The sequence below is a fragment of the Klebsiella sp. CN_Kp113 genome (assembly GCF_040064585.1).
Lineage (GTDB): Bacteria > Pseudomonadota > Gammaproteobacteria > Enterobacterales > Enterobacteriaceae > Klebsiella > Klebsiella michiganensis.
Map to the genome: position 1 here is coordinate 1 of NZ_JBEAID010000029.1, position 96255 is coordinate 96255.

Here is a 96255-nt window from a genome sequence, read left to right on the forward strand (position 1 = left end):
CGATGGCGGCCAGGGTGTCAAACAAGGTGGGTCTGGAGTCGGACGCGCAGAACTTTCTGCTGATGCACGCGATGGGCCCGAACGTGGCGGGGGTGATTGGCTCGGCGATTGCCGCCGGGGTGATGCTCAAGTACGTGCTGGCGATGTAAATCGTTACCTTTCCCGGAGGCGGCGCGCTGCGCCTGTTCGGGCTACCGGATCGCAGACGGCTGTAAACCTGTAGCCCGGGTAAGGCGTCAGCCGCGACCCGGGGATTATCCCGGAGGCGGCGCTTAACGCGCCTTGTCCGGGCTACCAGACTGCACGGACCCGTAGCCCGGTCAGCGCAGCGCCACCGGGAGATTTCCTATAAGGAGGCTTTGATGAATGAAACCATAACATTACGCCCCGAAAGCAGGGCATCGATATCGACAAAGGGTGTGGTCGTGGATGACATGCTGGCGTCGCTCAACGAGCTCGAGCAACTGCATCCGGCGCTGAATCTGCTGGCGCATCCATCAATCGGTCAGGGGAGTCATGATTTCTTTTTCCAGTGTTATGACGCTGGCGTACAGCATGCGCAAGCGGGAGTCGCTGAAACGGTATCAGCGCTGCCTGATTCGCTGTCACATGAGCAGCAAAGATGCGCGCTGCTGTGTGCCGCAGCGGGTCGCCTGAACGCCCTGGGCCAGCCGCTGACGCACAATCGTCTATGCGATCTGGCCGGTCAGTATTGCGCCAGCGTGGCGGATGCTGATGCCGAAACCCGCAGCGGTTTTTATACCGTACGCAGCATATCGCTGCCGGTTTACCGGCGGCTGCTGCGGGATAAGCATCCTTCTGGCATCTGTCTGCAGCAGGCGCTGCTGCACCTGCTGGCCTGGAAGAGCGATTCCCCCTGGGCCCGGCAGCAGGCTCAACGGTTGCTCTGGCAGGGCGGCGTTCTGGGGGATAAAGGCGAGTTTGCGCTCATGACGCTGGATGACGAGCTGCGGGAGCGCCAGTTTGCGTGGCCTGACCTGCGGTCGCTGCTGGCCATAACCGGGTTTCTGGCGACATTCCCGGCCGGGCCGCTATTTGCTGATTGAAAGGTGCTCCCCCTGCGGGGGAGCCTGTTAATTGGTTGCCGGATATTCCTGTACGGCGATATGCAGCGTGATTTTTTTATCGTCGCGCATAATCACCACCGGAATTTCCGAACCCGGACGAATCTCTGCGACCTGATCCATGGTTTCGAGGGCGGAAACGGCGGGCTTGTCGTTAACGGAAATAATCACGTCGTTGGCGCGGATACCCGCCTGGGCGGCCGGGCCTTCCGGCGCTACATCATTCACCACAATCCCCTGCAGCTGATCGATACCGCCGCCGCCCTGCGCATGCATCGGCGCAATTTCGCGGCCGCTGATCCCTATATAGCCGCGAATCACGCGGCCATCGCGGATCAGCTTATCCATAATCTTGGTTGCCAGCTGGAAGGGGATCGCAAAGCCGATGCCCTCCGGCGTTTCGCCGTCGTTGCTTTTATCAAATGACAGGGTGTTGATACCCATAAGCTCGCCCAGCGAGTTCACCAGCGCGCCGCCTGAGTTACCGTGGTTGATCGACGCGTCGGTCTGCAGGAAGTTCTGGCGCCCGGTGGGGTTCAGGCCGATACGGCCGGTGGCGCTGATAATGCCCTGGGTAATGGTTTGCCCGAGGTTGTACGGGTTGCCAATCGCCAGCACGACGTCACCGATATGCGGCACGCGTTTCGGATTAATCGGAATGACCGGCAGGCCGCCGCTGGCGTTGATTTTTAATACCGCCAGATCGGTGAGGGTATCGGAGCCGACCAGCAGTGCTTCAAAGACCCGTCCATCCTGCAGAGCAACAATAATCTGGTCGGCATCGTTGATAACGTGCTTATTGGTCAGGATATAGCCGCGCTGATCCATGATCACGCCGGAACCGAGCGTTAGCTGGTTATGGCTGGTGCTGTTGAGGGCGCGGTTATAGACGTTCACGACCGCTGGGGCGGCGCGGCGAACGGCGGAATTATAGCTGGCGGGGGATTCATCCGCGCTATCGTACTGCGTGGTCGGCGAAAGCTGCCACTGGCGCAGCGAAGGCATAACGGCCAGCAGCAGGCCGCCGACAATCAAACCGATAAGTATCGAACGTAAAAACTTTCCAGGCATGATGCAGATATCGTTGATGGATAGACAGGCGCAGCATAACACGTCTTGTCCGGACATCGCACTGCACGCGATGCCCGGAAGGCGAGTTAACGCAGCAGCAGATAGATGCTTTCGCTGCCGCGAATGACGTTCAGCGCAATCACCGTCGGTTTGCTTTCGAGCACTTTGCGCAGTTCGGCAATGGAGCGCACGCGCTCGCGGTTGAGGCCAATAATGATATCGTCTTTATGCAGGCCCGCCTGCGCGGCCGGGCTGCCTTTATCGACATTATCAATGACGATGCCTTTGGTTCCGTCTTTCATCTGACCGTCGCTTAACGATGCGCCCTGCAGGGCCGGTGCGATAAGCTCGGCGCTGGCGGAAGAAGAGGTGCTCTTGTCCAGAGTGACTTCCACTTCAACGGGTTTTCCTTCGCGCAAGAGTCCTAGCTTCACTTTGGTGCCCGGCTCGGTCGTGGCGATGCGTGAACGCAGTTCGGCGAAGCTGTTGAGCGGTTTGCCGTTGAGGCTGACGATAACGTCACCAGATTTAATTCCCGCTTTGGCCGATCCGGAGTTTGGCAGCACCTCGCTGACGAACGCGCCGCGCTGGACGTCAAGGTTCATCGCTTTGGCGATATCCGCGCTCATTTCCATACCTTTAATACCCAGCAGGCCGCGTTTGATTTCACCAAACTGAATAAGCTGCTGGGAGAGGATTTTCGCCATATTGCTGGGGATCGCGAAGCCAATGCCGACGCTGCCGCCGCCCGGGGCCAGAATAGCGGTATTGATACCAATCAGCTCGCCGTTGAGGTTCAGCAGCGCGCCGCCGGAGTTGCCGCGGTTGATTGAGGCATCAGTCTGGATAAAGTTCTCCAGCCCCTCAAGGTTCAGGCCGCTGCGGCCAAGGGCTGAAATAATCCCTGAAGTGGCGGTCTGGCCCAGGCCAAACGGGTTACCGACGGCGACGGCGAAGTCGCCCACCCGCAGTTTATCGGAGTCGGCGATCGCGATTTGCGTCAGGTTGCTGGGTTTTTGCAGCTGCAGCAGGGCGATATCGCTCTGCTCGTCGCTGCCGACCAGTTTGGCATCGAACTCACGCCCGTCGTTGAGCTGGACGCTGATTTTCTGGGCCTGATTAATGACGTGATTATTGGTCAGCACGTAGCCTTTTGCAGCGTCAATAATGACCCCTGAGCCCAGGCCTTCAAAAGGCTGCGCCTGCTCTTGCGGCGCGTTGTCGCCAAAGTACTTCTTCAGCTCTTCCGGCATATTTTGCGCGGGTGACGCGGTACCCTCAACCTGTACGCTCACCACCGCCGGCAACACTTTCTCCAGCATCGGCGCGAGGCTTGGCAACGCGCCCTGACCGGGAACCTGTGTCGGTAAAGACGCTGCTGCCGGAGGTAAGGCGGACAACGACAACCCAATGCTTAACGCTAACGCACTCAACAGCAAAGTCGGTTTATTCATTAGTTGCTGGCTCTCGTAACCTAAGGTGTATGGTAAACGTCCCGAATGGCCTGATGTTATTGAATTTTCGACCCGGTAACAACGTGGGCAATCGTTAAATTGTAGCTGGGATGGAAGGTGGAAACGGGCGCAGAGGGTGCGCCCGGAAAATATTTTTACTGTCGTTGCCGGTTTAGTCGCGCTTTACGCCGCCGCGCAGCAGACCGGATGCGCCTTCAGAGTAGTCGCGCGGCATCTGGACCGGGGCCTGATCGTTGCCCGCTTCGGACTCTTCCAGACGATTGCGGAACGGGTTGGCGTCCGCCATGCTGTCCGGCAGCAGGTTGTTGGAGCTTTTCGCCATATGCTGATACAGCTGGCGGTAATCATGCGCCATGTTATCCAGCAGCTCTGCGCTCCGGGCAAAATGGCTCACCAGCTCTTCGCGGTACTCTTCCAGCTCTGCTTTATTCTTTTCCAGTTCGAACTGCAGCGCCTGCTGTTGGCGTAATTTGCGATTGCCAAAACGCATCGCGACGGCGCCGATAATGATGCCGACAACTAGCCCAATTAGCGCGTATTCCCAGGTCATGAACATCTCCCGTTGTTTTGTGGTTCCGTAGGGTGGCTGTGAGGCTCTCCGCCTGCGCCCGATAGTGCCACTATAACCGCTAATTCCACAGAAGTGGAATCCTGGCGTATCATCACGTAGTGTAGAGCGGCCTTTTTTTCGTCAATCGTGAGCTACGGCATTACGGTTTTCAAGGAATAACAATTAGATCATGCAAAGCCTGTCCCCAACATCGCGTTACCTTTCCTCTCTCAAGGAGGGGAGCCATCAACCTGACGACGTCCAGCGAGAAGCGGTCAGCCGCCTCGATACGATTTATCAAGAACTGCAGAATAAACCTTCGGTCGCGCCGCAAACCGGCGGCGGTCTGCGGGCCAAATTCGGCAAACTGCTGGGCAAGCGCGAACCCGTTGCCGAAACGGCTGCCGTTCGCGGCCTCTACATGTGGGGCGGCGTCGGCAGAGGAAAAACCTGGTTGATGGATCTGTTCTATCAAAGTTTGCCGGGAGAACGTAAACAACGTCTGCACTTTCATCGCTTTATGCTGCGGGTTCATGAAGAGTTAACGTCGCTGCAGGGGCACAGCGATCCGCTGGAAATCGTCGCGGATCGCTTTAAAGCTGAAACCGATGTGCTCTGCTTCGATGAGTTTTTCGTTTCTGATATTACCGATGCAATGCTGCTGGGCGGCCTGATGAAAGCGCTGTTTGCCCGCGGCATAACCCTGGTGGCGACGTCGAATATTCCGCCTGACGAGCTGTACCGCAACGGCCTTCAGCGCGCTCGTTTCCTGCCCGCCATCGACGCCATTAAACAGCATTGCGATGTGATGAATGTCGACGCCGGTATTGATTACCGCCTGCGCACGCTAACCCAGGCGCATTTGTGGCTGTCGCCGCTGAACGCTGAGACGCAGCAGCAGATGGATAAACTGTGGCTGGCGCTGGCGGGGACGAAGCGCGAGCAGATGCCAACGCTGGAGATCAACCATCGCCCGCTGCCGACGCTGGGCGTTGAGAACCAGACGCTGGCGGCTTCCTTCGCCACGCTGTGCGTGGATGCGCGTAGCCAGCACGACTATATTGCGCTCTCGCGTCTGTTTCATACCGTGATGCTCTTTGATGTGCCGGTGATGACCGGACTGATGGAGAGCGAGGCGCGGCGCTTTATCGCCCTGGTCGATGAGTTCTATGAGCGCCACGTCAAGCTGGTGGTCAGCGCGGCGGTACCGCTGTATGAGATCTATCAGGGCGAGAGATTAAAATTCGAGTTCCAGCGCTGTTTATCGCGCCTGCAGGAGATGCAGAGCGAGGAGTATCTGAAGCGGGAACACCTGGCGGGGTAAAACCGGGGACAAATCACATAAAGGGGTCGATCTTTGACCCCGACTTCTCTATAATCTTGCGACCCCACGTTACGAGAAGGTTTTTTTCCCAAAACTTTCTATGTGCCGGCATAGGCTATTCGAAGGGGTAGGTTTGCTGGACAATGTCGTGTGAACCTCAACTGACTAAACGTTTGGGTGTTCACCAACGTGTAACTTATTTATTTGGGTAAGCTTTTAATGAAAACTTTTACAGCTAAACCAGAAACCGTAAAACGCGACTGGTATGTTGTTGACGCGACCGGTAAAACTCTGGGCCGTCTGGCTTCCGAACTGGCTCTGCGCCTGCGCGGCAAGCATAAAGCGGAATACACTCCGCACGTTGATACCGGTGATTACATCATCGTTCTGAACGCAGAAAAAGTTGCTGTAACCGGCAACAAGCGCGAAGACAAAATGTACTACCACCACACCGGCCACATCGGTGGTATCAAAGAAGCGACCTTTGAAGAGATGATTGCCCGCCGTCCTGAGCGTGTGATTGAAATCGCGGTTAAAGGCATGCTGCCAAAAGGCCCGCTGGGTCGTGCTATGTACCGTAAGCTGAAAGTTTACGCGGGTAACGAGCACAACCACGCGGCACAGCAACCGCAAGTTCTTGACATCTAATCGGGATTATAGGCAATGGCTGAAAATCAATACTACGGCACCGGTCGCCGCAAAAGTTCCGCAGCTCGCGTTTTCATCAAACCGGGCAACGGTAAAATCGTTATCAACCAGCGTTCTCTGGAACAGTACTTCGGTCGTGAAACTGCCCGCATGGTAGTTCGTCAGCCGCTGGAACTGGTCGACATGGTTGAGAAATTAGATCTGTACATCACCGTTAAAGGTGGTGGTATCTCTGGTCAGGCTGGTGCGATCCGTCACGGTATCACCCGCGCTCTGATGGAGTACGATGAGTCCCTGCGTGGCGAACTGCGTAAAGCTGGCTTCGTTACTCGTGATGCTCGTCAGGTTGAACGTAAGAAAGTCGGCCTGCGTAAAGCACGTCGTCGTCCGCAGTTCTCCAAACGTTAATTGTTTTCTGCTCACGCAGAACAATTTGCGAAAAAACCCGCTTCGGCGGGTTTTTTTATGGATAAATTTGCCATTTTCCCTCTACAAACGCCCCATTATTACCACTTTTTCAGCATTTCCAGAATCCCCTCACCACAACGTCTTCAAAATCTGGTAAACTATCATCCAATTTTCTGCCCAAATGCAGGTGATTGTTCATTTTTTGTTTGGATGACGAACGAAATGAAGTCACGCAAATGGGGTTTTTACATCTGGCTGGCCATGCGTGGTCGGCAGCAGTACAAAAATTCTGAATATACCTGGAGGTTTTCATGGCTGTCGCTGCCAACAAACGTTCGGTAATGACGCTGTTTTCTGGTCCTACTGACATCTATAGCCATCAGGTCCGCATCGTGCTGGCCGAAAAAGGTGTTAGTTTTGAGATAGAGCACGTGGAGAAGGACAACCCGCCTCAGGATCTGATTGACCTCAACCCGAATCAAAGCGTACCGACGCTTGTGGATCGTGAGCTCACTCTGTGGGAATCTCGCATCATTATGGAATACCTGGATGAGCGTTTCCCGCATCCGCCGCTAATGCCGGTTTATCCGGTGGCGCGTGGGGAAAGCCGTCTGTACATGCACCGTATCGAAAAGGACTGGTATTCGTTGATGAATACCATTCAGACCGGTACCGCTGCGCAGGCTGATACTGCGCGTAAGCAGCTGCGTGAAGAACTGCAGGCGATTGCGCCAGTATTCACCCAGAAGCCCTACTTCCTGAGCGATGAGTTCAGCCTGGTAGACTGCTATCTGGCACCGCTGCTGTGGCGTCTGCCGGTTCTCGGCGTAGAGCTGGTCGGTGCTGGCGCGAAAGAGCTTAAAGGCTATATGACTCGCGTGTTTGAGCGCGACTCTTTCCTCGCTTCTTTAACTGAAGCCGAACGTGAAATGCGTCTCGGTCGGGGCTAAATGATGGATGTATCACAGCTGACGCCGCGTCGCCCGTACCTGTTACGAGCGTTCTATGAGTGGCTGCTGGATAACCAGCTGACTCCGCATCTGGTCGTTGACGTCACTCTGCCGGGCGTAATGGTCCCGATGGAGTACGCTCGCGATGGGCAAATTGTTCTCAATATTGCCCCACGTGCTGTTGGTAACCTCGAGCTGGCCAACGACGAAGTGCGTTTTAACGCGCGCTTTGGTGGCGTGCCGCGCAATGTCTCCGTGCCGATGGCGGCCGTGCTGGCGGTTTACGCGCGCGAGAATGGTGCGGGAACCATGTTCGAACCAGAAGCGGCTTATGATGAAGATGTCACTAGCCTGAACGATGACGAAGAGCTGCCTGACAGCGAAACGGTCATGTCGGTGATCGATGGCGATAAGCCGGATAATCACGACGACGATCCCGACGATACGCCGCCTCCTCGCGGCGGCCGTCCGGCGCTGCGCGTCGTTAAATAATGTTTATCAGGCCCTTCGGGGCCTGTTTTACTTTCTACCATTCACCGTGATTGCCGTAAAGCATCCCCGCTTTAATTCTCTATTTCATACTCTCCGATGCGGGTACGTGGCGTTGATTTCAAACTCCGCTAATAAACCTCATATTTCTACTACACTCCGTGTAGGGCTCCTGGGTTGATTGTATTCCCTTTCCACCCCCTTTTAAGTGTATATCCGCTATCTGGTACGTCTTTAATTAAGCTATTAAGCTGGGTTGCCGATGAGCGAAAGAGCTTGCTGAGTCTGTAATACATCAGGGGGTGGCTGAAATTATAATATAGTGCGAGAAATTTATGTGAATTTATTGAATTCATATAATTAATATTCTAGTGTTTGATATTAACTTATTTTCCTTGTAAATGACTGTTCGGAATAATGGTGTTTTATTGCCGCTCTGGGGATAAAATATATCAATATTATTTTTATCGTTTATGGCGGTTTTATAATTAAAGTCAATGAATATTCATGTTAAGGCGCAAAAATCGTTGAGTTTTTGCTACGATTCATTGTTTTTTTTGTTTTTATTTACGTGAATTTCAGAAGGGTATTTATATGGCTTAATTATTAATTAAGTTTTTCTACATTTAAAGTTAATTTTTCTAAGTGTATTTTATTGTACCCCTTCATGTATTGTTCGTTTCGTATTTAATACGCATGCTTTCATTTAAAATGCGTTTATTAGATATATAAACATATTATACGTTAAGGATTGACTCATGAAAAAAACACTTCTGGCTGCCATTCTGGCAATGAGCGCGACTTCTGCTATTGCTGCTAACCCCTCCGCAGTATTAAAAGTAAAAGGTACTTTGACTAATGCTGCATGTACCCCAACTTTGAGTAATGGTGGTGTGGTTGATTATGGCATTATTAACTTGGGTATGCTTTCTGCTACTCAAGTTAATCAGCTGGGGCAGAAAGATATCGATTTAACTATTAATTGTACTTCACCAACCAAAGTATCATGGAACCTGGTTGATGAGCGCAGCAGTTCTAACGCAAATCTTGTCGTTGAAAACGCGACCTTTAATGGAATTTCTCTTCAAAGTATCGATCAGACTTACGGAGTTGGTAAGGCTGGCGAGGTAAATATTGGTTCATATTCTCTTTTTATAAAAAATAATAGCGTAACAGCAGACGGGAATAACGTTGACAATATCATTGTCGATTATTATGATTTAGGTGGAACTTGGAGGAATAATACTAATGGTACCACGGTAGGTAGCTCCTATCGCGATATTACTGTTGCGAATACCGGTTCTGTAGAACCGCTGGCATTCAAAACCGCCACTTTCCCAATGGCAACCTCTCTGGCAATTCAAAACACCAGCACGCTGGCTATTACTGACGATACCCCTCTGGATGGCCAACTTACCATCAGCCTGCGTTATCTGTAATTTTTAATATCATAAATTAATAATTAATAGGGGAAGTGTTTTGGCTATCCCCTATATAGAACGACCAGATTAACACGGAGTGTTAATGCTTAAGAAGGATTTTATTATGAGTTTATTTAATTCTTCAGCTATCAGATTGTGTATTGTCTCTGCATTTTGTCTGACCGCGCATTCAGTTTTTGCGGAAGGTATGGTGCCGGAGACAAGTTTACTGGTGATTGATGAAGCTACCCATAGTGGTACAATGAATGTTAAAAACACGGATGCGCATCCTGCATTACTGTATACCGCTATTATCGATTTACCAGATGAAAGTGAAGATATAAAAATAATGCCTACACAGCCTGTCATCCGCGTCGAACCTGGGCAAACACAACAAATTCGGTTTATTCTGCAGAATAACACACCACTGGAAGTGGAGCATTTTAAACGCGTAACGTTTGAAGGTATTCCGCCTAAAAATAATGATAAAAGAATTAAAATTGGTTTTAATATTCGCCAGGATTTGCCAGTTCTTATTCGCCCTGCTAACCTGGCTGTTGTTACTGATGCATGGAAGTATCTTCAATGGTCAGCAAAAGGAAATGAAGGGAAAGTCGTTAATCCAAGTAAATATGTTGTGCGGTTGGCTCGTGATATGATTTTTCTTCCTTCGGAAGCAACGGGGTATATTAATAAAAGCTATATTTTGCCCGGGGAAACATTAAAGATAACTATTTCAAAAAATATCGTTAGTGACAATAAAGTTAAATTTTTCCCTGCCAGTCGGTATGGTGTTGAAGTTCCAAGTTTTATTACGGAATTAAATGAAAGATAAGAAATATCTATGCATAAACAACGCCATTTTTCTTCCTGCAACTACGTATCTTTATGTTGTACCTTATCGCTGACTATATTTTTTTCTGCTGTTCTACAAGCCGAAGAGGTTACTTTTGACTCCGAAATGATTCACTCACGTGGGTTGAATATCAACCTTAACCGCTACTTTGCCCTGGCTCCACGTTTTCTTCCCGGTACACATTCAGTGCAGGTGAAAATTAATAATAGGGATAAAGGAACCGTGGCGGCGCGTTTTGGTGAGGATGGTACGCTTTGCATTGATAATGATTTTATTGAATTTGCCGGGTTAATGCCGGTTCCGTTGAAAAAAGATGAAGAGTGTCATGACATAGTTAATGATTATGCACAGGCAGTGGTTAAAGCCCTACCGGGTCAGGAAGCGGTAGAGCTGTTCCTACCGGCAGAAGCGTTGAACGACTTAAATGGCGACATTAAGAGTTTTCAGCGCGGCGGGATCGCCGGGTCGCTTAACTATAATCTGTTCAGTACACGCAGCGAATATGATGGTAGTGATGCCAGTCTCTACTCACAGGCCAGTCTGGAAGGTGGCCTGAATGCTGCTAGCTGGTCGTTGCGTAGCCGCTATATCCTCACCGACGATAATGGCATTAAAAATGCTGAAAGTATTTATACCTACGCCGAGCATGTTTTCGACATAATGAAGATGACAATGCAGCTCGGGGAGATTAATGCCAGATCGTACGTATTGAGTGGGGCGCCGATCCTTGGTGTTCAGTTGACGCCTACACGCGCTTTGCAAAGCCGCGGGAGTGGTATCAGTATTTCAGGGATTGCACGTAATGCCCAGGCTCGCGTTGAAGTACGCCAGAGCGGGCTGCTGATCTATAACACACTGGTGCCAGCCGGACCATTCACGATTGAGGATATGCCAGAGGTCCGTAGTAATGTGGATCTTGAGGTTACCGTTGTTGAATCCGATGGCTCAACCAGTCGCTTTATTGTTCCTGCCGCCTCCGTAAGGCGTTCATCGTTTTCTCGTCCCCAGGGAGTGTCTGTTTCAGTTGGTCAGGTGAACAAGATTAAGGGCGATCATGAAAATCCTTGGGTGTTTAACCTTTCTAACGACTGGCGTGTATTACAGCAACTGAATCTACTGTTCTCTGGCGCAATGGCGGAAAAGTATATTGCCTCGGGTGTTCAGACTGAATACTTACCAGCGGATAACTGGAGTGTATCCACCGGTGTCGCTGCAAGTCAGAAAAAGTATGGTGAGAAAAAAAATGGCGTGAAAACTGAGCTACAGACCTCGGTCAAGCTGGCGGAAACCCTGCGTTTATCCACAAGTGCAGCACATTTTAGCGACGGCTATCGTGAACTGACGGATGCTCTGAGTGATGATTTCCAGCCCTATACCAGTACATACTCGACTAGCCTGGCCTGGTCTACGTCGCTGGCCGGTACGGTCAGCGCAGGTTTTAACTACAGTAAAGGAAGCAGTGATTCGCGTAATTTGTTTTTCTTCTGGGGAAAAACCTTTAAATATGCCTCTCTTTCAGTGAATTGGCAGAGAGCGATAGGGAGCCAGAATGATGACACGTTCTACGTTAATCTAAGTATTCCGCTCGGTGGTCCGCAGAGTGTTAGCACTTATATGCGTAAACAAGGGAAAGATACTAGCTACGGTGTGCAGAATTCCGGTTCCTTGTCGCAGAATATGAATTACTACATCTCCGCTGACCGTGATAATAAAGGAAGTGAAAATAGCCTTAACGGCAGTTTGAATAGCAATCTGCATTATACGCAATTAGGCATTGGCGGCGGGCGCGTGGGTTCCCGCCACCGTAATTATAATGCCACGCTCTCAGGTGGGGTTGCGGCGCATAAAAGCGGCGTCACCTTCACGCCTTATACCATTCGGAATACGTTTGCCATTGCAAAACTGAGTGAATCGAAAGCTGGCGTTGAAATCAGTACTCCACAGGGGACGGTCTGGACCGATTATTGGGGGCAGGCTGTTATCCCTGGGCTGAATGAGTGGCGTAATTCGCGCATTGAAATTGATGCGAACAAGCTGCCTGCGAGTATGACGCTGGCAAATGGAACAAAGTATGTGGCAGCTGCGCATGCTTCGGTGAGCGAAGTCGGTTTTAAAGTCCTGAATAACCGTCGGGTGATGATCCGCGTTAAGCGTGCGGATAACAGGGCGCTGGATAAGGGATTATCCATCGTTGATGAGAAAGGCAATTATATTGTCACCAGCGTGGATGACGGGCATGTTTTCCTTAATGAGGCTGAGCAGGTTTCGGCACTGTATGTCATGGACGACGATAATAACCGACTGTGCAAGATTGATTACATCTTAAGCGACAAGAGGGATGAAGACGCATTTTACGAAGAGGTGGACGGCGTATGTCGATGAATCAGTGGATAGGGATGCTGTTATCTGCGGGAATGCTGCTGTCAGGCACCGTTCGTGCCGAAGAGTGCCAGATTACGCTCTCCCGGACAAAAATTGATTATAACCAGATACGCCGTGATGATATTGTTTCTACTACCCAGAATTGGCACAAACTGTCTGAGTGGGAAGTGAATGTGAATGTTTCCTGTTCTGAAATGCATCAGATGGCGGTGCTGGTTCAGGGTGCTGCTGGCGAGAAAGGTCGCTTTTTGTTTGGCGCTCGCGGTGGGGTTGGGCTTAAGGTTGAAAATATTACCGTTGATGGCAAGTCCTACAGCGCTGGAAAAACAGCGGACCAGCTGAACTTTACGCCGGAGAGCGGGACAACATCTCCTCTGTATGTGCGTAACAATGAGGCGGTGATCGCCGTAGAAAATAATGTCGTGCCGCAAGGGAAGCAGATGAGTTTTCGCGTGCTGCTGTTCCCCGTGCTCAACGAGAGTATGTTCAGTGGAAATACCGATAACACAACAATGGAAGCGGATATCGCCTGGCGACTGCTCATCAAATAGCACTTAGCTAAACGCCGGACGATTTTCTCATCCGGCGTTTTGTTTTTTACACTTCCAGGTAGTTCAGGATGCCGTCAGCCGCCTTACGGCCTTCGGCAATCGCGGTGACCACCAGGTCAGAGCCGCGAACGATATCGCCACCGGCGAAGATTTTCGGGTTGCTGGTCTGGAAGGCGTTGTCGCTACCTTCCGGCGCAATCACGCGGCCCTGAGAATCGAGCTCGACGCTGTGCTTCGCCAGCCATTCCATGCTGTGTGGACGGAAACCAAATGCCATCACCACGGCATCGGCGGGCACCACATGCTCAGAACCGGCCACGATTTCCGCGCGGCGGCGGCCTTTTGCATCCGGCTGGCCCATCTCCGTACGCGCCATCTTCACGCCGCAGACTTTACCGTTGGCATTCACTTCAATGCCCAGCGGCTGAACGTTGAACTGGAATTCCACGCCTTCTTCACGCGCGTTTTTCACTTCGCGCTTCGATCCCGGCATGTTCTCCTCATCACGGCGATAGGCGCAGATGACGTGGGTGGCGTTCTGGCGGATCGAGGTACGCACGCAGTCCATTGCGGTGTCGCCACCGCCGAGAACCACGACGCGCTTGCCTTCCATGCTAACGTACGGTTCATCCGCCGTTTCACCAAAGCCCATGATCTGTTTGGTATTGGCGATGAGGAACGGCAGCGCATCAAAGACCCCGCTGGCGTCTTCGTTTTCCAGCCCGCCGCGCATAGACTGATAGGTTCCGACGCCGAGGAACACCGCATCGTAATCTTTCAGCAGATCGTCGAGCTGTACATCGCGGCCCACTTCGATATTCAGTTTGAACTCGATGCCCATACCGGTAAAGATCTCGCGACGACGGGTCATCACCTCTTTCTCCAGCTTAAAGGCCGGAATACCAAAGGTCAGCAGGCCGCCGATCTCCGGATGGCGATCGAAGACCACCGCCTTCACGCCGTTACGGGTCAATACGTCGGCGCACGCCAGGCCCGCCGGGCCCGCGCCGATGATGGCGACGGTTTTACCGGTTTGTTTTACGCCGCTAAGGTCAGGACGCCAGCCCATTTCGAACGCTTTATCGTTGATATAGCGCTCAATGTTACCGATGGTTACCGCGCCGAACTCATCGTTCAGCGTGCAGGAACCTTCGCACAGGCGGTCCTGCGGGCAAACGCGCCCGCACACTTCCGGTAGGGTATTGGTCTGATGCGACAGCTCCGCCGCTTCAAAAATACGCCCTTCGTTGGCCAGCTTCAGCCAGTTCGGGATGTAGTTATGAACCGGGCACTTCCATTCGCAGTACGGGTTGCCGCAGGACAGACAGCGGTCTGCCTGCGCTTTAGCCTGGCCTTCTGAAAACGGCTCGTAAATTTCCACAAATTCAATTTTACGAATCTTCAGCGCTTTCTTTGGCGGATCAACTCGCTGTAAGTCGATAAATTGATAGACATTCTGACTCATCTTAACCCCTTACTGCGCCTGCACCCGCAGCTCAGCTGCGGAACGACTACGGTGACCCAACAGTGCTTTAACATCGCTGGACTTCGGTTTAACCAGCGCAAACTTCGCTGAGAAGGCCGGCCAGTTGGCCAGAATCTCTTCACCGCGCTGCGAACCGGTAAGCTGCACGTGCTCGGTAATTAAACCGCGCAGGTGCTCTTCATGGATGGCCAGAGAGTCAACGTCCAGCACTTCTACCAGCTCAGGGTTCACGCGTTTGCGGAAGTCGCCGTCTTCATCCAGAACGTAACCAAAGCCGCCGGTCATGCCTGCGCCAAAGTTGACGCCGGTTTTGCCCAGCACGCAGACGATACCGCCGGTCATGTATTCACAGCCATTGTCGCCAATGCCTTCGACGACGGTGATCGCACCGGAGTTACGTACCGCGAAACGCTCGCCTGCACGACCCGCAGCATACAGACGACCACCGGTCGCACCGTACAGACAGGTGTTGCCGATGATGCTGGCCTCATGGCTACGGAAGGCCGAGCCTACCGGAGGACGAATGGCGAGCAGGCCGCCGGCCATCCCTTTACCCACATAGTCGTTCGCGTCGCCGGTCAGATGCAGCTCAACGCCGCCGGCATTCCACACGCCGAAGCTCTGACCCGCGGTACCGCTAAAGTGGGCGATAATCGGATCGGCTGCCAGGCCCTGGTCACCGTGGGTCTGGGCGATATAGCCGGACAGCGATGCGCCAACGGAGCGGTCGGTGTTGCGGATATCGAACCAGAAAGTTTTGCTCTGCTTGCTGTCAACGTACGGTTTTGCCTGCTGCAGCAGCTGAGCATTGAGTACGCCATTGTCGAACGGCGGATTGTTCTCTGTGCAGTACAGCGCTTTGCCGGGATGCGGCTCCGCGGTTTCCAGCAGCTTGCTCAGATCCAGCTTCTGCTGTTTGGCGGTAAAACCGTCCAGCTCTTTCAGCAGGTCGGTACGGCCAATCAGATCCACCAGACGCTTCACGCCCAGCTGCGCCATCAGCTCGCGCGTTTCGCGGGCGATGAATTCAAAGTAGTTGGTGACCTTAAACGGCAGACCGTGATAGTGGTTCTTACGCAGTTTGTCATCCTGAGTCGCTACGCCGGTTGCGCAGTTGTTCAGGTGGCAAATACGCAGATATTTACAGCCCAGCGCGACCATCGGGCCGGTACCGAAGCCGAAGCTCTCAGCCCCGAGGATGGCCGCTTTGATGATATCAAGGCCGGTTTTCAGACCGCCGTCCACCTGCAGACGAATTTTGTGGCGCAGCCCGTTGGCAACCAGCGCCTGCTGGGTTTCCACCAGTCCCAGTTCCCACGGACAACCCGCATACTTCACGGAAGAGAGCGGGCTGGCGCCGGTGCCGCCGTCGTAGCCGGCAATGGTGATCAAATCCGCATAGGCTTTGGCTACGCCGGTGGCGATAGTCCCGACGCCCGGTTCAGAAACCAGCTTCACGGAGATCATCGCTTTCGGGTTAACCTGCTTCAGGTCGAAAATCAGCTGAGCCAGATCCTCGATAGAGTAAATATCGTGGTGCGGCGGCGGGGAGATCAGCGTTACGCCGGGTACGGAATAGCGCAGCTTGGCGATATAGGGGGTGACTTTATCACCCGGCAGCTGGCCGCCTTCGCCGGGCTTCGCGCCCTGAGCGACTTTAATCTGAATAACGTCGGCGTTAACCAGGTAAGCCGGGGTCACGCCGAAGCGGCCGGAGGCGACCTGCTTGATGCGCGAGACTTTATTGGTGCCGTAGCGTGCCGGATCTTCGCCGCCTTCGCCGGAGTTGGAGTTACCGCCGATGCTGTTCATTGCTTCCGCCAGCGCTTCGTGCGCTTCCGGGCTCAGCGCGCCGATAGACATCGCCGCGGTATCGAAGCGTTTGAACAGTTCGCTGGCCGGCTCAACGTCGTCCAGGTTCACCGTGGTTCCGTCCGGCGTTACGCACAGCAGATCGCGCAGCGTTGCCGCCGGGCGCTCGTTAACCAGCTTCGCGTACTGCTGGTAATCGCTGTATTCGCCGCTTTGTACCGCTTGTTGCAGCGTGCGCACCACGTCAGGGTTATAGGCGTGATATTCGCCGCCGTGGACGTATTTCAGCAGGCCGCCCTGATCCAACGGTTTACGCGCCAGCCAGGCACGTTTCGACAGGTTCAGCAGATCCTGCTGGAAATCCTCGAAGCCCGCGCCGCCGATACGGCTGACGACGCCCTGGAAGCACAGGTCGGACACTTCGCGATGCAGACCGACCGCCTCAAATAGCTTCGAGCAGCGATAGGAGGCAATGGTCGAAATCCCCATCTTCGACATGATCTTATACAGACCTTTGTTGATGCCGTTACGATAGTTCAGCATCACCGCGCGGTACGCTTTGTCGATGGCTTTGTTATCCACCAGCTTCGCCAGGGTTTCATAGGCGAGATACGGGTAGATAGCCGTCGCGCCGAAGCCGAGCAGCACGGCAAAGTGGTGCGGATCGCGGGCGCTGGCGGTTTCGACAATAATGTTGGCATCGCAGCGCAGGCTTTTATCGACCAGTCGGGTCTGGATCGCGCCTACCGCCATCGGAGCCGGTACCGGCAGACGGTTTTTGGCGATGTTGCGGTCAGAGAGCACCAGCAGAACGGTACCGCTGCGCACCATTTGTTCGGCTTTATCGCACAGCGCCTTCACGGTTTCAGCCAGCGTGGTTTCGGTGGCATCAAAAGTGATATCCAGGACGTCGGCGCGATAGTGCTCCTCTTCCATGGTGGTCAGCTGTTTAAAATCGGAGTACAGCAGAATCGGCGACTTGAAACTCAGGCGGTGCGCCTGGCCTTCCGCTTCGCAGAAGACGTTCATTTCACGGCCGATGCTGGTGGCCAGCGACATGACGTGCGCTTCGCGCAGCGGGTCGATCGGCGGGTTGGTCACCTGCGCGAACTGCTGGCGGAAGTAATCGTAAATGATACGCGGCTGGCTGGAGAGCACGGCAAATGGGGTATCGTCGCCCATTGAGCCGACCGCTTCCTGGCCGTTTTCACCCAGTACGCGCAGGACGGAGTCCAGCTCTTCGGCGCTGTAGTTGAACTGTTTCTGGTAGCTGGCGAGGGTATCATCATCCAGCTGGCGGCTACCGACTTCTTCATCCGGCAGCTCTTCGAACGGCACCAGACGACGGACGTTTTTCGCCATCCACTCTTTATACGGGTGACGGCTTTTCAGATCGTTGTCGGTTTCCGCGGAGTGCAGAATACGCCCCTCGCGGGTATCGATAACCATCAGCTCGCCCGGGCCGACGCGGCCTTTTTCAACCACTTCATCCGGCTGGTAATCCCAGATACCGACTTCGGAGGCGCAGGTGATGAGCTTGTCTTTCGTGATCACATAGCGCGCCGGACGCAGGCCGTTACGGTCGAGGTTACAGGCGGCGAAACGACCATCGGACATCACGATGCCCGCCGGGCCGTCCCACGGTTCCATATGCATGGAGTTAAAGTCAAAGAACGAACGCAGCTCAGGATCCATGTCCGGGTTGTTCTGCCAGGCTGGCGGAACCAGCAGGCGCATAGCGCGGATAATGTCCATCCCGCCCGCCAGCAGCAGCTCCAGCATGTTATCCATCGAACTGGAGTCAGAGCCGGTTTCATTGACGAACGGCGCGGCGTCGTGGAGATCCGGGATCAGCGGCGTCTGGAACTTATAGGTACGGGCGCGGGCCCACTGGCGGTTACCGGTGATGGTGTTGATCTCGCCGTTGTGCGCCAGATAGCGGAACGGCTGCGCCAGCGGCCAGCGCGGCACGGTGTTGGTGGAAAAGCGCTGGTGGAACAGGCAGATTGCCGACTCCAGGCGCAGGTCCGCGAGGTCCAGGTAGAAGCGCGGCAGATCCGCCGGCATACACAGACCTTTATAAATGTTGACCAGGTTCGACAGGCTGCAAACGTAGAAATCTTTATCTTCCTGCAGACGCTTTTCGATACGGCGACGCGCGATGAATAAACGGCGTTCCATATCGCGCGGACGCCAGCCAGCCGGGGCGTTCACAAAGATTTGTTCAATACGAGGCAGCGAGGAGAGGGCGATTTCACCGAGAACGCCTTCATTGGTCGGCACATCGCGCCAGCCGACGATAGATAGCGTTTCGCGTTGAAGTTCTTCTTCGACGATGCGGCGCGCCGCTTTGGCCAGTTCAGGATCCTTATTAAGGAACAGCATCCCAACGGCATAATTTTTGGCTAAACGCCAGCCGCGCTCTTCCGCAACAATTCGGAAGAAACGATCGGGTTTTTGTAGCAGCAAGCCACAACCGTCGCCGGTTTTTCCATCGGCAAGAATCGCGCCGCGGTGCTGCATTCGGGCCAGTGCGTGTATAGCGGTTCGCACTACCTTGTGGCTAGGTTCGCCTTCTATGTGGGCGATCAGGCCGAAACCACAGTTATCCCTCTCAAGGGATTTATCGTACAACATATCAGTGAACCTCCCCAGGCTCTACGGGACACCCTCCGATACCGATTGCGCACGGGCACAGAAAGAGCATGGCGACGGGGTTTACACCTCGCATTCGCCCTCTTTAAATCCTTTTCGCATCGGTACACAAGTTTGAGGACTTGCTGTTAAGAGGGAATCTCAATTACTGCATAAATATGATGAGCAGAGCACTCATCCAGAAAGCTTCCAGCGGATTCCCAACTTATCGGGAATCCACACATACGTCAAATGGCAATCTTATTTATACAAAAATGTGCTATACAACACCTAATTTAATGATTTTTAAGAAAATAATGGCATTTTAAATGCCAGGGAAACGTACCGGTCGTCATAATTGAGTGTGATCTGTCTCACTATATCGACGGCGAGACATTATCCTTCTGTGCTGAATTGTTTTTTCATTGCAGTTTTTTAAACTGGTTTTTGTTTGATTTGCGGTGACTAATACTGTTTTATGCCCTGGTAAAGATAATGGCAAATCAGCGGCTATATATAAGGAAAACTCATTACCATAAGGATGAATTAAATTGCAGTTATCTTGAGTGTTTATGCAATGAGATAGGCAGCCGCGTTGACGATTGATCCAGGTCATCGCCGTCGGTAGCTAAAAATGGCAGGCTTGGCCCCTTTCTTAAGGCCGGTCTATCAGATTATGCAGTTACAAAAATTAGTCAATATGTTTGGTGGGGATCTTATGCGCCGCTATGGTGAAAAGGTTCATAAACTGACGCTGCATGGTGGATTTAGCTGCCCAAATCGCGATGGCACTATTGGTCGCGGCGGCTGTACGTTCTGTAATGTGGCCTCTTTTGCCGATGAAGAGCAGCAGCACCGCTCGATTGCGGAACAGCTGGCCCATCAGGCGCAGCGGGTGAATCGTGCAAAGCGCTATCTGGCCTATTTCCAGGCTTATACCAGCACTTTTGCCGAGGTGCAGGTGCTGCGCGCTATGTATCAGCAGGCGGTCAGCCAGGCGAATATTGTCGGGCTATGCGTAGGGACTCGCCCGGACTGCGTCCCCGGCGCGGTACTGGATCTGCTGACTGAATATCGGGAGCAGGGGTATGAAGTCTGGCTCGAGCTGGGTTTACAGACCGCGCATGATAAAACGCTGCACCGAATCAATCGCGGCCACGATTTTGCCTGCTATCAGCGAACCACCCGTCTGGCACGCGAGCGCGGCCTCAAAGTGTGTAGCCACCTTATCGTGGGCCTGCCGGGCGAAGGGCAGCGCGAATGTCTGGAGACCTTAGCACAGGTGGTAGAGACCGGCGTAGACGGCATTAAGCTGCATCCACTTCATATTGTGAAGGGCAGTATCATGGCCAGGGCGTGGCAGGCCGGCAGGTTAAACGGTATTGCGCTGGAAGCGTATACGGTCACTGCAGGAGAGATGATTCGCCATACTCCGCCAGACGTGATTTATCACCGTATCTCCGCCAGCGCCCGACGCCCGACGTTGCTGGCGCCGCTGTGGTGTGAGAACCGTTGGACCGGGATGGTTGAGCTGGATAAATATCTCAATGAATACGGCGTGCAGGGGTCAGCCATCGGGCGTTGCTGGATCTCTACGGCTGCTGCCGAATAACGTCTTTTCCGGCTGACGGCTCTCCACCGTCAGGCGCGTAACTACAATCCTTCCCGCATTTTTGGCACAACTTACAGCGTCTTGCTCAGAATTGAGTATTATTGTGCGAAGTTGTCGCGAAGGAATCCCTTATGAAGCAAATCCGTATGCTGGCGCAGTATTATGTTGACCTGATGATGAAGCTGGGTCTGGTGCGCTTTTCAATGCTGCTGGCCTTTGCGCTGGTGGTGCTGGCGATCGTTGTGCAGATGGCCGTGACGATGGTGCTGCACGGCCAGGTGGAAAGTATTGATGTGATCCGCTCCATCTTCTTTGGCTTGCTGATTACCCCGTGGGCGGTCTATTTCCTGTCGGTGGTGGTTGAGCAGCTGGAAGAGTCCCGGCAGCGCCTCTCGAGGCTGGTGGAGAAACTGGAGGAGATGCGCGAACGCGATCTCAAGCTGAATGTGCAGCTTAAGGACAACATCGCCCAGCTTAATCAGGAAATCGGCGAACGTGAAAAGGCGGAAGCGGAACGTGAAACGACGCTTGAGCAGCTGAAAATTGAGATGAAAGAGCGTGAAGAGGCGCAAATTCAGCTGGAACAGCAATCCTCCTTCTTGCGCTCCTTCCTGGATGCCTCTCCGGACCTGGTTTTCTATCGTAATGAAGATAAAGAGTTTTCTGGCTGTAACCGAGCCATGGAACTGTTGACCGGTAAAAGTGAAAAGCAGCTTATTCATCTTAAGCCGCAGGATGTTTACAGCGAAGAGGTGGCGGAGAAGGTGCTGGAGACGGATGAGAAAGTCTTCCGCCATAACGTATCGCTCACCTACGAGCAGTGGCTGGATTATCCGGACGGGCGCAAGGCCTGCTTTGAAATCCGCAAAGTGCCTTATTATGACCGCGTCGGTAAGCGCCGCGGTCTGATGGGGTTTGGCCGCGATATTACGGAGCGTAAGCGCTATCAGGACGCGCTGGAGCGGGCCAGCCGTGATAAGACCACCTTTATCTCAACGATCAGCCACGAGCTGCGTACGCCGCTTAACGGCATCGTAGGCCTTAGCCGAATCCTTCTGGATACCGATCTTACCGATGAACAGGAAAGATACCTGAAAACCATCCACGTCTCAGCGGTAACGCTGGGTAATATCTTCAATGATATTATTGAGATGGATAAGATGGAGCGGCGTAAAATTCAGCTGGATAACCAGCCGGTGGACTTTACCGGCTTCCTGGCCGACCTGGAAAATCTCTCCGGCCTGCAGGCGCAGCAGAAAGGCCTGCATTTTGTGCTGGACCCCACGCTTCCGCTGCCGCATAAAGTGATCACCGACGGAACGCGTTTGCGCCAAATCTTGTGGAATCTTATTAGTAATGCCGTGAAATTTACTCCGCAAGGCGGGAATGTGAACGTCCGCGTGCGCTACGACGAAGGAGATATCCTGCACTTTGAAGTAGAAGATTCAGGGATTGGCATCCCTGAAGCGGAACAGGATAAAATTTTCGCTATGTATTACCAGGTGAAAGATAGCCAGGGCGGCAAGCCAGCGACGGGTACCGGCATCGGCCTCGCCGTATCGAGGCGCCTGGCGCGGAATATGGGCGGTGATATTTGCGTTACCAGCCTCCCGGGTAAAGGCGCGACTTTTACGCTTACCGTACACGCTCCGGCCGTGGCTGAAGAGGTCGAGGACACGCTGGCGGAAGATGAAATGCCATTACCTGCGCTGAACGTGCTGCTGGTGGAAGATATTGAGCTCAACGTTATCGTGGCGCGCTCGGTACTGGAGAAGCTGGGCAACAGCGTGGATGTGGCGATGACCGGCAAGGCTGCGCTGGAGATGTTTGTACCCGGCGAGTACGATCTGGTTCTGCTTGATATTCAGCTGCCGGATATGACTGGACTCGATATTTCTCGTCAGCTGAAACAACGCTTTGCCGCCGATGAGCTCCCGCCGCTGGTGGCGCTTACCGCTAACGTGCTGAAGAACAAGAAAGAGTATCTGGATGCGGGAATGGATGATGTTCTTAGTAAGCCATTATCGGTTCCGGCATTAACCGCGATTATCAAAAAATTCTGGGATGCGCCGGAAGAAGAGGAGAATGCAATGCCATCTGTAGATAGCAGTAAATCGGCTTCTGTACTGGATATTCCGATGCTTGAGCAGTATATCGAACTGGTAGGGCCGAAGCTGATTAATGACGGTCTGGCCGTTTTTGAAAGAATGATGCCGGGCTACCTGGCGGTCCTGGAATCCAATTTAACCGCTCGCGACCAGAAAGGCATTGTCGATGAGGGTCATAAGATTAAAGGGGCAGCGGGCTCAATCGGTTTGCGCCATATCCAGCAATTAGGGCAGCAGATTCAAACGCCGGATTTACCTGCGTGGTCGGATAACGTGGGTGAATGGGTTGAAGAGATGAAATCAGAGTGGCAAAACGATGTCGCGGTGCTGAAAGCGTGGGTCGCGGCGGCAGATAAAAAATGACCCCGGATAAACCGGGGTGCGCGAATACTGCGCCAACACCAGGGAACTGGTCGTTACGCCAGAATCATTTGAGTGATTTTTTTACACGGCGCAACCTGAGGATTTGGCTTACTCGCTCATTAAGATAGCAAACCTTAAATAGTTTGTTACATGAAACAGTAAAATATGTGAAGCATAGCGAGTAATTCAAAATTTTTGACTGCTTTCATAAACTTGTACTAAGGGGCTGATGTGATGAAGAAAATTGGTGTGGTGCTGAGCGGCTGCGGCGTTTATGACGGAAGTGAAATTCATGAAGCCGTCATTACCCTGCTGGCAATAGCCCGCAGCGGCGCTCAGGCCATCTGCTATGCGCCAGATAAAGTGCAAACCGATGTTATCAATCACCTGACCGGCGAAGCGCAGGCGGAAAGCCGTAATGTGCTCGTGGAAGCGGGGCGTATCGCACGCGGAGAGATTCAGCCTTTGGCTAATGCCCGAGCGGATGCGCTGGATGCGCTGATCGTCCCCGGCGGTTTTGGTGCAGCAAAGAACCTCAGCAGCTTTGCTTCACAGGGGAGCGAATGTGAAGTCGATCGCGATCTCAAGGCGCTGGCGCTGGCGATGCATCAGGCGGGTAAACCGTTGGGCTTTATCTGTATCGCTCCGGCACTGTTGCCGAAAATATTTGCTATACCGCTACGCGTGACCATTGGTACCGATCTTGATACTGCCGACGCGGTTGAGGAGATGGGGGCTGAACACGTGCCTTGCCCGGTCGACGATATTGTGGTGGATGAAGACAACAAAGTGGTGACGACCCCCGCGTATATGCTGGCGCAGAACATCGCCGAAGCGGCGAGCGGCATTGAAAAACTGGTCTCTCGCGTATTGGTTCTGACGGCATGACATTTCGCTTTTCGCCGTTGCGGTTGATTAAGCGCTTTGTGCTGAGGCTATTGTTGGCTTGTGCGGTGCTATGGGGCGGCGGGATTGCCCTGTTTAGCTTCGTACCTGTTCCTTTTTCGGCGGTGATGCTGGAGCGGCAGGTCGGCGCCTGGCTTTCAGGGGATTTTCATTACCTCGCCCATTCCGACTGGGTGGACATGGATGAAATTTCGCCGTGGATGGGGCTGGCGGTTATTGCCGCAGAAGATCAGAAATTCCCGGAACACTGGGGATTTGACGTCACGGCCATTGAGAAGGCGCTGGCGCATAATGAACGCAATGAGAACCGCATTCGCGGCGCCTCAACCCTGTCGCAACAGACGGCAAAAAACCTGTTTCTGTGGGACGGCCGCAGCTGGCTGAGAAAAGGGCTGGAGGCGGGACTGACCGTCGGCATTGAGACAGTATGGAGTAAAAAGCGGATCCTCACGGTCTATCTCAATATCGCTGAATTTGGTGAGGGGACGTTTGGCGTTGAAGCTGCGTCGCAGCGCTATTTTCACAAACCGGCCAGTAAACTGACGGCTTCCGAAGCCGCGCTGCTCGCTGCGGTGCTGCCTAACCCAATACGCTTTCGCGCCGATGCGCCATCGGGTTATGTTCGCAGCCGTCAGGCGTGGATCCTGCGCCAGATGAGGCAGTTAGGTGGGGAAGGGTTTATGCAGGCGAATAAGCTGCATTGATGATTTCACAACCGGTAACCCGGAAGGCACGCTGCCGCCGGGGGAATGAAAGCTAATCCTCATCAAACCCGGCGTTGAACAGCGCGATAACCGCTGCCAGCGCCTCCACTTCCTGTGGGCCGTTGGCTTCAATCTCGATCTGACGCCCTTTAGCTGAATCGAGCATCAGCAGCGCAATCACGCTATTTGCTTCCGCTTCGGTACCTTCATCATTACGCAGCAGCACCTCGGCATCATAGTTCTGCATTAATTCAAACAGCTTCATCGCCGGGCGAGCGTGCATGCCCAGCTTATTGGTGATTTCAACGGTTTGCTTAACGGTCATGATTTGCGTTTTTCCAGCGTCCGATGACGAGACTGCACGTTCTTACCGCGCGAGCGGAAGTAGTCAGCCAGCTGTTCGGCGATGTAAACCGAACGGTGTTTACCACCGGTACAACCAATGGCCACCGTCAAATAGCTGCGGTTATTGGTCTCCAGCATAGGTAACCATAGCTCAAGATAGCTGCGGGTCTGGTAGATAAAATTGTGAACTTCCGTGTGCCGGTCGAGGAAGGCGGCGACGGGCTTATCGAGGCCGGTCATGGGACGAAGCTTCGGATCCCAGTGCGGGTTCGGCAGAAAGCGCACGTCAAAAACGTAGTCGGCATCGATAGGTATACCGTGCTTAAAGCCAAAGGATTCAAACACCATCGTCAGTTCGCGCTCGCGTTTGCCTAATAAACGCGTGCGCAGCATTTCTGCCAGCTCATGCACCGACATTTCTGAGGTATCGACGATCAGGTCGGCGCGGGAACGCAGAGGCTCCAGCAGGTCGCTCTCTTCATCGATGGCGCTTTCCAGCGACAGGTTTTTACTGGACAGAGGATGTAAACGACGCGTGTCGCTGTAGCGGCGAATCAGGGTGTTACGATCGGCATCCAGGAACAGCAGCTGAGGTGAAAATTCTGCGGGCAGATTTTTCATCGCCTGCTCGAAGATTTCCGGCGACTCGGGCATGTTACGCACGTCAATGCTGACGGCTGCCGAGATGTTTCTGTCGGCGAGCGAGCGCGCCAGCTCGGGCAACAGCACAACCGGCAGGTTATCGACGCAGTAAAAACCCATATCTTCCAGCGCTCGCAGGGCGACGGATTTCCCCGACCCTGAACGGCCGCTGACGATCATCAGTACCATGTACCGTTTCTCCTCAGTACGAAAAAGAGTAAGGTGCGACTTCCGTTACGCCTCATTATTACTTCCCGCTTCAGTAATGATTTCATACAGCTCTTCATCACTTTGCGCAGCGCGCAGGCGGCGGCAAATAGTTTTATCTGCCAGACGTTTCGCCACCAGCGAGAGCGTATGCAGATGCGTTTTAGTTTGATCGGCCGGGACAAGAAGGGCAAACAGCAGATCGACGGGTTGATTGTCGATAGCATCGAAGGCAATTGGGGTTTCCAACTGAACAAAAACGCCCACGGCCCGCAGCGTATCCTCTTCGAGTTTACCGTGTGGGATCGCAATACCGTTGCCAATCCCGGTACTGCCCATTTTCTCACGGGTGAGGATCGCCTCGAAGACGATCTGGGGCGGTAAGCCTAGCTGCTTTGCCGCCAGCTCGCTGATGATTTCCAGCGCGCGTTTTTTGCTCTGGCAGTGAACCTGGCTACGGGTACATTCCTGGTTAAGGACATTGCTCAGTTGTAGAGCCGAATCGTTATTTATCATAATTTCACCTGAGCTCTCCTGGCCAACCGCCTGCGGGCGGTTGGCGTAGGCTATTGCCCGGACAATTAGTGTTGTTTCAGTTTATCTTTATGTTTTGTTAGCTGTCTTGCCAGCTTATCGATAAGACCATCGATCGCAGCATACATATCCTGCCCTTCCGCACTGGCATGGATTTCACCACCGTTGACATGCAGATTGGCGTCCGCTATTTGCGTCACCTTCTCCACTTTTAACACAATGTAGACCTGGTTGATCCTGTCGAAAAACTGCTCCAGTTTGCTGAACTTCGCGGTAACGAAATCGCGCATCGCGGGGGTTATTTCAACGTTGTGTCCTGTAATGTTGAGCTGCATAGTGTCTTCCTTATCGGTTGGGTCAAACCAGCTGCTTACGCTGATTTGACGGCGGAATGGATAAAGACTCTCGGTACTTAGCAACGGTTCGCCGCGCCACCATAATACCCTGATCGGATAGCAGGGTGGTGAGCTTACTGTCACTCAATGGTTTCGCGGGGTTTTCCGCGGCGATTAATTTCTTCACCAGCGCACGAATGGCCGTCGACGATGCTTCGCCGCCGCCTTCGGTGTTTACATGGCTGGAGAAGAAATACTTCAGCTCAAAAATACCGCGCGGACTGTGCAGGTATTTTTGCGTAGTAACGCGTGAAATGGTGGATTCATGCATTTCGACGGCCTGAGCGATGTCCGCCAGCACCATCGGTTTCATAAACTCTTCACCTTGTTCAAAAAAAGCCTGCTGCTGTTCGACAATGCAGCGGCTGACGCGCAGAAGGGTGTCGTTGCGGCTCTCGAGGCTCTTGATAAGCCAGCGCGCTTCCTGCAGGTTGCTGCGGATAAACTGGCCGTCAGCGTCATTGCGCGTACTGTTACCCATGGCGGCATAGTGCTGGTTGATCTTCAGGCGCGGAAGGCTATCTGAATTGAGCTCAACGACCCAACGATCGTTCACTTTACGCACCAGAACGTCAGGAATGACATATTCTGGCTCGCCAGTCTGGATCGACTGGCCCGGGCGCGGATCCAGCGATTGGATCAGATTTACCGCTTCCTTTAGCACGTCTTCTTTGAGGCGGGTCACGCGCATCAGGCTACGGAAGTCGTGATTGGCAAGCAGATCAAGGTGTTCGCTGATGATCAGGCGAGCTTCATCAATCCACGGCGTCTCTTTGGCAAACTGTGAAAGCTGAACCAGCAGGCAATCGCGTAAATCTTTTGCCGCCACGCCGACGGGATCGAAACGCTGAATGCGCTTGAGAACCGCTTCTACTTCTTCAAGCCCGATTTCATCATCGCCAATACTTTCCACGATGTCTTCGACAGGAACGGTCAGGTAGCCAGTATCATCAACGGCATCGACGATAGAGGTCGCGATCGCGCGATCGGTATCGGTGAAGGGCGTCAGTTCAACCTGCCACATCAGATAATCCTGCAGGCTTTGCGTGGTCTCGCCCTGGTAGACGGGCAGTTCATCATCCTGGTAATCAACGCCGTTGCCTGACGGCGTTCCGGCGGTGTAAATCTCATCCCAGCTGGCATCAAGCGGCAGCTCTTCGGGCATGTCTTTCTGCTCAAGGGCATCGACGGTATCCAGAGACTCACGATCTTCGGCCTCTTTGGTTTCTACCTCATCGTGAAGATCGGTTTGCTCCAGCAACGGGTTGCTGTCCAGCGCCTGCTGGAGTTCTTGCTGGAGTTCTAACGTGGACAGCTGCAGTAGACGAATCGCCTGCTGCAGTTGTGGCGTCATGGCAAGCTGTTGGCTTAGCCTTAATTGCAAACCTTGCTTCATATTCAGGGCCAATATCTCCGGCTAAAACGTCTGTAACCTCTACCCTATCAGAGTCTGAAGTCTTCCCCAAGATACACGCGCTTAACCTGCTCGTCTTCAAGGATTTGCTGTGGCGTACCGTGAGCTATCAGGTGGCCCTGGCTGACGATATAAGCACGCTCACACACGGCCAGCGTTTCCCGGACGTTATGGTCGGTTATCAGGACGCCAAGACCGCTGTCGCGCAGGTGTTCAATAATGCGTTTGATATCAATGACGGAGATGGGGTCCACGCCGGCGAAGGGTTCATCCAGCAGGATAAATTTCGGGTTAGCGGCCAGCGCGCGGGCGATCTCGACGCGGCGGCGTTCACCACCGGAGAGCGCCTGGCCGAGGCTATCGCGCAGATGCTCAATGTGAAACTCCTCCATCAGCTCTTTCGCCCGGTCTTCACGCTGCTCGTTGCTCAGGTCGTCGCGAATCTGCAGTACCGCCATCAGGTTATCGTAAACGCTCAGGCGGCGGAATATGGAGGCCTCCTGCGGCAAATAGCCGATTCCGCGACGCGCGCGCGCGTGCAGGGGCAGCAGGCTGATATCTTCATCATCGATGATAATGTTGCCGGCGTCGCGCGGTACGATACCAACGACCATATAGAACGTGGTGGTTTTACCGGCACCGTTCGGACCGAGCAGACCAACAATCTCGCCCGAATTCACGGTCAGGCTGACGTCTTCTACAACGCGGCGGCCTTTATAGGCTTTAGCAAGATTCTTTGCAGTTAATGTTGCCATAACGAATTACTTACCCTTCTTTGACTGATCGCTACCCTTGTCCTGCAGCTGCGAAGGAACCAGAACCGTGGTCACGCGCCCGCCTTTATTGCTGAAGGCCTGCATTTTTTGCTCTTTCACCAGGTAAGTGATTTTGTCGCCCTGGATATTGCTATCGATCTGTTCCAGATGCGCATTGCCGGTCAGGACGACAAAGTCGTTTTGCAGTTCATAATGCATTTTCGACGCGCGGCCTTTTACCGGCTTACCGTTGTCCTGCATCTGGTAGAAGGTGGCCGGGTTACCGTAGCCATCAATAACCTCTTTGCCTTTCTCTCCACCCGGACGGGTCACAACAACTTTGTCGGCGTTGATTTTGATCGTTCCCTGAGTGACGACAACATTCCCCGTAAAGGTGACGACGTTGCCCTGCATATCCAGCGACTGCTGATCGGATTCAATGTGAATCGGCTGATCGGTATCACCTGTCTTTGCCTGTGCCGACAGGCTGGCGGCCAGTAAGGCGCTGGCGAGCGCAATCTTAAGGCTGAGTTTGTTTGTTCTGAATTTCATATGAGGTTCTAACCTTTTCAATCAGCTCGGCATTTTTACTGCGCAGGTTCCCGCGCATTTTCAGGCCGCTGGAATTAAATGTTGTTCCGTACAACGTCACCATGTCATCGGAGGTAACATCCTGCGTCACCAGGTTTATCTGGGCGTTATCCGTCGTAATTTTGCGCAGTTGAGAATCCGCCGTCAGCGCATTTACCTCAACGTGCCCGTAAAGATACAGCATGCGGTCATTCGTCAACTTAGCTTTATCCGCTTTGATAGACCAGGTTGGTACTTTATTGGTATCAAAGGTGGTCATCACCGGTTTTGTGAACCACGAGAGCTGCTGTTCGGAAAAATACTCCACGTGTTCCGCGATGAGCCGGTAGTTAAGCGCCCCTTCGGGACTATACACGACGGTATCAGTATGCTCGCTGGTATACGTTGGATCGTCAGGATTGATCGCTTGCTGGGTGGTATCGTCCGTACTCGCCAGGTTCAGGCCGATCAGGATCAGCGCGACCAGCGACAGTAAAATGATAACCCAACGTCTGGTTTTACTCATATAGATTGCCCTTTGGCCTCATCCAGCTTGCCCTGCGCCAATAGTAGCAAATCGCACACTTCGCGTACCGCTCCGCGACCCCCGTTGATACGAGTAACGTAATCCGCGCGCGGGAGCAGCAACGGATGCGCATCGGCTACCGCTATGCTTAAACCTACTTCAGCCATCACCGGCCAGTCGATCAGATCGTCGCCAATATAGGCGACTTCATCCGCGCTAACGGCCAGTTTATTGAGTAGTTCACGAAACGCCAGCAGCTTATCCGACTGCCCCTGGTAGAGATGCGTAATGCCCAGCGTTTGGCAGCGATCTTCCACCAGTTTAGCGTTTCGCCCGGTAATTATCGCCACTTCAATATCTGAAGTCAGGGCGCAGCGGATACCGTAGCCGTCGCGCACGTTAAACGCCTTCAGCTCTTCGCCGTTGTTACCCATATAGATAAGACCGTCGGACAAAACGCCGTCTACATCAAGTATCAATAAACGGATCTTCGCCGCCCGGTCAAGAAAGTCCTGGCTTACCGGCCCGTAGCAGGTCGCTATCAGGGCATCAGCATTATTCATTATTTTTTCCTTACTTACACTACGCCCGCGCGCAGGAGATCGTGCATATGTATCACACCTACCAGACGGTCGCCATCAGCAACCAGCACGCAGGTGATATGACGGGACTGCATCAGGTTCAGCGCATCAACGGCCAGCGTGCCGGGACGGATGCGGATTCCGCCTCGCGTCATCACTTCGGCAATACTGGCGTTACGCATATCAATGCCGGTATCAAATACGCGGCGCAGATCGCCATCGGTGAAGATGCCGATGATATTCATTTCATCATCGCAAATGGCGGTCATGCCTAAATTTTTGCGCGTGATTTCCAGCAACGCATCGCGGAGCGTGGCCTCCAGGCCAACGTGCGGAATTTCATCGCCGGTGTGCATGATATCATTGACCCGCAGCAGTAGCTTACGGCCCAGAGCGCCGCCAGGGTGCGATAGCGCAAAATCTTCAGCGGTAAAACCGCGGGCTTCCAGCAGCGCTACGGCAAGGGCATCGCCCATGACCAGCGCGGCGGTGGTGCTTGACGTGGGGGCCAGCCCTAACGGGCAGGCCTCTTTGGGCACCTTCACGCACAGGTGAATATCCGCCGCGCGCGCCATACTGCTTTCCGGTCGGCTGGTGATACAAATCAGCGCCACCTGCTGGCGCTTAAGCACCGGAATCAGGGCGAGGATTTCATTTGACTCGCCCGAGTTGGATAGCGCGATCACCACGTCGCATGGAGTTACCATGCCTAAATCGCCGTGCGCGGCCTCACCGGGATGAACGAAGAAAGATGACGTTCCGGTACTGGCGAAAGTGGCTGCCATTTTTCGCCCGATATGGCCGGATTTCCCCATTCCCATCACCACAACTTTACCGGTACAGCGGAAAATGGTCTCACAGGCACGGGTAAAATCTTCATTAATGTATTGATCGAGCTGGGCCAGACCTTCACGTTCAATGTCCAGAACCTCGCGGCCTGCCCGTTGAAAGTCAAAATCCGCTGGCAAATCTATTTGCGACATAATGTTATCCCGAATCATTCAACGAAGAGCGGCGCTGTCCAGTACAGCATCGCTAACCAAAGCACAAAACCACCCAGCAGCAGGGCACCGGCAAGGCGACCGGGCTGCTGCTTACGGCGCCAGCACAGCGCGGCGAAGATCAGGCTGACCAGCAGCATGACGCCATAATCGCGGGTAAAGGCCTCGGCGGCAAAGGTGCCTGGCGCAATCAGCGCGGGGAGCCCGAGGACCAGTACAATATTAAGAATATTAGCGCCAATGATATTGCCGATAGCGATGTCATTTTCGCCTTTTCGCGCTCCGGCGATGGCCGTGGCCAGCTCGGGCAGGCTGGTGCCGATAGCGACGACCGTTAAGCCGACGGTCAGTTCGCTGATAGCAAAAAAGTTTGCCAGCACCGTGGCGTTATCGACCACCATCCGCGTAGCCATCGGCATCACAATCATCGCGACGCCCAACCAGAGCAGCGCGACGGGAAGCGAGCCTTCTCGCGGCAGCTCCGCCAGCTGTTCACGGGTCAGGCTGTCGTTACCCTGGCGTTCCGCAAGGCGGGCAATTTTAAGGGTAAACAGCAGCCACAGAATGGCCAGCGCCAGCAAAAAAAGGCCGTCTATCCGCGTAAGCTGGCCGTCGTACAGCACAAATCCTGCCAGTAAACTAACCAGCAACATTAACGGCAATTCGCGGCGCAGGATATCAGAATGCACGGTAAAAGGTTGAAACAGCGCGGTGAGGCCGAGGATCAGCAGGATATTGGTGATATTCGATCCGAGAGCGGTGCCGATCGCCAGATCGGTCTGCCCATGCAGGGAAGCGGCGGCGGAAACAATCACTTCCGGCAAACTGGTACCGATGCTGACTACCGTCATGCCAATAATCAGGGGAGGGATCCCCAGCATACGGCAGAGTATTGAAGCGGCGTAGACCAGACGATCGGCGCTGTAGACAACCAGCAATAAACCAATAATTAACAGAGCCGTCGCTAAGAGCATCTAAAGTCCTTTCTTCAGGTATAATCGTCGCCTCGCTGGCCGTCCGTAGGCAGCGTAACGAATTCTTAATTTTGACTTTATGTGTGCCAAAAGTAAAACAAATGCCAGCTTTCGCTAACCCGGGCGGGTAAGATTCTGTAAAAATGTTGGGTTTGTGGTGAAAGAAAGCGCCATGCTTAGCCCGACGGGTGTCTAGTAAGGATGATTTTATGAGCCAGAGTTCGGCGAATCTAGTCGAAGTGCGCGGTATTCGCTTCTCGAGGGGCGATCGCGTGATCTTCGATGATATCTCGCTATCGGTACCCCGCGGCAAGATCACCGCGATAATGGGGCCATCAGGGATCGGCAAAACCACCCTGTTACGTCTCATCGGCGGTCAGATCCCGCCCGATAAAGGCGAGATCCTGTTTGATGGTGAAAACGTACCGCAGATGTCGCGTTCGCGCCTGTATACCGTCCGCAAGCGCATGAGCATGCTGTTTCAGTCCGGCGCGCTGTTCACCGATCTGAATGTGTTCGATAACGTCGCTTATCCGCTGCGCGAGCATACGCGTTTGCCGGAAGCGCTGCTGCACACCACGGTGATGATGAAGCTGGAAGCCGTTGGGCTACGCGGAGCCGCGAAGCTGATGCCTTCTGAGCTTTCCGGCGGCATGGCGCGCCGTGCCGCCCTGGCGAGGGCGATTGCGCTCGAACCTGATTTAATCATGTTCGATGAGCCCTTTGTCGGGCAGGACCCCATTACGATGGGGGTGCTGGTGAAGCTGATTTCTGAACTCAATAGCACCCTGGGTGTCACCTGTATCGTGGTTTCGCATGATGTGCCGGAGGTGCTCAGCATCGCGGACTTTGCATATATCGTGGCGGACAAAAAGGTCGTAGCGCATGGGAGCGCGCAGTCGCTGCGTGAAAATGCCGATCCTCGGGTTCGTCAGTTCATTGATGGTATCGCCGACGGCCCGGTGCCGTTCCGCTATCCGGCGGGTGATTATCATCATGATTTATTGGGCAAAGGGAGTTAAGCGACTCATGTTGTTAAATGCGCTAGCCGCGCTTGGGCATCGCGGTATAAAAACTATCGCGACGTTCGGGCGTGCTGGATTAATGCTCTTCAACGCGGTTGTGGGCAAGCCTGAGTTTCGCAAGCATGCGCCGCTGCTGGTGCGTCAGCTGTACAACGTTGGCGTGCTATCGATGCTGATCATCATTGTATCGGGTCTGTTTATCGGTATGGTGCTGGGCCTGCAGGGCTATCTGGTGTTGACCACCTATAGCGCCGAAACCAGTCTGGGCATGCTGGTGGCGCTGTCGCTGCTGCGTGAGCTGGGGCCGGTGGTCGCCGCGCTGCTGTTTGCCGGGCGTGCCGGCTCGGCGCTGACTGCTGAAATTGGCCTGATGCGCGCAACGGAGCAGCTCTCCAGTATGGAGATGATGGCGGTCGACCCGCTTCGCCGCGTGATCTCTCCGCGTTTCTGGGCGGGGGTGATTTCACTACCGTTGTTAACGATTATTTTTGTGGCGGTCGGCGTTTGGGGCGGCTCGCTGGTTGGTGTCAGCTGGAAGGGCATCGATGGCGGCTTCTTCTGGAGCGCGATGCAAAATGCCGTTGACTGGCGGATGGATCTGGTTAACTGCCTGATTAAGAGCCTGGTTTTCGCCATTACGGTAACATGGATCGCGTTATTTAACGGTTATGACGCTATCCCCACTTCCGCCGGGATTAGCCGGGCGACGACGCGTACCGTGGTGCATGCGTCGCTGGCGGTTCTGGGGCTGGATTTTGTGCTGACTGCGCTGATGTTTGGGAATTGAGTTCATGCAAACGAGAAAAAATGAAATCTGGGTAGGGGTGTTTTTACTGGTTGCGCTGCTGGCCGCGCTGTTTGTCTGCCTGAAGGCGGCAAACGTAACCTCTTTACGTACCGAACCGACTTATCGGCTCTATGCCACTTTTGACAATATCGGCGGTCTCAAAGCGCGCTCTCCGGTGCGGATTGGCGGCGTTGTCGTTGGACGCGTGGCGGATATTACGCTCGATCCTAAGACCTACCTGCCTCGCGTCGCGCTCGATATTGATGAGCGCTACAACCATATTCCGGATACCAGCTCGCTGGCGATCCGAACTTCCGGTCTGCTGGGCGAACAGTACCTGGCGATGAATATCGGGTTTGAAGATCCTGAGCTGGGAACCACTATCCTTAAAGATGGCGGTACCATTCAGGACACCAAATCCGCAATGGTGCTGGAAGATTTGATAGGCCAGTTCCTTTATAACAGTAAAGGTAGCGACAATAAGAATTCTGGCGATGAACAGGCTGCTGGAGAGAGTCATACTGACGCTACGCCGCCAGCCGGCACGACGCACTAATTTCAGGAGAGTTAAGATATGTTTAAACGCTTACTAATGGTCGCCATGCTGGTGATTGCCCCCTGGACTGCGGCCACCGCCGCGGATCAGTCCAATCCGTACAAGCTGATGGACGAAGCGGCGCAGAAAACCTTCGATCGCCTCAAGAACGAGCAGCCGAAGATTCAGGCCAACCCGAACTACCTGCGCGATATCGTCGATCAGGAACTGCTGCCCTATGTTCAGGTGAAATACGCCGGCGCGCTGGTGTTAGGTCGTTATTACAAAGAAGCGACCCCGGCGCAGCGTGAAGCCTATTTTGCCGCCTTCCGCGAATATCTGAAGCAGGCCTATGGCCAGGCGCTGGCGATGTATCACGGTCAGACCTATCAGATTGCCCCTGAGCAGCCTTTGGGCAGCGCGACCATTGTTCCTATCCGCGTCACCATCCTTGATCCGAATGGCCGTCCGCCGGTGCGCCTGGATTTCCAGTGGCGTAAAAATACCCAGACCGGTAACTGGCAGGCGTACGACATGATTGCGGAAGGGGTGAGCATGATCACCACTAAACAAAACGAGTGGAGCGATCTGCTGCGTACTAAAGGCGTTGATGGTCTGACGGCGCAGCTGAAGGCAAGCTCCGCGCAGCCGATTACGCTGGAACAGAAAAAATAATGACCGGGCAGCTGAGCTGGGCTCGCGATGGTGAGACGCTGGCGCTGCGCGGAGAGCTGGACCAGGATCTTTTGGTCCCGCTGTGGGAAGCGCGCGCGCAGGCGACGGATGGCGTGTCTGCCATCGACCTGAGCGCCGTGACCCGCGTGGACACCGCCGGGCTGGCGCTATTAGTGCATTTTATCGCACTGGTTCGTCGGCAGGGTGGGGAGGCTAAATTGACCGGGAAGAGTGAAAATCTGCAAACCCTGGTCAGGTTGTATAACCTTCCTGCTGATATGATCCCATAACTTTTTCAGTGCCTTAGTGCTGAAGCTATTCTGAAAGCCCCATCAAACTTTTCGATGGGGCTTTTTGCTTGTTTAAGACGGCGCCACTTTCCTCTAAGATGTTGGGCTGTTTTCACTATCAGATAAATGTAGCCCATGGAAAATCATGAAATTCAGACCGTGCTGATGAACGCACTCTCCCTTCAGGAAGTCCACGTCTCTGGCGATGGCAGCCACTTTCAGGTTATTGCTGTGGGTGAGATGTTCGACGGCATTAGTCGGGTCAAGAAGCAACAGGCTATCTATGCCCCGCTGATGGAATATATTGCCGATAACCGCATCCATGCTCTGTCGATTAAAGCGTTTACTCCGCAGGAGTGGGCGCGAGACCGCAAACTTAATGGCTTATAAGCTGTGGGGATGTTCCCCGCAGCGTATGTGAATTCTTAACAGAGAACAGAATCAATGGATAAATTCCGTGTTCAGGGGCCAACTCGTCTTCAGGGCGAGGTCACCATTTCCGGCGCGAAAAACGCCGCCCTGCCAATCCTCTTTGCCGCGCTATTAGCCGAAGAGCCGATTGAGATCCAAAACGTACCGAAGCTGAAAGACATCGATACCACCATGAAACTGCTGAGCCAGCTGGGCGCGAACGTTAAGCGCAACGGCTCCGTATGGATCGATGCCGGCCCGGTCGACGTTTTCTGTGCTCCGTATGACCTCGTCAAAACCATGCGCGCGTCTATTTGGGCGCTGGGACCGCTGGTGGCGCGTTTTGGCCAGGGGCAGGTTTCTCTTCCCGGCGGCTGCGCCATCGGCGCGCGCCCCGTTGATTTACACATTACCGGCCTTGAGCAGCTGGGTGCGGAAATCAAGCTGGAAGAGGGTTATGTCAAGGCGTCGGTTAATGGACGTCTGAAAGGCGCGCATATTGTGATGGATAAGGTCAGCGTTGGCGCTACCGTGACCATCATGAGCGCTGCGACGCTGGCGGAAGGTACGACCGTTATCGAAAACGCCGCGCGCGAGCCGGAAATTGTCGATACCGCGAACTTTCTCAACACGCTGGGTGCGAAGATCAAAGGTCAGGGTACCGATCGCATCACCATCGAAGGCGTAGCGCGCCTCGGCGGCGGCGTCTACCGCGTTCTGCCGGATCGTATTGAAACCGGGACGTTCCTGGTGGCGGCGGCGATTTCTGGCGGTAAGATCCTGTGCCGCAATGCCCAGCCGGATACCCTTGATGCGGTTCTGGCTAAGCTACGCGACGCCGGTGCGGATATCGAAACGGGCGAAGACTGGATTAGCCTGGACATGCACGGCAATCGTCCGAAGGCCGTCAACGTGCGTACTGCCCCACATCCAGGCTTCCCGACCGACATGCAGGCACAGTTCACCTTGCTGAATCTGGTTGCCGAGGGCACCGGCGTGATCACCGAGACGATCTTCGAAAACCGTTTCATGCATATCCCGGAACTGATCCGTATGGGCGCGCATGCGGAAATCGAGAGCAATACGGCGATTTGCCACGGCGTGAAGCAGCTTTCTGGCGCCCAGGTGATGGCGACGGATCTGCGTGCGTCAGCCAGCCTGGTACTGGCGGGCTGTATTGCGGAAGGTACGACGATTGTCGATCGTATTTACCACATTGACCGCGGCTACGAACGTATCGAAGACAAGCTTCAGGCGCTTGGTGCGAATATCGAACGCGTCAAAGGCGAATAAGCCGTAGCAGCAGCCCTCTGACGTTTGTCCGGGGGCTGTTGTCTGCAACCTCGCTTTACTTGTTGTTCTTCCTTGGGCGCATCATTTGCGTTCTGTCGATAAACTGATGGGTATGGGGATCGTGATAGCGCGATGGCCATATTACCCACGGATCGGTTTCCAGCGCGTTAGCAATAATCAGCTCGCCCTTGGGCCAGGGCCGGGTCAGCGCATTGGCGAGCGTTGAAGAACTTAAACCATTACGCCGCGATTCAGCTGCCAGCGACGTCCCTTTTTTGCGTAATCCGGCAATAATATCCGCCGGATGCCAGTCGATGAACTTATCCATAAATTCTCCTGGTAATAAACATGCCTGGCGTCCTTAATGGACGACAAAATGACTATACCGTGGGTTCCAGTAATGTTCTAACAAGTTCTTTTAATGGGTTTGATATTAGGAATATATCAAGGTATACGGCTGGTTCTTGGTTTTTTGACGCTTACTGGAACTTTCCCGCGGTTTGCGCGGGAAAGCAAGAGGAGGGGTTAGTGATCGCGTTGCACAGCGATGTGGGCAAGACCGATTAGCGCTTCACGCCACGGAGAATCGGGAAGGACCTGAAGCGCGGCAATTGCTTTATCAGCCTCTTCCTCCGCGCGTTTTTGGGTCCATTCCAGCGAGCCGCAGGTTGCCATCGTTTCCAGTACGGCGTCGAGAAGATGACGGCCATTACCCTGCTCAATCGCCCCACGGATCATGGCGGACTGCTCTGCGTTGCCGTGTTGCATAGCATGCAGCAGGGGAAGGGTGGGTTTGCCTTCATTCAGATCGTCACCGACGTTTTTACCCAGACGCTCACCGTCTGAACTGTAGTCAAGCAGATCGTCGATCAGCTGGAAAGCGGTACCCAGATAGCGTCCGTAATCCTGTAACGCTTTCTCTTGTTCCGCGCTGCAGTCGGCCAGAATGCCGGAGCACTGGGCTGCGGCTTCAAACAAACGTGCGGTCTTGCTGTAAATGACCCGCATGTAGTTTTCTTCAGTGATATCCGGGTCGTTAACGTTCATCAACTGCAGGACTTCGCCTTCGGCAATGACGTTAACGGCTTCCGACATCACTTCCAGCACTCTCAATGACCCAAGGCTGGTCATCATCTGAAAGGCGCGGGTGTAGATAAAATCACCGACCAGCACGCTAGCCGCATTGCCAAAAGCGGCGTTTGCGGTGGCTTTTCCCCGGCGCATATCAGACTCATCGACGACATCATCATGCAGCAGGGTGGCGGTATGGATAAATTCGATCAGCGCGGCAATGGCGACGTGAGCGTTTCCCTGATATCCAACGGCACGCGCGGCCAGTACGGCAATCATCGGGCGAATGCGTTTACCGCCTCCGCTAACAATGTAATAGCCTAACTGATTGATAAGCTGAACATCAGAGTCGAGTTGCTCAAGAATTGTCGCATTGACGCCCGCCATATCCTGCGCGGTTAACTCATTGATTTTTTCTAAATTCATCGCAAAAGCCGGGCCAAATGTCCTGTTACCGCGTATCCGAATGGGATCACAGAAGGATTAAGATAGAATTAAAAGAAGCTATGATTGTACTGAAAAATTGCCGTAGTTAAACGCTGGAGTGAAAGTTGTGTTTTTTTTCTGCGTTGATCGCTGATCGCTCTTGTCAAAGGCTCGCGTTTTGCGTAATATTCGCGCCCTATTGTGAATATTTATAGCGCACTCTGAATCATACGAAGAGGTGCGCGGAAGCGGAGTTTTATATGTACGCGGTTTTCCAAAGTGGTGGTAAACAACACCGAGTAAGCGAAGGTCAAACCATTCGCCTGGAAAAGCTGGACATCGCAACTGGCGAAGCTGTTGAGTTCGCAGAAGTGCTGATGATCGCAAACGGTGAAGAAATTAAAATCGGCGTTCCTTTCGTTGAGGGCGGCGTAATCAAAGCTGAAGTTGTTGCACACGGTCGTGGCGAGAAAGTTAAAATCGTTAAGTTTCGTCGTCGTAAACACTACCGTAAGCAGCAGGGCCATCGTCAGTGGTTCACTGATGTGAAAATTACTGGCATCAGCGCCTAAGACCTGAGGAGAGATTTAAATGGCACATAAAAAGGCTGGCGGCTCAACTCGTAACGGTCGCGATTCAGAAGCTAAACGCCTGGGCGTTAAGCGTTTCGGTGGCGAATCCGTTCTGGCGGGTAGCATCATCGTTCGTCAACGTGGTACCAAATTCCACGCTGGCACTAACGTAGGTTGCGGTCGTGACCACACTCTGTTTGCTAAAGCAGACGGTAAAGTGAAATTCGAAGTTAAAGGCCCGAACAACCGTAAATACATCAGCATCGTTGCTGAGTAAGTTTTTCGTGGTCCGGTAACGGATTAAAGCCCCGCAACGTGTTGCGGGGCTTTTTACATTGAAACCCCGGAAAATTTTCTGCAGGGAAAACGGGCATGAAGCAGCAGGCCGGCATCGGCATTATTTTAGCGCTCACCACGGCGATGTGCTGGGGTGCCCTGCCGATAGCAATGAAGCAGGTTCTTGAAGTGATGGAACCGCCGACGGTGGTGTTTTACCGCTTTTTGATGGCAAGTTTTGGTCTTGGCGCTATCCTCGCCATGAAAAGAAAACTGCCCCCGCTGCGGATTTTTCGCAAGCCGCGGTGGTTGGTACTGCTGGTTATTGCGGCAGCGGGTTTGTTCGGTAACTTCATTCTGTTTAGTTCTTCCTTGCAATATCTCAGCCCCACCGCTTCCCAGGTGATTGGCCAGCTGTCTCCGGTCGGCATGATGGTGGCCAGCGTTTTTGTCCTTAAAGAGAAAATGCGCGGCACTCAGGTTGTGGGAGCGCTGATGCTGGTGAGCGGTCTGGTGATGTTTTTTAACACCAGCCTGATCGAGATTTTTACCCGCCTGACGGACTACACGTGGGGGGTAATTTTCGGCGTAGGTGCGGCGACGGTGTGGGTGTGCTACGGCGTCGCGCAAAAGGTGTTATTGCGCCGTCTGGCATCACAGCAAATCCTTTTTTTGCTGTACACTTTATGTACGATATCGCTATTGCCATTAGCGAAGCCTTCGCAGGTGCTGGCATTAAGCGACTGGCAGCTGGCCTGTCTGGTTTTTTGCGGGCTCAATACCCTGGTCGGCTACGGCGCTCTGGCGGAGGCAATGGCGCGCTGGCAGGCGGCGCAGGTGAGCGCGTTGATTACCTTAACGCCGCTTTTTACGCTGCTGTTTTCAGATTTATTATCACTGGCCTGGCCCGACGTTTTCGCCAGACCGCTGTTGAACCTGATGGGTTATCTCGGTGCGTTTGTCGTGGTTGCGGGCGCGATGTATTCCGCCGTCGGTCATCGTCTTTGGGGACGATGGCGTAAGCGAGAAGCGGTTGTGCCGCTCCCCCGCTCAGGCGAATGATTTACGGAGAGTAAAATGAAGTTTGTTGATGAAGCAACGATCCTGGTCGTAGCAGGCGATGGCGGCAATGGTTGCGTTAGCTTCCGCCGCGAAAAATATATCCCGAGAGGCGGCCCGGACGGCGGTGACGGCGGTGACGGCGGCGACGTCTGGCTTGAGGCGGACGAAAACCTCAACACCCTGATCGACTACCGTTTTGAGAAGTCTTTCCGCGCTGAGCGCGGGCAGAACGGTCAGAGCCGTGACTGTACCGGTAAACGCGGTAAAGACGTAACGGTGAAGGTACCGGTAGGGACTCGCGTCATCGATCAGGGCACCGGCGAGACGATGGGTGATATGACCAAGCACGGTCAGCGCCTGATGGTCGCCAAAGGCGGCTGGCACGGTCTGGGTAACACCCGTTTCAAATCGTCCGTTAACCGTACTCCACGTCAAAAGACGATGGGGACGCCGGGCGATAAGCGCGATCTGCAGCTGGAGCTGATGCTGCTGGCGGACGTCGGCATGCTGGGAATGCCGAATGCGGGTAAATCGACCTTTATTCGTGCCGTTTCCGCCGCGAAGCCTAAAGTCGCTGACTATCCGTTTACTACGCTGGTGCCGAGCCTCGGCGTGGTGCGTATGGACAACGAGAAGAGCTTCGTGGTGGCGGATATCCCGGGGCTGATTGAAGGCGCCGCTGAAGGCGCGGGTCTCGGTATTCGCTTCCTGAAGCACCTGGAGCGCTGCCGCGTGCTGCTGCATCTCATCGATATCGAGCCGATTGATGGTTCCGATCCGGTGGAGAACGCGCGGATTATTATCGGTGAGCTGGAAAAATACAGTGAGAAACTGGCTTCTAAGCCGCGCTGGCTGGTCTTTAACAAGATTGACCTGATGGACAAAGCTGAGGCGGAAGCGAAAGCGAAAGCTATCGCGCAGGCGCTGGGCTGGGAAGATAAGTTCTACCTGATTTCGGCGGCCAGCCAGCAGGGCGTAAAAGACCTGTGCTGGGACGTGATGACCTTTATCATCGAAAACCCGATTGTGCATGCGGAAGAAGCGAAGCCTGCCGAAAAAGTCGAGTTTATGTGGGACGACTACCACCGCCAGCAGCTTGAAGAAGCTGAAGTGGAAGATGATGAAGACTGGGATGATGATTGGGATGAAGACGACGAAGAAGGCGTTGAATTCATCTACAAACGTTAATCCTGAACAAACGAAAAGGGCCGCCAATGATGCGGCCCTTTTGCTTTAGTTGTTCTGATAGAGGTCTTTGTACAATCGGCTTTCGAACCGCACCAGTGGAATGCGGCGATTACGCTGGTCGGCCGGAGGCACGGCGTAGCCAGACAGGTATTGCACGAACGCCATCTTCTGCCCGCTGGCCGTCGTGATGAAACCGGCCAGGTTATACACCCCCTGCAGTGAACCCGTTTTCGCCGAGACTTTGCCATCGACACCCGCCTGATGCAGGCCTGCGCGGTACTGCAGAGAACCATCATGGCCGGCCAGAGGCAGCATCGAGATAAAGTTGAGTTCATTATCGTGCTGGGCGATGTACTGCAGCACCTGCATCATCGTTGCGGGTGCGATGAGGTTATGGCGCGACAGACCTGAGCCATCGGCAATGATGGTATTCCCGAGATCGACGCCGGCCTGCTGACGTAAGATCTGCCGAACCGCATCGGAACCGGCTCGCCAGGTACCCGGTACGCTGAAGCGAGCGTGCCCAATGGTGCGGAATACCGTATCGGCGATCATGTTGTCCGATTTTTTCAGCATAATACGCAGCAGATCGTGCAGCGGCGCAGATTGTGTACTTGCCAGGACGGTACCCGGATCGTTTGCCAGCGTCTGGCGCAGCAGCGTACCGCTCCAGGTGATGTCGGCGTCGGTCAGCTCAGCTTTCAGAATCGCACCGGCGTAGCTGGCGCCATCCTGAATGGCAAAAGCCAGCGGCAGCGGCTCGCTGCGCTGCGGCAGACAGCCGGTCAGGGTATAACGGTTCAGATCGCCGGGAACCACGTCAAGCTCACAGTACTGGGCTTCAGAAGAGCCCCGGGGCAGCGTACGCACCTGGCTGAACATGGTCACCGGGTAGTAAGACGCCACGCGAATAAACGCCAGATCGCCCGGCTTTTGCGCGCTATAGAGCGAGATGGAGAAGCAGTTCCGATCGACAATCGCCGCCGCCGGCGGGGCGCTAAAGCACTGCGTCATATCGTTCCATGGCCAGCCAGGCGCTTTGTCATGGCTGGCGAAGATGGAGGTATCGATCAGCACATTACCTTCAATTCGCTGGACGCCTGCTTTCTTCAGCGTGGCCACCATATTACGAATATCCTGACGCCTGAGGGTAGGATCGCCGCCAAAGCGCGCAATGAGGTCGCCTTTCAGGACGCCGCCATCGAGGCTGCCTTTCGTTTCCAGCGTCGTGGTGAAGCGGAAGTCCGGACCCAGCTGCAGCAGCGCAGCAAGCGCGGTTATCACTTTTTGGGTGCTGGCGGGGAGCGCCATCTGCTGGCTATGGTAGTCTATCTCCGGCGTCGGGGATCCCACCTTCTGCGCCATAAAGGCAAGGTTTGCGCCCGCAGGAAGCTGATTGATGTACTCGTCAATATTCGCCGCCTGAGCGCTAAGCGCTATACCGGCAGTCAATCCGATGATAAATCTGGAAAATCGCATAATCTCGCGCTAACAACCTGAAACCAGTCCGTCATACTACGGTGCATCGCCCTGTAAAGTAAACGATGACCCATAGTGAACTTCAGGGTAAAATACGTATCAAATTGAAAATTGCTGCTGGCCTGGGGATGACTTTCCGGGTCGGTTTTCTTTTGCTCCGGCCCTGCTCAAGTCTTGACCGGCTGCGGAGCGGCGTTGTCTGCTCCATGAAGGAATGAAAAAGAGGTATAACAAATGCAAGCTATTCCGATGACCTTACGTGGCGCTGAAAAACTGCGCGAAGAACTGGATTTTCTGAAGTCCGTACGTCGTCCTGAAATCATCGCGGCCATCGCTGAGGCCCGCGAGCACGGCGATCTGAAAGAAAATGCTGAGTATCATGCTGCCCGTGAACAGCAGGGCTTCTGTGAAGGTCGCATTAAGGATATCGAAGCGAAGCTGTCGAACGCGCAGGTCATCGATATCACCAAAATGCCCAACAATGGCCGGGTGATTTTTGGTTCGACGGTCAGCGTTCTGAATCTCGATACGGATGAAGAGCAAACTTATCGTATCGTTGGCGATGACGAGGCCGATTTTAAGCAAAATCTGATTTCTGTAAACTCACCGATTGCACGTGGTTTAATCGGTAAAGAGCAGGACGATGTGGTGGTTATCCGTACACCGGGCGGGGAAGTCGAATTCGAAATTCTTAAGGTTGAGTACCTTTAATTCGAATTTAACGCTACGATGTTGATGGATTGTAAAGAAAGGAAAAAGGCCGCGTAGCGGCCTTTTATCAGCGTCCGGAGCATGGCATTTTGCTCGTCTACCCGCAGAAAACCCTCGATTTACACAAAGTTGTGTCGATAACCAGGATATTCTTAGCGTGGCAGCGAGATTTTACGCTCTTTAGTCGGGCGGTACAGAACCAGCGTTTTACCGATGACCTGTACATTACAGGCGCCGGTTTCGCGCACGATAGCTTCCACGATCAAGGTTTTAGTTTCGCGATCTTCCGAGGCGATCTTCACCTTGATAAGTTCATGGTGCTCTAACGCTTGTTCAATCTCGGCCAGTACCCCTTCGGTCAAACCATTATTGCCAAGCATAACTACCGGCTTGAGCGGATGTGCCAGACCTTTCAGGTGCTGTTTTTGTTTAGTACTCAGATTCATCGTATTTTTTTGCTTACGTTGGGATTGAAAACGGTTCATTCTACCGCCATCTCCCATATATCGCCAAACTACCGCGTCGATTTTTACGTCGCGAAGTACGATGAACCCGAAATGGGAATGTTAAATGACAGGTAAAAAGCGTTCTGCCAGCTCAAGTCGTTGGCTTCAGGAACACTTTAGCGATAAATATGTTCAGCAGGCACAGAAAAAGGGGTTACGTTCCCGTGCCTGGTTTAAACTTGATGAAATACAGCAAAGTGACAAGATTTTTAAACCGGGGATGACGATAGTTGACCTCGGCGCTGCACCCGGTGGCTGGTCGCAATACGCGGTTACGCAGATCGGTAACAGCGGCCGCATCATTGCTTGCGATCTTTTACCTATGGATCCAATCGTTGGTGTGGACTTCCTTCAGGGCGACTTTCGTGATGAATTAGTCCTGAAAGCGTTACTTGAGCGTGTAGGTGACAGTAAAGTACAAGTTGTCATGTCCGATATGGCGCCAAATATGTGTGGAACACCGGCGGTGGATATTCCCCGGGCCATGTATCTGGTGGAACTGGCGCTTGGAATGGCTCGTGATGTATTAGCGCCAGGTGGTAGTTTTGTAGTGAAGGTGTTCCAGGGCGAAGGCTTCGATGAGTATCTAAGAGAGATTCGCTCCCTGTTTACGAAGGTCAAAGTTCGTAAGCCGGACTCTTCTCGCGCCCGTTCGCGTGAAGTGTATATTGTAGCGACCGGGCGTAAACCATAACCGGCAGATTTCAAACGAAAGTTTGAAAGACGCTGGATATAGAGTATCCTGACGCTGTTTTTAACACAGTTGTAATATGAGGTTAATCCCTTGAGTGACATGGCGAAAAACCTAATACTCTGGCTGGTCATTGCCGTTGTGCTGATGTCAGTATTCCAGAGCTTTGGGCCCAGCGAGTCGAATGGCCGCAAGGTGGATTATTCTACCTTCCTGCAGGAGGTCAATCAGGACCAGGTTCGCGAAGCGCGTATCAACGGACGTGAGATAAACGTTACCAAGAAAGATAGTAACCGTTACACGACCTACATCCCGGTGAACGATCCTAAGCTGCTTGATAACCTTCTGACTAAAAACGTCAAGGTGGTAGGTGAGCCGCCAGAAGAACCGAGCCTGCTGGCTTCTATCTTCATCTCCTGGTTCCCGATGCTGCTTCTTATCGGCGTCTGGATCTTCTTTATGCGCCAGATGCAGGGCGGCGGTGGCAAAGGCGCCATGTCGTTCGGTAAGAGCAAGGCGCGTATGCTAACGGAAGACCAGATCAAAACCACTTTTGCCGACGTCGCCGGTTGTGACGAAGCGAAAGAAGAAGTCGGTGAACTGGTTGAATACCTGCGCGAGCCGAGCCGTTTCCAGAAGCTGGGCGGTAAAATCCCGAAAGGCGTCCTGATGGTCGGCCCTCCGGGTACCGGTAAAACCTTGCTGGCAAAAGCCATCGCGGGTGAAGCAAAGGTACCGTTCTTTACGATTTCCGGTTCTGACTTCGTTGAAATGTTCGTCGGTGTGGGTGCATCCCGCGTGCGCGACATGTTTGAACAAGCCAAGAAAGCGGCTCCGTGCATCATCTTTATCGATGAAATCGACGCCGTCGGCCGTCAGCGTGGCGCTGGCCTGGGCGGTGGTCACGATGAACGTGAGCAGACGCTGAACCAGATGCTGGTAGAGATGGACGGCTTCGAGGGTAACGAAGGTATCATCGTTATCGCAGCAACCAACCGTCCGGACGTTCTTGACCCTGCGCTGCTGCGTCCAGGCCGCTTTGACCGTCAGGTTGTGGTCGGTCTGCCGGATGTCCGCGGTCGCGAACAGATTCTGAAAGTGCATATGCGTCGCGTACCGCTGGCGCCGGATATCGACGCGGCAATTATCGCCCGCGGTACGCCTGGCTTCTCCGGTGCTGACCTGGCAAACCTGGTGAACGAAGCTGCGCTGTTTGCCGCTCGTGGCAACAAGCGCGTTGTATCGATGGTTGAATTCGAGAAAGCGAAAGACAAAATCATGATGGGTGCGGAACGTCGCTCCATGGTGATGACGGAAGCGCAGAAAGAGTCCACCGCGTATCACGAAGCCGGTCACGCAATTATTGGTCGCCTGGTGCCGGAACACGACCCGGTGCACAAAGTGACGATTATTCCGCGCGGTCGCGCGCTGGGTGTCACCTTCTTCCTGCCTGAAGGCGACGCGATCAGCGCCAGCCGTCAGAAGCTGGAAAGCCAGATTTCTACCCTTTACGGCGGTCGTCTGGCGGAAGAGATTATCTACGGCGTAGAGCATGTTTCTACCGGTGCGTCGAACGACATTAAAGTCGCGACCAACCTGGCGCGTAACATGGTGACCCAGTGGGGCTTCTCTGACAAACTCGGCCCGCTGCTGTATGCCGAAGAAGAAGGTGAAGTATTCCTTGGCCGCAGCGTTGCGAAAGCGAAGCATATGTCCGATGAAACGGCGCGTATCATCGACCAGGAAGTGAAGTCACTGATTGAGCGTAACTACAATCGTGCACGCCAGCTTCTGAACGATAATATGGACATCCTGCACGCGATGAAAGACGCGCTCATGAAATATGAGACCATCGACGCCCCGCAGATTGATGACCTGATGGCTCGCCGCGATGTTCGCCCGCCAGCTGGCTGGGAAGAACCGGGCTCGTCCAACAATTCTGACAACAATGGCACGCCTCGTGCGCCGCGTCCGGTCGATGAACCGCGTACGCCAAACCCGGGCAATACGATGTCAGAACAGCTGGGCGACAAATAAGTTAGCCGTTCTTGATGCTGTTGTACTTTTCTAAAACCCCTGAGCGTTTGCTCCGGGGTTTTTCTTTTTCAATCTTTCTCTGACTCAGGGATTTAGCGATGAAACTTGTAGCCCAGGGCTCAACCCTCGATCTCTCTCACCCACATGTGATGGGTATTCTTAACGTGACCCCGGATTCGTTCTCTGATGGCGGGACCCATAACACGCTGGTCGAAGCCGTGAAACATGCCAATCTGATGATCAATGCCGGGGCGACTATCATTGATATCGGTGGGGAATCGACGCGTCCGGGGGCGGCAGATGTCAGCGTCGAGGAAGAGCTGGCGCGAGTCATTCCGACGGTAGAAGCGATTGCCCAGCGCTTTGAAGTCTGGATTTCCGTTGATACCTCAAAGCCGGAGGTGATTCGCGAGTCAGCGCGTGTTGGCGCGCATATCATCAATGATATCCGCTCGCTGACCGAACCGGGAGCGCTGGAGGCGGCGGCTGAAACGGGCTTACCGGTGTGCCTGATGCATATGCAGGGTCAGCCAAAGACAATGCAGGATGCCCCGAAGTACGCGGACGTGTTTGCTGACGTTGAGCGCTTTTTTATCGAACATATTGTGCGTTGCGAACGGGCCGGTATCGCAAAAGATAAATTGTTGCTCGACCCGGGATTTGGTTTCGGTAAAAATCTTTCTCATAATTATGAACTGCTTGCCCGACTTGGAGAGTTCCATCATTTTGGTCTTCCGCTGCTGGTAGGCATGTCGCGTAAGTCGATGGTAGGTCAGTTGCTGAATGTCGGGCCGACGGAACGCCTGAATGGCAGCCTGGCTTGCGCAGTCATTGCTGCAATGCAGGGCGCGCAGATTATTCGCGTCCATGATGTCAAAGAAACGGTAGAAGCGCTGCGCGTGGTTGAAGCTACCCTGGCCGCTAAGGAAAATAAACGTTATGAGTAACCGCAAATATTTTGGTACGGATGGTATTCGTGGCCGCGTAGGCGATGCGCCAATAACGCCAGAATTTGTATTAAAGCTGGGCTGGGCGGCGGGTAAGGTGCTGGCACGCCACGGTTCACGGAAGATTATTATTGGTAAAGATACCCGTATTTCAGGGTATATGCTGGAGTCCGCGCTGGAGGCTGGACTGGCCGCCGCGGGATTATCCGCTTCTTTTACCGGCCCGATGCCAACGCCGGCAATTGCCTATCTGACGCGCACCTTCCGCGCGGAAGCCGGGATTGTGATTTCCGCTTCACATAATCCGTTTTATGACAACGGCATCAAATTCTTCTCTATCGAAGGTACCAAGCTTCCGGATGAGGTAGAAGAAGCCATTGAAGCCGAAATGGAAAAAGAGCTGACCTGCGTGGATTCCGCCGAGCTGGGTAAAGCCAGTCGTATCGTCGACGCAGCCGGTCGCTATATCGAGTTTTGCAAAGGCACCTTTCCGAACGAGCTGAGCCTCAATGCTTTGAAGGTGGTAGTCGATTGCGCTCACGGGGCGACTTATCATATTGCGCCAAATGTTTTCCGCGAGCTGGGCGCTCAGGTTATTGCGATGGGCTGTGAGCCTGATGGCCTCAACATCAATGAAGAGGTCGGGGCGACAGACGTTCGTGCTCTGCAGGCACGCGTGCTGGCGGAGAAAGCCGACCTGGGTATTGCCTACGATGGCGATGGCGATCGGGTCATCATGGTGGACCACGAAGGCAACAAAGTCGACGGTGACCAGATCCTCTATATCATTGCCCGTGAGGGGCTACGCCAGGGGCAGCTACGGGGCGGCGCCGTCGGGACGCTCATGAGCAACATGGGCCTTGAACTGGCGCTCAAACAGCTGGGCATTCCTTTCGTTCGCGCGAAGGTGGGCGACCGCTATGTGCTGGAGAAGCTGCAGGAGAAAGGCTGGCGCATTGGCGCAGAAAACTCCGGTCATGTGATCTTACTGGATAAAACCACGACGGGGGATGGGATTGTCGCCAGTCTGCAGGTTGTGGCGGCGATGGTGCGTAACCACATGAGCCTGCACGACCTGTGCAGCGGAATGAAAATGTTCCCGCAGCTTCTGGTTAACGTACGCTTTACTGAAGGTAGCGGTAACCCGCTGGAACATGAGCACGTAAAAGCGGTAACGGCTGAAGTGGAAGCGGCGCTGGGCAATCGGGGTCGTGTACTGCTGCGTAAATCAGGCACAGAGCCGCTGATTCGCGTTATGGTGGAAGGTGAGCACGAAGAGCAGGTGCACGAATTTGCCCACCGTATCGCCGATGCCGTAAAAAGCGTTTAATCTCTCTTGCTAAGTGATTAAAAAGGCGACGCTTGCCGCCTTTTTAATCGACAAAAAATCGCTTTTTGCTGTTTTTTTCCGCACTTGATACAATGCGCTGAAATTGCCCTTGCGAAGGTCATTCGCTTTGGTTAGTATTCACACCCGCTTCAGTGGGAAACGTTAAAACGTCCCGCTTTATTGGTCGAAGCACTTGGTATGCGGCAAATCCGCAAGGAACAGGTTGATTATGTACGAAGCTCTTTTAGTTGTTTTCCTTATTGTGGCAATTGGCCTTGTGGGTCTGATTATGCTGCAGCAAGGTAAAGGCGCTGATATGGGAGCCTCCTTCGGAGCAGGCGCTTCCGGCACTCTGTTTGGATCCAGCGGTTCTGGTAACTTCATGACCCGTATGACTGGTATCCTGGCTGCGCTGTTCTTCATCATCAGTCTGGCGCTGGGCAATATCAACAGCAACAAGACCAATAAAGGAAGTGAGTGGGATAACCTGAGCGCGCCGAAAACTGAGCAAACTCAGCCGACCGCGCCGGCGCAGCCGAGCAGCGACATCCCGCACTGATAAGCAGTATCCGTACCGAGGTGGTGGAATTGGTAGACACGCTACCTTGAGGTGGTAGTGCCCTAACGGGCTTGTGGGTTCGAGTCCCATCCTCGGTACCAATTTCCTGAAGAAAGACGCTGAAAAGCGTCTTTTTTTTCGTCCCCAAAAAGTTGAGTAGCAGCATTAGCGGCAGATATGTCACTCCGGTTGGGTTCGGGATTTTTCTGCATAAAAAAGGCCGCGTTAGCGGCCTTTGCGAATTTCTCTGGAGCGTTACTTCGCTTTATTTTCGAGGTTTTCCACCTGCGGCAGGCCAGTTGCGGAAGACGCGGTCAGCAGTCCAGACTGCGCGTAGCCAAACAGCTTATCGCGAGTATCGGTGATATCCAGGTTGCGCATCGTCAGCTGGCCGATACGATCCTCAGCGGAGAACATCGAGTCACCTTTTTCCATCGTCAGACGCTCTGCTTTATAGGTCAGATTATCAGAGACGGTATTCAGGATGGAGTAGTCGTTGCCGCGACGCAGTTCAAGCGTCACTTCGCCGGTAATTTGGCTTGCTACCCAGCGCTGCAGGCCGTCGCGCAGCATCAGCGCCTGGGAATCGAACCAGCGCCCTTGATACAGCAGCCGACCCAGCTGACGACCGTGCGCGTGGTATTGCTCAATGGTATCTTCGTTATGAATACCGGTCAGCAGACGCTCATAGGCAATATGCAGCAGCGCCATTCCCGGGGCTTCATAGATGCCGCGGCTCTTCGCTTCGATGATACGGTTTTCGATCTGATCGCTCATACCCAGACCATGACGGCCGCCGATGCGGTTAGCCTCCAGCATCAGTTCAACGTCATCGCTAAAGGTCTGCCCGTTCAGCGCAACAGGATGGCCCTGTTCAAAGCGAACGGTGACTTCTTCCGCAGGGATTTTGACGCTTTCATCCCAGAACTTGACGCCCATAATCGGGTTCACAATCTTGACGCTGGAGTTCAGGAATTCAAGATCTTTAGCTTCGTGCGTCGCGCCCAGCATATTGGAGTCGGTTGAGTAGGCTTTTTCAACGGACATTTTATAGTCAAACCCACAGGAGATCATAAACTCTGACATCTCCTGGCGGCCGCCTAACTCGTCGATAAAGTCGCTATCCAGCCACGGTTTGTAAATTTTCAGCTCAGCGTTGGTCAGCAGGCCGTAACGATAGAAACGTTCGATATCGTTGCCTTTATAGGTACTCCCGTCGCCCCAGATGTTAACACCGTCTTCCTTCATTGCGGCGACCAGCATGGTACCGGTCACTGCGCGGCCCAGCGGCGTAGTATTAAAGTAGGTCAACCCGCCGGTGGTGTTATGAAATGCGCCGCACTGGATCGCGGCAATGCCTTCCGCAACCAGCTGCTTACGGCAGTCGATCAGACGAGCCCCTTCAGCACCATACTCTTTGGCACGACGAGGAATGGCCTCGTAATCGTCTTCGTCTGGCTGTCCCAGATTGGCGGTATATGCATAAGGGACTGCTCCCTTTTTACGCATCCACAGCAGCGCGGCGCTGGTATCCAGCCCACCAGAAAAAGCAATACCAATACGTTGGCCAACCGGGAGATGCTTGAGAATCGTCGTCATAAAATAAAACCCTGCTAGATAGACTGTGGTGAGTTTGACTCAACAATCTTTATTGCATGTTTATGCATTAATTGTGAGTTTTCATTTAATCATCTTTTGCTGGCGACAGGAAGAGGCTGAGCCGCTTTTTGCCAAAAAACCCAGAAATACCAGCATGAACCGAAACCTGGCAATGTGAAATTCATGTTGACAAAATATATGAAGTATCAATACAATTCACTACGATTTTATGTCCCGTCTCTCGGTACCAAATCCCAGCAGTATTTGCGTCTTTTACTCAAAACGAGTAAAATATGCCACGTTTCAGGCGCGGGGTGGAGCAGCCTGGTAGCTCGTCGGGCTCATAACCCGAAGGTCGTCGGTTCAAATCCGGCCCCCGCAACCACTTTCCCATTAAGTACTTTTTCAAATATACTGTGAGGACCGGGTCCTTCGTAGACGAATTTGAAAGAATTCTTCTGGAAAGTGTTCCAGATCGCAGTTGCGATCTCAGGGTTCAGTTATCTAAAGCCCCGATTTATCGGGGTTTTTTGTTATCTGACTTCAGAATAACTGGGCTATACGCCCTTTTTTTATGTCTTGGGGGTGGGTTTGTCCACATTAGAGCAAAAATTAACAGAGATGCTCACAGCGCCAGTTGAAGCGCTTGGCTTTGAGCTGGTCGGCATCGAATTTATTCGCGGTCGCACGTCCACACTGCGCATCTATATTGATAGTGAAGATGGCATCAATGTTGATGATTGTGCTGATGTGAGCCACCAGGTCAGTGCTGTTATGGACGTAGAAGACCCGATTACAGTCGCTTATAACCTGGAAGTTTCTTCTCCAGGTCTCGATCGTCCTATGTTTACCGCCGAGCACTATGAGCGTTTCATCGGCGAAGAAGTTTCGCTGGTTTTGCGCATGGCGGTACAGAACCGACGCAAATGGCAGGGCCTTATCAAAGCGGTAGACGGTGAGATGATCACGGTAACCGTCGAAGGCAAAGATGAAGTGTTCGCGCTGAGTAACATCCAGAAGGCGAACCTGGTTCCCCACTTTTAACAGTCTGGATTGAGGTGAAAGGCCCCGATGAACAAAGAAATTTTGGCTGTTGTTGAAGCCGTTTCCAACGAAAAGGCGCTGCCGCGTGAGAAAATTTTCGAAGCGTTGGAAAGTGCGCTAGCAACGGCTACCAAGAAAAAATATGAGCAAGAGATCGACGTTCGCGTAGAAATCGATCGTAAAAGCGGTGATTTCGACACATTCCGTCGCTGGCTGGTTGTTGAAGAAGTGACCCAGCCGACTCGCGAAATCACGCTGGAAGCTGCGCGTTTCGAAGATGAAAGCATGAATCCTGGCGATTACGTCGAAGACCAGATTGAGTCTGTCACCTTTGACCGTATCACTACGCAGACCGCGAAGCAGGTTATCGTACAAAAAGTACGTGAAGCCGAACGCGCAATGGTCGTCGATCAATTCCGTGAGCACGAAGGTGAAATCATCACGGGCGTAGTGAAGAAAGTGAACCGCGACAATATTACGCTGGATCTGGGCAACAACGCTGAAGCCGTGATCCTGCGCGAAGACATGCTGCCGCGTGAGAACTTCCGTCCGGGTGACCGTATCCGCGGCGTACTGTACGCAGTTCGTCCGGAAGCGCGCGGCGCGCAGCTGTTCGTGACTCGCTCCAAGCCGGAAATGCTGGTTGAACTGTTCCGCATTGAAGTTCCGGAAATCGGTGAAGAAGTTCTCGAAATTAAAGCGGCGGCTCGCGATCCTGGCTCTCGTGCCAAAATCGCGGTTAAAACCAACGACAAGCGCATCGATCCGGTTGGCGCCTGCGTCGGTATGCGCGGCGCGCGCGTTCAGGCAGTCTCGACTGAACTGGGCGGCGAGCGTATCGATATCGTGCTGTGGGACGATAACCCGGCGCAGTTCGTGATTAACGCCATGGCTCCGGCTGACGTCGCATCTATCGTGGTAGATGAAGACAAGCACACCATGGATATCGCAGTAGAAGCGGGCAACCTGGCGCAGGCCATTGGCCGTAACGGTCAGAACGTCCGTCTGGCGTCTCAGCTGAGCGGCTGGGAACTCAACGTCATGACCGTTGATGACCTCCAGGCTAAGCATCAGGCTGAAGCCCATGCAGCGATTGATACCTTCACTAAATATCTTGATATTGATGAAGATTTCGCCACGCTGCTGGTTGAAGAAGGTTTCGCCACTCTGGAAGAGCTGGCCTATGTGCCAATGAAAGAACTGCTGGAAATTGACGGTCTGGATGAAGCGACCGTTGAAGCACTTCGTGAGCGGGCGAAAAACGCGCTGACCACGCTGGCGCTGGCCAAAGAAGAGAGCCTGGGTGACAGCAAACCTGCCGACGATCTGTTGAATCTGGAAGGTTTGGATCGCGCTCTGGCATTCACCCTGGCCGCCCGTGGTGTTTGTACGCTGGAAGATCTCGCCGAGCAGGGCATTGATGATCTGGCTGATATCGAAGGCTTGACCGACGAGAAAGCCGGAGAACTTATCATGGCCGCTCGTAATATTTGTTGGTTCGGCGACGAAGCGTAATAAACTGTAGCAGGAAGGAACAGCATGACAGATGTGACCATTAAAGCGCTGGCCTCAGAGATTCAGACCTCTGTGGATCGCCTGATACAGCAATTTGCTGATGCAGGGATCCGCAAATCGGCTGATGATTCTGTGACCGCGCAAGAGAAGCAAACCTTGTTGACGCACCTGAACCGTGAACACGGCTCAGCGCCCGACAAGCTGACGCTGCAGCGCAAAACGCGCAGCACGTTAAATATTCCGGGTACCGGTGGAAAGAGTAAGTCGGTACAAATCGAAGTCCGCAAGAAACGCACCTTTGTGAAACGCGATCCGCAAGAGGCCGAACGCCTTGCCGCGGAAGAGCAGGCGCAGCGTGAAGCGGAAGAGCAAGCCCGTCGTGAGGCAGAAGAAGCTGCCAAACGCGAGGCGCAATTAAAAGCTGAACGTGAGGCCGCAGAACAAGCGAAACGTGAACTCGCCGATAAAGCGAAACGTGAAGCCGCGGAAAAAGACAAAGTGAGCAATCAACAAACCGACGATATGACCAAAACCGCCCAGGCTGAAAAGCAACGCCGCGAAAACGAAGCTGCGGAGCTGAAGCGCAAATCGGAAGAAGAAGCACGCCGCAAACTTGAAGAAGAAGCGCGCCGTGTAGCGGAAGAAGCACGCCGTATGGCTCAAGAAAATGAAAAGAACTGGACTGAAGCGCCAGAAACCCCTGAAGAGACCACTGACTATCACGTAACGACTTCTCAGCATGCGCGTCAGGCTGAAGACGATAACGATCGTGAAGTTGAAGGCGGTCGCGGCCGTGGACGTAATGCGAAAGCAGCGCGTCCGGCTAAGAAAGGCAACAAACACGCTGAATCGAAAGCCGATCGTGAAGAAGCCCGTGCGGCCGTTCGCGGCGGTAAAGGTGGCAAGCATCGTAAAGGTTCTGCTCTGCAGCAAGGCTTCCAGAAGCCGGCTCAGGCGGTTAACCGTGATGTTATCATCGGCGAAACCATCACCGTTGGCGATTTGGCCAACAAGATGGCCGTCAAAGGTTCTCAGGTCATCAAAGCGATGATGAAGCTGGGCGCCATGGCGACGATTAATCAGGTTATCGACCAGGAAACCGCACAGCTGGTTGCCGAAGAGATGGGCCACAAAGTTATCCTGCGTCGTGAAAACGAGCTGGAAGAAGCGGTAATGAGCGACCGTGACACCGGCGCTGCGGCTGAACCGCGCGCACCGGTTGTGACCATCATGGGTCACGTTGACCACGGTAAAACCTCTCTGCTGGACTACATTCGTTCAACGAAAGTGGCCTCTGGCGAAGCGGGCGGCATTACCCAGCACATCGGTGCGTACCACGTCGAAACCGACAACGGTATGATCACCTTCCTGGATACCCCGGGTCACGCCGCGTTTACCTCTATGCGTGCTCGTGGTGCGCAGGCGACGGATATCGTGGTTCTGGTTGTGGCGGCAGACGACGGCGTGATGCCGCAGACTATCGAAGCTATCCAGCACGCGAAGGCGGCGCAGGTACCTCTGGTGGTTGCGGTGAACAAAATCGATAAGCCGGAAGCGGACCTGGATCGCGTTAAAAACGAGCTCTCTCAGTACGGCGTTATGCCGGAAGAGTGGGGTGGCGAAGCGCAGTTCATCCCTGTATCCGCTAAAGCCGGTACCGGTATTGACGATCTGCTGAATGCTATCCTGCTGCAGGCTGAAGTTCTGGAGCTGAAAGCGGTTCGCAACGGTATGGCGAGCGGCGCGGTTATCGAATCCTTCCTCGATAAAGGTCGTGGTCCGGTTGCCACCGTTCTGGTACGCGAAGGTACGCTGCATAAAGGCGACATCGTCCTGTGCGGTTTCGAATACGGTCGCGTTCGTGCGATGCGTAATGAACTGGGTCAGGAAGTGCTGGAAGCGGGTCCGTCCATTCCGGTGGAAATCCTTGGCCTGTCAGGTGTACCGGCTGCCGGTGACGAAGTGACCGTTGTGCGTGACGAGAAAAAAGCACGTGAAGTTGCGCTGTATCGTCAGGGTAAATTCCGTGAAGTTAAACTGGCTCGTCAGCAGAAATCTAAGCTTGAGAACATGTTCGCCAACATGACCGAAGGCGAAGTTCACGAAGTGAACATCGTCCTCAAAGCGGACGTGCAGGGCTCTGTGGAAGCGATCTCCGACTCCTTGCTGAAACTGTCTACCGACGAAGTGAAAGTGAAGATTATCGGTTCCGGCGTAGGTGGTATCACCGAAACCGACGCGACCCTGGCGGCCGCATCCAACGCGATTCTGGTTGGCTTCAACGTACGTGCTGATGCATCCGCACGTAAAGTTATCGACGCGGAAAGCCTGGATCTGCGCTACTACTCCGTCATCTACCATCTGATCGACGAAGTGAAAGCAGCGATGAGCGGCATGCTGTCTCCGGAACTGAAACAGCAGATCATTGGTCTGGCTGAAGTCCGTGATGTGTTCAAATCGCCGAAATTCGGCGCCATCGCAGGCTGTATGGTTACCGAAGGTACGATCAAGCGTCATAACCCAATCCGCGTCCTGCGCGACAACGTGGTTATCTATGAAGGCGAGCTGGAATCCCTGCGCCGCTTCAAAGATGACGTTAACGAAGTTCGTAACGGTATGGAGTGTGGTATCGGCGTTAAGAACTACAACGACGTTCGCGTTGGCGATATGATCGAAGTGTTCGAAATCATCGAGATTCAACGTACCATCGATTAATCGTTTAGTAGGCCGGGGAAGCGCAGCGCCACCCGGTTATACAAAATTAAAGGGGGCCGCGTGGCCCCCTTATTTGTCTGGAGAATTTATTATGGCGAAAGAATTTGGTCGCCCGCAGCGCGTGGCCCAGGAGATGCAAAAAGAGATCGCAATCATCCTGCAGCGCGAAATTAAAGACCCGCGTCTGGGCATGATGACGACCGTTTCAGGCGTTGAAATGTCCCGCGACCTGGCCTATGCCAAAGTGTTTGTGACCTTCCTGAACGACAAAGACGAAGCCGCAGTGAAAGCGGGGATCAAGGCCTTACAGGAAGCGTCTGGTTTTATCCGCTCGCTGCTGGGCAAAGCGATGCGCCTGCGTATCGTGCCGGAACTGACCTTCTTCTACGACAATTCATTAGTCGAAGGGATGCGCATGTCGAACCTGGTGACCAGCGTGGTAAAACATGACGATGAACGTCGTGTGAACCCGGACGACAGTAAGGAGGACTAATGAGTCGTCCTCGTCGTCGCGGCCGTGACGTGCATGGCGTACTGTTGCTGGATAAACCGCAGGGCGCATCCAGCAACGACGTGCTGCAGAAAGTTAAGCGGCTTTATAATGCTAATCGGGCAGGGCACACCGGGGCGCTGGATCCGCTGGCGACCGGTATGCTGCCGATTTGCCTCGGGGAAGCGACAAAGTTTTCCCAGTATCTGCTCGATTCTGACAAGCGCTACCGCGTGATTGCCAGGCTTGGCCAGCGCACCGATACCTCTGATGCCGATGGCCAGGTGGTGGAGGAGCGTCCGCTGACTTTTAGCCCGGAGCAGCTGGCGGCAGCGCTCGACGGCTTCCGTGGCGAAACCCAGCAGGTACCGTCGATGTATTCGGCGCTGAAATACCAGGGGAAAAAGCTGTACGAATATGCCCGACAGGGGATTGAAGTACCGCGTGAATCCCGGCCGATTACGGTGTACGAGCTGCTGTTTATTCGCCATGAGGGGACGGAGCTTGAGCTGGAGATTCACTGCTCGAAAGGCACCTACATTCGCACGATTATTGATGACTTAGGCGAGAAACTCGGGTGCGGCGCGCACGTCATTTTCCTGCGTCGCCTGGCGGTCAGTAAATATCCCGTCGAACGGATGGTGACGCTGGAGCAGCTGCAGGCGCTTGTCGAACAAGCAAATGCGCAGGATATTCCCGCAGCCCAGCTGCTGGACCCGCTGCTGATGCCGATGGACAGCCCGGCTTCGGATTACCCGCTGGTGAATATTCCGGAAACCTCGGCCGTCTACTTTAAAAACGGTAACCCGGTGCGGACATCGGGCGCGCCGCTGCAGGGATTGGTTCGCGTTACTGAAGGCGCTGAAGAGAAGTTTCTTGGTATGGGTGAGATGGATGATGAAGGCCGCGTGGCGCCTCGTCGTCTGGTGGTTGAATACCCTGTCTGAGCGCTTTCCTTGCGATAAAAGGCTGCTGCGAGTAGAATATCGCCGCTTAACACTCGCCAACGTGTTTTAACATTTGCGAGCGTTATATCAGGGGTTGCTGAATTAGAGATCGGCACCCTTTCTTTCTTTTAATTTTGGAGTTCGAAAATGTCTCTAAGCGTTGAAGCTAAAGCAAAAATCGTTTCTGAGTTCGGTCGTGGCGAAAACGACAGCGGTTCTACTGAAGTTCAGGTTGCACTGCTGACTGCACAGATCAACCACCTGCAGGGTCACTTTGCAGAGCACAAAAAAGATCACCACAGCCGTCGTGGTCTGCTGCGCATGGTTTCTCAGCGTCGTAAACTGCTCGACTACCTGAAACGTAAAGATGTTGCACGTTACTCTGCGCTGATCGAGCGTCTGGGTCTGCGTCGCTAATTCTGCGAGTTTCAGAAGAAGGGGCCTCACGGCCCCTTTTTTCGACCGGGCGGCAGCAATTCATTAAAAACTCATGTATTGTTGCTATTAATGATCTTCATGCAGAGGTTCGCGCGGCTAATGAGAGGCTTGACTCGCAGGGGCGAGTAAAGGTTGTCATTAGTCGCGAGGATGCAGAAGATCGGGTCATACGATGTCTTATCGTGGATTTGACATCATCTATAGATAAAAGGATAGAATTTTGCTTAATCCGATCGTTCGTAAATTCCAGTACGGCCAACATACCGTAACGCTGGAGACCGGCATGATGGCGCGCCAGGCAACTGCCGCCGTTATGGTTAGCATGGATGACACCGCGGTATTCGTTACCGTTGTGGGCCAGAAAAAAGCGAAGCCAGGCCAGGATTTCTTCCCGCTGACCGTTAACTATCAAGAGCGTACCTACGCTGCAGGTAAAATCCCGGGTGGTTTCTTCCGTCGTGAAGGCCGTCCGAGCGAAGGCGAAACCCTGATCGCGCGTCTGATTGACCGCCCGGTTCGCCCGCTGTTCCCGGAAGGCTTCGTTAACGAAGTTCAGGTTATCGCGACCGTGGTTTCCGTTAACCCGCAGGTTAACCCGGATATCGTCGCGATGATCGGCGCTTCCGCAGCGCTGTCCCTGTCCGGTATTCCGTTCAACGGCCCAATTGGCGCCGCTCGCGTGGGTTATATTAATGACCAGTACGTGCTGAACCCGACCCAGGAAGAGCTGAAGTCCAGCAAACTGGATCTGGTTGTCGCAGGTACCGAAGCCGCAGTACTGATGGTTGAATCCGAAGCTGAACTGCTGAGCGAAGACCAGATGCTGGGCGCGGTCGTGTTTGGTCACGACCAGCAGCAGGTGGTTATTCAGAACATCAATGATCTGGTGAAAGAAGCCGGTAAGCCGCGCTGGGACTGGCAGCCGGAAGTGGTTGATGCGGCACTGAACGCGCGCGTTGCCGCGCTGGCTGAATCTCGCCTGAGCGATGCTTACCGTATCACCGACAAACAGGAGCGCTATGCTCAGGTTGACGTGATCAAATCTGAAACTATCGCGACCCTGGTTGCGGAAGATGAAGCTCTGGACGCTAACGAACTGGGCGAAATCCTGCACGCAATCGAGAAAAATGTGGTGCGTAGCCGCGTACTGGCCGGTGAGCCGCGTATCGATGGCCGTGAAAAAGATATGATTCGTGGTCTGGACGTTCGTACCGGCGTTCTGCCGCGTACCCACGGTTCCGCACTGTTTACCCGTGGCGAAACTCAGGCGCTGGTTACCGCGACCCTGGGCACCGCACGCGACGCGCAGAACATCGATGAACTGATGGGCGAGCGCACGGATTCCTTCCTGTTCCACTATAACTTCCCTCCGTACTCCGTAGGCGAAACGGGAATGGTCGGTTCTCCGAAGCGTCGTGAAATCGGTCACGGTCGTCTGGCTAAGCGCGGCGTACTGGCCGTGATGCCGACTATCGAAGAGTTCCCGTACACTGTTCGCGTGGTTTCTGAAATCACCGAATCTAACGGCTCATCCTCCATGGCTTCCGTCTGTGGCGCTTCTCTGGCGCTGATGGACGCAGGCGTGCCGGTGAAAGCAGCCGTTGCGGGTATCGCAATGGGTCTGGTGAAAGAAGGCGACAACTTCGTCGTACTGTCTGACATTCTGGGCGATGAAGATCACCTGGGCGATATGGACTTCAAAGTAGCGGGTTCCCGCGAAGGTATCTCTGCTCTGCAGATGGATATCAAAATTGAAGGTATCACCAAAGAGATCATGCAGGTTGCTCTGAACCAGGCTAAAGGTGCGCGTCTGCACATCCTGGGCGTGATGGAACAGGCGATTAACGCGCCGCGCGGCGATATCTCTGAATTCGCACCGCGTATCCACACGATCAAGATCAGTCCGGACAAAATCAAAGACGTTATCGGTAAGGGCGGTTCCGTTATTCGTGCGCTGACCGAAGAAACCGGCACCACTATCGAAATCGAAGATGACGGTACCGTGAAGATCGCGGCAACCGACGGCGACAAAGCGCAGCACGCGATTCGTCGTATCGAAGAGATCACCGCTGAGATCGAAGTTGGCCGTATCTACAACGGTAAAGTGACCCGTATCGTTGACTTTGGCGCGTTTGTTGCCATTGGCGGCGGTAAAGAAGGTCTGGTTCACATCTCTCAAATCGCCGACAAGCGCGTTGAGAAAGTGACCGACTATCTGCAGATGGGTCAGGAAGTGCCGGTTAAGGTTCTGGAAGTTGACCGTCAGGGCCGTGTCCGTCTGAGCATCAAAGAAGCAACTGAACAAACTCAGCCTGCGGCTGCGCCGGAAGCTCCGGCTGCCGAACAGCAGGGCGAGTAAGGTTGCCGTTTGCCCTCCGCATTGCGGAGGGCGCATTGCGGGCAGGACGCCCTGTTTGCAGCCGGGGAACTGGACGTTCATCCAATCGTTGTCTTCGGGAGTGGGAAATGAAGCCTTTTTTGCGCTGGTGTTTCGTGGCGACAGCTCTCACGCTGGCAGGATGCAGCAACTCTGCCTGGCGTAAGGACGCAGTCCTCGCGGTGCCATTGCAACCGACTTTGCAGCAGGAAGTGATTCTGGCGCGCATGGAACAAATTCTTGCCAGTCGGGCTTTAACCGATGACGAACGCGCACAGCTTTTATATGAGCGCGGAGTGTTGTATGATAGTCTCGGTCTGAGGGCATTAGCGCGAAATGATTTTTCACAAGCGCTGGCAATCCGACCGGATATGCCTGAAGTATTCAATTACTTAGGCATTTACTTAACGCAGGCAGGCAATTTTGATGCTGCCTATGAAGCGTTTGATTCTGTACTTGAGCTTGATCCAACTTACAACTACGCGCACTTAAATCGCGGTATCGCCCTGTATTACGGCGGTCGCGCTAAGTTAGCGCAAGATGATCTGCTGGCGTTTTATCAAGACGATCCCAATGATCCTTTCCGAAGCCTGTGGCTTTATCTCGCCGAGCGTCAGCTCGATGAGAAGCAGGCGCTTGAAGCACTGAGACAGCGCTTAAACAAGTCGGATAAAGAACAATGGGGATGGAACATTGTCGGGTTCTACCTTGGCGACATTAGCGAAAAAGAGCTAATGGACCGTCTGAAGGCAGACGCAACGGATAACACCTCGCTCGCTGAGCATCTCAGTGAAACCAACTTCTATTTAGGTAAGTACTACCTAAGTCTGGGGGACAAGGACAGCGCTACGGCACTGTTCAAACTGGCGGTCGCAAACAACGTTCATAACTACGTTGAGCACCGATACGCATTGTTGGAATTATCGCTCTTGGGCCAGGAGCAAGATGACCTGGCAGAATCGGACCAGCAATAGCTGACGAACACATCAGCCCTTTTTTGATTGCCATCACCTTTGCGGGTGAGGGCGTTGTTGTTCGTTAATACACCTACTTTGAGCCGGTTCACACTTTTCAATGAAAATTACCGAAAATTTTCACGATGAGTTATGTAGACTGGCCGCCATTAATTTTGAGGCACACGTACTACATGGCTGAATTCGAAACCACTTTTGCAGATCTGGGCCTGAAGGCTCCCATCCTTGAAGCGCTTAACGATCTGGGTTACGAAAAACCATCTCCGATCCAGGCTGAGTGCATTCCGCATCTGCTGGGCGGCCGCGACGTTCTGGGTATGGCCCAGACGGGTAGCGGTAAAACCGCAGCGTTCTCTTTACCGCTGCTGAACAACATCGATCCTGAGCTGAGAGCACCGCAGATTCTGGTGCTGGCGCCGACCCGCGAACTGGCGGTACAGGTTGCTGAAGCAATGACGGAATTCTCTAAACATATGCGCGGCGTAAACGTGGTTGCCCTGTACGGCGGCCAGCGTTATGACGTGCAGCTGCGCGCGCTGCGTCAGGGGCCGCAAATCGTTGTCGGTACCCCGGGTCGTCTGCTGGACCACCTGAAACGCGGTACGCTGGATCTCTCTAAGCTGAGCGGTCTGGTTCTGGATGAAGCTGACGAAATGCTGCGCATGGGCTTCATCGAAGACGTAGAAACCATTATGGCGCAGATCCCGGAGGGTCATCAGACCGCTCTGTTCTCTGCCACCATGCCGGAAGCCATTCGCCGTATTACCCGCCGCTTTATGAAAGAGCCGCAGGAAGTGCGCATCCAGTCGAGCGTAACAACTCGCCCGGACATCAGCCAGAGCTACTGGACTGCTTACGGTATGCGTAAAAACGAAGCGCTGGTGCGTTTCCTGGAAGCGGAAGATTTTGATGCGGCGATTATCTTCGTTCGTACCAAAAACGCGACCCTGGAAGTGGCCGAAGCGCTGGAGCGTAGCGGTTATAGCAGCGCTGCGCTGAACGGCGATATGAACCAGTCCCTGCGTGAGCAGACTCTGGAGCGTCTGAAGGACGGTCGTCTGGATATCCTGATTGCAACCGACGTTGCGGCCCGTGGCCTGGACGTTGAGCGTATCAGCCTGGTGGTTAACTATGATATCCCGATGGATTCCGAGTCTTACGTTCACCGTATCGGCCGTACGGGTCGTGCGGGTCGTGCTGGCCGCGCGCTGCTGTTCGTTGAGAACCGCGAGCGTCGTCTGCTGCGCAATATCGAACGTACGATGAAGCTGACCATTCCGGAAGTTGAACTGCCGAACGCAGAACTGCTGGGCAAACGCCGTCTGGAAAAATTCGCGGCGAAAGTTCAGCAGCAGCTGGAAAGCAGCGATCTGGATCAGTACCGTGCGCTGCTGGCGAAAATCCAGCCGTCTGCCGAAGGCGAAGAGCTGGACGTGGAAACGCTGGCCGCCGCGCTGCTGAAAATGGCTCAGGGCGAACGTCCGCTGATCCTGCCGCCGGATGCGCCTATGCGTCCTAAGCGCGAGTTCCGCGACCGTGACGATCGTTTCGAACGTCGCGGCGACCGTAACGACCGTGGCCCGCGCGGCGACCGTCCGGAACGCAGCGGCGAAGATCGTCCGAAGCGTGAGCGTCGTGACGTTGGCGATATGGAACTGTACCGTATTGAAGTGGGCCGTGATGACGGCGTTGAAGTTCGTCACATCGTTGGCGCAATTGCTAACGAAGGCGACATCAGCAGCCGTTACATCGGTAACATCAAGCTGTTTGGTTCTCACTCCACCATCGAACTGCCGAAAGGCATGCCGGGCGAAGTGCTGCAGCACTTTACGCGTACCCGCATCCTGAACAAGCCGATGAACATGCAGCTGCTGGGCGATGCTCAGCCGCGTCCTGAACGCAGCGGCGAACGTCGTGGCGGCGGTGAGCGTCGTGAAGGCGGTCGTAGCTTCGGCGGCGGTGAACGTCGTGAAGGCCGTGGTTTCGGCGGTGAGCGTCGCGAAGGCGGCCGTGGTGAAGGTCGTCGTTTCAGCGGCGAACGTCGTGAAGGTGGCCGCGCGCCGCGCCGCGATGATGCTTCAGCTCCGCGTCGCGATGACTCCGCAGGTCGTCGTCGTTTCGGTGGCGATGCATAATTAGCGCTTTCCGCTAACGTAAAGTAAACGATACAGCCCCGATCTTTATGATTGGGGCTTTTTTTATTCCCTTTGTACTCGTGTACTGGTACAGTGCGTCACGTTGATAACAAGAAAAGTATTTTCGACTGGAGATTTCGGCAAATGGCGACACTTACCACTACGGCAACCCGACCGTCCTTGTTTGGCGGCGTAGTGATTATTGGCGGGACGATTATTGGGGCGGGCATGTTCTCACTGCCGGTTGTGATGTCCGGCGCGTGGTTCTTCTGGTCTCTGGCGGCGCTGGTTTTTACCTGGTTTTGTATGCTTCACTCCGGGTTAATGATCCTTGAAGCGAACCTGAATTACCGGATTGGCTCGAGCTTCGATACCATTACTAAAGATCTGCTCGGCAAAGGCTGGAATCTGGTTAACGGCGTGTCGATCGCCTTTGTTCTTTATATTCTGACTTACGCCTATATCTCCGCCAGCGGCTCGATTCTGCACCATACGTTTAGCGAAATGTCGCTGAACGTACCGGCAAGGGCGGCAGGTTTCGGTTTTGCGCTGCTGGTGGCGTTTATCGTCTGGTTGAGCACCAAAGCGGTGAGCCGCATGACGGCCATTGTGCTGGGAGCTAAGGTCATTACCTTCTTTTTGACCTTTGGCAGCCTGTTGGGGCACGTCCAGCCGACCACCCTGTTTAACGTGGCTGAACAAAATGCCTCGTATATGCCCTATCTGCTGATGACGCTGCCGTTCTGCCTCGCGTCCTTCGGCTATCATGGCAACGTGCCGAGCCTGATGAAGTACTACGGCAAAGATCCGCGCACAATCGTTAAGTGTCTGGTTTACGGTACGCTGCTGGCGCTGGGCCTGTACGTGGTGTGGCTGCTGGTGACGATGGGTAATATCCCACGCCCTGAGTTTATCGGTATTGCGCAGAAGGGGGGCAACATAGATGTCTTGGTCCAGGCGCTCAGTGGGGTACTGAACAGCCGGAGTCTGGATCTGCTGTTAGTCATTTTTTCGAACTTTGCCGTTGCCAGTTCATTCCTTGGCGTGACGCTCGGTCTGTTTGATTATCTGGCGGATCTGTTCGGGTTCGATGACTCCGCGCTGGGACGCTTTAAAACCGCGCTTCTCACCTTTGTTCCGCCGATGGCGGGTGGCCTGCTGTGGCCGAACGGATTCCTCTACGCGATCGGCTATGCGGGGCTGGCGGCGACGATCTGGGCGGCAATTGTACCGGCGCTGCTGGCTCGCGCATCGCGTAAACGCTTTGGTAGCCCATTGTTTCGCGTTTGGGGCGGAAAGCCGATGATTGCTTTGGTTCTGCTGTTCGGGCTGGGTAACGTTATCGTGCATTTCCTGTCGAGCTTTAACGTATTACCCACCTATCACTAATTGAAAATGCGGCAGAAATGCCGCATTTTTCACTATCCGAGAAGCTCTTCTTTCACCTGCATCGCCAAATCAAATGAATGCAGGCGCGCCTGATGATCGAAGATTTGGCCGTTAACCATGATTTCATCGGCCTGGGTTTCCCGCAGGATCGACTCCAGCCCGTGACGGATTTTCGCTTTATCGCCGACCAGCGACATGCTCAGCGCTTTTTCGACGCCGTACTGCTCTGAAGCGGACCACAGCTGATGCATATTTTGCACCGGCGGCGGCAGCTGTCCGGTCTCGCCGCGGCGCAGTTTGACGAACGCCTGCTGCATGGACGTAAACAGAAATTCCGCATCTCTGTCGCTGTCGGCGGCAATAATGTTAATGCATACCATCGCGTACGGCTTCGCTAACCGCTCTGACGGCTGGAAGTGGGTGCGGTAGAGGTGCAGGGCCTGAAAGAGCATATCCGGGGCGAAGTGCGAGGCAAAGGCAAACGGCAGCCCAAGCTGCGCCGCCAACTGGGCGCTGTACAGGCTTGAGCCGAGCAGCCAGACCGGGATCTTCTCGCCATACCCGGGAACCGGGCGCACGTGCGGATTAGGATCGCGGGCGTCGAACCAGTCCACCAGCTCCGCGACATCGCGCGGGAAGTTATCGACATCGCCGCTCATATGGCGACGCAGCGCGCGCATGGTTGGCTGATCGCTGCCCGGCGCGCGGCCAAGGCCGAGATCGATGCGTCCCGGGTAGAGCGTATTGAGCGTACCGAACTGCTCGGCAATCACCAGCGGCGAATGGTTCGGCAGCATCACGCCGCCGGAGCCCAGATGCAGAGTGGTGGTATTCGCGGCAAGGTAGCCAATCAGTACGGAAGTCGCCGCGCTGGCGATACCGACCATATTATGGTGTTCGGCCAGCCAGTAGCGGTGATAGCCGCGCTTTTCCGCCAGCTGCGCCAGGTCTAAAGAGTGGGAGAAGGCTTCCTTTGCGGAAGAACCTTGCGGGATCGGCGCCAGATCGAGCACCGAGAACGAAACAGATTTGTCAGTCATAAAGGCTCACTTTGCTACAGCATCGTCATCAGATTGAAGGTCTTCTTCCAGCCTGGCGCATCCAGGATACGCCAGCCAGAAAAGCTGCATCTTTAATAGTGCATTAAAAAGCAGCGATAGCCATTAACAAAGTGAGCGGTTAATCAGCTCTGCAATTCCAGCCCGGCCAGTCGTCGCCAGTAGCCGTTGCAGTCGCTGTTCGCCGTCAGCGGCAGCGGCGCCGCGCCGTTTTCATTCGCCCGGAAGGCGTCCAGCATAGCGAAGGTCTCGCTACCCAGCGGCGACAGGCGAACCATATCCACCAGCCCGGTCATGGTGCTTAGCTCATTCCCGAGGTTGTAGACGTAGCCGCTCATGGTCTGAATGCCGTTGAGGACGAACACCTGCTGGTTCTCCTGCGAAAGCACGTCGCGCCCGTTAGGGTATTTTATGCAGCAGGTTTCACACTCGTCTTTCGGCCGGTCTTCCGAGCGCGCGGTAAAGCAGCGGGCGGAGTAGGCCAGCGGCAGATGACCGTAGCTCAGGACCTCCACCTCAAACCGGCCGCGAATGCCCAGCTCGTCGCACTGGGTCAGCAAATTCGCCAGCCAGTCGCGGGAAAGTTCGACCGGCATACACCAGCGCACCATGCCCTGCTTGAGCAGCAGACGCAGGGTGACGGCGTTGTAGCAGTTAAGCGCGTGCCCGGCGACGAACGGCAGCTTACGTTCCGCGCACAGATTAACGACGCCGAGATCGCTGGCTTCAATCAGAAATTCGCCGTTATCGACATAGCGCTTCAGTTCGCCCAGCTCCGATGACGCCTGCACCAGCGCGAGGGTGGAAAGCACCACCTGTTTACCGCTTCCCGCCAGCGTTTTTGCCATGTCGATCCAGTCGCCGACTTTGGTGGCGCGACGTTTGCTGCATACCGCTTCGCCGAGGTAAATCGTGTCCGCGCTGCAGCTTGCCGCCTGCTGGTAAAAATCTTCCAGCGTCTCTTTTGGCCAGTAATAAAGCACCGGCCCTAATGAATATTTCATTGCTGTTCTCACTGCCATTTACGGTGATAGGCGCCAAGGGTGGTTTGCGTCCCTTCGGACATGGAACCGAGGGTCTCCATCCACGCGGACTGCGGTACGAAGTTTTGCGGATCGGCTTTGCAGCGATCGATCGCCTGACGCCAGACTTTCGCCACCTGTGTAACGTACGCCGGGCTGCGCTGGCGCCCCTCGATTTTCACCGAGGCAATATTTGCCGCCATCAGCTCCGGCAGCAGCTCCAGGGTGTTCAGGCTGGTGGGTTCTTCCAGCGCGTGGTAGCGCTCGCCGTCGACCAGATACCGCCCTTTACAGAGGGTGGGATAGCCGGCGTTTTCACCATCTCGATAGCGGTCGATCAGCACTTCGTTAAGGCGTGATTCCAGTCCCTGCGGCGTTTGCTGCCAGCGCACGAAGCGCGCCGGCGAACAGGCGCCGACGGTATTCGGCGATTCGCCGGTCAGATAAGAGGAAAGGTAGCAGCGTCCTTCCGCCATAATGCACAGGCTACCGAAGGCAAAAACCTCCAGCGGCACCGGCGTGGCGCGCGCCAGCTGTTTGACCTGGTGAATCGACAGCACGCGCGGCAGCACCACGCGGGCGACGTCAAAATTGCGATGATAAAACTTTACCGCCTCTTCGTTGGTGGCCGAGGCCTGGACGGAAACGTGGCGCTCAATATGCGGATAACGCTCGGCGGCGTATTCCAGCATCGCGATATCGGCGAGGATCAGCGCGTCGGCGCCCAACTGCGCCGCCATGTCGACCGCGCGCTGCCAGCGGGCATAACCATCAGGATGCGCGAAGGTGTTAATGGCAATATGCAGTTTGCGACGATGCTGGTGCACAAAGCTGACGGCTTCCTGCAGTTTCTTTTCGGTGAAATTAAGGCCGGCAAAGTGGCGGGCGTTGGTGTCATCTTTCAGCCCGATATAGACGGCATCGGCGCCGTTTTCGATGGCCGCCTTAAGCGCCGGAAGGTTACCGGCTGGGCAGAGCAGCTCCATAATTTTTCCTGAAAAACGCGGCCCGTCAGGGACGCTGGATGGTTAATGAGCTGGGATTTTAGTTAACCTTTTGGTGACAATTTTTGATTTGAGGCAGTTAAAAGCGTATTGGCGGGATCAATACCTGCGGCCCGGCATCGTGATTTTGTTGATTTACGCCGCTATGTCGTTTATTTGATATGGCACAATAGAGGAACTATTGCATTCATGGAGTAAAGCTTGTGTTGGATAAACTGCGTTCCAAACTGGTTCACTTTGGCCCGTCGATGATGAGCGTGCCGGTTAAGCTGGCGCCATTTGCCCTCAAGCGCCAGGTGCTGGAACAGGTATTAAGCTGGCAATTTCGCCAGGCGCTGGCGGATGGGGAACTGGAGTTTCTCGAGGGGCGCTGGTTAAGTATTCATGTGCGCGACATCGGCCTGCTGTGGTATACCTCGGTGGTGGACGGTCGTCTGGTGGTCAGCCCTGCGGCTGAAGCGGACGTTAGCTTCAGCGCCGACGCCAGCGACCTGCTGATGATCGCGGCGCGTAAGCAGGATCCGGATACGCTGTTCTTCCAGCGTCGCCTGGTTATCGAAGGCGATACCGAGCTGGGACTGTATGTAAAAAACCTGATGGATGCCATTGAGCTGGAGCAGATGCCAAAGGCGCTGCGTATTATGCTGCTGCAGCTGGCGGACTTTGTTGAAGCTGGCCTGAAAGGCCCGCAGAAACCTGAACAGACATCGGTAGGTGAGGCATGCTGATTCGAGTAGAGATTGGGATTGATGCGCCGGGTATCGATGCTCTATTGCGTCGTACCTTCGGCGGCGACGCGGAAGCGCAGCTGGTGCACAGTCTTCGTGAAGATGGCCTGATCACGCTGGGCGTGGTGGCGACGGATGACGAAGGTCAGGTCGTAGGCTACGTGGCCTTTAGCCCGGTCGCCGTCGAAGGCGAAGAGCTGCAGTGGGTTGGACTGGCTCCGCTGGCGGTCGATGAAAGCTACCGCGGTCAGGGCATCGGGCGTCAGCTGGTCTATGAAGGGCTCGATTCCCTGAACGAGTTTGGCTATGCCGCCGTCGTGACGCTTGGCGATCCGGCGCTGTATGGCCGTCTGGGCTTTGAACCCGCGGCGCGTTTCGATCTGCGCTGCCGCTGGCCCGATAGCGCCGAGGCTTTCCAGGTGCATCGTCTGGCCGATGACGCGCTGAACGGCGTGAGCGGGCTGGTCGAATATAGCGACCACTTTAATCGCTTCTGAGGCTTTCCAGCAGCGCCTCAAATGAACCGTCCCCGGCAACGAGGCGCTCTTTCTGGCGCTTCGTTAGCTGCTTAATACGATACTCAAGCCGCAACGCTAGTGAGCGTTCACCAACTTCCTGACTGAAGGCCAGCTGAAGCTCGCCTTTTCCACGCAGCGCTTTCGCGCCCTTACCAGTCTGATGCTGGCAAAAGCGGCGTGAAACATCGGTGGTAATCCCGGTATAAAGGCGATTATCGGCGGTACGAATCAGATAGAGAAACCAGCACACGGTACAGAGGTCGCTATGTTAAGGTGTGAGCACCATAACATACTGGAGAGTAAAGATGGATACGCTCGCCGCGATCGGCCGCTGGCTGGGTAAGCAGCACGTCGTGACCTGGTGCGTCGCCCGCGATGATGAGCTGTGGTGCGCCAATGCTTTTTACGTTTATGACCCGGAGAAGGTCGCATTTTATCTGCTCAGCGATGAAAAAACGCGCCACGGCCAAATGACCGGGGAAAGCGCCAACGTGGCCGGGACGGTCAACGGCCAGCCAAAGAGCGTGGCGCTGATCCGCGGCGTACAGTTCAAAGGTAAAATTCGCCGCCTCGCCGGGGAAGAAGAGGCGGCGATGCGCAAGCGCTACGTCAGCCGTTTTCCGGTGGCCCGCATGCTATCGGCGCCAGTCTGGGAGATTCGTCCCGATGAGATCAAGTTCACCGATAACACGCTGGGCTTTGGGAAAAAGCTGCACTGGCTGCGCGAATCAGGCGCCGAGCAGGCGTAAGGCTTCACGATTAAAGGCCGGCAGGTCGTCCGGGGTTCTGCTGGTCACCAGCTGTTCGTTGTCGATCACCACTTCCTGGTCATAGAATTCGCCACCGGCGTTTTTCACGTCGACTACGATAGGCTTCACGGCCGTCAGTTTACGCCCGCGAATCACATCAGCGCTAATCAACAGCTGCGGGCCATGGCAGATGGCGAAGACCGGTTTGCCGCTATTGACAAAATCGCGGGTGAAGGTGACAAAGCGTTCGTCGCCGCGCAGCGAGTCCGGTGAATATCCGCCCGGCAGCAGCAGGGCGTCGAAGTCGGCAGGGCTGACGTCATCAATGGCTTTATCGATAACGACTTCAGCTTCCCCTTTTTTTCCTTTTACCTTCTTCCCCGCCTGTTTTTCAATGGTCACCACCTTGTGTCCGGCCAGACGGTAGGCGTCCGCGGGTGAGGTGAACTCCGAGTCTTCAAAGTCGTCGGTAATTAAAACGGCTATCTTCTTACTCATTCTTCCTCCAGTGTTTCGGTGTGGAATGAGGCATTTCCCTGATGATGATGGATAATTACCTCGTAGAGTATTAAGTCTGGAACATGAGGCTGGGATCGCAACATAGAAAAATCTGCAAAGGAGTTTCGATGAGTCAGGTACTGTTAACGGGGGCAACCGGGTTAGTTGGTGGTCACTTACTGCGAATGCTACTCAACGCACCGGATATTAAGTCCATTGCTGCGCCCACGCGTCGGCCGCTGAGCGATATCTCCGGCGTATTTAACCCGCACGATCCGCAGCTCACGGATGCGCTGGCGCAGGTGGTCGATCCGGTCGATATTGTTTTCTGCTGCCTGGGGACCACCCGCCGGGAAGCGGGAAGCAAAGAGGCGTTTGTGCATGCCGATTATACGCTGGTCATTGATACCGCGCTGGTGGGGAAAAAGCTGGGCGCGCAGCATATGCTGGTGGTCAGCGCGATGGGGGCGAACGCGCATTCCCCCTTTTTCTATAATCGGGTAAAAGGCGAGATGGAAGAGGCGCTGATTGCGCAGCAGTGGCCGAGGTTGACGATTGCCCGTCCATCAATGCTGGTAGGCGAGCGCGAAAAAAAACGCGCCGGCGAGACGCTCCTTGCGCCGCTTTTTAGCCTGCTGCCGGGAAACCTGAAATCGATAGACGCGCGGGACGTGGCAAGCGCGCTACTCGCGGAGGCGCTCTCGCCCGCGCAGGAAGGCGTCCGCATTCTCTCCTCGTCGCAGCTGCGCGAGAGGGCCGCGCGCGGGGGGGATTACTGATTTCCAAAGTTTCCCCGGAGGCGTAGTATTCATGTCCTCAATTTATCATGACACTCCCTGGGGAATGCTATGGCTGGTCAGTCTTCATCTCAGGCGGCAGCACCGTTTCAATGGTGGAAGCCCGCGCTGTTTTTTCTCGTCGTTATCGTTGGTCTGTGGTTCGTTAAATGGCAGCCCTATTACGGCAAAGCCTTTACCGCCGCTGAGACGCACAGTATCGGCAAATCCATTCTTGCAAATAGCGATGCGAATCCTTTCGCTGCGGCCTGGGATTACGCGCTGGTCTATTTCCTGGCGGTATGGAAAGCGGCGGTATTAGGCGTGCTGCTGGGATCGCTCATTCAGGTGCTGATCCCGCGTGACTGGCTGCGGCGCACGTTAGGGCAATCGCGTTTTCGCGGTACGCTGCTGGGGACCGCATTCTCTCTGCCGGGGATGATGTGCACCTGCTGCGCCGCGCCGGTGGCTGCGGGAATGCGTAAACAGCAGGTATCCATGGGCGGCGCGCTGGCATTCTGGCTGGGCAATCCGCTGCTCAACCCGGCGACGCTGGTGTTTATGGGCTTCGTGCTGGGCTGGCAGTTTGCGCTGATTCGCCTGCTGGCCGGACTGGCGACCGTACTGGTGGTCGCCACGCTGGTTCAGAAATGGGTGAAAGAAGCGGCGACGCAGCCGGTTCCCGTGCCTGAAATGTCGGTCACAACGGGGCAGGACGGCTTCTTCAGCCGCTGGCTGCGCGCGCTGTGGACGCTGTTCTGGAATACCATCCCGGTTTATATTCTGGCGGTACTGGTGCTGGGCGCCGCGCGGGTGTGGTTATTCCCTCACGCCGATGGCGTGGTGGAGAATACGCTGTTCTGGGTGATTGCCATGGCGATTGCCGGCTGCCTGTTTGTGATACCGACGGCGGCGGAGATCCCGATTGTGCAGACCATGATGCTGGCAGGAATGGGCATGGCGCCCGCGCTGGCGCTGCTGATTACGCTGCCTGCTGTTAGCGTACCGTCACTGATTATGCTGCGTAAAGCGTTCCCGGCGAAGGCGCTGTGGCTGACCGGTGGGCTGGTGGCGCTGTGCGGCGCGGTGGTTGGGGGCGTTGCTTTACTCTGATGATCTTCCCGGAGGCGGCGCTGCGCGCCTGTCCGGGCTACCGGCCCACAGCCAACGGTGAACCCGTAGCCCGGCTCAGCGTAGCGCAGGCCGGGAGGCAGAGACGCTTACTTGATATAGGTAAAGGCGGTGGTGACGCGAGACACGCCGCTCACCCGGCTGGCGATATCCGCCGCCGCGCGTCCTTCACGGTCGGTGACCAGACCCATCAGGAACACTTCACCGTTTTCGGTTGTCACCTTCACGTTGGAGGATTTCACCTGGTCGGTACCCAGCAGCTGGGAGCGGACTTTGGTGGTGATCCAGGTATCCGAAGACGCGGTTCCTAAGCCGATCGGCTGGCCCTGACGCACTTCGTTAAACACCTCCGTCGTACCTTCTACGCCCATAGCGATTTGCTTCGCGCGTGCGGAGAGATCGGACGTTGGGGATTGCCCGGTCAGCAGAACTTTGCCCTGGTAGGCGGTCACGTTGATGCGGGCCTGTTTCTTAATTTGTTCATCTTTCGACAGCGCGCTGTTAACGCGCAGCTCCAGCGTGCTGTCGTCCACCTGAGTACCTACCGTACGCGGGTCCGTCGCGGCTTTAGTGCCGACTGCTGCCGTTCCGACTACCGCGGCAGCAACGCATCCCTGAAGCAGTAGCGCAGACAGCAGAATGGCGAGGGGCGAGAGAGCCTTCATGTGTTCTCCTTAATCGTCCTGGTGTGGAAAAAGCGTGTTATCGATCAAATCGCACAGACAGTTGACGGTGAGCATGTGCATTTCCTGAATTCGCGCGCTGCGATGCGACGGAATGCGGATTTCGACGTCCTGCTGCCCTAACAGGCCAGCCAGTTCACCGCCGTCATAACCGGTTAACGCCACGATAGTCATATCGCGGGTGACCGCCGCTTCCACGGCTTTCACGATGTCCCGGCTGTTGCCGCGCGTAGAAATCGCCAGCAGCACGTCGCCGGCGTGTCCCAACGCTCGCACCTGCTTAGCATAGATTTCGTCATGCAGGCGATCGTTGGCAATTGCGGTTAAGACCACATTATCGGTATTTAGTGCAATGGCGGGTAAACCAGGACGCTCTGTTTCAAAACGGTTAATCATACTGGCAGCAAAATGCTGTGCGTTGGCGGCGGAAGTGCCATTACCACAACAGAGGATTTTGTTGCCGTTCAGCAGCGACTGAACGAGCGTCATCGCCGCACGGGAGATGGCGTCCGGGAGTGCTTCCGCTGCTGCAATTTGGGTTTGAATGCTTTCGGTGAAGCAGGCTTTGATTCTGTCGAGCACGGGATCCCTTAATTCGTTTACGCTATTCGCCAAAGGCGTTTTTTAGCCATTGGATGTCGTTTCCGGTGAAGGCTACCACATCGAAACGGCAATCCACAGTCTCAAAGCTCCCATTCTGTCGGCAGAGCCACAGACGCGCGGCTTTGAGCAGTCTTTGTTGCTTTTGCGGCGTCACGCTGGAGGCGGCATCGCCGTAGTTTGCGCTGCGACGATAGCGTACTTCGACAAAGACGGTGACGCTGCCGTCGCGCATGATGAGGTCTATCTCGCCGCCGCGCTCGCGGACGTTGGCGGCGATAAAACGCAGACCCTGGCTCTCCAGCCAGCGGCGCGCCTGGGTTTCCCAGGCATCGCCGGTCTGTTTACTTAGTTGGCCGCGACGATTTGCCCACCCTGGTATTTGAGCCATGACAGTTTCCTGTTGATCACGCAATCCTGCGTGGCCGTGAGATCGCCGGTATTGCCGTTCAGCTCAAAGCCGGGAACCTGGCGCATCTGCGAGAAATGGTTGGCAAGGGACCAGGCGTCGGCGCCCATGGCGTACAGGCGCGCCAGCGAGTAGTCGTTACGAACGGCGGCCAGCGCCTGCTGCTGCAGGGCAGGGTTACTTCCCGCCAGCATCGGGATCTCGCTATATTGCAGACCTTCCATCTCCAGACGGAAGTCCGGTCCGGAAGTCCCCTGGGCGCTGCGGGAGCTGGCGTAGAGCGTCACGCCGCTCTGGCTGCCGTTACGCAGGGCGATCATCGGTTTGATGTAAGCGATTTGTTCCGGCGTGGCCAGGATATACGCGGCGTCGACGCCGCCGGTGCTGCTGACCGGCACATCGCTCGGGCTACCCAGGGCGCTGTCTTGCGCTGACGGCAGGGTTGAGACCGGCGTACCGCTTAGCGAAATACCGCTGTTGACGCTGCCGCGCAGCTCGGCGGTGGAGCCCAGGCGCTGTTGCAGGACGGTACCGCCCCCCAGCTTCAGCCACTCGTTGGCGAAGGCGGTAACCACCCGATCGCCCAGGGCGCCGCGAGGCACCAGCAGCAGCGGAGTCTGTTTGCCCTGATCGTGAATGTGATGCGCCGCGTCGCGGGCTTCGTCTTCCGGCGAGAGGGCGAAATAGCAGATATTGGCCCGGCTTTCGACTTTTTCCGGCTGATTGAGCGCCAGCACGTTCAGCGAGGTATTGCTCTTGATGACATCTTCGACATTATCTTTCAGCAGCGGACCGACGACGATGGTCGCGCCATCCTGCTGCACTTGGGCCAGCAGCTGGCTCATTGGCTGAGCGGTGGTGTCGTAGATTTTCAGTTCTGCGGAAGGGTTGGCTGGCGTTGCGGCGACTGCCTGAGCCTGCGGCGTTTCCGCCGGCTGGCTGGTGGCCTCCGGCGTCGGGGCTTGTACTGCCGCCGGCGCGGTGACCGGCGCCGCGGTTTGCGCCTGGTCGGCCGCTGGCGCCTGTACCGGGGTCTGAGCGTTATTGGTGGTCGTCAGATCGGTGACCTCCGCCTGCGATGGGCTGACTACGGCGCTTTCGGCAACGTTCGCCGCCTGGGCGACCTGGGCGGGTACTGCGCTTCCTGCAACGGCAGGCGCGCCGTTCTTCGCCGCTTCAAAGCCCTGCTGGATCGTGCGGCCAAAAATCGCCGCCTGGCCGTTTAACGGCAGCAGCAGGGCGATTTTATTGGTCGATGCGGCCTGGTAGTTCTGCATATTCACTAGCTGCGTCGGCAGCATTTTCGCCCCCGGATTTTGCGGGTAGCGAGTCTGCCAGTCTTTCACTCCCGCCTTGAGCATCGTCGGATCGCTGCGGTTATCAAACCACATGCGCTGCAGATCCAGCCAGCCCTGCAGGACGTTCTCATCGGCGTTAATGACCAGCGCGTTGGCCTGATCTTTGGTCATGGCGGTGAGCGCTTTCCAGGTCGCGTCGATGTTTTTCTGCTTTTGCGCAGGCAGGCTTAACAGCGACTGTTGGGCAATCAGGGCCCGCAGCAGGTTCAGCGAGGGTTGACCCTGGCTGGCGTCAATTTGCGCCTGCCAGTAGCGGGGCAGTTGGTTCTCCTCAAGGCTTGCCGGGTCGAGCTTGCTGAGCAGCGTCTGCGCGCCCTGGAAATCGTTCTGCGCCAGCTTCACTTCCACCGCCAGCAGCGACCTTTCGCGGCTTTGCGCACCGTTGAGATTAGACGGTAGCTGGTTGAACAGGTCGATCGCCTGCGGTTTCTTACCTTCCTTCAGCAGTGCACGAATGGCGAGTAATTGCCAGTTGGTCTTGCTATCATTCGTGCTTTGCTGCATCTGTTGCAGATAGTAACTGGAGTCTGCCTGAGCCGTACCCTGCAAATACGCCGTACTTTGATCCGGAGTATGGGTACCGCAGCCGGCAAAGATCAGCGCGGCCAGCAGTACGGGCAGACAACGCACGGGTTTAGAACGAAGAAATGTTGACGGTACCATATGTGTCCAGTGATATTTTTTTGGCTCAATGCTCAATATTAATTCGGCAATACGGACGAGACAATGAAACAACACGAATCAGCAGATAATTCTCAGGGACAGCTCTATATTGTGCCCACTCCGATAGGGAATCTGTCTGATATCACGCAACGCGCGCTGGAAGTGTTGCAAGCCGTTGATTTAGTTGCAGCGGAAGATACCCGCCATACCGGTTTGCTGCTGCAGCATTTTGCGATCAACGCCCGTTTATTCGCGCTTCATGACCACAACGAGCAGCAAAAGGCGGAAACGCTGGTGGCGAAGCTTAAAGCGGGGCAAAACATCGCGCTGGTTTCCGACGCCGGAACGCCGCTGATTAACGATCCCGGCTATCATCTGGTGCGCACCTGCCGTGAAGCTAATATTCGCGTGGTGCCTCTGCCCGGCCCCTGTGCGGCGATTGCGGCGCTGAGCGCGGCGGGTCTGCCTTCGGATCGCTTCTGCTATGAAGGCTTTTTGCCTGCCAAATCCAAAGGGCGTCGTGACACGCTGAAGGCGCTGGAAGAAGAGCCGCGGACGATTATTTTTTATGAGTCGACCCACCGCCTGCTGGAAAGCCTGGAAGATATCTGCACGGTATTGGGCGAGTCTCGCTACGTGGTGCTGGCGCGGGAGCTGACCAAAACCTGGGAATCGATTCACGGAGCGCCGATCGGCGAGCTGCTGGCATGGGTGAAAGAGGACGAAAATCGCCGTAAAGGCGAGATGGTGCTGATCGTAGAAGGTTTTAAAGCGCAGGAAGAGGCGCTGCCGGCGGTAGCGCTGCGTACGCTGGCCCTGCTGCAGGCTGAGCTGCCGCTGAAAAAAGCCGCCGCGCTGGCTGCGGAAATCCACAGCGTGAAGAAAAACGCCCTGTATAAGTATGCCCTGGAGCAGCAGGGGTAAGCAGAATGCCCGGGCGATTGCCCGGGCCAATACCTTATTTAGCGGGGGTTGCTTCGAATACAAGCATCTGTAATGGCTGCAACGTGACGACAATTGGGGCCTGGTATTTATCAGGGAATGTCGAATTGCTCCCGTAGATGCTTCTTAACGTGAAGTTTGAGGTTGCCCCATGCGGAAGCTCAAATGCTTTCGTCAGGTCGAGGTAGTATTGCTGCGGTTTATCCGATGGGTTACGTATCCCCAGGATAGCTTTTTCTTTGCTCCAGGATGCCCAACCATACACTTCCAGCGCAGTAGGATCGCCGCCCACCCAGTGGGTATCGACTAATATATCGGCGTTAGCGCGGGACCATTTTGCCGCCTGCGCCAGGACATCCCATTTCGCTTTATTGAGCATGGACGGTGTGATGTAAAGCTCTTGTAGCTGGGTACCGGTAGCGAAATAGCTCCATACTTGATCGGCAAAGTCGCTATCCGTTTGTACCTTCTCAAGCCCGTAATAGGCGTTTTCAGCGCTAACTATGCCGTGGTACATCAGTGAGTTAAGTGGAAATAGCGGACCTTTTCGTACGATAGAGCGCCAGGTTTCTGCATCCCGATAAGTCATCCATTGCTGTACTGGCGTGCCGGGACCGTAGAGATTAATGTCATCACCCTGACGCCAGATAGCGTCAGCATAGAAAAGCCATGAGGGGCTGGCGTTGGTCCCGGTGGTTAAATTAATAAACTGATTTGGGTTGGCGCTACGCATATTATGAAGTAGGGCAATTGACGCATCGAAGTCAGATGCGAACTCACTACCTTTAATATGTGAATTTGCGTTCCCCATACCATCCAGTTTAAATGAAGTGATATGCTCTTTTTTAATTAGATTAATAACCTGTGCATTAAAGTTTTTAAAATATTTAGGGCCGGAGAGCGCAAATTTTCCATCGACGGTTTCGAAGCCATATTCTTTAGCATGGGATACGCGAATATCCCGCGGCTTGTTATATCCGCCCCAGGGAGAAAGCCAGAGTCCGATTGAACTATGCAAGCTATCGGCTTTTTCTCTTACCTTACTGAATCCGTTGCTAAAAGCCGGGCCAAATAACCATCTTCCGGTCCGATCATCCCAGCCATCATCTAACAGGAAGGCATCCAGCATTACACCGCGTCCGGTAATGAATTCCTTATTCCATTCATCCATACGCTGTAGAACTTCGGGTTCGGTATAGGTGGTAAAGAATCCAATATCCATCCAGCTGTTGTAGTGCAGATAGGGCTTATAGGGCCGCGGGCGAACCGCATCGATAAACTGGTTGACGCTTCGGCGTAGCTGATTGATTTCCGGGAATGTACCGAACCAGGTGGTATAGCTAACGGCGGTGCCTGGCTGTAAAGGTGTTTTTAGTTCAACATTAAGATTGGTGGTTGCTTCATAAGCCCAGGTGTTCACTACAGGTTTATTCGGCAATATAAAAAATGAATCAGCAATAATCGGTGAGCTATTTATTGAACCTTCTACCCACGGGGCTTGTGACTGTTTTCTGGTGGGAAAAAACGTGATTTTCGAGACCTCTTGTGCCTTCCCGAGGGCGGTAATCGTATAATCAATGCTGGCGTATTTATCTTTAACCAGATTCAGTTTTACCTCGACGTTAAAATCCGGATGAGCATAATCAATGATAATGGTGTTATCTTTCTTATCCACATGCTTTATTTTAAAGTCAGCGGCGTGAATGACCGTTTCATCCGGAAGAGTAAGAAAGAAAAGCTCTTCGGGTGAAAGCTGATGCTGTGATTTAACGTCTTTAAGCGCCATCACAGAATTCGCATCGTTAAATGAAACGGCAAGGTATTCGCTATCCAGTGCATATTGGGCGGCGAAAGCCCCGTTGGAAATAAGCAGAGCCAGTAACGAAACATTGAGCGTTTTTTTCATGAGAAAAGTCCTTGTTTTCGTTTTTTTCAGAGGTAAGCAGCGTTAGCCTCCATTGGGTTAACGCTTTGGTAAGGGGGAGGTGCTGGGGGCTGGCTACACTCAGGCTTCGGCGATTTGTAAAAGGCAGTTGGCCGACCCGCATACGGCGATCTTACTGCGTACCACCTCTTTCATCGCGTTCATGCCAACGCGCATGTAATAACGCGGATCGTTACCTTGCGGATTTTCGGCAAACCATTTTTTCACCGCAGCAGCAAAGGCGATTTTCAGTTCAGTAGCGACATTGACTTTGCACACACCCAGTTCGATGGTGCGGCGAACATACTCATCAGGCACATCGCTTGCGCCATGGAGTACCAGCGGAATATCCACCACTTCACGGATTTCCGCCAGACGCTGGAAGTCGATTTTGGGTTTTTTGGTGTAAAGGCCATGAGCCGTACCAATCGCTACGGCCAGGCTATCTACGCCCGTTAGCTCAATAAAACGTTTGGCTTCCTGCGGATCGGTCAAAAACGCGCTTTCCGCATCCACACTCATGTCGTCTTCTACTCCACCCAGGCGTCCGAGTTCAGCTTCTACGCTACAGTCGCGGGCATGGCAAAAATCCACCACCGATTTTACCAGTTTCACATTCTCTTCAAACGGGAAGTGGCTGCCGTCGATCATGGCGCTGCGTACGCCTGCGTCCACTTTCCGGCGAATATCTTCCAGCGATTCATGGTGATCGAGATGCAGAGCCAGCGGAATGCCGAAACTGGTGGAGTAGGCGCGGCATAGCGCGTAGATCTCCTCCAGCGCAATATGCTTAAAAGTACCCGGGGTTCCGGCGAGGATCACGGGTGATTGCATTTCGCTGCACACTTCCAGAATCGCCTGGATCGTTTCGGCGTTATGGATGTTGAACGCGGGTACCGCGTAGCCTTTTGCCTGGGCATCCTGCAGGAGATACTTGGTAGAAATAATGCTCATGATCGGATCCTCTTAAGCCAGCCATGGATGAATAACGACGCCCTGCACTACGCGGTTAACCGTGCCGCTGGCGGAGGGGGTATCCGGCGTATTTCCTACGGCGATCGACTGCGTAAGGGCGAATACCTGGGCGTACATCAGGAAGCAGAAGGCCAGTTCTACATCAACGAAGTGACGCGCTGGCGGCAGAAGGATATGTGGGCCAGCTTCAATAACGGCATCGCTCTCCGCGGCGATGGCCACCACACGCATGGCCTGCCGATCGCGCCGTAGTTCTGCCAGCAGGTCGAGATCGTATTGGCGGGTGTAGGGGTGGCTAGATATATACACCACAACCAGCGTTTCGTTATCGACCAGTGATTTTGGTCCATGGCGGAAACCGGTCGGTGAGTCATAGAACGCTGCCAGCTTACCCGCCGTTAGCTCCAGGACCTTTAACGCCGATTCACGCGCAGCGCCCTGTAACCCACCGCTGCCGAGATAAACGATCCGCTTCCAGGGCTCGCTGCCAAATACGCCGTGGCTGAAATCGCCGAGTGAGGTCAGTATTGCGTGGCAGCGATCGGCCACATCGCGGAATGTCTGGCTGTTAATAACTTCTGGCGCAAAGGCCGCCAGGCAGCTGGCCATCATTGTGGTAATACTGCTGGTCATCGCAAAGCCGCGATCGTGCGTTTCTGCTGGCATCAATAGCGCAAAGGCGTTCCCGTTCTCAAGAGCGTTTTGATAAAGGCTACCCGCTTCGTTGCAGGTAATTGAAAGGTGATAGCACTCCGGGACGAACTGGTTTGCCAGCTCAACGGCGGCTACGCTCTCCGGGCTGTTGCCGGAACGGGCGAAGGAGACCAGCAGTAGCGGATGCGCCGGGTTCAGGTAATCCATCGGATTGGTAACCAGATCGGTAGTTGGTACCGCGCTAATGTTTTTTGCGCTGTGATTAGCAAGCCATGGAGCGATGATTTCGCCGATAAATGCCGAAGTGCCAGCTCCGGTCAGGATGATCCGCAGATCGTTTTTATGCAGCAGTGGCGTGAGAAAGTTGTCGATCGCCGGACGAATATTGTCGATGTTTTTCAGTGAGTGCATCCAACAGACAGGCTGCTGACGGATCTCTTCTTCTGTCCAGGTTCCGGTCGCCGCGGCAGCAGGGGTATAAATTTCTGACATAACGTAAGTCCTTATCTTGTGAACTCCACATCAGACGCTGGCAAATTGTCGCTATCTTTCGTTTTGTTTCACTTGTTCATGTGATCGATTGATTAAAATTTATAGGAAAGAAATCGAAAGTTCAATGATGCAAAATGAAATAAAACGAAATTTGTGATCGAGGGAGCGGGGGTTTTATATATGTAATTGATAAATGGATAATAAATCCCATGAAAGCAACGTGAGAGTTTTGTTTTACGAAAGGAAAAGAAAGTAAAGGCCTTGCGATCGTAAGTCGAAGGCCACTATGACGTTTAATGAAGGGCTATAGAGGGAAAACCTGGCCCTGAATCCATATCCCTTGTAAATGCAGTCCACCGTTGAGGGCGATGGCGCTGGCGCGTTTACCGGCCTTTAGCGAACCTAACTGATGGTCGATTCCCAGCAGACGGGCTGGATGTAGTGAAGCCATATGGATAGCATTCTCAGGGGAAATACCGGTGAGTTCGACCATATTACGAACCGCCGCATCTACCGAAAGCGTACTGCCCGCCAGACTACCGGAAGCGGTCCGCACAATACCACCACGCATCTCTACCTTTTGGCCGCATAAGGTATAGCTCCCGTCAGGCATTCCCGCGGCCTGCATCGCATCGGTAATTAGTACTATCCGGTCTTGCGCGCAGCTGCAGCATAGCTTCATGGCAGTGGGGTGAACGTGGTGTCCGTCGGCGATAAGTTCCAGCCATGCACGTGCGTCGGTTAACCCTGCGCCAACCATGCCCGGTTCCCTATGGTGTAATCCCGTCATACCGTTATAGCAATGCACCAGCCCGCCCGCACCGGCATCAAAAGCGCTCCGGGTTTGCTCGCAGGTCGCCGCGCTATGCCCCAACATTACCCGCAGACCTCGATGCTTCAGATGGTTAATCGCCTGAAGTGCTCCGGTTTTTTCCGGTGCCAGCGCAACCACGCGCAGGGTATCGCGAGAAATGGCTATCATTTCATCCAGTTCTGCGAGATCCAGTTCGCGGAACCATTCCGCAGGATGAGCGCCTTTGTTCTGCGGCGTAAAATAAGGACCTTCCAGATAGCTTCCCAGCACCTGCGCTCCGGGACCTCCGGAATAGCAGCGTTGCGCTATACGCGCCAGCACTCGGTGTATCGTCTCTAACGGAGCCGTAACGGTGGTGGGGAGCCAGCCGGCAACCCCTTCACGTGCTTTGTGCATGGCTAGTTTATCAAGTACATCCGGAGCATCGTCCATCACATCGACCCCGGCGCCACCGTGGACGTGAGTATCGATGTAAGCGGGAGCGAGTAGCTCAGCATCACGGAGCATGGTTCCCATGGAGATAGGCTCTATTGCCGTAATGACACCCTCTTCAATACGCAGTTGATGATCGTCCAGCCAGCCTTGTTCCGTCAGCAGACGTCTGGCGCGCAGAATTTGTGTCATATCCCTTCCTCGGCGGTGCTCTCTTCGCGACAGCGTCCTAGCTCGTCCACCAGACTGGTCAAGCCACGGTGCCCGCACTCCAGGGCCTGTATGCGAAACGCCTCGCCGCTGAGTTCATCGCGATCCAGCACCATTTCCAGCAGTAGCTGCAGGTTGGTGCCGGTAATCACTTCACGGCCGGTTTTTTGCATCGCCAGTGTTGATGCAACGCGGAATGGCGTCCCGCCGAGCAGGTCGGTCAGGAATATGAGGCCTTCCTCGCCGTCCAGTTCTCCAACAGCCTGCTCAAGCTGCGAGGTAAGCAGCGCGGTGGTGGAAGTCTCAGGAAAATCGATAGCGATAAAGTGAGACTGCTCGCCGAGGATCTGTTTCATCGCTTTTTCCATGCCGCTGGCAAATCCGCCATGCCCCGTCAAAATGATACCTAACATCTCTGACCTCTTTTGCTTTACAGGAAGTGACAGAATTTACCGACGACGCCCAGAACCACGGTGATGCCAATAAGGCGCAGCGGACTCCAGCCTCTGCGTACCAGCCAGTACATGGTCAGGGTATAGACCAGCGGCAAAAATGCGGGCATCAATTTATCAATAACGTCGGCCTGCAGTTTAACCACCGCATCGCCGGCCTTGATTTCGAGCGTCGTATTCAGGCGAACATAGGTTGCTACCAGCGCCCCAATGACCGTCATCCCAACGATTGACGCCGCATGACCCACTTTCTTTGTGTTCGCTTTGATAAGCGGAATTGCTGCGACGCCCATTCGATATGCATAGTGCGCCAGACCAAAGCGTAGACCGAGATGGACGACGTTAAACAACACGATAAAGACTATGGCGCCAAGGATAGAGCCTTGCAGCGCCAGGCTGGCTCCTGTCCCGCCGCAGATCGGCAACAGCGTCAACCAGAACATGGCATCGCCAATCCCACCGAGCGGTGCGCCAACGGCGATTTTGGTGCTTTGGATGCTGTTGACATCCTGCTTGGAGCGTTCCATTGCCAGAATGATGCCAATAACAAACGTCACCAGGAAAGGATGGGTATTAAAGAATCCCATATGGCCTTTCATGGCTCGGGCCAAATCGCGTTTGTTGGTATGGATCTTTTTCAACGCGGGTAGCAGACCGTATAGCCAACCAGATGCCTGCATACGCTCATAGTTAAAAGAAGCCTGCAGCAGCATGGAACGCCAGGCCACGCGGTTAATGTCTTTTTTAGTGAGATCGGCGCCAATATTCTGATCTTCATAGACGTTTTCATTCACCCCGGTGAGCAGCGTTTCTTCATTTTCAGTCGTATTCGACAAGGTATGTTGGTTAGATGCCATCTTCGAATTCCTCTTTCTGTGCCGCTGGTTTAGTCGGTTCGGGAGATTTACGCAGCAGATCGATCAGCGCCATTGCCAGCGCGGCCGCGGCGATAGCCAGGACCGGAAGCTTGAGCCAGGCCGCGGCAACGAAACCTATGATGAAATAAGGGATATAGACGTTTTTCAGCATGATTTTTAGCAGTACGGCAAAGCCGATAGCGGGCATGATGCCGCCTGCAACGCCCAGGCCGTCAATCAGACGTTCGGGCAGCACATCGATGGCGGTTTTCGCGTGTTCCGCTCCGAAGTAAATTGGCAGGAAAGCGCAAAGGAAGTAGAAAATGCCTAGCGCCAGCAGCGCCAGATAGTTAACCCGTTCAATACCTGCTGTATCGGCATTTGCGGCCATGCGATCGCAGCGGGACATCACGCCGGACATGACGGAGAACAGGAAGGTAATGCCCATTTGTACAGCGACGGCAAACGGTACGGCGACCCCTACAGCCACGTCAGGTTTCACGCCGGTGGTTATGGCAAAAGTTGTTCCCACGATAGTGCCAATAATGACGTTAGGCGGCTGAGCGCCAGCCAGCGGCGCCAGACCCATCCACACCAGTTCCAGCGTGCCGCCGGTTAAAATACCGGTATGCAGATCGCCCAGAATCAGACCAACCAGCGGCCCAAGTACCACTGGACGGTGCATGTGTGTTAAACCGTTGAACATATCGAGGCCGGCAATAAAGGCGAGAATACCTAATGCAAAAGCCTGCAACAGACTAATTTCCATTGTGAATCCCTCAAAGTAGTTTAAAGAGATCCAAAGCAGGTTCTGTCGGGACACCCTGAACGAAGCATTCCACTCCGGCCGCTTTCAGACCGTTAAAGGCGCTGATATCGTTCGCGTCGACAGAAACCGTTTTGGCAATTTGTTTTTTACCTTCGGCGTAATGCATGTTTCCCACATTGATGCGTGTGACGGGCACACCGCCTTCGACCAGCTTGAGAAAATCAGTCGGTGTTCTGCATACCAGTAAAATTTTCTGCCGGTCGGCGGCGCGGTGAATGTTATCGATCGTTTTTTGCAGCGACCAGAAACGTACGGCAATCCCTTCGGCCAAAACCATTTCCATCAGATTCTGCTGCACGGTGTCTTCAGCGACTTCATCATTAGCGACCAGTACCAGATTTGCCCCCGCAAATCCGACCCACTGTACGCCTACCTGGCCATGGATGAGTCTTTCGTCAATACGACTCAGTACGATATTTGGCATAGCGTTTTCCTCTTAGTTGTTATCCGTTATGGAAGTAACGCCCTGACAGGCGGCATGGTACTGCTGCAGTATGTCCTGAATGTGGCTCATGATGAGTTCCCGCGGCGTGGCACTGAGATCTCCCTCGCGTACTTTTACGTACTGCAAAGGTAAATATTGGCTGATAAGCGGTAGCGGGATTGGCTCACCCGCCAGATTGCGAACCAATCTTTCGAATGCGTCATCAATCTGGCTGTCCGGCCAGTAATAACGAACGCGATCGGAATAGCTGTAGCCGCGGGCCAGACGACGTGCGTTGCCATCGCCGTGATAGTGGCTTTGCCAGTATTCCGGGCGATCTAGCATTACGCTCTCAAGTACGTGACGCAGGCCAGAGCAGGCTTTGGCCGGCAACAGCTCCTCCTCAATGGCTGCTAGCGAGAACAGCGCTTCGCGCAGGGCGAAAGTCAACGCCGGACCAACTTTCAGAATGGCGAAGTGATCTTTCACTAGCTGGCGCAAAGATTGCGGCGTCTGGTAATCCGTGGAGTGTGCTTCGAATACCAACGTGTCGTAAGCTTCAACCATTTTGCTCAGAGCGACGGCTTTTTGCGGTTGGTAATCTATGATGTGCGTATGATCGAACTCGACGCCGGGTTGCACAACCAGGGCAATGATGCGGGACCAGATGGTATCCAGACCCAGTTTTTCAAACGCATGGCGATGGGCTTTCAGCGTGGCGCGTGCCGCATCGGGTGTAGTGACCTCTAGCTCGGCTAATGTTTCGTGGGCACCGCCTGGTACAGGCACTTCGGTGCCAATGACGTAGACGAGATCCGATTCGCCGAACTGCTCCACGCAGGTTTCCTCGGCAATCTTTGCCAGACGTGCAGCACGTTCAGCGACGATAGCATCGGTTAGCGGAACCGGATCGCCCTGACAGGACATGCTGCAATCAAGATGGATTTTTTTAAATCCAGAAGCCACGTAGCTTTTGATCAAACCGTCAGCATTGGCCATCGCCTGCTCTGCTGGCAGATGCTGCCAACGATTTGGGCCGAGATGGTCGCCGCCCAGAATTAACTGCTCTTCGGGGAAATCAAGCGAGTTGGCCAGTTGGCAGACAAAGTGGCGAAAATCAGCTGGGGTCATTCCCGTATAACCGCCAAACTGATCAACCTGATTGGAGGTTGCCTCGATCAGCAGAGGAGTTCGGTTAGCATGTGCGTAGCGTATTGCAGACTCCAGAACTAGTGGATGCGCCGAACAAACGGCATATATACCGTTTGCTTTCCCCCGTTTATGCTGTTCCACCATAGTCGTCAGATGTTTCACTTTCTTCTCCAGGTTGGATGGTTATGATAATTATCTTTCGTTTTGTTTCATTTTATACTGCATCATGGTGTTATAAAAATAAAACGAAAGATAATAGTTTTCCGATCTGTTTCACAAAAGAAACATAATGAAAGTGTTTTGCGGCGAGTTTATGGGCTGAGATACCTATCGCGGGGCTTGCATTCGGGTAAAAGAAAGGCGTTAATAAGGAAAACGAAATAAAACGAAAGAATTAGTTAAAGGATTTCTTATGAGCAACACAGACCATTCTGCAGATAAGCGGGTACCCGGTACCAGCGAAAGACGGGAGCAGATCATCCAGCGGTTGCGGCAGCATGGAAGCGTGCAGGTGAACGATCTTTCTGAATTGTTCGGCGTTTCTACGGTGACGATCCGTAACGATCTTGCGTTTCTAGAAAAGCAGGGGATCGCCGTTCGGGCTTATGGTGGTGCACTGATTTGCGACAGTAATATCCCCGGCGGAGAGCCTTCTGTTGAGGATAAAAGCTCGCTGAATACGGCGATAAAACGGCGTATCGCCGGAGCTGCTATTGCGCTGATCGGGCCGGGGCATCGCGTTATTCTCGATTCCGGTACCACGACATATGAGATCGCCCGTCTGCTGCGCGAGCATACTGACGTTATTGCTATGACCAACGGTATGAATGTTGCTAATGCATTACTTGAAGCGGATGGTGTTGAGCTGTTGATGACCGGTGGGCACTTGCGCCGTCAATCGCTTTCGTTCTATGGCGACCAGGCAGAACAGTCGTTGCAAAATTACCACTTCGATATGCTGTTTCTCGGTGTTGATGCGATCGATCTGGAGCGGGGCGTCAGCACCCATAATGAAGATGAGGCCAGACTAAATCGTCGGATGTGTGAGGTTGCGGAGCGCATTATCGTGGTCACCGACTCGACAAAATTCAACCGTTCCAGCTTGCATAAGATCGTCGACACTCAGCGGATCGATACCATCATCGTTGATGATGGTATCCCGCCAGAAAGCCTGGAGGGGCTGCGTAAGAGCGGCGTTGAAGTCATTCTGGTGAATGCGTAAATATTGATACGCCGGGGGCGATGCTCATTCACCGCCGCCCGGCTTTTCTGCTAAGGATTATCACGTCACCGGCGCCGGGTTAAACACCGCCAGCTGATTGTGCAATCCCCACTGATCCGAGAAGGTCTTCTTGCGGCCGCTGGCGACATCAAGAATAAATTCAAACAGCTTCAGCCCTACCTCTTCGATGGTTTCTTCTCCGGTGGCGATGGTTCCCGCGTTGATATCCATTAAGTCATACCAGCGGTTTGCCAGCTCGGTACGCGTCGCCATTTTTATGACCGGCACGGCGACCAGGCTGTACGGCGTACCGCGACCGGTAGTAAAGACCTGCACCGTGATCCCGGAAGCCACCTGCTGAGTACCGCAGACAAAGTCGCTCGCCGGCGTCGCGGCGTAAATCAGCCCGCGTTTGGTCGGGCGCTGCCCCGGAGAGAGCACTTCGGCAATCGCGCTCTTCCCGGATTTAGCGATAGAGCCCAGCGCTTTCTCGACGACGTTCGCCAGGCCGCCTTTCTTGTTGCCCGGGGAGGGGTTGGCGCTGCGGTCGGTTTTGCCCATATCGAGATAGTTATCGTACCAGGCCATCTCCTCCAGCAGGCGTTTTCCGACTTCTTCGTTGATGGCGCGCGGCGTCAGCAAATGGATCGCATCGCGCACTTCGGTGACTTCCGAGAACATAACGGTCGCCCCGCAGCGCACCAGCAGATCGGATGCGTAGCCCACCGCCGGGTTGGCGGTGACGCCAGAAAACGCATCGCTGCCGCCGCACTGCATACCGACAACCAGCTCGGAGGCCGGGCAGGTTTCACGCTGGCGCTGGTTCAGCTTCTCCAGGTGACGCTCGGCGACCTGCAGAATGTCATCCACCATTGATTTAAAACCGACGTGCTTCTCATCCTGCAGGCTGACGATGCTGGCGCTATCCACGGGGATGCTTTTCACATCGTCGGTGCCTTCCAGCAGGCGCTCCGGCTGCAGTTTTTCGCAGCCAAGGCCAATCACCATCACTTCGCCGCCGAAGTTTGGATTGAGCGCCAGGTTATGAATGGTGCGGATCGGGACGACCGCCGCCGGAGCGTTAATCGCCACGCCGCAGCCATACAGGTGGTTCAGACCCACAACGCCATCGACGTTGGGATACTTCGGCAGCAGATCGCGTTCGATAATTTTCACCACATAATCGACGACGCCCGCCACGCAGTGCACGCTGGTGCTAATGCCGAGCAGGTTTTTGGTGCCCACGCTACCGTCGGCGTTGCGATAGCCTTCGAAGGTATAGCCTTCCAGCGGCGGCAGCGGCGCCGGGACTTTGGTCGCCAGCGGTAGGGTATGCAGCGGCGGCGCTTTCGGTAGTTCGACCAGCGATTCGTCAATCCAGCTGCCCTGCGGAATATCGCGTACCGCATAGCCAATCACTTCGCCATAGCGGATGATTTCACCGTGGACGGGAATATCGACCAGCGCGACTTTATGGCCTTGCGGGATATGTTCAACGAGCGTGAGCCCGTCAGGGAAACGCGTTCCTGCCTTTAAACCTCGATCGTTAACAATAATCGCCACGTTATCCGTTTCGTGTACTTTTATATAAAACGCCGTTGGCGATTCTTGTCTAATTTCAATATCAGCCATTGTCCAGTATTCTCCAGCAAGGTGCGAATAATAAAATAAAACGTTTATATCCGTCATATTTCAAGCTGCATGTGCGCTGGCTTTCCTCGCTCACCCCAGTCACTTACTTTAGTAAGCTCATGGGGATTCCCTGCGCTGCCGCCTTCATGCAACTCGAAATATTTAGGGTATATTCAATTTCTGATGTGCAGATTTGTGAAATAGAGAATGTCAGGTGTTTGAATCTGAAAATGTGATCTAAATCACCCATTGCTGCGCGGGCGAATACGTTAAAGAGGGAAATCGCTGGAACTGTGGAACAGCGCCCACTGATTATTGCATTTGCACAACAATAACGATAATTAAACGCCATTTACAGGTTATATGCACAGTGTTTAACGCTCGCAAGCTGATTATACTGAGTCATGCTTGCAATGCGCCGGATAAGTAAATCGATACCTTCTGATATTGATTTCTGAATAATAAAGAATCACACCAAAATAAATAATGGAAGGTGTGTTGTACCTGAGGAATATTAGATGAGTCTGGATGCAACGATAGAACAGAAAAGGGAAGTGCCAACTCGATATTTAATTCTGTTGATCATTTTCATTGTTACCGCCGTTAACTATGCCGACCGGGCGACGCTCTCGATCGCCGGTACAGAGGTGGCGAAAGAGCTGCAGCTGAGCGCGGTCTCGATGGGCTATATTTTCTCCGCTTTCGGCTGGGCCTACCTGCTGATGCAGATCCCCGGCGGCTGGCTGCTCGATAAATTTGGCTCGAAGAAAGTATACTCTTACAGCCTGTTCTTCTGGTCGCTGTTTACCTTCCTGCAAGGCTTTGTGGATATGTTTCCACTGGCGTGGGCGGGTATCTCAATGTTTTTTATGCGCTTTATGCTGGGTTTCTCTGAAGCGCCATCTTTCCCGGCAAACGCCCGTATCGTCGCGGCGTGGTTTCCGACGAAAGAGCGCGGGACCGCATCGGCGATCTTTAACTCCGCGCAGTATTTCTCCCTGGCGCTGTTCTCGCCGCTGCTGGGCTGGCTGACCTTCGCCTGGGGTTGGGAGCATGTCTTCACCGTCATGGGCGTGATTGGCTTTGTGCTGACCGGCCTGTGGGTAAAACTGATCCATAACCCCACCGACCATCCGCGCATGACGCAGGAGGAGCTTAAGTTTATCTCCGAGAACGGCGCCGTCGTTGATATGGACCATAAAAAGCCCGGCAGCGCGGCGACCAGCGGACCTAAACTGCACTATATCAAGCAGCTGTTGACCAACCGCATGATGCTGGGCGTGTTCTTCGGCCAATATTTTATCAATACCATCACCTGGTTCTTCCTCACCTGGTTCCCGATTTATCTGGTGCAGGAAAAGGGCATGTCGATTCTGAAAGTGGGTCTGGTCGCATCGATTCCGGCGCTGTGCGGTTTTGCCGGCGGCGTGCTGGGCGGGGTGTTCTCCGACTATCTGATTAAACGCGGTTTTTCCATCACCGTGGCGCGTAAGCTGCCGATCGTCCTCGGAATGCTGCTGGCTTCCACCATCATTCTGTGTAACTACACCGATAACACCGCGCTGGTGGTGACCCTGATGGCGCTGGCTTTCTTCGGTAAAGGGTTCGGCGCGCTGGGCTGGCCGGTGATTTCCGATACCGCGCCGAAAGAGATTGTCGGCCTGTGCGGCGGCGTCTTTAACGTATTTGGTAACGTCGCTTCCATCGTAACCCCGCTGGTTATCGGTTACCTGGTGAGCGAGCTGCACTCATTCAACGCAGCGCTGGTCTTCGTCGGATGCTCGGCCCTGATGGCGATGGTTTGCTATCTGTTTGTGGTTGGCGACATCAAACGCATGGAACTGCAGAAATAATTAACGGTTAAGTGACAAGGTATAAACGATGAACAACGATATCTTCCCGAACAAATTTAAGGCGGCCCTGGCGGCGCATCAGGTTCAGATTGGCTGCTGGTCCGCGCTGGCGAGCCCGATTAGCACCGAAGTTTTAGGTCTGGCAGGTTTCGACTGGCTGGTACTGGACGGCGAACATGCGCCGAACGACATCTCAACCTTTATCCCGCAGCTGATGGCGCTGAAAGGCAGCGCCAGTGCGCCGGTCGTTCGCGTACCGACCAACGAGCCGGTGATTATTAAGCGTCTGCTGGATATCGGTTTTTATAACTTCCTGATTCCGTTTGTCGAAACGAAAGAGCAGGCGGTTAACGCCGTCGCCTCAACCCGCTATCCGCCAGAAGGCATTCGCGGTGTATCCGTCTCGCACCGCGCCAATATGTTTGGCACCGTGCCGGATTACTTCGCGCAGTCGAACAACAACATCACCATTCTCGTGCAAATTGAGAGCCAGCAGGGCGTGGATAACGTTGATGCGATAGCCGCCACGCCGGGCGTTGACGGTATTTTTGTCGGCCCAAGCGATCTGGCCGCTGCGCTGGGCCATCTGGGCAATGCTTCCCATCCGGAAGTGCAGAAAGCTATTCAGCACATTTTTGCCAGCGCGAAAAAGCACGGTAAGCCGAGCGGCATTCTGGCGCCGGTTGAAGCCGACGCGCGCCGCTATCTGGAATGGGGCGCGACCTTTGTTGCCGTCGGCAGCGACCTGGGCGTTTTCCGTTCTGCCACGCAGAAGCTGGCTGACTCCTTTAAGAAATAACCACCACCGAAACTAGAGAGATAAAGACATGACAATGAAAGTTGGTTTTATTGGCCTCGGTATCATGGGTAAACCAATGAGTAAAAACCTCCTCAAGGCAGGTTACTCGTTGGTGGTTGCTGACCGTAACCCGGAAGCGATTGCCGAAGTGATTGCCGCAGGCGCAGAAACCGCCGCGTCAGCGAAAGCGATTGCCGAGCAGTGCGATGTGATCATCACCATGCTGCCGAACTCCCCGCACGTGAAAGAGGTAGCGCTGGGCGAAGGCGGCATTATTGAAGGCGCGAAGCCGGGCACCGTGCTGATCGATATGAGCTCCATCGCGCCGCTGGCGAGCCGCGAAATCAGCGAAGCGCTGAAAGCGAAAGGCGTCGATATGCTGGATGCGCCGGTCAGCGGCGGCGAACCGAAGGCCATCGACGGTACGCTGTCGGTGATGGTGGGCGGTGATAAAGCGATTTTTGACAAATATTACGATCTGCTGAAAGCGATGGCGGGTTCGGTGGTGCATACCGGCGAGATCGGCGCGGGCAACGTGACCAAGCTGGCCAACCAGGTGATCGTGGCGCTGAACATTGCGGCGATGTCCGAAGCGCTGACGCTGGCGACCAAAGCGGGTGTGAACCCGGATCTGGTATATCAGGCGATCCGCGGTGGGCTGGCCGGAAGTACCGTACTGGATGCCAAAGCGCCAATGGTGATGGACCGCAACTTCAAGCCGGGTTTCCGTATCGATCTGCATATCAAAGATCTGGCGAATGCGCTGGACACTTCTCACGGCGTGGGCGCCCAGCTGCCGCTGACCGCCGCGGTGATGGAGATGATGCAGGCGCTGCGCGCCGACGGTTTGGGTACCGCCGACCACAGCGCGCTTGCATGCTACTACGAAAAACTGGCGAAAGTGGAAGTCACTCGCTAACAAGAAGGGCGCGGATGCGCGCCCTGTAATTCTTGCCTTGCGCGGCACTGTCAGGCTACATAACTATGAAAATCGTAATCGCCCCAGACTCTTATAAAGAAAGCCTCTCGGCCACCGAGGTTGCTCAGGCTATAGAAAAAGGTTTTCGGGAAATTTTCCCCGATGCGCTCTACGTGAAGGTTCCTCTCGCCGATGGCGGAGAAGGTACCGTTGAGGCGATGATTGCCGCGACGCAGGGAACCGAAATGAGCGCCTGCGTGACGGGGCCGCTGGGTGTTCCGGTTAATGCCTGCTGGGGGCTTTCCGGAGACGGCAAAACCGCGTTTATCGAAATGGCTGCGGCCAGCGGGCTGGGGCTGGTTCCGCCCGCTCAGCGTAACCCGCTATTGACGACGTCGCGCGGTACCGGCGAGCTGATTTTGCAGGCGCTGGATCATGGGGCGAAAAATATCATCATTGGCATTGGCGGCAGCGCCACCAATGACGGCGGCGCGGGGATGGTTCAGGCGCTGGGCGCGCGTCTCTGCGATGCCAATGGCGCGGAGATTGGCAACGGCGGCGGTAGTCTGTGTAGCCTCAATTCGATAGATCTCTCCGGTCTTGACGCGCGACTGCATGATTGCGCTATTCGGGTCGCCTGCGATGTCACCAATCCGCTGACTGGCGATACTGGCGCATCAAGGATATTTGGTCCGCAGAAAGGGGCTACCGAAGCGATGATCCGCGAGCTTGACAGCAACCTGGCGCACTATGCGGACGTTATTAAGGCCGATCTGCATGTCGATGTGAAGCAGGTTGCCGGCGCGGGCGCGGCGGGCGGCATGGGCGCAGCGCTGATGGCGTTCCTGAACGCTGAATTACGCAGCGGGATTGAAATCGTGACCCAGGCGCTGAATCTGGAAGAGCATATCCTCGATTGTTCGCTGGTGGTGACCGGTGAAGGCCGGCTGGATAGCCAGAGTATTAACGGTAAAGTGCCGGTTGGCGTGGCGAACGTGGCGAAAAAGTATCATAAGCCGGTAATTGGCATTGCCGGTAGTCTGACCCGGGACGTGGGCGTGGTTCACCAGTATGGGATTGATGCGGTGTTTAGCGTGCTGACCAGCGTAACGACGCTCGAAGAGGCGTTTCGCGGCGCAGCGGACAATATTTATCATGCGTCGCGTAATATTGCGGCGACATTGCAGGTTGGGATGGCGACGGAAGGATGACAACCGTCGGTAAACCCTCTATACTTCGCGCCGAAGCTGACCAGACAGTCGCCGCTTCGTCGTCGTCCTCTTCGGGGGAGACGGGCGGAGGGGAGGAAAGTCCGGGCTCCATAGGGCAGGGTGCCAGGTAACGCCTGGGGGGCGCAAGCCCACGACCAGTGCAACAGAGAGCAAACCGCCGATGGCCCACGTAAGTGGGATCAGGTAAGGGTGAAAGGGTGCGGTAAGAGCGCACCGCGCGTCTGGTAACAGTTCGCGGCACGGTAAACTCCACCCGGAGCAAGGCCAAATAGGGGTTCATAAGGTACGGCCCGTACTGAACCCGGGTAGGCTGCTTGAGCCAGTGAGCGATTGCTGGCCTAGATGAATGACTGTCCACGACAGAACCCGGCTTAACGGTCAGCTTCCTCATTCAAAGAAAACCCTCGTCAGAAATGGCGGGGGTTTTTGTTTTCGGCTAAAGGTTGAAACAGAGGGCAGATGAATGACTGTCCACGACGCTATACCCAAAAGAAAGCGGCTTAACGGTCAGCTTCCTCATTCAAAGAAAACCCTCGTCAGAAATGGCGAGGGTTTTTGCTTCATACGGCAGTTTAAAACACAGGACAGATGAATGACTGTCCACGACGCTGTACCCAAAAGAAAGCGGCTTAACGGTCAGCTTCAACTTTCTACAAAACCCCTGCCAGCGATGGCGGGGGTTTTTGCTTCATATGGCGGGTTGAAACACAGGACAGATGAATGACTGTCCACGACGCTATACCTAAAAGAAAGCGGCTTAACGTTCAGCTTCAACTTTCTACAAAACTCCTGCCAGCGATGGCGGGGGTTTTTGCTTCATATGGCGGGTTGAAACACAGGACAGATGAATGACTGTCCACGACGCTATACCTAAAAGAAAGCGGCTTAACGTTCAGCTTCAACTTTCTACAAAACTCCTGCCAGCGATGGCGGGGGTTTTTGCTTCATATGGCGGGTTGAAACACAGGACA

Annotated in this window: 94 protein-coding genes, 2 tRNA genes and 1 other RNA gene; 57 read left to right on the plus strand and 40 right to left on the minus strand. The window is 54.4% G+C overall.

From position 1 onward, the window contains the following. Both ABLV30_RS19405 and ABLV30_RS19410 read left to right on the plus strand, forming a co-directional pair. Positions 1 to 149: sodium ion-translocating decarboxylase subunit beta (locus ABLV30_RS19405; RefSeq protein WP_077916149.1), on the plus strand; the 149-nt coding region annotated here is incomplete at its 5' end. A gap of 213 nt (positions 150 to 362) precedes the next feature. After that, complete coding sequence (locus ABLV30_RS19410) at positions 363 to 1067, plus strand: hypothetical protein (protein ID WP_025108158.1); 705 nt, start codon at positions 363 to 365, stop codon at positions 1065 to 1067. A gap of 27 nt (positions 1068 to 1094) precedes the next feature. Here ABLV30_RS19410 and degS read toward each other — a convergent pair whose 3' ends face one another. The 3 genes from degS to zapG all read right to left on the minus strand — a co-directional run bounded on the left by degS (position 1095) and on the right by zapG (position 4181). Further along, entirely contained in the window at positions 1095 to 2156 is a 1062-nt protein-coding gene (gene degS / locus ABLV30_RS19415; protein WP_009651894.1) for an outer membrane-stress sensor serine endopeptidase DegS, read from the minus strand. A gap of 86 nt (positions 2157 to 2242) precedes the next feature. Beyond that, the gene (gene degQ, locus ABLV30_RS19420; protein ID WP_014226999.1) at positions 2243 to 3610 is read right to left on the minus strand and encodes a serine endoprotease DegQ; all 1368 of its coding nucleotides are present in this window, start codon (positions 3608 to 3610) and stop codon (positions 2243 to 2245) included. Between the two features lie 172 nt (positions 3611 to 3782). Next, positions 3783 to 4181, minus strand: coding sequence for a Z-ring associated protein ZapG (gene zapG, locus ABLV30_RS19425; protein WP_004854637.1), 399 nt, complete (start codon positions 4179 to 4181; stop codon positions 3783 to 3785). Positions 4182 to 4371: 190 nt separating this feature from the next. On the opposite strand from zapG, the gene zapE reads away from it, so the two are divergent. The 9 genes from zapE to ABLV30_RS19470 all read left to right on the plus strand — a co-directional run bounded on the left by zapE (position 4372) and on the right by ABLV30_RS19470 (position 13210). Next, on the plus strand, positions 4372 to 5505 hold the full coding sequence (gene zapE / locus ABLV30_RS19430; protein ID WP_265802175.1) for a cell division protein ZapE: 1134 nt from the start codon (positions 4372 to 4374) through the stop codon (positions 5503 to 5505). 219 nt (positions 5506 to 5724) lie between these two features. Then, positions 5725 to 6153 (plus strand): 50S ribosomal protein L13, encoded by a 429-nt coding sequence (gene rplM, locus ABLV30_RS19435; RefSeq protein WP_004106200.1) that lies wholly within the window; start codon positions 5725 to 5727, stop codon positions 6151 to 6153. 15 nt (positions 6154 to 6168) lie between these two features. Further along, positions 6169 to 6561, plus strand: coding sequence for a 30S ribosomal protein S9 (rpsI, locus tag ABLV30_RS19440; protein WP_000829815.1), 393 nt, complete (start codon positions 6169 to 6171; stop codon positions 6559 to 6561). 311 nt (positions 6562 to 6872) lie between these two features. Further along, a complete protein-coding gene (gene sspA, locus ABLV30_RS19445) occupies positions 6873 to 7511 on the plus strand; it encodes a stringent starvation protein SspA (RefSeq protein ID WP_014226997.1) in 639 nt (212 codons plus the stop codon). A gap of 3 nt (positions 7512 to 7514) precedes the next feature. Beyond that, complete coding sequence (gene sspB / locus ABLV30_RS19450) at positions 7515 to 8003, plus strand: ClpXP protease specificity-enhancing factor (RefSeq protein WP_014226996.1); 489 nt, start codon at positions 7515 to 7517, stop codon at positions 8001 to 8003. Between the two features lie 755 nt (positions 8004 to 8758). Further along, complete coding sequence (locus ABLV30_RS19455; RefSeq protein WP_032751486.1) at positions 8759 to 9439, plus strand: DUF1120 domain-containing protein; 681 nt, start codon at positions 8759 to 8761, stop codon at positions 9437 to 9439. A gap of 85 nt (positions 9440 to 9524) precedes the next feature. Continuing rightward, on the plus strand, positions 9525 to 10256 hold the full coding sequence (locus tag ABLV30_RS19460; protein WP_224398802.1) for a fimbria/pilus chaperone family protein: 732 nt from the start codon (positions 9525 to 9527) through the stop codon (positions 10254 to 10256). 9 nt (positions 10257 to 10265) lie between these two features. Continuing rightward, the gene (locus tag ABLV30_RS19465) at positions 10266 to 12659 is read left to right on the plus strand and encodes a fimbrial biogenesis usher protein (protein WP_064380283.1); all 2394 of its coding nucleotides are present in this window, start codon (positions 10266 to 10268) and stop codon (positions 12657 to 12659) included. Then, positions 12650 to 13210 carry a hypothetical protein gene (locus ABLV30_RS19470; protein WP_265801033.1) on the plus strand — a complete coding sequence of 187 codons (561 nt, stop codon included), beginning with the start codon at positions 12650 to 12652 and terminating at the stop codon, positions 13208 to 13210. The genes ABLV30_RS19465 and ABLV30_RS19470 overlap by 10 nt, the downstream gene beginning before the upstream one ends. A gap of 46 nt (positions 13211 to 13256) precedes the next feature. Here ABLV30_RS19470 and gltD read toward each other — a convergent pair whose 3' ends face one another. Together gltD and gltB are read right to left on the minus strand one after the other, a co-directional pair. Beyond that, positions 13257 to 14675 (minus strand): glutamate synthase subunit GltD, encoded by a 1419-nt coding sequence (gene gltD / locus ABLV30_RS19475; protein WP_004854608.1) that lies wholly within the window; start codon positions 14673 to 14675, stop codon positions 13257 to 13259. A gap of 9 nt (positions 14676 to 14684) precedes the next feature. Next, positions 14685 to 19145: a glutamate synthase large subunit gene (gene gltB / locus ABLV30_RS19480; RefSeq protein ID WP_025108152.1), complete on the minus strand. Its 4461-nt coding sequence runs from the start codon at positions 19143 to 19145 to the stop codon at positions 14685 to 14687. Between the two features lie 673 nt (positions 19146 to 19818). Between gltB and ABLV30_RS19485 the strand changes: the two genes are divergently transcribed. The 4 genes from ABLV30_RS19485 (at position 19819) to mtgA (ending at position 24835) form a co-directional block, all read left to right on the plus strand. After that, positions 19819 to 20754, plus strand: a complete 936-nt coding sequence (locus ABLV30_RS19485; RefSeq protein WP_116280645.1) for a TIGR01212 family radical SAM protein — start codon at positions 19819 to 19821, stop codon at positions 20752 to 20754. 131 nt (positions 20755 to 20885) lie between these two features. Beyond that, positions 20886 to 23225 (plus strand): aerobic respiration two-component sensor histidine kinase ArcB, encoded by a 2340-nt coding sequence (gene arcB, locus ABLV30_RS19490; protein WP_025108151.1) that lies wholly within the window; start codon positions 20886 to 20888, stop codon positions 23223 to 23225. Positions 23226 to 23459: 234 nt separating this feature from the next. Then, positions 23460 to 24113, plus strand: coding sequence for an isoprenoid biosynthesis glyoxalase ElbB (gene elbB, locus ABLV30_RS19495; protein WP_348865644.1), 654 nt, complete (start codon positions 23460 to 23462; stop codon positions 24111 to 24113). Then, the gene (mtgA, locus tag ABLV30_RS19500) at positions 24110 to 24835 is read left to right on the plus strand and encodes a monofunctional biosynthetic peptidoglycan transglycosylase (RefSeq protein ID WP_014226984.1); all 726 of its coding nucleotides are present in this window, start codon (positions 24110 to 24112) and stop codon (positions 24833 to 24835) included. Before elbB ends, mtgA begins: the two co-directional genes overlap by 4 nt. A gap of 52 nt (positions 24836 to 24887) precedes the next feature. Here the strand turns inward: mtgA and npr are convergent, their stop codons facing one another. From npr to ABLV30_RS19555, 11 genes are all read right to left on the minus strand, one after another. After that, complete coding sequence (npr, locus tag ABLV30_RS19505) at positions 24888 to 25160, minus strand: PTS phosphocarrier protein NPr (protein WP_004106170.1); 273 nt, start codon at positions 25158 to 25160, stop codon at positions 24888 to 24890. After that, complete coding sequence (rapZ, locus tag ABLV30_RS19510) at positions 25157 to 26011, minus strand: RNase adapter RapZ (RefSeq protein ID WP_004106169.1); 855 nt, start codon at positions 26009 to 26011, stop codon at positions 25157 to 25159. Before rapZ ends, npr begins: the two co-directional genes overlap by 4 nt. Before the next feature lie 45 nt (positions 26012 to 26056). Beyond that, positions 26057 to 26545 carry a PTS IIA-like nitrogen regulatory protein PtsN gene (ptsN, locus tag ABLV30_RS19515; RefSeq protein WP_004854593.1) on the minus strand — a complete coding sequence of 163 codons (489 nt, stop codon included), beginning with the start codon at positions 26543 to 26545 and terminating at the stop codon, positions 26057 to 26059. Between the two features lie 65 nt (positions 26546 to 26610). After that, on the minus strand, positions 26611 to 26898 hold the full coding sequence (gene hpf, locus ABLV30_RS19520; protein WP_004106167.1) for a ribosome hibernation promoting factor: 288 nt from the start codon (positions 26896 to 26898) through the stop codon (positions 26611 to 26613). A 22-nt stretch (positions 26899 to 26920) separates the two neighbouring features. Further along, positions 26921 to 28354: an RNA polymerase factor sigma-54 gene (gene rpoN, locus ABLV30_RS19525; RefSeq protein WP_025108150.1), complete on the minus strand. Its 1434-nt coding sequence runs from the start codon at positions 28352 to 28354 to the stop codon at positions 26921 to 26923. 47 nt (positions 28355 to 28401) lie between these two features. Continuing rightward, entirely contained in the window at positions 28402 to 29127 is a 726-nt protein-coding gene (gene lptB / locus ABLV30_RS19530) for an LPS export ABC transporter ATP-binding protein (RefSeq protein ID WP_004125705.1), read from the minus strand. A 6-nt stretch (positions 29128 to 29133) separates the two neighbouring features. Continuing rightward, positions 29134 to 29679, minus strand: coding sequence for a lipopolysaccharide ABC transporter substrate-binding protein LptA (gene lptA, locus ABLV30_RS19535; protein WP_004125703.1), 546 nt, complete (start codon positions 29677 to 29679; stop codon positions 29134 to 29136). After that, positions 29648 to 30223, minus strand: a complete 576-nt coding sequence (lptC, locus tag ABLV30_RS19540) for an LPS export ABC transporter periplasmic protein LptC (protein WP_004854587.1) — start codon at positions 30221 to 30223, stop codon at positions 29648 to 29650. The genes lptA and lptC overlap by 32 nt, the downstream gene beginning before the upstream one ends. Beyond that, complete coding sequence (gene kdsC / locus ABLV30_RS19545; RefSeq protein ID WP_004854584.1) at positions 30220 to 30786, minus strand: 3-deoxy-manno-octulosonate-8-phosphatase KdsC; 567 nt, start codon at positions 30784 to 30786, stop codon at positions 30220 to 30222. Before kdsC ends, lptC begins: the two co-directional genes overlap by 4 nt. Before the next feature lie 14 nt (positions 30787 to 30800). Beyond that, positions 30801 to 31787 carry an arabinose-5-phosphate isomerase KdsD gene (gene kdsD, locus ABLV30_RS19550; protein ID WP_004854583.1) on the minus strand — a complete coding sequence of 329 codons (987 nt, stop codon included), beginning with the start codon at positions 31785 to 31787 and terminating at the stop codon, positions 30801 to 30803. A 14-nt stretch (positions 31788 to 31801) separates the two neighbouring features. After that, positions 31802 to 32779, minus strand: coding sequence for a calcium/sodium antiporter (locus ABLV30_RS19555; protein ID WP_004854581.1), 978 nt, complete (start codon positions 32777 to 32779; stop codon positions 31802 to 31804). Positions 32780 to 32988: 209 nt separating this feature from the next. Between ABLV30_RS19555 and mlaF the strand changes: the two genes are divergently transcribed. The 7 genes from mlaF to murA all read left to right on the plus strand — a co-directional run bounded on the left by mlaF (position 32989) and on the right by murA (position 37795). Beyond that, positions 32989 to 33801, plus strand: a complete 813-nt coding sequence (gene mlaF / locus ABLV30_RS19560; RefSeq protein ID WP_004125691.1) for a phospholipid ABC transporter ATP-binding protein MlaF — start codon at positions 32989 to 32991, stop codon at positions 33799 to 33801. 7 nt (positions 33802 to 33808) lie between these two features. Next, a complete protein-coding gene (mlaE, locus tag ABLV30_RS19565) occupies positions 33809 to 34591 on the plus strand; it encodes a lipid asymmetry maintenance ABC transporter permease subunit MlaE (RefSeq protein WP_004125690.1) in 783 nt (260 codons plus the stop codon). A gap of 4 nt (positions 34592 to 34595) precedes the next feature. After that, entirely contained in the window at positions 34596 to 35147 is a 552-nt protein-coding gene (mlaD, locus tag ABLV30_RS19570; protein ID WP_014226983.1) for an outer membrane lipid asymmetry maintenance protein MlaD, read from the plus strand. Between the two features lie 18 nt (positions 35148 to 35165). Then, positions 35166 to 35801, plus strand: coding sequence for a phospholipid-binding protein MlaC (mlaC, locus tag ABLV30_RS19575; RefSeq protein ID WP_257197439.1), 636 nt, complete (start codon positions 35166 to 35168; stop codon positions 35799 to 35801). Continuing rightward, the gene (gene mlaB, locus ABLV30_RS19580) at positions 35801 to 36091 is read left to right on the plus strand and encodes a lipid asymmetry maintenance protein MlaB (protein ID WP_014839634.1); all 291 of its coding nucleotides are present in this window, start codon (positions 35801 to 35803) and stop codon (positions 36089 to 36091) included. The genes mlaC and mlaB overlap by 1 nt, the downstream gene beginning before the upstream one ends. A gap of 135 nt (positions 36092 to 36226) precedes the next feature. Beyond that, a complete protein-coding gene (ibaG, locus tag ABLV30_RS19585; RefSeq protein WP_148849739.1) occupies positions 36227 to 36481 on the plus strand; it encodes a BolA family iron metabolism protein IbaG in 255 nt (84 codons plus the stop codon). A 54-nt stretch (positions 36482 to 36535) separates the two neighbouring features. After that, positions 36536 to 37795 carry a UDP-N-acetylglucosamine 1-carboxyvinyltransferase gene (gene murA / locus ABLV30_RS19590; protein WP_004854569.1) on the plus strand — a complete coding sequence of 420 codons (1260 nt, stop codon included), beginning with the start codon at positions 36536 to 36538 and terminating at the stop codon, positions 37793 to 37795. Between the two features lie 55 nt (positions 37796 to 37850). On the opposite strand, the gene sfsB is transcribed toward murA, so the two are convergent. Continuing rightward, complete coding sequence (sfsB, locus tag ABLV30_RS19595) at positions 37851 to 38123, minus strand: DNA-binding transcriptional regulator SfsB (protein WP_004854566.1); 273 nt, start codon at positions 38121 to 38123, stop codon at positions 37851 to 37853. Between the two features lie 197 nt (positions 38124 to 38320). Then, positions 38321 to 39292 carry an octaprenyl diphosphate synthase gene (gene ispB, locus ABLV30_RS19600; protein ID WP_004854564.1) on the minus strand — a complete coding sequence of 324 codons (972 nt, stop codon included), beginning with the start codon at positions 39290 to 39292 and terminating at the stop codon, positions 38321 to 38323. A 260-nt stretch (positions 39293 to 39552) separates the two neighbouring features. On the opposite strand from ispB, the gene rplU reads away from it, so the two are divergent. The 4 genes from rplU to cgtA all read left to right on the plus strand — a co-directional run bounded on the left by rplU (position 39553) and on the right by cgtA (position 42390). Then, the gene (gene rplU, locus ABLV30_RS19605; protein WP_004106123.1) at positions 39553 to 39864 is read left to right on the plus strand and encodes a 50S ribosomal protein L21; all 312 of its coding nucleotides are present in this window, start codon (positions 39553 to 39555) and stop codon (positions 39862 to 39864) included. A 19-nt stretch (positions 39865 to 39883) separates the two neighbouring features. Further along, the gene (gene rpmA / locus ABLV30_RS19610) at positions 39884 to 40141 is read left to right on the plus strand and encodes a 50S ribosomal protein L27 (protein ID WP_003861831.1); all 258 of its coding nucleotides are present in this window, start codon (positions 39884 to 39886) and stop codon (positions 40139 to 40141) included. 95 nt (positions 40142 to 40236) lie between these two features. Further along, positions 40237 to 41202, plus strand: coding sequence for a DMT family transporter (locus ABLV30_RS19615; RefSeq protein WP_265801041.1), 966 nt, complete (start codon positions 40237 to 40239; stop codon positions 41200 to 41202). 15 nt (positions 41203 to 41217) lie between these two features. Next, complete coding sequence (gene cgtA, locus ABLV30_RS19620) at positions 41218 to 42390, plus strand: Obg family GTPase CgtA (RefSeq protein WP_004125676.1); 1173 nt, start codon at positions 41218 to 41220, stop codon at positions 42388 to 42390. Between the two features lie 45 nt (positions 42391 to 42435). Here the strand turns inward: cgtA and dacB are convergent, their stop codons facing one another. Continuing rightward, positions 42436 to 43869 carry a serine-type D-Ala-D-Ala carboxypeptidase gene (dacB, locus tag ABLV30_RS19625; protein WP_004854556.1) on the minus strand — a complete coding sequence of 478 codons (1434 nt, stop codon included), beginning with the start codon at positions 43867 to 43869 and terminating at the stop codon, positions 42436 to 42438. A gap of 234 nt (positions 43870 to 44103) precedes the next feature. On the opposite strand from dacB, the gene greA reads away from it, so the two are divergent. Further along, complete coding sequence (greA, locus tag ABLV30_RS19630; RefSeq protein ID WP_004854554.1) at positions 44104 to 44580, plus strand: transcription elongation factor GreA; 477 nt, start codon at positions 44104 to 44106, stop codon at positions 44578 to 44580. A gap of 152 nt (positions 44581 to 44732) precedes the next feature. Here greA and yhbY read toward each other — a convergent pair whose 3' ends face one another. Then, positions 44733 to 45026 (minus strand): ribosome assembly RNA-binding protein YhbY, encoded by a 294-nt coding sequence (gene yhbY / locus ABLV30_RS19635; protein WP_004139797.1) that lies wholly within the window; start codon positions 45024 to 45026, stop codon positions 44733 to 44735. Positions 45027 to 45150: 124 nt separating this feature from the next. Here yhbY and rlmE point away from each other — a divergent pair, with 124 nt between their 5' ends. The 6 genes from rlmE to ABLV30_RS19665 all read left to right on the plus strand — a co-directional run bounded on the left by rlmE (position 45151) and on the right by ABLV30_RS19665 (position 50751). Then, positions 45151 to 45780 (plus strand): 23S rRNA (uridine(2552)-2'-O)-methyltransferase RlmE, encoded by a 630-nt coding sequence (gene rlmE / locus ABLV30_RS19640; protein ID WP_004106110.1) that lies wholly within the window; start codon positions 45151 to 45153, stop codon positions 45778 to 45780. A gap of 99 nt (positions 45781 to 45879) precedes the next feature. Beyond that, a complete protein-coding gene (gene ftsH, locus ABLV30_RS19645; protein WP_004854549.1) occupies positions 45880 to 47814 on the plus strand; it encodes an ATP-dependent zinc metalloprotease FtsH in 1935 nt (644 codons plus the stop codon). A gap of 98 nt (positions 47815 to 47912) precedes the next feature. After that, a complete protein-coding gene (gene folP / locus ABLV30_RS19650; protein ID WP_014226978.1) occupies positions 47913 to 48761 on the plus strand; it encodes a dihydropteroate synthase in 849 nt (282 codons plus the stop codon). Next, positions 48754 to 50091, plus strand: a complete 1338-nt coding sequence (gene glmM / locus ABLV30_RS19655; RefSeq protein ID WP_014226977.1) for a phosphoglucosamine mutase — start codon at positions 48754 to 48756, stop codon at positions 50089 to 50091. The genes folP and glmM overlap by 8 nt, the downstream gene beginning before the upstream one ends. 229 nt (positions 50092 to 50320) lie before the next feature. Next, positions 50321 to 50650, plus strand: coding sequence for a preprotein translocase subunit SecG (secG, locus tag ABLV30_RS19660; RefSeq protein WP_004106103.1), 330 nt, complete (start codon positions 50321 to 50323; stop codon positions 50648 to 50650). A gap of 14 nt (positions 50651 to 50664) precedes the next feature. Continuing rightward, positions 50665 to 50751 (plus strand) — tRNA-Leu (locus ABLV30_RS19665). Positions 50752 to 50905: 154 nt separating this feature from the next. Here ABLV30_RS19665 and argG read toward each other — a convergent pair. Continuing rightward, complete coding sequence (gene argG, locus ABLV30_RS19670; protein WP_004106101.1) at positions 50906 to 52249, minus strand: argininosuccinate synthase; 1344 nt, start codon at positions 52247 to 52249, stop codon at positions 50906 to 50908. Positions 52250 to 52557: 308 nt separating this feature from the next. On the opposite strand from argG, the gene ABLV30_RS19675 reads away from it, so the two are divergent. From ABLV30_RS19675 to mtr, 12 genes are all read left to right on the plus strand, one after another. Beyond that, a tRNA-Met gene (locus tag ABLV30_RS19675) sits at positions 52558 to 52634 on the plus strand. A gap of 206 nt (positions 52635 to 52840) precedes the next feature. Beyond that, positions 52841 to 53293: a ribosome maturation factor RimP gene (rimP, locus tag ABLV30_RS19680; protein WP_004125659.1), complete on the plus strand. Its 453-nt coding sequence runs from the start codon at positions 52841 to 52843 to the stop codon at positions 53291 to 53293. Between the two features lie 27 nt (positions 53294 to 53320). Beyond that, positions 53321 to 54808, plus strand: a complete 1488-nt coding sequence (gene nusA / locus ABLV30_RS19685) for a transcription termination factor NusA (RefSeq protein ID WP_004854539.1) — start codon at positions 53321 to 53323, stop codon at positions 54806 to 54808. A gap of 24 nt (positions 54809 to 54832) precedes the next feature. Then, positions 54833 to 57523, plus strand: coding sequence for a translation initiation factor IF-2 (infB, locus tag ABLV30_RS19690; protein WP_025108147.1), 2691 nt, complete (start codon positions 54833 to 54835; stop codon positions 57521 to 57523). A gap of 91 nt (positions 57524 to 57614) precedes the next feature. Continuing rightward, positions 57615 to 58016 (plus strand): 30S ribosome-binding factor RbfA, encoded by a 402-nt coding sequence (gene rbfA / locus ABLV30_RS19695; protein ID WP_004106092.1) that lies wholly within the window; start codon positions 57615 to 57617, stop codon positions 58014 to 58016. Next, positions 58016 to 58960: a tRNA pseudouridine(55) synthase TruB gene (gene truB, locus ABLV30_RS19700; RefSeq protein WP_046878318.1), complete on the plus strand. Its 945-nt coding sequence runs from the start codon at positions 58016 to 58018 to the stop codon at positions 58958 to 58960. The genes rbfA and truB overlap by 1 nt, the downstream gene beginning before the upstream one ends. Before the next feature lie 147 nt (positions 58961 to 59107). Then, the gene (rpsO, locus tag ABLV30_RS19705) at positions 59108 to 59377 is read left to right on the plus strand and encodes a 30S ribosomal protein S15 (RefSeq protein ID WP_002918244.1); all 270 of its coding nucleotides are present in this window, start codon (positions 59108 to 59110) and stop codon (positions 59375 to 59377) included. Between the two features lie 241 nt (positions 59378 to 59618). Continuing rightward, a complete protein-coding gene (gene pnp / locus ABLV30_RS19710) occupies positions 59619 to 61757 on the plus strand; it encodes a polyribonucleotide nucleotidyltransferase (RefSeq protein ID WP_009651902.1) in 2139 nt (712 codons plus the stop codon). A gap of 107 nt (positions 61758 to 61864) precedes the next feature. Beyond that, a complete protein-coding gene (nlpI, locus tag ABLV30_RS19715; RefSeq protein ID WP_004854535.1) occupies positions 61865 to 62749 on the plus strand; it encodes a lipoprotein NlpI in 885 nt (294 codons plus the stop codon). Between the two features lie 100 nt (positions 62750 to 62849). Next, positions 62850 to 62930 carry a protein YrbN gene (yrbN, locus tag ABLV30_RS19720; RefSeq protein WP_085954934.1) on the plus strand — a complete coding sequence of 27 codons (81 nt, stop codon included), beginning with the start codon at positions 62850 to 62852 and terminating at the stop codon, positions 62928 to 62930. After that, positions 62923 to 64884, plus strand: coding sequence for a DEAD/DEAH family ATP-dependent RNA helicase (locus ABLV30_RS19725; protein ID WP_014839626.1), 1962 nt, complete (start codon positions 62923 to 62925; stop codon positions 64882 to 64884). The genes yrbN and ABLV30_RS19725 overlap by 8 nt, the downstream gene beginning before the upstream one ends. A gap of 144 nt (positions 64885 to 65028) precedes the next feature. Further along, positions 65029 to 66273: a tryptophan permease gene (mtr, locus tag ABLV30_RS19730; protein ID WP_025108146.1), complete on the plus strand. Its 1245-nt coding sequence runs from the start codon at positions 65029 to 65031 to the stop codon at positions 66271 to 66273. Positions 66274 to 66305: 32 nt separating this feature from the next. Here the strand turns inward: mtr and ABLV30_RS19735 are convergent, their stop codons facing one another. The 3 genes from ABLV30_RS19735 to ABLV30_RS19745 all read right to left on the minus strand — a co-directional run bounded on the left by ABLV30_RS19735 (position 66306) and on the right by ABLV30_RS19745 (position 69339). Next, positions 66306 to 67313: an LLM class flavin-dependent oxidoreductase gene (locus ABLV30_RS19735; RefSeq protein WP_032693258.1), complete on the minus strand. Its 1008-nt coding sequence runs from the start codon at positions 67311 to 67313 to the stop codon at positions 66306 to 66308. 143 nt (positions 67314 to 67456) lie between these two features. Next, positions 67457 to 68335 (minus strand): U32 family peptidase, encoded by an 879-nt coding sequence (locus tag ABLV30_RS19740; RefSeq protein WP_032720215.1) that lies wholly within the window; start codon positions 68333 to 68335, stop codon positions 67457 to 67459. A gap of 8 nt (positions 68336 to 68343) precedes the next feature. Continuing rightward, positions 68344 to 69339: a peptidase U32 family protein gene (locus tag ABLV30_RS19745; protein ID WP_004106058.1), complete on the minus strand. Its 996-nt coding sequence runs from the start codon at positions 69337 to 69339 to the stop codon at positions 68344 to 68346. A 221-nt stretch (positions 69340 to 69560) separates the two neighbouring features. Here ABLV30_RS19745 and ABLV30_RS19750 point away from each other — a divergent pair, with 221 nt between their 5' ends. Continuing rightward, positions 69561 to 70085 carry an SCP2 domain-containing protein gene (locus tag ABLV30_RS19750; RefSeq protein ID WP_004854523.1) on the plus strand — a complete coding sequence of 175 codons (525 nt, stop codon included), beginning with the start codon at positions 69561 to 69563 and terminating at the stop codon, positions 70083 to 70085. Then, positions 70079 to 70582, plus strand: coding sequence for an N-acetyltransferase (locus tag ABLV30_RS19755; protein WP_004125592.1), 504 nt, complete (start codon positions 70079 to 70081; stop codon positions 70580 to 70582). Before ABLV30_RS19750 ends, ABLV30_RS19755 begins: the two co-directional genes overlap by 7 nt. On the opposite strand, the gene ABLV30_RS19760 is transcribed toward ABLV30_RS19755, so the two are convergent. Beyond that, positions 70569 to 70853, minus strand: a complete 285-nt coding sequence (locus ABLV30_RS19760) for a GIY-YIG nuclease family protein (protein ID WP_025108143.1) — start codon at positions 70851 to 70853, stop codon at positions 70569 to 70571. The two genes, ABLV30_RS19755 and ABLV30_RS19760, sit on opposite strands and share 14 nt — an antisense overlap. Before the next feature lie 55 nt (positions 70854 to 70908). Here ABLV30_RS19760 and ABLV30_RS19765 point away from each other — a divergent pair, with 55 nt between their 5' ends. Next, positions 70909 to 71352, plus strand: a complete 444-nt coding sequence (locus ABLV30_RS19765) for a YhbP family protein (protein WP_032751462.1) — start codon at positions 70909 to 70911, stop codon at positions 71350 to 71352. Here ABLV30_RS19765 and ABLV30_RS19770 read toward each other — a convergent pair. Next, positions 71332 to 71850, minus strand: coding sequence for a type 1 glutamine amidotransferase domain-containing protein (locus ABLV30_RS19770; RefSeq protein ID WP_004854517.1), 519 nt, complete (start codon positions 71848 to 71850; stop codon positions 71332 to 71334). The genes ABLV30_RS19765 and ABLV30_RS19770 overlap by 21 nt on opposite strands. Before the next feature lie 128 nt (positions 71851 to 71978). On the opposite strand from ABLV30_RS19770, the gene ABLV30_RS19775 reads away from it, so the two are divergent. Further along, a complete protein-coding gene (locus ABLV30_RS19775) occupies positions 71979 to 72629 on the plus strand; it encodes an NAD(P)H-binding protein (RefSeq protein WP_265801047.1) in 651 nt (216 codons plus the stop codon). A 69-nt stretch (positions 72630 to 72698) separates the two neighbouring features. After that, positions 72699 to 73739: a permease gene (locus tag ABLV30_RS19780; protein WP_032720217.1), complete on the plus strand. Its 1041-nt coding sequence runs from the start codon at positions 72699 to 72701 to the stop codon at positions 73737 to 73739. Between the two features lie 107 nt (positions 73740 to 73846). Here the strand turns inward: ABLV30_RS19780 and dolP are convergent, their stop codons facing one another. The 4 genes from dolP to ABLV30_RS19800 are packed head-to-tail and all read right to left on the minus strand — an operon-like array spanning position 73847 to position 77470. Beyond that, positions 73847 to 74422, minus strand: coding sequence for a division/outer membrane stress-associated lipid-binding lipoprotein (dolP, locus tag ABLV30_RS19785; protein ID WP_004125578.1), 576 nt, complete (start codon positions 74420 to 74422; stop codon positions 73847 to 73849). 9 nt (positions 74423 to 74431) lie between these two features. Next, positions 74432 to 75022 (minus strand): DnaA initiator-associating protein DiaA, encoded by a 591-nt coding sequence (gene diaA / locus ABLV30_RS19790; protein ID WP_002918211.1) that lies wholly within the window; start codon positions 75020 to 75022, stop codon positions 74432 to 74434. A gap of 22 nt (positions 75023 to 75044) precedes the next feature. Then, positions 75045 to 75431, minus strand: coding sequence for a YraN family protein (locus ABLV30_RS19795; protein WP_014226966.1), 387 nt, complete (start codon positions 75429 to 75431; stop codon positions 75045 to 75047). Beyond that, positions 75389 to 77470, minus strand: a complete 2082-nt coding sequence (locus tag ABLV30_RS19800; protein WP_265801051.1) for a penicillin-binding protein activator — start codon at positions 77468 to 77470, stop codon at positions 75389 to 75391. Before ABLV30_RS19800 ends, ABLV30_RS19795 begins: the two co-directional genes overlap by 43 nt. A gap of 63 nt (positions 77471 to 77533) precedes the next feature. Here ABLV30_RS19800 and rsmI point away from each other — a divergent pair, with 63 nt between their 5' ends. Further along, complete coding sequence (rsmI, locus tag ABLV30_RS19805; RefSeq protein ID WP_134898697.1) at positions 77534 to 78394, plus strand: 16S rRNA (cytidine(1402)-2'-O)-methyltransferase; 861 nt, start codon at positions 77534 to 77536, stop codon at positions 78392 to 78394. Positions 78395 to 78428: 34 nt separating this feature from the next. Here the strand turns inward: rsmI and ABLV30_RS19810 are convergent, their stop codons facing one another. From ABLV30_RS19810 to kbaZ, 9 genes are all read right to left on the minus strand, one after another. Continuing rightward, complete coding sequence (locus ABLV30_RS19810; RefSeq protein WP_025108319.1) at positions 78429 to 80318, minus strand: enterotoxin; 1890 nt, start codon at positions 80316 to 80318, stop codon at positions 78429 to 78431. Positions 80319 to 80417: 99 nt separating this feature from the next. Next, positions 80418 to 81290 carry a tagatose-bisphosphate aldolase subunit KbaY gene (gene kbaY / locus ABLV30_RS19815; RefSeq protein WP_134898695.1) on the minus strand — a complete coding sequence of 291 codons (873 nt, stop codon included), beginning with the start codon at positions 81288 to 81290 and terminating at the stop codon, positions 80418 to 80420. Positions 81291 to 81302: 12 nt separating this feature from the next. Further along, positions 81303 to 82457, minus strand: coding sequence for an SIS domain-containing protein (locus ABLV30_RS19820; protein ID WP_025108320.1), 1155 nt, complete (start codon positions 82455 to 82457; stop codon positions 81303 to 81305). Positions 82458 to 82761: 304 nt separating this feature from the next. Further along, positions 82762 to 83895, minus strand: coding sequence for an N-acetylglucosamine-6-phosphate deacetylase (nagA, locus tag ABLV30_RS19825; RefSeq protein WP_265801054.1), 1134 nt, complete (start codon positions 83893 to 83895; stop codon positions 82762 to 82764). Beyond that, positions 83892 to 84326 (minus strand): PTS galactosamine/N-acetylgalactosamine transporter subunit IIA, encoded by a 435-nt coding sequence (gene agaF / locus ABLV30_RS19830; protein WP_004125557.1) that lies wholly within the window; start codon positions 84324 to 84326, stop codon positions 83892 to 83894. The genes nagA and agaF overlap by 4 nt, the downstream gene beginning before the upstream one ends. A gap of 17 nt (positions 84327 to 84343) precedes the next feature. Continuing rightward, a complete protein-coding gene (agaE, locus tag ABLV30_RS19835) occupies positions 84344 to 85222 on the minus strand; it encodes a PTS N-acetylgalactosamine transporter subunit IID (RefSeq protein ID WP_348865645.1) in 879 nt (292 codons plus the stop codon). Then, a complete protein-coding gene (gene agaW, locus ABLV30_RS19840) occupies positions 85212 to 85991 on the minus strand; it encodes a PTS N-acetylgalactosamine transporter subunit IIC (RefSeq protein ID WP_009651887.1) in 780 nt (259 codons plus the stop codon). Before agaW ends, agaE begins: the two co-directional genes overlap by 11 nt. Before the next feature lie 10 nt (positions 85992 to 86001). Further along, entirely contained in the window at positions 86002 to 86475 is a 474-nt protein-coding gene (agaV, locus tag ABLV30_RS19845) for a PTS N-acetylgalactosamine transporter subunit IIB (protein WP_025108323.1), read from the minus strand. 12 nt (positions 86476 to 86487) lie between these two features. After that, positions 86488 to 87789 (minus strand): tagatose-bisphosphate aldolase subunit KbaZ, encoded by a 1302-nt coding sequence (gene kbaZ / locus ABLV30_RS19850; protein WP_038423717.1) that lies wholly within the window; start codon positions 87787 to 87789, stop codon positions 86488 to 86490. A gap of 250 nt (positions 87790 to 88039) precedes the next feature. On the opposite strand from kbaZ, the gene ABLV30_RS19855 reads away from it, so the two are divergent. Then, on the plus strand, positions 88040 to 88849 hold the full coding sequence (locus ABLV30_RS19855) for a DeoR family transcriptional regulator (protein WP_064358301.1): 810 nt from the start codon (positions 88040 to 88042) through the stop codon (positions 88847 to 88849). Between the two features lie 60 nt (positions 88850 to 88909). On the opposite strand, the gene garD is transcribed toward ABLV30_RS19855, so the two are convergent. Beyond that, positions 88910 to 90481, minus strand: coding sequence for a galactarate dehydratase (garD, locus tag ABLV30_RS19860; protein ID WP_348865646.1), 1572 nt, complete (start codon positions 90479 to 90481; stop codon positions 88910 to 88912). Between the two features lie 518 nt (positions 90482 to 90999). On the opposite strand from garD, the gene garP reads away from it, so the two are divergent. The 5 genes from garP to rnpB all read left to right on the plus strand — a co-directional run bounded on the left by garP (position 91000) and on the right by rnpB (position 95674). Next, positions 91000 to 92334, plus strand: a complete 1335-nt coding sequence (gene garP / locus ABLV30_RS19865; RefSeq protein WP_032751391.1) for a galactarate/glucarate/glycerate transporter GarP — start codon at positions 91000 to 91002, stop codon at positions 92332 to 92334. Between the two features lie 28 nt (positions 92335 to 92362). Further along, the gene (gene garL / locus ABLV30_RS19870) at positions 92363 to 93133 is read left to right on the plus strand and encodes a 2-dehydro-3-deoxyglucarate aldolase (protein ID WP_186006444.1); all 771 of its coding nucleotides are present in this window, start codon (positions 92363 to 92365) and stop codon (positions 93131 to 93133) included. A gap of 28 nt (positions 93134 to 93161) precedes the next feature. Continuing rightward, positions 93162 to 94052, plus strand: a complete 891-nt coding sequence (gene garR / locus ABLV30_RS19875; protein WP_004105999.1) for a 2-hydroxy-3-oxopropionate reductase — start codon at positions 93162 to 93164, stop codon at positions 94050 to 94052. A 65-nt stretch (positions 94053 to 94117) separates the two neighbouring features. Further along, entirely contained in the window at positions 94118 to 95263 is a 1146-nt protein-coding gene (gene garK / locus ABLV30_RS19880) for a glycerate 2-kinase (RefSeq protein ID WP_025108329.1), read from the plus strand. Positions 95264 to 95295: 32 nt separating this feature from the next. After that, positions 95296 to 95674: RNase P RNA component class A (gene rnpB / locus ABLV30_RS19885), an RNA gene on the plus strand. Positions 95675 to 96255: the final 581 nt, after the last annotated feature.

Bases quoted from the DNA above. Each gene is read 5' to 3' on its own strand.
- ABLV30_RS19410 (WP_025108158.1), top strand. From the start codon at position 363: ATGAATGAAACCATAACATTACGCCCCGAAAGCAGGGCATCGATATCG.
- degS (WP_009651894.1), bottom strand. From the start codon at position 2,156: ATGCCTGGAAAGTTTTTACGTTCGATACTTATCGGTTTGATTGTCGGC.
- degQ (WP_014226999.1), bottom strand. From the start codon at position 3,610: ATGAATAAACCGACTTTGCTGTTGAGTGCGTTAGCGTTAAGCATTGGG.
- zapG (WP_004854637.1), bottom strand. From the start codon at position 4,181: ATGACCTGGGAATACGCGCTAATTGGGCTAGTTGTCGGCATCATTATC.
- zapE (WP_265802175.1), top strand. From the start codon at position 4,372: ATGCAAAGCCTGTCCCCAACATCGCGTTACCTTTCCTCTCTCAAGGAG.
- rplM (WP_004106200.1), top strand. From the start codon at position 5,725: ATGAAAACTTTTACAGCTAAACCAGAAACCGTAAAACGCGACTGGTAT.
- rpsI (WP_000829815.1), top strand. From the start codon at position 6,169: ATGGCTGAAAATCAATACTACGGCACCGGTCGCCGCAAAAGTTCCGCA.
- sspA (WP_014226997.1), top strand. From the start codon at position 6,873: ATGGCTGTCGCTGCCAACAAACGTTCGGTAATGACGCTGTTTTCTGGT.
- sspB (WP_014226996.1), top strand. From the start codon at position 7,515: ATGGATGTATCACAGCTGACGCCGCGTCGCCCGTACCTGTTACGAGCG.
- ABLV30_RS19455 (WP_032751486.1), top strand. From the start codon at position 8,759: ATGAAAAAAACACTTCTGGCTGCCATTCTGGCAATGAGCGCGACTTCT.
- ABLV30_RS19460 (WP_224398802.1), top strand. From the start codon at position 9,525: ATGCTTAAGAAGGATTTTATTATGAGTTTATTTAATTCTTCAGCTATC.
- ABLV30_RS19465 (WP_064380283.1), top strand. From the start codon at position 10,266: ATGCATAAACAACGCCATTTTTCTTCCTGCAACTACGTATCTTTATGT.
- ABLV30_RS19470 (WP_265801033.1), top strand. From the start codon at position 12,650: ATGTCGATGAATCAGTGGATAGGGATGCTGTTATCTGCGGGAATGCTG.
- gltD (WP_004854608.1), bottom strand. From the start codon at position 14,675: ATGAGTCAGAATGTCTATCAATTTATCGACTTACAGCGAGTTGATCCG.
- gltB (WP_025108152.1), bottom strand. From the start codon at position 19,145: ATGTTGTACGATAAATCCCTTGAGAGGGATAACTGTGGTTTCGGCCTG.
- ABLV30_RS19485 (WP_116280645.1), top strand. From the start codon at position 19,819: ATGCAGTTACAAAAATTAGTCAATATGTTTGGTGGGGATCTTATGCGC.
- arcB (WP_025108151.1), top strand. From the start codon at position 20,886: ATGAAGCAAATCCGTATGCTGGCGCAGTATTATGTTGACCTGATGATG.
- elbB (WP_348865644.1), top strand. From the start codon at position 23,460: ATGAAGAAAATTGGTGTGGTGCTGAGCGGCTGCGGCGTTTATGACGGA.
- mtgA (WP_014226984.1), top strand. From the start codon at position 24,110: ATGACATTTCGCTTTTCGCCGTTGCGGTTGATTAAGCGCTTTGTGCTG.
- npr (WP_004106170.1), bottom strand. From the start codon at position 25,160: ATGACCGTTAAGCAAACCGTTGAAATCACCAATAAGCTGGGCATGCAC.
- rapZ (WP_004106169.1), bottom strand. From the start codon at position 26,011: ATGGTACTGATGATCGTCAGCGGCCGTTCAGGGTCGGGGAAATCCGTC.
- ptsN (WP_004854593.1), bottom strand. From the start codon at position 26,545: ATGATAAATAACGATTCGGCTCTACAACTGAGCAATGTCCTTAACCAG.
- hpf (WP_004106167.1), bottom strand. From the start codon at position 26,898: ATGCAGCTCAACATTACAGGACACAACGTTGAAATAACCCCCGCGATG.
- rpoN (WP_025108150.1), bottom strand. From the start codon at position 28,354: ATGAAGCAAGGTTTGCAATTAAGGCTAAGCCAACAGCTTGCCATGACG.
- lptB (WP_004125705.1), bottom strand. From the start codon at position 29,127: ATGGCAACATTAACTGCAAAGAATCTTGCTAAAGCCTATAAAGGCCGC.
- lptA (WP_004125703.1), bottom strand. From the start codon at position 29,679: ATGAAATTCAGAACAAACAAACTCAGCCTTAAGATTGCGCTCGCCAGC.
- lptC (WP_004854587.1), bottom strand. From the start codon at position 30,223: ATGAGTAAAACCAGACGTTGGGTTATCATTTTACTGTCGCTGGTCGCG.
- kdsC (WP_004854584.1), bottom strand. From the start codon at position 30,786: ATGAATAATGCTGATGCCCTGATAGCGACCTGCTACGGGCCGGTAAGC.
- kdsD (WP_004854583.1), bottom strand. From the start codon at position 31,787: ATGTCGCAAATAGATTTGCCAGCGGATTTTGACTTTCAACGGGCAGGC.
- ABLV30_RS19555 (WP_004854581.1), bottom strand. From the start codon at position 32,779: ATGCTCTTAGCGACGGCTCTGTTAATTATTGGTTTATTGCTGGTTGTC.
- mlaF (WP_004125691.1), top strand. From the start codon at position 32,989: ATGAGCCAGAGTTCGGCGAATCTAGTCGAAGTGCGCGGTATTCGCTTC.
- mlaE (WP_004125690.1), top strand. From the start codon at position 33,809: ATGTTGTTAAATGCGCTAGCCGCGCTTGGGCATCGCGGTATAAAAACT.
- mlaD (WP_014226983.1), top strand. From the start codon at position 34,596: ATGCAAACGAGAAAAAATGAAATCTGGGTAGGGGTGTTTTTACTGGTT.
- mlaC (WP_257197439.1), top strand. From the start codon at position 35,166: ATGTTTAAACGCTTACTAATGGTCGCCATGCTGGTGATTGCCCCCTGG.
- mlaB (WP_014839634.1), top strand. From the start codon at position 35,801: ATGACCGGGCAGCTGAGCTGGGCTCGCGATGGTGAGACGCTGGCGCTG.
- ibaG (WP_148849739.1), top strand. From the start codon at position 36,227: ATGGAAAATCATGAAATTCAGACCGTGCTGATGAACGCACTCTCCCTT.
- murA (WP_004854569.1), top strand. From the start codon at position 36,536: ATGGATAAATTCCGTGTTCAGGGGCCAACTCGTCTTCAGGGCGAGGTC.
- sfsB (WP_004854566.1), bottom strand. From the start codon at position 38,123: ATGGATAAGTTCATCGACTGGCATCCGGCGGATATTATTGCCGGATTA.
- ispB (WP_004854564.1), bottom strand. From the start codon at position 39,292: ATGAATTTAGAAAAAATCAATGAGTTAACCGCGCAGGATATGGCGGGC.
- rplU (WP_004106123.1), top strand. From the start codon at position 39,553: ATGTACGCGGTTTTCCAAAGTGGTGGTAAACAACACCGAGTAAGCGAA.
- rpmA (WP_003861831.1), top strand. From the start codon at position 39,884: ATGGCACATAAAAAGGCTGGCGGCTCAACTCGTAACGGTCGCGATTCA.
- ABLV30_RS19615 (WP_265801041.1), top strand. From the start codon at position 40,237: ATGAAGCAGCAGGCCGGCATCGGCATTATTTTAGCGCTCACCACGGCG.
- cgtA (WP_004125676.1), top strand. From the start codon at position 41,218: ATGAAGTTTGTTGATGAAGCAACGATCCTGGTCGTAGCAGGCGATGGC.
- dacB (WP_004854556.1), bottom strand. From the start codon at position 43,869: ATGCGATTTTCCAGATTTATCATCGGATTGACTGCCGGTATAGCGCTT.
- greA (WP_004854554.1), top strand. From the start codon at position 44,104: ATGCAAGCTATTCCGATGACCTTACGTGGCGCTGAAAAACTGCGCGAA.
- yhbY (WP_004139797.1), bottom strand. From the start codon at position 45,026: ATGAATCTGAGTACTAAACAAAAACAGCACCTGAAAGGTCTGGCACAT.
- rlmE (WP_004106110.1), top strand. From the start codon at position 45,151: ATGACAGGTAAAAAGCGTTCTGCCAGCTCAAGTCGTTGGCTTCAGGAA.
- ftsH (WP_004854549.1), top strand. From the start codon at position 45,880: ATGGCGAAAAACCTAATACTCTGGCTGGTCATTGCCGTTGTGCTGATG.
- folP (WP_014226978.1), top strand. From the start codon at position 47,913: ATGAAACTTGTAGCCCAGGGCTCAACCCTCGATCTCTCTCACCCACAT.
- glmM (WP_014226977.1), top strand. From the start codon at position 48,754: ATGAGTAACCGCAAATATTTTGGTACGGATGGTATTCGTGGCCGCGTA.
- secG (WP_004106103.1), top strand. From the start codon at position 50,321: ATGTACGAAGCTCTTTTAGTTGTTTTCCTTATTGTGGCAATTGGCCTT.
- argG (WP_004106101.1), bottom strand. From the start codon at position 52,249: ATGACGACGATTCTCAAGCATCTCCCGGTTGGCCAACGTATTGGTATT.
- nusA (WP_004854539.1), top strand. From the start codon at position 53,321: ATGAACAAAGAAATTTTGGCTGTTGTTGAAGCCGTTTCCAACGAAAAG.
- infB (WP_025108147.1), top strand. From the start codon at position 54,833: ATGACAGATGTGACCATTAAAGCGCTGGCCTCAGAGATTCAGACCTCT.
- rbfA (WP_004106092.1), top strand. From the start codon at position 57,615: ATGGCGAAAGAATTTGGTCGCCCGCAGCGCGTGGCCCAGGAGATGCAA.
- truB (WP_046878318.1), top strand. From the start codon at position 58,016: ATGAGTCGTCCTCGTCGTCGCGGCCGTGACGTGCATGGCGTACTGTTG.
- rpsO (WP_002918244.1), top strand. From the start codon at position 59,108: ATGTCTCTAAGCGTTGAAGCTAAAGCAAAAATCGTTTCTGAGTTCGGT.
- nlpI (WP_004854535.1), top strand. From the start codon at position 61,865: ATGAAGCCTTTTTTGCGCTGGTGTTTCGTGGCGACAGCTCTCACGCTG.
- yrbN (WP_085954934.1), top strand. From the start codon at position 62,850: ATGAAAATTACCGAAAATTTTCACGATGAGTTATGTAGACTGGCCGCC.
- ABLV30_RS19725 (WP_014839626.1), top strand. From the start codon at position 62,923: ATGGCTGAATTCGAAACCACTTTTGCAGATCTGGGCCTGAAGGCTCCC.
- mtr (WP_025108146.1), top strand. From the start codon at position 65,029: ATGGCGACACTTACCACTACGGCAACCCGACCGTCCTTGTTTGGCGGC.
- ABLV30_RS19735 (WP_032693258.1), bottom strand. From the start codon at position 67,313: ATGACTGACAAATCTGTTTCGTTCTCGGTGCTCGATCTGGCGCCGATC.
- ABLV30_RS19740 (WP_032720215.1), bottom strand. From the start codon at position 68,335: ATGAAATATTCATTAGGGCCGGTGCTTTATTACTGGCCAAAAGAGACG.
- ABLV30_RS19745 (WP_004106058.1), bottom strand. From the start codon at position 69,339: ATGGAGCTGCTCTGCCCAGCCGGTAACCTTCCGGCGCTTAAGGCGGCC.
- ABLV30_RS19755 (WP_004125592.1), top strand. From the start codon at position 70,079: ATGCTGATTCGAGTAGAGATTGGGATTGATGCGCCGGGTATCGATGCT.
- ABLV30_RS19765 (WP_032751462.1), top strand. From the start codon at position 70,909: ATGGATACGCTCGCCGCGATCGGCCGCTGGCTGGGTAAGCAGCACGTC.
- ABLV30_RS19770 (WP_004854517.1), bottom strand. From the start codon at position 71,850: ATGAGTAAGAAGATAGCCGTTTTAATTACCGACGACTTTGAAGACTCG.
- ABLV30_RS19775 (WP_265801047.1), top strand. From the start codon at position 71,979: ATGAGTCAGGTACTGTTAACGGGGGCAACCGGGTTAGTTGGTGGTCAC.
- ABLV30_RS19780 (WP_032720217.1), top strand. From the start codon at position 72,699: ATGGCTGGTCAGTCTTCATCTCAGGCGGCAGCACCGTTTCAATGGTGG.
- dolP (WP_004125578.1), bottom strand. From the start codon at position 74,422: ATGAAGGCTCTCTCGCCCCTCGCCATTCTGCTGTCTGCGCTACTGCTT.
- ABLV30_RS19795 (WP_014226966.1), bottom strand. From the start codon at position 75,431: ATGGCTCAAATACCAGGGTGGGCAAATCGTCGCGGCCAACTAAGTAAA.
- ABLV30_RS19800 (WP_265801051.1), bottom strand. From the start codon at position 77,470: ATGGTACCGTCAACATTTCTTCGTTCTAAACCCGTGCGTTGTCTGCCC.
- rsmI (WP_134898697.1), top strand. From the start codon at position 77,534: ATGAAACAACACGAATCAGCAGATAATTCTCAGGGACAGCTCTATATT.
- ABLV30_RS19810 (WP_025108319.1), bottom strand. From the start codon at position 80,318: ATGAAAAAAACGCTCAATGTTTCGTTACTGGCTCTGCTTATTTCCAAC.
- kbaY (WP_134898695.1), bottom strand. From the start codon at position 81,290: ATGAGCATTATTTCTACCAAGTATCTCCTGCAGGATGCCCAGGCAAAA.
- ABLV30_RS19820 (WP_025108320.1), bottom strand. From the start codon at position 82,457: ATGTCAGAAATTTATACCCCTGCTGCCGCGGCGACCGGAACCTGGACA.
- nagA (WP_265801054.1), bottom strand. From the start codon at position 83,895: ATGACACAAATTCTGCGCGCCAGACGTCTGCTGACGGAACAAGGCTGG.
- agaF (WP_004125557.1), bottom strand. From the start codon at position 84,326: ATGTTAGGTATCATTTTGACGGGGCATGGCGGATTTGCCAGCGGCATG.
- agaE (WP_348865645.1), bottom strand. From the start codon at position 85,222: ATGGCATCTAACCAACATACCTTGTCGAATACGACTGAAAATGAAGAA.
- agaW (WP_009651887.1), bottom strand. From the start codon at position 85,991: ATGGAAATTAGTCTGTTGCAGGCTTTTGCATTAGGTATTCTCGCCTTT.
- agaV (WP_025108323.1), bottom strand. From the start codon at position 86,475: ATGCCAAATATCGTACTGAGTCGTATTGACGAAAGACTCATCCATGGC.
- ABLV30_RS19855 (WP_064358301.1), top strand. From the start codon at position 88,040: ATGAGCAACACAGACCATTCTGCAGATAAGCGGGTACCCGGTACCAGC.
- garD (WP_348865646.1), bottom strand. From the start codon at position 90,481: ATGGCTGATATTGAAATTAGACAAGAATCGCCAACGGCGTTTTATATA.
- garP (WP_032751391.1), top strand. From the start codon at position 91,000: ATGAGTCTGGATGCAACGATAGAACAGAAAAGGGAAGTGCCAACTCGA.
- garL (WP_186006444.1), top strand. From the start codon at position 92,363: ATGAACAACGATATCTTCCCGAACAAATTTAAGGCGGCCCTGGCGGCG.
- garR (WP_004105999.1), top strand. From the start codon at position 93,162: ATGACAATGAAAGTTGGTTTTATTGGCCTCGGTATCATGGGTAAACCA.
- garK (WP_025108329.1), top strand. From the start codon at position 94,118: ATGAAAATCGTAATCGCCCCAGACTCTTATAAAGAAAGCCTCTCGGCC.